The sequence below is a fragment of the uncultured Xylophilus sp. genome (genome assembly GCA_913776965.1).
In the GTDB taxonomy this organism is placed as follows: domain Bacteria; phylum Pseudomonadota; class Gammaproteobacteria; order Burkholderiales; family Burkholderiaceae_C; genus Xylophilus.
Genome location: CAJYQL010000023.1, coordinates 1 through 99,804 on the forward strand (window position 1 = coordinate 1; position 99,804 = coordinate 99,804).

Annotated in this window: 84 protein-coding genes and 4 tRNA genes; 28 read left to right on the plus strand and 60 right to left on the minus strand. The window is 68.0% G+C overall.

Annotated elements, in window-relative coordinates:
* Positions 1-131: 131 nt before the first annotated feature.
* Positions 132-1,046, plus strand: a complete 915-nt coding sequence (locus QZ500_RS03125; protein ID WP_295850684.1) for a DMT family transporter — start codon at positions 132-134, stop codon at positions 1,044-1,046.
* A 20-nt stretch (positions 1,047-1,066) separates the two neighbouring features.
* On the opposite strand, the gene QZ500_RS03130 is transcribed toward QZ500_RS03125, so the two are convergent.
* From QZ500_RS03130 to QZ500_RS03150, 5 genes are all read right to left on the minus strand, one after another.
* Entirely contained in the window at positions 1,067-2,032 is a 966-nt protein-coding gene (locus tag QZ500_RS03130; RefSeq protein WP_295850690.1) for a ferritin-like domain-containing protein, read from the minus strand.
* 188 nt (positions 2,033-2,220) lie between these two features.
* Positions 2,221-2,910 (minus strand): DUF1345 domain-containing protein, encoded by a 690-nt coding sequence (locus tag QZ500_RS03135; RefSeq protein ID WP_295850692.1) that lies wholly within the window; start codon positions 2,908-2,910, stop codon positions 2,221-2,223.
* A 45-nt stretch (positions 2,911-2,955) separates the two neighbouring features.
* The gene (locus QZ500_RS03140) at positions 2,956-4,917 is read right to left on the minus strand and encodes a propionate--CoA ligase (protein ID WP_295850694.1); all 1,962 of its coding nucleotides are present in this window, start codon (positions 4,915-4,917) and stop codon (positions 2,956-2,958) included.
* Positions 4,918-5,046: 129 nt separating this feature from the next.
* On the minus strand, positions 5,047-5,655 hold the full coding sequence (locus QZ500_RS03145; RefSeq protein ID WP_295850697.1) for an isochorismatase family protein: 609 nt from the start codon (positions 5,653-5,655) through the stop codon (positions 5,047-5,049).
* A gap of 69 nt (positions 5,656-5,724) precedes the next feature.
* Complete coding sequence (locus tag QZ500_RS03150) at positions 5,725-6,774, minus strand: PQQ-dependent sugar dehydrogenase (protein WP_295850914.1); 1,050 nt, start codon at positions 6,772-6,774, stop codon at positions 5,725-5,727.
* A gap of 188 nt (positions 6,775-6,962) precedes the next feature.
* On the opposite strand from QZ500_RS03150, the gene QZ500_RS03155 reads away from it, so the two are divergent.
* Positions 6,963-7,532 carry a C40 family peptidase gene (locus QZ500_RS03155; RefSeq protein ID WP_295850705.1) on the plus strand — a complete coding sequence of 190 codons (570 nt, stop codon included), beginning with the start codon at positions 6,963-6,965 and terminating at the stop codon, positions 7,530-7,532.
* Between the two features lie 121 nt (positions 7,533-7,653).
* On the opposite strand, the gene lpdA is transcribed toward QZ500_RS03155, so the two are convergent.
* The 4 genes from lpdA to aceE are packed head-to-tail and all read right to left on the minus strand — an operon-like array spanning position 7,654 to position 14,508.
* Positions 7,654-9,498 carry a dihydrolipoyl dehydrogenase gene (gene lpdA, locus QZ500_RS03160; RefSeq protein ID WP_295850707.1) on the minus strand — a complete coding sequence of 615 codons (1,845 nt, stop codon included), beginning with the start codon at positions 9,496-9,498 and terminating at the stop codon, positions 7,654-7,656.
* Positions 9,495-10,085, minus strand: coding sequence for an MFS transporter (locus tag QZ500_RS03165; RefSeq protein WP_295850712.1), 591 nt, complete (start codon positions 10,083-10,085; stop codon positions 9,495-9,497). The genes lpdA and QZ500_RS03165 overlap by 4 nt, the downstream gene beginning before the upstream one ends.
* Positions 10,082-11,758, minus strand: coding sequence for a dihydrolipoyllysine-residue acetyltransferase (gene aceF, locus QZ500_RS03170; protein ID WP_295850714.1), 1,677 nt, complete (start codon positions 11,756-11,758; stop codon positions 10,082-10,084). The genes QZ500_RS03165 and aceF overlap by 4 nt, the downstream gene beginning before the upstream one ends.
* Before the next feature lie 20 nt (positions 11,759-11,778).
* Positions 11,779-14,508 (minus strand): pyruvate dehydrogenase (acetyl-transferring), homodimeric type, encoded by a 2,730-nt coding sequence (gene aceE, locus QZ500_RS03175; protein WP_295850716.1) that lies wholly within the window; start codon positions 14,506-14,508, stop codon positions 11,779-11,781.
* Positions 14,509-14,663: 155 nt separating this feature from the next.
* Between aceE and QZ500_RS03180 the strand changes: the two genes are divergently transcribed.
* From QZ500_RS03180 to QZ500_RS03200, 5 genes are all read left to right on the plus strand, one after another.
* A complete protein-coding gene (locus tag QZ500_RS03180; RefSeq protein WP_295850719.1) occupies positions 14,664-17,240 on the plus strand; it encodes a PAS domain S-box protein in 2,577 nt (858 codons plus the stop codon).
* Positions 17,237-17,863 (plus strand): response regulator transcription factor, encoded by a 627-nt coding sequence (locus tag QZ500_RS03185; RefSeq protein WP_295850722.1) that lies wholly within the window; start codon positions 17,237-17,239, stop codon positions 17,861-17,863. The genes QZ500_RS03180 and QZ500_RS03185 overlap by 4 nt, the downstream gene beginning before the upstream one ends.
* 75 nt (positions 17,864-17,938) lie before the next feature.
* The gene (folD, locus tag QZ500_RS03190) at positions 17,939-18,802 is read left to right on the plus strand and encodes a bifunctional methylenetetrahydrofolate dehydrogenase/methenyltetrahydrofolate cyclohydrolase FolD (protein ID WP_295850725.1); all 864 of its coding nucleotides are present in this window, start codon (positions 17,939-17,941) and stop codon (positions 18,800-18,802) included.
* 70 nt (positions 18,803-18,872) lie between these two features.
* A complete protein-coding gene (locus tag QZ500_RS03195) occupies positions 18,873-20,897 on the plus strand; it encodes a M3 family metallopeptidase (RefSeq protein WP_295850728.1) in 2,025 nt (674 codons plus the stop codon).
* A 32-nt stretch (positions 20,898-20,929) separates the two neighbouring features.
* Positions 20,930-21,583: a glutaredoxin family protein gene (locus QZ500_RS03200; protein WP_295850731.1), complete on the plus strand. Its 654-nt coding sequence runs from the start codon at positions 20,930-20,932 to the stop codon at positions 21,581-21,583.
* Between the two features lie 24 nt (positions 21,584-21,607).
* Here QZ500_RS03200 and rpiA read toward each other — a convergent pair whose 3' ends face one another.
* Positions 21,608-22,312, minus strand: a complete 705-nt coding sequence (gene rpiA, locus QZ500_RS03205) for a ribose-5-phosphate isomerase RpiA (protein ID WP_295850735.1) — start codon at positions 22,310-22,312, stop codon at positions 21,608-21,610.
* A gap of 59 nt (positions 22,313-22,371) precedes the next feature.
* Between rpiA and QZ500_RS03210 the strand changes: the two genes are divergently transcribed.
* The gene (locus QZ500_RS03210) at positions 22,372-23,421 is read left to right on the plus strand and encodes a quinone-dependent dihydroorotate dehydrogenase (protein WP_295850916.1); all 1,050 of its coding nucleotides are present in this window, start codon (positions 22,372-22,374) and stop codon (positions 23,419-23,421) included.
* On the opposite strand, the gene QZ500_RS03215 is transcribed toward QZ500_RS03210, so the two are convergent.
* The 11 genes from QZ500_RS03215 to uvrB all read right to left on the minus strand — a co-directional run bounded on the left by QZ500_RS03215 (position 23,402) and on the right by uvrB (position 35,398).
* A complete protein-coding gene (locus QZ500_RS03215; RefSeq protein ID WP_295850738.1) occupies positions 23,402-26,452 on the minus strand; it encodes an EAL domain-containing protein in 3,051 nt (1,016 codons plus the stop codon). The two genes, QZ500_RS03210 and QZ500_RS03215, sit on opposite strands and share 20 nt — an antisense overlap.
* Before the next feature lie 271 nt (positions 26,453-26,723).
* Positions 26,724-26,798, minus strand: a tRNA-Val gene (locus QZ500_RS03220).
* Positions 26,799-26,839: 41 nt separating this feature from the next.
* The gene (gene dnaQ, locus QZ500_RS03225; protein WP_295850740.1) at positions 26,840-27,538 is read right to left on the minus strand and encodes a DNA polymerase III subunit epsilon; all 699 of its coding nucleotides are present in this window, start codon (positions 27,536-27,538) and stop codon (positions 26,840-26,842) included.
* 1 nt (position 27,539) lies between these two features.
* Positions 27,540-27,878 (minus strand): ISC system 2Fe-2S type ferredoxin, encoded by a 339-nt coding sequence (fdx, locus tag QZ500_RS03230; protein ID WP_295850742.1) that lies wholly within the window; start codon positions 27,876-27,878, stop codon positions 27,540-27,542.
* Between the two features lie 33 nt (positions 27,879-27,911).
* Positions 27,912-29,780 carry a Fe-S protein assembly chaperone HscA gene (gene hscA, locus QZ500_RS03235; protein ID WP_295850744.1) on the minus strand — a complete coding sequence of 623 codons (1,869 nt, stop codon included), beginning with the start codon at positions 29,778-29,780 and terminating at the stop codon, positions 27,912-27,914.
* A 30-nt stretch (positions 29,781-29,810) separates the two neighbouring features.
* Positions 29,811-30,329 carry a Fe-S protein assembly co-chaperone HscB gene (gene hscB / locus QZ500_RS03240; protein WP_295850919.1) on the minus strand — a complete coding sequence of 173 codons (519 nt, stop codon included), beginning with the start codon at positions 30,327-30,329 and terminating at the stop codon, positions 29,811-29,813.
* A 78-nt stretch (positions 30,330-30,407) separates the two neighbouring features.
* Positions 30,408-30,731, minus strand: coding sequence for an iron-sulfur cluster assembly protein IscA (gene iscA / locus QZ500_RS03245; protein WP_295850747.1), 324 nt, complete (start codon positions 30,729-30,731; stop codon positions 30,408-30,410).
* A 1-nt stretch (position 30,732) separates the two neighbouring features.
* Positions 30,733-31,152 (minus strand): Fe-S cluster assembly scaffold IscU, encoded by a 420-nt coding sequence (iscU, locus tag QZ500_RS03250; protein WP_295850750.1) that lies wholly within the window; start codon positions 31,150-31,152, stop codon positions 30,733-30,735.
* Positions 31,153-31,197: 45 nt separating this feature from the next.
* Positions 31,198-32,418: an IscS subfamily cysteine desulfurase gene (locus QZ500_RS03255; protein ID WP_295850753.1), complete on the minus strand. Its 1,221-nt coding sequence runs from the start codon at positions 32,416-32,418 to the stop codon at positions 31,198-31,200.
* 108 nt (positions 32,419-32,526) lie between these two features.
* Positions 32,527-33,063 (minus strand): Fe-S cluster assembly transcriptional regulator IscR, encoded by a 537-nt coding sequence (gene iscR / locus QZ500_RS03260; RefSeq protein WP_295850756.1) that lies wholly within the window; start codon positions 33,061-33,063, stop codon positions 32,527-32,529.
* 208 nt (positions 33,064-33,271) lie between these two features.
* Complete coding sequence (gene uvrB, locus QZ500_RS03265; RefSeq protein ID WP_295850759.1) at positions 33,272-35,398, minus strand: excinuclease ABC subunit UvrB; 2,127 nt, start codon at positions 35,396-35,398, stop codon at positions 33,272-33,274.
* A 164-nt stretch (positions 35,399-35,562) separates the two neighbouring features.
* On the opposite strand from uvrB, the gene QZ500_RS03270 reads away from it, so the two are divergent.
* The 3 genes from QZ500_RS03270 (at position 35,563) to QZ500_RS03280 (ending at position 39,181) form a co-directional block, all read left to right on the plus strand.
* Complete coding sequence (locus tag QZ500_RS03270) at positions 35,563-36,759, plus strand: amino acid aminotransferase (RefSeq protein ID WP_295850762.1); 1,197 nt, start codon at positions 35,563-35,565, stop codon at positions 36,757-36,759.
* A 261-nt stretch (positions 36,760-37,020) separates the two neighbouring features.
* A complete protein-coding gene (gene phaZ, locus QZ500_RS03275; protein ID WP_295850765.1) occupies positions 37,021-38,484 on the plus strand; it encodes a polyhydroxyalkanoate depolymerase in 1,464 nt (487 codons plus the stop codon).
* Complete coding sequence (locus tag QZ500_RS03280) at positions 38,465-39,181, plus strand: RnfABCDGE type electron transport complex subunit B (RefSeq protein ID WP_295850767.1); 717 nt, start codon at positions 38,465-38,467, stop codon at positions 39,179-39,181. The genes phaZ and QZ500_RS03280 overlap by 20 nt, the downstream gene beginning before the upstream one ends.
* Positions 39,182-39,198: 17 nt before the next feature.
* Here the strand turns inward: QZ500_RS03280 and QZ500_RS03285 are convergent, their stop codons facing one another.
* The 7 genes from QZ500_RS03285 to scpA are packed head-to-tail and all read right to left on the minus strand — an operon-like array spanning position 39,199 to position 47,647.
* The gene (locus QZ500_RS03285) at positions 39,199-39,690 is read right to left on the minus strand and encodes a VOC family protein (RefSeq protein WP_295850770.1); all 492 of its coding nucleotides are present in this window, start codon (positions 39,688-39,690) and stop codon (positions 39,199-39,201) included.
* Entirely contained in the window at positions 39,687-39,974 is a 288-nt protein-coding gene (locus QZ500_RS03290; protein ID WP_295850773.1) for a cupin domain-containing protein, read from the minus strand. Before QZ500_RS03290 ends, QZ500_RS03285 begins: the two co-directional genes overlap by 4 nt.
* Positions 39,975-40,006: 32 nt before the next feature.
* Complete coding sequence (locus QZ500_RS03295) at positions 40,007-42,055, minus strand: acetyl/propionyl/methylcrotonyl-CoA carboxylase subunit alpha (RefSeq protein WP_295850776.1); 2,049 nt, start codon at positions 42,053-42,055, stop codon at positions 40,007-40,009.
* A 38-nt stretch (positions 42,056-42,093) separates the two neighbouring features.
* Positions 42,094-42,882 carry a YdcF family protein gene (locus QZ500_RS03300; RefSeq protein ID WP_295850779.1) on the minus strand — a complete coding sequence of 263 codons (789 nt, stop codon included), beginning with the start codon at positions 42,880-42,882 and terminating at the stop codon, positions 42,094-42,096.
* 20 nt (positions 42,883-42,902) lie between these two features.
* A complete protein-coding gene (locus QZ500_RS03305) occupies positions 42,903-44,435 on the minus strand; it encodes an acyl-CoA carboxylase subunit beta (RefSeq protein WP_295850782.1) in 1,533 nt (510 codons plus the stop codon).
* A gap of 48 nt (positions 44,436-44,483) precedes the next feature.
* Positions 44,484-45,509 carry a methylmalonyl Co-A mutase-associated GTPase MeaB gene (gene meaB, locus QZ500_RS03310; protein ID WP_295850784.1) on the minus strand — a complete coding sequence of 342 codons (1,026 nt, stop codon included), beginning with the start codon at positions 45,507-45,509 and terminating at the stop codon, positions 44,484-44,486.
* A complete protein-coding gene (gene scpA, locus QZ500_RS03315; protein WP_295850787.1) occupies positions 45,506-47,647 on the minus strand; it encodes a methylmalonyl-CoA mutase in 2,142 nt (713 codons plus the stop codon). Before scpA ends, meaB begins: the two co-directional genes overlap by 4 nt.
* Positions 47,648-47,768: 121 nt before the next feature.
* Here scpA and QZ500_RS03320 point away from each other — a divergent pair, with 121 nt between their 5' ends.
* The 5 genes from QZ500_RS03320 (at position 47,769) to QZ500_RS03340 (ending at position 53,484) form a co-directional block, all read left to right on the plus strand.
* Complete coding sequence (locus QZ500_RS03320) at positions 47,769-49,217, plus strand: short-chain fatty acyl-CoA regulator family protein (protein WP_295850789.1); 1,449 nt, start codon at positions 47,769-47,771, stop codon at positions 49,215-49,217.
* Between the two features lie 11 nt (positions 49,218-49,228).
* Positions 49,229-50,167 carry a LysR family transcriptional regulator gene (locus QZ500_RS03325; RefSeq protein WP_295850791.1) on the plus strand — a complete coding sequence of 313 codons (939 nt, stop codon included), beginning with the start codon at positions 49,229-49,231 and terminating at the stop codon, positions 50,165-50,167.
* A 91-nt stretch (positions 50,168-50,258) separates the two neighbouring features.
* Entirely contained in the window at positions 50,259-51,482 is a 1,224-nt protein-coding gene (locus QZ500_RS03330) for a CaiB/BaiF CoA-transferase family protein (RefSeq protein ID WP_295850793.1), read from the plus strand.
* Between the two features lie 59 nt (positions 51,483-51,541).
* Positions 51,542-52,522, plus strand: coding sequence for a tripartite tricarboxylate transporter substrate binding protein (locus QZ500_RS03335; protein ID WP_295850796.1), 981 nt, complete (start codon positions 51,542-51,544; stop codon positions 52,520-52,522).
* 8 nt (positions 52,523-52,530) lie between these two features.
* On the plus strand, positions 52,531-53,484 hold the full coding sequence (locus QZ500_RS03340) for a hydroxymethylglutaryl-CoA lyase (RefSeq protein WP_295850798.1): 954 nt from the start codon (positions 52,531-52,533) through the stop codon (positions 53,482-53,484).
* A 13-nt stretch (positions 53,485-53,497) separates the two neighbouring features.
* Here the strand turns inward: QZ500_RS03340 and dusA are convergent, their stop codons facing one another.
* The 21 genes from dusA to rpsB all read right to left on the minus strand — a co-directional run bounded on the left by dusA (position 53,498) and on the right by rpsB (position 75,573).
* Positions 53,498-54,541, minus strand: a complete 1,044-nt coding sequence (gene dusA / locus QZ500_RS03345; RefSeq protein ID WP_295850800.1) for a tRNA dihydrouridine(20/20a) synthase DusA — start codon at positions 54,539-54,541, stop codon at positions 53,498-53,500.
* Positions 54,542-54,545: 4 nt separating this feature from the next.
* A complete protein-coding gene (locus tag QZ500_RS03350; protein WP_295850803.1) occupies positions 54,546-54,968 on the minus strand; it encodes a DUF4149 domain-containing protein in 423 nt (140 codons plus the stop codon).
* A 22-nt stretch (positions 54,969-54,990) separates the two neighbouring features.
* On the minus strand, positions 54,991-55,467 hold the full coding sequence (greA, locus tag QZ500_RS03355; protein WP_295850805.1) for a transcription elongation factor GreA: 477 nt from the start codon (positions 55,465-55,467) through the stop codon (positions 54,991-54,993).
* A 229-nt stretch (positions 55,468-55,696) separates the two neighbouring features.
* Positions 55,697-58,924, minus strand: a complete 3,228-nt coding sequence (gene carB, locus QZ500_RS03360) for a carbamoyl-phosphate synthase large subunit (protein WP_295850807.1) — start codon at positions 58,922-58,924, stop codon at positions 55,697-55,699.
* Positions 58,917-60,101 carry a glutamine-hydrolyzing carbamoyl-phosphate synthase small subunit gene (gene carA / locus QZ500_RS03365; protein WP_295850812.1) on the minus strand — a complete coding sequence of 395 codons (1,185 nt, stop codon included), beginning with the start codon at positions 60,099-60,101 and terminating at the stop codon, positions 58,917-58,919. Before carA ends, carB begins: the two co-directional genes overlap by 8 nt.
* Before the next feature lie 217 nt (positions 60,102-60,318).
* The gene (locus QZ500_RS03370) at positions 60,319-61,098 is read right to left on the minus strand and encodes an RNA methyltransferase (RefSeq protein ID WP_295850814.1); all 780 of its coding nucleotides are present in this window, start codon (positions 61,096-61,098) and stop codon (positions 60,319-60,321) included.
* Positions 61,095-61,802: a ribonuclease HII gene (gene rnhB / locus QZ500_RS03375; protein WP_295850816.1), complete on the minus strand. Its 708-nt coding sequence runs from the start codon at positions 61,800-61,802 to the stop codon at positions 61,095-61,097. The genes QZ500_RS03370 and rnhB overlap by 4 nt, the downstream gene beginning before the upstream one ends.
* On the minus strand, positions 61,774-62,913 hold the full coding sequence (gene lpxB, locus QZ500_RS03380) for a lipid-A-disaccharide synthase (RefSeq protein WP_295850818.1): 1,140 nt from the start codon (positions 62,911-62,913) through the stop codon (positions 61,774-61,776). Before lpxB ends, rnhB begins: the two co-directional genes overlap by 29 nt.
* A gap of 10 nt (positions 62,914-62,923) precedes the next feature.
* On the minus strand, positions 62,924-63,727 hold the full coding sequence (lpxA, locus tag QZ500_RS03385) for an acyl-ACP--UDP-N-acetylglucosamine O-acyltransferase (RefSeq protein ID WP_295850820.1): 804 nt from the start codon (positions 63,725-63,727) through the stop codon (positions 62,924-62,926).
* Between the two features lie 17 nt (positions 63,728-63,744).
* Positions 63,745-64,185 carry a 3-hydroxyacyl-ACP dehydratase FabZ gene (fabZ, locus tag QZ500_RS03390; protein WP_295850822.1) on the minus strand — a complete coding sequence of 147 codons (441 nt, stop codon included), beginning with the start codon at positions 64,183-64,185 and terminating at the stop codon, positions 63,745-63,747.
* Between the two features lie 4 nt (positions 64,186-64,189).
* Positions 64,190-65,182, minus strand: coding sequence for a UDP-3-O-(3-hydroxymyristoyl)glucosamine N-acyltransferase (lpxD, locus tag QZ500_RS03395; RefSeq protein WP_295850827.1), 993 nt, complete (start codon positions 65,180-65,182; stop codon positions 64,190-64,192).
* A 22-nt stretch (positions 65,183-65,204) separates the two neighbouring features.
* Positions 65,205-65,723 carry an OmpH family outer membrane protein gene (locus QZ500_RS03400; protein ID WP_295850830.1) on the minus strand — a complete coding sequence of 173 codons (519 nt, stop codon included), beginning with the start codon at positions 65,721-65,723 and terminating at the stop codon, positions 65,205-65,207.
* Entirely contained in the window at positions 65,723-68,020 is a 2,298-nt protein-coding gene (gene bamA, locus QZ500_RS03405) for an outer membrane protein assembly factor BamA (RefSeq protein ID WP_295850834.1), read from the minus strand. The genes QZ500_RS03400 and bamA overlap by 1 nt, the downstream gene beginning before the upstream one ends.
* A gap of 95 nt (positions 68,021-68,115) precedes the next feature.
* Positions 68,116-69,480, minus strand: a complete 1,365-nt coding sequence (rseP, locus tag QZ500_RS03410; RefSeq protein WP_295850837.1) for an RIP metalloprotease RseP — start codon at positions 69,478-69,480, stop codon at positions 68,116-68,118.
* A 36-nt stretch (positions 69,481-69,516) separates the two neighbouring features.
* Positions 69,517-70,707 (minus strand): 1-deoxy-D-xylulose-5-phosphate reductoisomerase, encoded by a 1,191-nt coding sequence (ispC, locus tag QZ500_RS03415; protein ID WP_295850840.1) that lies wholly within the window; start codon positions 70,705-70,707, stop codon positions 69,517-69,519.
* Positions 70,704-71,567 carry a phosphatidate cytidylyltransferase gene (locus QZ500_RS03420; RefSeq protein WP_295850843.1) on the minus strand — a complete coding sequence of 288 codons (864 nt, stop codon included), beginning with the start codon at positions 71,565-71,567 and terminating at the stop codon, positions 70,704-70,706. Before QZ500_RS03420 ends, ispC begins: the two co-directional genes overlap by 4 nt.
* Positions 71,561-72,340 carry a polyprenyl diphosphate synthase gene (gene uppS / locus QZ500_RS03425; protein WP_295850846.1) on the minus strand — a complete coding sequence of 260 codons (780 nt, stop codon included), beginning with the start codon at positions 72,338-72,340 and terminating at the stop codon, positions 71,561-71,563. Before uppS ends, QZ500_RS03420 begins: the two co-directional genes overlap by 7 nt.
* A gap of 19 nt (positions 72,341-72,359) precedes the next feature.
* Positions 72,360-72,920 carry a ribosome recycling factor gene (frr, locus tag QZ500_RS03430; protein WP_295850849.1) on the minus strand — a complete coding sequence of 187 codons (561 nt, stop codon included), beginning with the start codon at positions 72,918-72,920 and terminating at the stop codon, positions 72,360-72,362.
* A gap of 34 nt (positions 72,921-72,954) precedes the next feature.
* Positions 72,955-73,677 (minus strand): UMP kinase, encoded by a 723-nt coding sequence (gene pyrH, locus QZ500_RS03435; RefSeq protein ID WP_295850852.1) that lies wholly within the window; start codon positions 73,675-73,677, stop codon positions 72,955-72,957.
* 108 nt (positions 73,678-73,785) lie between these two features.
* Complete coding sequence (tsf, locus tag QZ500_RS03440) at positions 73,786-74,715, minus strand: translation elongation factor Ts (RefSeq protein WP_295850856.1); 930 nt, start codon at positions 74,713-74,715, stop codon at positions 73,786-73,788.
* 102 nt (positions 74,716-74,817) lie between these two features.
* Positions 74,818-75,573, minus strand: coding sequence for a 30S ribosomal protein S2 (gene rpsB / locus QZ500_RS03445; protein WP_295850858.1), 756 nt, complete (start codon positions 75,571-75,573; stop codon positions 74,818-74,820).
* A gap of 162 nt (positions 75,574-75,735) precedes the next feature.
* Between rpsB and QZ500_RS03450 the strand changes: the two genes are divergently transcribed.
* Complete coding sequence (locus tag QZ500_RS03450; protein ID WP_295850860.1) at positions 75,736-77,253, plus strand: NAD(P)H-hydrate dehydratase; 1,518 nt, start codon at positions 75,736-75,738, stop codon at positions 77,251-77,253.
* A gap of 12 nt (positions 77,254-77,265) precedes the next feature.
* On the opposite strand, the gene QZ500_RS03455 is transcribed toward QZ500_RS03450, so the two are convergent.
* The gene (locus tag QZ500_RS03455; protein ID WP_295850863.1) at positions 77,266-78,048 is read right to left on the minus strand and encodes an SDR family oxidoreductase; all 783 of its coding nucleotides are present in this window, start codon (positions 78,046-78,048) and stop codon (positions 77,266-77,268) included.
* A 105-nt stretch (positions 78,049-78,153) separates the two neighbouring features.
* A complete protein-coding gene (gene rnr, locus QZ500_RS03460) occupies positions 78,154-80,436 on the minus strand; it encodes a ribonuclease R (protein WP_295850865.1) in 2,283 nt (760 codons plus the stop codon).
* A 33-nt stretch (positions 80,437-80,469) separates the two neighbouring features.
* Between rnr and QZ500_RS03465 the strand changes: the two genes are divergently transcribed.
* Positions 80,470-80,554, plus strand: a tRNA-Leu gene (locus QZ500_RS03465).
* 184 nt (positions 80,555-80,738) lie between these two features.
* On the opposite strand, the gene rimO is transcribed toward QZ500_RS03465, so the two are convergent.
* From rimO to uvrC, 9 genes are all read right to left on the minus strand, one after another.
* Positions 80,739-82,148: a 30S ribosomal protein S12 methylthiotransferase RimO gene (gene rimO, locus QZ500_RS03470; protein WP_295850868.1), complete on the minus strand. Its 1,410-nt coding sequence runs from the start codon at positions 82,146-82,148 to the stop codon at positions 80,739-80,741.
* A gap of 23 nt (positions 82,149-82,171) precedes the next feature.
* Positions 82,172-82,705: a polyhydroxyalkanoate synthesis repressor PhaR gene (gene phaR / locus QZ500_RS03475; protein ID WP_295850871.1), complete on the minus strand. Its 534-nt coding sequence runs from the start codon at positions 82,703-82,705 to the stop codon at positions 82,172-82,174.
* A 117-nt stretch (positions 82,706-82,822) separates the two neighbouring features.
* A complete protein-coding gene (locus QZ500_RS03480; RefSeq protein WP_295850874.1) occupies positions 82,823-82,993 on the minus strand; it encodes a hypothetical protein in 171 nt (56 codons plus the stop codon).
* Positions 82,994-83,207: 214 nt separating this feature from the next.
* Positions 83,208-83,283, minus strand: a tRNA-His gene (locus tag QZ500_RS03485).
* Positions 83,284-83,345: 62 nt separating this feature from the next.
* On the minus strand, positions 83,346-85,250 hold the full coding sequence (locus QZ500_RS03490; RefSeq protein WP_295850877.1) for a SurA N-terminal domain-containing protein: 1,905 nt from the start codon (positions 85,248-85,250) through the stop codon (positions 83,346-83,348).
* 74 nt (positions 85,251-85,324) lie between these two features.
* Positions 85,325-85,400: transfer RNA gene (locus QZ500_RS03495), tRNA-Val, on the minus strand.
* Between the two features lie 16 nt (positions 85,401-85,416).
* Positions 85,417-85,689, minus strand: coding sequence for an HU family DNA-binding protein (locus tag QZ500_RS03500; RefSeq protein WP_295850881.1), 273 nt, complete (start codon positions 85,687-85,689; stop codon positions 85,417-85,419).
* A 228-nt stretch (positions 85,690-85,917) separates the two neighbouring features.
* On the minus strand, positions 85,918-86,484 hold the full coding sequence (pgsA, locus tag QZ500_RS03505; protein ID WP_295850884.1) for a CDP-diacylglycerol--glycerol-3-phosphate 3-phosphatidyltransferase: 567 nt from the start codon (positions 86,482-86,484) through the stop codon (positions 85,918-85,920).
* Positions 86,485-86,516: 32 nt separating this feature from the next.
* Positions 86,517-88,526, minus strand: a complete 2,010-nt coding sequence (uvrC, locus tag QZ500_RS03510) for an excinuclease ABC subunit UvrC (protein WP_295850886.1) — start codon at positions 88,524-88,526, stop codon at positions 86,517-86,519.
* A gap of 107 nt (positions 88,527-88,633) precedes the next feature.
* Here uvrC and acpS point away from each other — a divergent pair, with 107 nt between their 5' ends.
* From acpS to QZ500_RS03560, 10 genes are all read left to right on the plus strand, one after another.
* Complete coding sequence (gene acpS / locus QZ500_RS03515) at positions 88,634-89,107, plus strand: holo-ACP synthase (RefSeq protein WP_295850889.1); 474 nt, start codon at positions 88,634-88,636, stop codon at positions 89,105-89,107.
* A gap of 14 nt (positions 89,108-89,121) precedes the next feature.
* Positions 89,122-89,349 (plus strand): acyl carrier protein, encoded by a 228-nt coding sequence (locus QZ500_RS03520; RefSeq protein WP_295850922.1) that lies wholly within the window; start codon positions 89,122-89,124, stop codon positions 89,347-89,349.
* On the plus strand, positions 89,346-90,524 hold the full coding sequence (locus QZ500_RS03525) for an acyl-CoA dehydrogenase family protein (RefSeq protein WP_295850892.1): 1,179 nt from the start codon (positions 89,346-89,348) through the stop codon (positions 90,522-90,524). The genes QZ500_RS03520 and QZ500_RS03525 overlap by 4 nt, the downstream gene beginning before the upstream one ends.
* 4 nt (positions 90,525-90,528) lie before the next feature.
* Positions 90,529-91,434: an amino acid--[acyl-carrier-protein] ligase gene (locus QZ500_RS03530; protein ID WP_295850895.1), complete on the plus strand. Its 906-nt coding sequence runs from the start codon at positions 90,529-90,531 to the stop codon at positions 91,432-91,434.
* Entirely contained in the window at positions 91,431-92,441 is a 1,011-nt protein-coding gene (locus QZ500_RS03535) for a DUF1839 family protein (protein ID WP_295850897.1), read from the plus strand. Before QZ500_RS03530 ends, QZ500_RS03535 begins: the two co-directional genes overlap by 4 nt.
* A gap of 10 nt (positions 92,442-92,451) precedes the next feature.
* The gene (locus QZ500_RS03540) at positions 92,452-95,025 is read left to right on the plus strand and encodes a glycoside hydrolase family 2 protein (protein WP_295850899.1); all 2,574 of its coding nucleotides are present in this window, start codon (positions 92,452-92,454) and stop codon (positions 95,023-95,025) included.
* A gap of 4 nt (positions 95,026-95,029) precedes the next feature.
* Positions 95,030-96,913 carry an alpha/beta hydrolase gene (locus QZ500_RS03545; RefSeq protein WP_295850901.1) on the plus strand — a complete coding sequence of 628 codons (1,884 nt, stop codon included), beginning with the start codon at positions 95,030-95,032 and terminating at the stop codon, positions 96,911-96,913.
* Positions 96,914-96,934: 21 nt separating this feature from the next.
* Positions 96,935-97,999 carry an elongation factor P maturation arginine rhamnosyltransferase EarP gene (locus QZ500_RS03550; RefSeq protein ID WP_295850905.1) on the plus strand — a complete coding sequence of 355 codons (1,065 nt, stop codon included), beginning with the start codon at positions 96,935-96,937 and terminating at the stop codon, positions 97,997-97,999.
* A gap of 151 nt (positions 98,000-98,150) precedes the next feature.
* Entirely contained in the window at positions 98,151-98,705 is a 555-nt protein-coding gene (efp, locus tag QZ500_RS03555; RefSeq protein WP_295850909.1) for an elongation factor P, read from the plus strand.
* A 125-nt stretch (positions 98,706-98,830) separates the two neighbouring features.
* A complete protein-coding gene (locus QZ500_RS03560; RefSeq protein WP_295850911.1) occupies positions 98,831-99,571 on the plus strand; it encodes a RibD family protein in 741 nt (246 codons plus the stop codon).
* The last annotated feature ends 233 nt before the right edge of the window (positions 99,572-99,804 follow it).

Consider the following 99,804-nt stretch of genomic DNA (forward strand, 5'->3'; position numbering starts at 1 on the left):
GGCAGCGGCGGTGCGCTCACCGGGTATGCGGGCGGGCTGCACCGCAAGGAAGCGCTGCTCGGGCTGGAAGCGGGCCCGCGCGCAGGGGTCGCGTCGGCCCCTCGCACCTGACCGGCGCAGGGCCACCGCCCATGTCCGCCGCGCCGCCTCCCGCCCCACCCCGCACTTGGGTGCTGCCGTTCCTGCTGCTCGCCGCCCTGTGGGGCAGCTCCTTCCTCTTCATGCGGCTCGGTGCCTCGGCGTTCGGCCCGCTGGCAACGGCCGGGCTGCGGGTCGGCATCGCCGCGCTGGCGCTCGCGCCGGTGCTCGCGATGCGCCGGCACCGGGATGCGCTGCGCGGCCGGTGGGCCCGCGTCGTCGTGCTGGGAACCTTCAACTCCGCATTGCCGTTCGCGCTGTATGCGTATGCGGTGGTGCATGTGCCGACCGGCATCGCGGCGATCCTCAACGCCACGGTGCCGTTGTTCGGTGCGCTGATCGCCTGGGCTTGGCTGCAGGAGCGACCCGGGCCCGCGCGCTGTGCGGGATTGGCCATCGGCTTCGCCGGTGTCGCATTGCTGGTCGGCCGCGGGCTGCCCACGGATGTCGGTGTGGCAGTGTTGCCGGTGCTCGCGTGCCTGGGCGCCGCATGCAGCTACGGCATCGGCGCCAGTTATGCGCGCCGGATGCTGCCCGGACTGCCGCCGACCGCGTCGGCCGCCGGCAGCATGGTCGGCGCGACGCTGGTGCTCGCCCTGCCGACGGCGGTCGCCTGGCCCGCGCGCATTCCAGGCCTCGGCGCCTGGGCGGCGGTCGTGGCGCTGGCGGTCCCGTGCACCGCCCTCGCGTATCTGCTGTTCTTCCGGATCATTGCGCGTGCCGGTGCCAGCCGGGCGCTCACTGTGACCTACCTGATCCCGGTGTTCGCCCTCGGCTACGGCGTACCGCTGCTGGGCGAACCCCTCACCGGCTGGATGCTCGGTTGCGGCGCCGTGGTGCTGGTGGGCACCCTGCTGGCGAGCGGCATGGCGGGCGACGCATGGTCGCGGCGGCGCACCGTGCGCTGACCCCGCGCCGCCATACCCCGTCAGGCGAAGGCGCTGGACATCACCAGATTGCCGTTCACGCCCGCCGGGAAGAAGCCGCCCTGGCGCACGGCACCCGGGTTCAGGTAGACGATGTTCAGCACATCGTCCGGCGTGCGGCTGTAGCAGATGCCGTTCGCATCGGCCGGCACGATGTTCGACGCGGTCGCGGTGCCGGTGATGCCCTGGTCCTGGTCCTTGGCGTTGTCGAGCGAATCGCGCGCGTTGGAGATCGCGTCCGCCGAGGTCCGCAGCGACGGGGTGGTCAGGCCCTTCGAGTACAGCACCGTGCGCACCAGGCCGGCGTGATACGCCTCGGCCGCCAGGATGCCGGCGGCGGCCTCCAGGTAGGTCTTGTTGGTGATCAGCGGCGAGGCGCCCTTGTACGCGGTCACGCCCACGTCCTCGAAGATGAAGGCGCCGAGCAGGAAGTTCTCGTCGTTCAGGTACGGATCGAAGGTCTGGCCGGCGGTGATCAGGCCCGCGGCCCGCGCGGCGACCGAGAACGCACTGTTCGGGCCGACGCCGATGTCGATCGCCGGCTGGGCGACCGCTGCGCTGCCGAGTGCGGTGCGCAGGAAGGCGACGTGGGCAGCTTCGTCCTCGGCGATCTCGCGGGCGTACTGCGCCACCACCGGATCGCGGAACGCCACCTGACGGCCACCCTGCACCACACCCTGGGTGCCGGTGCCGCCGAGCTGGTTCTGGCCGAGGCCGGTACCGAAGACGGCGTACTGGTAGAACTGCGCTTCCAGGTATTCCAGGTTCAGCGCGAAGTTGAGGATGTCCGCGTCCGACGGAGCGCTCTGCGCGACCGAGTCACCGGAACCGCCGCCGCAGGCGGTGAGGATCGCGCCGCCGGCCATGCCGGCCGCGAAGCCGCCGGTCTTTCGGAAGAATTGGCGGCGTTCTGCCTGCTTGGCGGATCGTTGTTGCAGCGCGTTCAGCAGGGTCGGTTCCTGGATCATGGAGAACTCCTCGGTAATGGAAGGCGGGGCGAAAGTGCCCGGTCGGACCGCATGCACCGCGTCGCGCTCCGTACTTCGGAACACGACCTGGGTGCCGCACGATCTTCATGGGCCATTACGCAAGCCCCCGTCGCCTGGATGCGTCCCCGATGTAGGACGGAATGCCGTCCTTTATTTCGCGGGCCTCGCTACTGCAACGACCCGGCCAGCGCGTTGATGCCGAGCGCGAGCACCACCACGTTGAACACGAAGGCCAGAAGGCCATGCCCCATCGCGAGCCGGCGCATGGCGCGGCTCGTGCAGGACACATCGGACACCTGCGAGGTCATGCCGATCACCAGAGAGAAATAGAGGAAGTCGTAATAGTCCGGATCGGCGGTCCCCGGGAAGTCCAGGCCGCCGCCGTCGCGCTCCGCTGCTGGCGGCTGCGGCTGCAATGGGCCATCCTCCCCGGCCTGGTGGTAGTACCGGTGCGCGTAGTGAAAGGCGAACAGCGAGTGGATCCAGAGCCAGGAGGCGGCGAGCGCCGCGGCCGACAGTGCCACTCGCAGCGCACGCTCGTCGGCCGGCAGGCCGCGCGACTGTTGCAGCAGGAGCACGATTGCCGCGACGCTGGCGGTGACCGCGGCCACCATCAGCAGGAACAGCACCGCGGCCGATTCGTCCTGCGCCCGGGCCCGCGCCCGGATCTGCGCCACGTCGAAGCGGGCTGCCAGCCAAGCCGACAGGCCCAGATGCACCGCCGCGGCGACGGTCCAGCCGAACAGGGCGCTGCCCTCGTGGCCGACCGGCCAGGGCAGCAGGTAGGCTGCGGCGCCGGCGGCAGCCGCCCAGGCGAGCCGCTGCGGCCCGGTGGTACGTGAGAGAGCGTCGAGCATCCGCGGATTGTCGGCCCGCGGGATCGGCCTGCGGTTCGCGGCGTGTCAGCCCGGTCCGCCGGCGAGTCGGGCCGACGACACCGCTTGGCGGACCTGCTCCAGCGCGGCCGGGTCCTCCAGCGTGGTCAGGTCGCCGGTATCGCGGCCTTCGCAGACTGCCTGGATGGCGCGGCGCAGCAGCTTGCCGCTGCGCGTCTTCGGCAGCATGCCGACGAACAGCACCCGCGCCGGCCGGGCCACCGCACCGAGCCGGTCCGTCACCCGCTGCCGAATGTCGGCCTCCAGCGCCTCCGCCGCCTCGGGGCCGGCCGCCTGCCGGCGCGGCACCACCAGCGCCACCGCTTCCTGGCCTTTCAGCGCATCGGCGACGCCGACCACCGCGACCTCGGCCACCTGCGGGTGGCCCGAGACGATCTCCTCGATCTCGCGGGTGCCGAGCCGGTGGCCGGCGACGTTGATCACGTCGTCGGTGCGGCCGAGGATGAAATAGAAGCCGTCCGCGTCGCGCGTCGCGTAGTCGAAGGTGCTGTAGACGAAACGGCCCGGCACGCTGTTCCAGTAGGTCGCAACGAAGCGTGCGTCGTCGCGCCACACTGTCTGCATGCAGCCGGGCGGCAGCGGCCCCTCGATCGCGAGCACGCCCTTCTCGCCGGCACCGTGCAGTTCCTCGCCGGTGGTCTCGTCGAGCAGCTTCACGTCGTAGCCGGCCATCGCCCGGCCCGGGCTGCCGATGCGGCCGTCGGCCCGCTCGACGCCGTTGGCGACCGTGAGGATCGGCCAGCCGGTCTCGGTCTGCCAGTAGTTGTCCACCACCGGTACCTGCAGCGCGCCAGCGATCCATTCGGCGGTCGGGCCATCCAGCGGCTCGCCGGCCAGCCACAGCATGCGCAGGCTGGAGTTGTCGTGCCGCGCCAGGTACGACGGGTCCTGCTTGCGCAGCACCCGGATCGCGGTCGGCGAGGAAAACATGTGCGTGACCCGGTACTGCTCGACGATCCGCCACCACACCGCCGGGTCGGGCCGGATCGGCAGGCCTTCGTACAGCACGGTCGCCATGCCGGCGATCAGCGGGCCGTAGACGATGTAGCTGTGGCCGACCACCCAGCCGATGTCGCTGGTGCAGAAAAAGGTCTGGCCGGGCTGCGCATCGAAGATGTGTTCCATGCTCGCGGCCAGCGCCACCGCATAGCCGCCGGTGTCGCGCTGCACGCCCTTGGGCCGGCCGGTGGTGCCGCTGGTGTAGAGCGTGTAGCTCGGGTGGGTGGCGTCCACCCACACGCAGGCGACCGGTGCATCGGCCATCTGTTCGCGCAAGTCGTGCCACAGCCGGTCGCGTTCCGGCACCAGGTCCATGCGGGCCAGGCCGCGGTCGACCAGCAGCAGGTGCGCCGGCGCGTGCCGGGCGAGCCGCAGCGCTTCGTCGAGCAGCGGCTTGTACGGGATCACGCGCCCTCCGCGCGAACCCGCGTCGGCGCTGACGATGACGGTCGGCTGCGCGTCGTCGATCCGGCTGGCGAGCGAGGCCGCGGCGAAGCCGCCGAACACCACCGAATGCAGCGCGCCGATCCGCACCGCGGCGAGCATCGCGAACACCGCCTCGGCCACCATCGGCATGTAGATCAGCACCCGGTCGCCCTGCTGCACGCCCAGGGCCTGCAGGGCGGCCGCCATGCGCTGGACCTCGGCATGCAGCTGGGCGAAGGTGTAGGTCGCCTCGGTGCCGGTCTCGGTCGAGACCGCAATCAGCGCAGGCTGGTCGGCGCGTGTGGGCAGGTGGCGGTCCACCGCGTTGTGGCACAGGTTGAGCGTGCCGCCGGCGAACCAGCGCGCGAACGGGGCCTGGTGGTAGTCGCAGACCTGCTCGGGCGGCGTGTGCCAATCGATCCTTGCGGCCTGTTCGGACCAGAAGCCGTCGCGGTCCTCGAGCGAACGGCGGTGGAACGCGGCGTAACCGCCGGGGAAGTCGGCGGAACGGGCGGAATCGGAGGGATGGGCGGCAGCGGTCAAGCGGGTCTCCTGCAGCGCCGTGCCGCTCCAAGCATGCTGCAGGGCCGGGCCTGTATTCGGTCGGGAATCGGTCCGCTGCCGATTATTCGGCGGGCGCTTGCGCCAGCCTGACGCGCAGGCCGCGCGCGTCTACTTGATCAGCGCCTGCACGTCGCGGAATGCCGGGTGCTCCGCACTGCGCAGCCACTCGAACAGCACCATCTCGGTCGTCACCAGTTCGGCGCCGGCGCCGGCCAGGCGGTCGAACGCGGCATCGCGGTTGCGCTCGGTGCGCGAACCGCAGGCGTCGGTGACCACCCAGACCTCGAAGTCGTCGTCCAGCAGATCGAGCGCCGTCTGCAGCAAGCAGACATGGGCCTCGCAGCCGGCCAGCACCACCGAGGTGGGCGTCGGCTCGGCCGCCGGGGGCGGCGCCTTCTGCAGGTGGCGCGGCAGGCTGCGGGCGTTGCCCTGCGGCGGACGCGCCGGCGGGCGCAGCCATTCGCCGAGGCCCTCCTCGCAGGCGCTGAAATGCATCTTTGCGAGCGTCCGTCGGCACAGGCCGCGCAGCGCGGGTGCGAGCGGCCCAAGCTTCGACGGGTTCTGCTCGGTGCCCCACACCGGCACCTCCAGCTGCCGTGCCGCCGTGGCGAGCCGGACCGCGTTGGCCAGCACGGCCGGCCCGTCGGCGATGGCAGGCATCAGGCGGTCCTGGTAGTCGATGAGGACGAGCTGGGATTCGGAAGCGTCGAGGAGCATGGCAACAGCGAAACAGAGTGAGCCCGCAGGCGGGGCGATGCGCCGATTACACCCCAGCCGGTGACCGGGTCAGGGCTTGCCGGCCGGATCGAGCCGCAGCAGCCGGCCCTTGGCGCCGTCGGTCAGCACGTACAGCAGGCCGTCCGGTCCCTGGCGCACGTCGCGGATGCGCTCGCGCAGATCGCCGAGCAGCTTTTCTTCCGACACGACCCGGGTGCCGTCGAGCACGATCCGGTCCAGGAATTGCGACTTCAATGCACCGACGAACAGGTTGCCCTTCCACGCCGGCCCGTAGCGGTCGCTGGTCAAGAAAGCCATGCCGGAAGGCGCGATCGACGGCACCCAGTAGTGCAGCGGCTGCTCCATGCCGTCCTTCCTGGTGATGCCGTCGCCGATCTTGCCGCCGCCGTAGTTCACGCCGTAGGTGATCACCGGCCAGCCGTAGTTGCGTCCGGCCTGCGGCGTGTTGATCTCGTCACCGCCCTGCGGGCCGTGCTCGTGGGTCCAGAGCCGGCCGTCGGGGGCCAGCGTCGCGCCCTGCACATTCCGATGACCGTAGCTCCAGATCTCCGGCAGCGCACCCGGACGGTTCACGAACGGGTTGTCCCGCGGCACCTTGCCGTCCTTGCCGATCCGCACGATCTTCCCGAGGTGGTTGTCGAGTTTCTGTGCCGAGTCCCTGTAGGCAAAGCGGTCGCCGAGTGTGAGCCACAGCAGCCCATCCCTCCCCTCGACGATTCGGCAGCCGAAGTGGTTGCCGCCCGCTACCTTGGGCTGCTGGCGGAAGAGCACTTTCACGTCTTCGAGGCGATCCTGCGCGGTCGACAACCGGGCGCTCGCCAAGGCCGTGCCGGCTCCGCCCTCGCCGGCTTCGGCGTAGCAGAAGTAGATCTGGCGATTGCGGACGAAGTCCGTATCCGCCACCACGTCGAGCAGGCCGCCCTGCCCCGACGATTCGACATCCGGCACGCTGTCCAGGGTAGATCCCACCTTGCCGTCCGGCGCGACGATGCGCATGTCGCCGTCACGTTCGGTGACCAGAAAACGGCCGCCCGGCAGGAAGGCCACGGCCCACGGAGTGTCGAGCCCGGTCGCCAGCGTGACGACCTGGACCCGCATCTGGGCGATCGCAGGTGCCGAAGCAACCGAAAGAGCGATCGTCAGGGTGGAAAACAGCGACCGGAAACAGATCGACACGGGGGCTTTCAGGGCAAAAACTCGCATGATGAAAAATTACACGATTACGCGGTTGTCCTCAATGTAACCATGCTTGACGTAGGATAGGTCCGACGATAGTCTCGCGTTCCATGTCCAGATTGCTCTGCGCCCTGCTGCTCGCCGTGAGTCCCCTCATCGCCACCGCAGCCCCCTCTCCCGCCACTGCAAACCAAGACGATCTGGACCGGCTTCTGGCCGACAAGGGCCTGATGTCGCAGTTGAACCATGTCCGCCAATCGGTGACCGAGCGGGCGTCCACCCTGGTGGTGAACGCGATGGGCTTCATCGGCGTGCCCTACCGGCGCGGCGGCAACTCGGCAGCCTCCGGCTTCGACTGCAGCGGATTTGTCCGCGCCATCTACGGCGAAACCGTGGGCCATCTGCTGCCACGCCGCGCCAACGAGCAGGCGGCCGCCACCGAGAAGATCGACAAGACCGACCTCCAGCCCGGCGACCTGGTGTTCTTCAACACCATGCGCCGCGCCTTCAGCCACGTGGGCATCTACGTCGGCGACGGCAAGTTCATCCACGCGCCCAAACCGGGTGCGCAGGTGCGGGTGGAAGACATGCGCATCGGCTACTGGAACAGCCGCTTCGACGGTGCCCGCCGTGTGCAGGCCGACAGCGAGGCCGCCGCCGGTCTGTCGAACACACGCTGACCGTTTTTCTGGACACACGACAAAAGCCCGGCATGCCGGGCTTTTTTGCATCCGCGCCCTACGGTAGCAAGGCCGTCGCCGAAGAACGCGGGGCCGGCCTGTGCCGGCCCCGCGCGAGACCTCAGCGCTTGCGCGCCGGCGGCACGTCGGTGCAGCTGCCGTGGGCGACCTCGGCCGCGAGGCCGACGCTTTCGCCGAGCGTCGGATGCGGGTGGATCGTCTTGCCGATGTCCACCGAATCGGCACCCATCTCGATCGCCAGCGCGATCTCGCCGATCATGTCGCCCGCATGGGTGCCGACGATGCCGCCCCCGACGATGCGATGCGTCTCGGCGTCGAACAGCAGCTTGGTGAAGCCTTCGTCGCGTCCGTTAGCGATCGCGCGGCCCGAGGCATTCCAGGGGAACAGGCCCTTCTCGACCTTGATGCCCTCGGCCTTGGCCTGGTCCTCGGTCAGGCCGACCCACGCCACTTCCGGATCGGTGTAGGCCACGCTCGGGATCACCCGGGCGTTGAAGGCGGCGCTTGCCAGCTTCTCGTTGCCCTGCAGTTCGCCGGCGATGACTTCCGCTGCCACATGCCCTTCGTGCACTGCCTTGTGGGCGAGCATCGGCTGGCCGACCAGGTCGCCGATCGCGAAGATGTGCGGCACGTTGGTGCGCATCTGAATGTCGACAGGGATGAAGCCGCGGTCGGTCACCGTCACGCCGGCCTTGTCGGCGCCGACCTTGCCGCCGTTGGGCGTACGGCCGACCGCCTGCAGCACCAGGTCGTAGACCTGCGGCGCCGACGGTGCGCCTTCGCCCTCGAACGTCACCTCGATGCCCGCGTCGGTGGCCTTGGCGCCGACCGTCTTGGTCTTGAGCATGATGTTGTCGAAGCGCGGGGCATTCATCTTCTGCCAGACCTTGACCAGGTCGCGGTCGGCGCCCTGCATCAGGCCGTCGAGCATCTCGACCACGTCGAGCCGCGCGCCGAGCGTGGAATACACCGTGCCCATCTCCAGGCCGATGATCCCGCCGCCGACGATCAGCATGCGCTTCGGACGGTCGGCCAGCGCCAGGGCACCGGTCGAGTCGACGACGCGCGGGTCGTTCGGCAGGAACGGCAGGCGCACCGCCTGCGAGCCCGCCGCGATGATCGCGCGGCGGAAGCTCACGCTCTGCGTCTGGCCGGTCTTTTCCTGCGCGTTGCCGGAGGTCTCGGCGACCTCGAGCGTATGGGCGCCGGTGAAGCTGCCCAGGCCGCGCAGGATCGTGACCTTGCGCATCTTGGCCATCGCCGCTAGGCCGCCGGTCAGCTTGCCGATGACCTTTTCCTTGTGGGTGCGCAGCTTGCCGATGTCCACCTCGGGCTCGGCGTAGGACACACCCAGGTCGGCGAAATGCTTGACCTCGTCCATCACGGCGGCCACGTGCAGCAGCGCCTTCGAGGGGATGCAGCCCACGTTCAGGCAGACGCCGCCGAGGGTCTGGTACCGCTCCACGATCGCGACCTTCAGGCCCAGGTCCGCTGCGCGGAAGGCCGCCGAATAGCCGCCGGGGCCACCACCGATCACGACCACGTCGTAGTCGGCATCGGCCGGGCCGGACGATGCTACGGTTTTAGTAGCTGCCTGCGCAGGTGCGACGGGCGCCGGAGCCGCTTTTGCATCCGAAACTGCCGGTGCAGGGGCCGGTGCCGCTGCAGCGGGAGCCGGTGCCGCCGCAGGTGCAGATGCCGCCGCATCGGACGACTCCAGGCTCAGCAGCACCGAGCCTTCGGAGATCTTATCGCCGAGCTGGACCTTGACTTCCTTGACCACGCCGGCGTGCGACGACGGAATTTCCATCGACGCCTTGTCCGACTCGACCGTGACCAGCGACTGCTCGGCCTTGACCGTGTCGCCGGCCTTGACCAGCACTTCGATGACCGCCACTTCGGCGAAGTCGCCGATGTCGGGAACCTTGATGTCTACGAGGCTCATCGCGAACCTTTCATTTTGAGAGTGAAGATGTCGACCGGACCTTCGGAGTTGCGGTCGAACGTGCAGCCGGCGTTCACGCCCGCCTGGGCCACTTCCCGGGCGGTCTTAACGCGGCCGTAGACGGCGTGCATCGCGCCGAGCGCGAAGCTGCGGCCCGAGCCGATGCCCCAGAACTCCTTGAACTCGAACACTTCCCGGTAGCTGTAGAGCCCGAAGATGCCGGCCGCGTTGGCGATCAGCACGCTGAACTGGCTCGACTCGTACGGGTCGTTGTCGTCTTCCTTCGTCTGCAGGAAGAAGTGGTCCTTCAGCATCGGGTGCAGGCGCGAGAAGGTGTCGAAGATCTCGTCGCGGGTGGCGAGCAGCCGCTGCTCCGGGGGCATCGCGGCGAGCGACTTGCGCAGCACCGGAAAGTGCGCCACCGTGCCGGCCATGCCGATGTACGTCGGCCCGACCGGCGCGTCGAGCTTGAACACCTTGGTGTTGTCCTCGAAGCGATGCAGCAGCCGCGTATCGCCGAAGGTCACCAGGGTGTCCGCGGCGATCGCGACTTGGCCGTTCTTGCGAACGGCGACGACGGTCGTCACAGGATGATCCGGCGGTAGTCGGTCAGGACCTGTCCCAGGTAGGCGTTGAAGCGCGCGGCGGCGGCGCCGTCGATCACCCGGTGGTCGTAGCTCAGGCTGAGCGGCAGCAACAGGCGCGGCACGAAGGCCTTGCCGTCCCAGACCGGCTTGGTCTGGCCCTTCGACAGGCCGAGGATCGCGACTTCCGGCGCGTTGATGATCGGCGTGAAGTGGGTGCCGCCGATGCCGCCGAGCGAGCTGATCGAGAAGCAGCCGCCCTGCATGTCGCCGCCGCCCAGCTTGCCGTCGCGCGCCTTCTTGGCGAGCTCCGACATCTCCTGGCTGATCTGCAGGATGCCCTTCTTGTCGGCATCCTTCAGCACCGGCACCACCAGCCCGTTGGGCGTATCGGCCGCGAAGCCGATGTGGAAGTACTGCTTGTAGACCAGGGTGTCGCCGTCGAGGCTGGCGTTGAACTCGGGAAACTTCTTGAGCGCCGCGACCACCGCCTTGATGACGAAGGCGAGCATCGTCACCTTCACGCCGGACTTCTCGTTCTCCTTGTTGGTGGAGACGCGGAAGGCTTCCAGGTCGGTGATGTCGCACTCGTCGTTGTTAGTGACGTGCGGAATCATCACCCAATTGCGATGCAGGTTCGCGCCGCTGATCTTCTTGATCCGCGACAGGTCCTTGCGTTCGACCGGGCCGAACTTGGCGAAGTCCACCTTCGGCCAGGGGATCAGGCCCAGTGCGGCGCCGTCGGCGCCGCCGCCGCCGGACGCGGCCGACTTGGCGGCCGATGCCTTCGTGCTCGCCTGACCGCCCATCACCGCCTTGGTGAAGTTCTGCACGTCTTCCTGGGTGATGCGGCCCTTGGCGCCGCTGCCCTTGACTTCGTCGAGCGGCACGCCGAGTTCGCGGGCAAACTTGCGCACCGACGGCGAGGCATGCGGCAGCTTCGCCGTCGTCGTGGTGGCGGTCGGCTGGTGCTGCGGCAGCGCCGCGGCGGGCGCAGCAGACGCGGCAGGTGCCGCTGCCGGTGCGGTGGCGGGCGCAGCGGCGGGAGCCGGTGCGGGTGCCTGGCTCTCGCCAGCCGTCGGCTGGGAGGCCGTGCCTTCCAGCAGCGCGATCAGGTCACCGATGTTGACCGTGTCGCCGACCTTGACCTTCAGTTCCTTGACGGTGCCGGCGGCCGACGACGGGATCTCCATCGACGCCTTGTCGGATTCGACGGTGATCAGCGACTGCTCGGCCTTGACCGTGTCGCCCGGCTTGACCAGCACCTCGATCACCGCGACGTCCTTGAAGTCGCCGATGTCGGGTACCTTGACCTCGACCGGGCCCGATGCCGCAGCGGGCGCTGCCGCCGGTGCGGGAGCCGGTGCCGGTGCCGCCGGTGCCGCCGGGGCTGCGGCAGGCGCAGCCGCCGGGGCCGGTGCCGCCGCGGCGCCTTCGCCGGCGGCCTCCAGGATCAGCACGACCGAGCCTTCCTTGACCTTGTCGCCGACGTTGACCTTCAGCTCCTTGACGGTGCCGGCAGCCGAAGACGGGATCTCCATCGACGCCTTGTCGGACTCGACGGTGATCAGCGACTGCTCGGCCTTGACCGTGTCGCCCGGCTTGACCAGCACCTCGATCACCGCGACTTCGTCGAAGTCGCCGATGTCGGGAACCTTGATTTCCACCTGTGCCATGTGTGTGTCTCCGAAAGCGCTTATGCGTACAGCGGGTTGGTCTTGTCGGCGTCGATGCCGTACTTCTTGATCGCCTCGGCGACCTGCGCCGGCTTCATCTTGCCTTCGTCGGCCAGCGCCTTCAGCGCGGCCACCACGATGTAGTGGCGGTTGATCTCGAAGTGCTCGCGCAGCTTGCTGCGGAAGTCGCTGCGGCCGTAGCCGTCGGTGCCCAGCACGCGGTAGGTCCGGCCGGCCGGGATGAACGGGCGGATCTGCTCGGCGTACGCCTTCATGTAGTCGGTCGAGGCGACCACCGGGCCGGTGCTGCCGGCGAGCTGCTGCGCGACGAACGGCACGCGCGGCGTCTCGGTCGGGTGCAGCAGATTCCAGCGGTCGGCGTCCTGGCCGTCGCGGGTCAGTTCGTTGAAGCTCGGGCAGCTCCACACGCCGGCCGACACGCCCCAGTCCTTCTCCAGCAGTTCCTGAGCGAAGAACGATTCGCGCAGGATGGTGCCGCTGCCCAGCAGCTGCACGCTCGGCACGTCCTTGCCCTTGATGGCCGGCGCCTGCTTGCACAGGTACATGCCCTTGATGATCTGCTCTTCGGTGCCGGGCTGCAGGCCGGGCATCGGGTAGTTCTCGTTGAGCAGCGTCAGGTAGTAGTAGACGTTGTCCTGCTTCTCGACCATGCGCTTCAGGCCGTGGTGCAGGATCACACCGACTTCGTGGGCGAAGGTCGGGTCGTAGCTCACGCAGTTCGGGATGGTGTTGGCCAGGATGTGGCTGTGGCCGTCCTCGTGCTGCAGGCCTTCACCGTTCAGCGTGGTGCGGCCCGAGGTGCCGCCCAGCAGGAAGCCCCGTGCCTGCATGTCGCCGGCCGCCCAGGCCAGGTCGCCGATGCGCTGGAAGCCGAACATCGAGTAGTACACGTAGAACGGCACCATGATGCGGTTGTTGGTGCTGTACGACGTGGCCGCCGCGATCCAGCTCGACATGCCGCCGGCTTCATTGATGCCTTCCTGCAGGATCTGGCCGCCCTTGTCTTCCTTGTAGTACATGACCTGGTCCTTGTCGACCGGGGTGTACTGCTGGCCTGCGGGGTTGTAGATACCCACTTGGCGGAACAGGCCTTCCATGCCGAAGGTGCGGGCCTCGTCCACCAGGATCGGCACCACGCGCGGGCCGAGGGCCTGGTCGCGCAGCAGCTGGGTCAGGAACCGCACGTAGGCCTGGGTCGTGCTGATCTCGCGGCCTTCGGCGGTCGGCTCCAGCACGGCCTTGAAGGTTTCGAGCGACGGCACGGTGAAGCTCTCTTCGGCCTTGGTGCGGCGGTGCGGCAGGTAGCCGCCGAGGGCCTTGCGGCGCTCGTGCAGGTACTTCATCTCCGGGGTATCGTCCGCCGGCTTGTAGAACGGCAGGTCGGCCAGCTGGCTGTCCGGGATCGGAATGTTGAAACGGTCGCGGAAGGCCTTGATGTCCTCGTCGCTCAGCTTCTTGGTCTGGTGGACGGTGTTCTTGCCTTCGCCGATCTTGCCCATGCCGAAGCCCTTGACGGTCTTCACGAGCAGGACGGTCGGCTGGCCCTGGTGGTTCTGGGCCGCATGGAATGCGGCGTACACCTTCTGCGAGTCGTGGCCGCCGCGCTGCAGGTTCCAGATCTCGTCGTCGCTCAGGTGCTCGACCATCTTCAACGTGCGCGGATCGCGGCCGAAGAAGTTCTTGCGGACGTAGGCGCCGTCGTTGGCCTTGAACGACTGGTAGTCGCCGTCGTTGCACTCCATCATGATCTTGCGCAGGGCGCCGTCATGGTCCTTGGCGAGCAGTTCGTCCCAGCCCTTGCCCCAGATCAGCTTGACCACGTTCCAGCCGGAACCGCGGAACTCGCCTTCGAGCTCCTGGATGATCTTCCCGTTGCCGCGCACCGGGCCGTCCAGGCGCTGCAGGTTGCAGTTGATGACGAAGATCAGGTTGTCGAGCTTCTCGCGGGCGGCCAGGCCGATCGCGCCGAGCGATTCCACCTCGTCCATTTCGCCGTCGCCGCAGAACACCCACACTTTGCGGCCGGTGGTGTCGGCGATGCCGCGGGCGTGCAGGTACTTCAGGAAGCGTGCCTGGTAGATCGCCATCAGCGGGCCGAGGCCCATCGAGACGGTCGGGAACTGCCAGAACTCCGGCATCAGCTTCGGATGCGGGTAGCTGGAGAGGCCCTTGCCGTCGACTTCCTGGCGGAAGTTGAGCAGCTGTTCTTCGGACAGACGGCCTTCCAGATAGGCGCGGGCGTAGATGCCGGGCGACACGTGACCCTGGATGTACAGCAGGTCGCCGCCGTGCTTCTCGTTCTCGGCTTTCCAGAAATGGTTGAAGCCCGCGCCGAACATGCTGGCGAGCGAGGCGAACGAACCGATGTGGCCGCCCAGGTCGCCGCCTTCCGGCGGATGGTGGCGGTTGGCCTTGACCACCATGGCCATGGCGTTCCAGCGCATGTAGGCCCGCAGCCGCTGCTCGATCTCGAGGTTGCCCGGGCTGCGCGCTTCGGAGCCGGGTTCGATCGTATTGACGTAGCCGGTATTGGCGGAGAACGGCAGGTCGACGCTGTTCTGGCGCGCCGTCTCGAGCAGCTGCTCGAGCAGGAAGTGGGCCCGCTCGGGACCTTCGGAGGCGATCACCGCTGCCAGCGCATCCGTCCACTCACGGGTTTCCTGCTGATCGATGTCCTGGGTGGCGGCGCGCGCGAATGCGCCAGACTGGTCGTCGGGTTGGGCTGACATGCTTGTCTCCGGGTTGATATACCGATCCATGGTACGTGGGCGGCGCGCAGTTTCGCACAAAGTTATGACTTTTCAAATAGTGCCTATAAATTTCACAATATGGTTAATTAGCCCTCGATTGTGAGTGGCCTGACCACCCACCTACACTCCCGCCGATGCGACCGACCCCCTCCGTCCGGCCCCGAAGCGGGGGTTTCACCCGACTGGCTGCGCTGTGGCGCCTCTGGTGGCAGCGCCAGTCGCCGCAACGCCAGGACCGGTTCGCGATGCTGGCGCCTCTCGCAGCCGTGCTGCTGTTTCTGGCGGCGATCGTGTCGGCCTTCTGGTATCTGCGTACCGAGGAACTGGAACGCGAGCACGAAGCGGTGCGGCGCGATGTCGAATATGCGCAACAACGATTGCGGTTGCGGCTGCTGGAGCGCCAGGAGCAGCTGATGCGGATCGGCCGCGACATCTCCAACGGCGAAGTCGATGCCGAGGAGTTCACGAGCCGCGCCGAATCGCTCATCAGCCAGTTCCCCGAAGTCCAGGGCCTGAGCTGGATCGACGAGCGCCGGCGGGTGTTGGCCACGCATGCGGCGCCCTCCTTCGCGCATAGCCAGCTGCGAATCGTCGGCGACACGCTGCGGCCGGGCGAGACCGAGGGCGTCTTCAGCCTGGCGCGTGACCTGCAGCAGCCGGTGTATTCGCAGCCGACCGGCGGGCCGGAGGCGTCGACGCTGCTGCAACTGCAGATCCCGCTGACCACCCAGGGCCACTTCGCGGGCGTCGTCCTCGGCGAATATTCGATCGACGGATTGCTGCGTTACGGCGTGCCCAGCGAAGTGCTGGCCCGCTATGCCGTCACCCTGCAGGACGGCAACGACCGGGTGCTCGCCGGCACGCCCCTGCCGCCCCGAAACGGCGCCAAGCGCCTGATGCCCTGGGCCGCACGGCCGAACACCTACGAAGTGCCGGTGTCGCCCGTCGGCAACGCACTGGTGCTGCACGCGCAGGCCTACCGCACGTCGCTCGGCATGGTGGGCAGCGGATTCTTCTGGCTGGTCGGGATGCTGAGCGCCATGACCGCGTGGATGCTGATCGCGACCTGGCGGCACACCCGGCGCCGGGTGCAGGCACAGCAGGCGCTCGTCGCCGAAACCAACTTCCGCCGCGCGATGGAAAACTCCGTGCTGACCGGCATGCGCGCCCTCGACATGGACAGCCGGATCACCTACGTCAACGCGGCGTTCTGCCAGATGACCGGCTGGACCGAGAGCGAACTGGTCGGCCAGACGCCACCCTACTCCTACTGGCCCGAGGACGATCACGCGGTGCTAGCGGCACGGCTGCAGGAGGAACTCTCCGGCAACCACGCGCCGGGCGGCTTCCAGGTCCGGGTCAAGCACAAGCGCGGTCATATCTTCGACGCGCGGCTCTACGTGTCGCCGCTGATCGACCCAAAGGGCACGCAGACCGGCTGGATGACCTCGATGACGGACATCACCGAGCCGAACCGCATCCGCGCCCAGCTGTCGGCTTCGCACGAACGTTTCACCATCGTGCTGGAGGCGCTCGACGCCTCGGTCTCGGTCGCGCCCCTGGGCAGCCAGGAATTGCTGTTCGCCAACAAGCTCTACCGCCAATGGTTCGGCTCCGAGACCGACGGTCATCTGCGCATGGTGGCCCAGGCCGGCATGCCGTCCGCGGGCGCGCCCGATGCTGCCGGGCCCGAGGGCGAGGACACGCTCGACGACGTCGACGGTCTGGCCGGCCTGCCGACAACCTCGCTCACCATGGCGCAGTCGGAGAACGCCGAGATCTTCGTGCCCTCGCTCAACAAATGGCTGGAAGTCCGCTCCCGTTACCTGAACTGGGTGGACGGTCGCCTGGCGCAGATGGTGATCGCCACCGACATCACGCCGCGCCGCCATGCCGAAGAACAGGCGGCGCTGCAGGCCGAACGCGCCCAGTCGGCCAGCCGCCTGATCACGATGGGCGAAATGGCGTCGTCGGTCGCGCACGAACTCAACCAGCCGCTGACCGCGATCAGCAACTACTGCAGCGGCATGGTCACGCGCATCCAGGGCGGCCAGATCAGCACCGAAGCGCTGCTCGGCGCGCTGGAAAAGACCGCGCACCAGGCCCAGCGGGCCGGTCAGATCATCCAGCGCATCCGCTCCTTCGTGAAGCGCAGCGAGCCCAACCGCACGCCGTCGGAAGTCGGGCCGATCGTGGCGGAATCGGTGGAGCTCGCCGGCATCGAACTGCGGCGCCGCAAGGTCCGCCTGTCGCACTACGTCGCCGCCCGCCTGCCCACCCTCATGGTGGACCCGATCCTGATCGAGCAGGTTTTGGTCAACCTGATGAAGAACGCAGCGGAATCCATCGACCATGCCGAGCGTCCGCATGGCCGCCGCAGCGTCGAGCTGCGGGTCGTGCCGAAGCAGGTGGACCAGCAGCCCGTCGTCGAGTTCACCGTGATCGATACCGGCGGCGGCCTGGCGCCGGAGGTGCTCGAGCGGCTGTTCGAAGCCTTCTTCTCCACCAAGTCTGAAGGCATGGGCATCGGCCTCAATCTGTGCCGCAGCATCGTCGAGTCCCACCAGGGCAGGATGCAGGCGGAGAACCTCTACAATGGTCCGGACGTTGTCGGCTGCCGCTTCTCCTTCTGGATCCCGCTGTCACACCCCGGCGACGTTTCCGCATCCAACGCCGCCATTACGAAGAACCCCGGGGTAACGACTGCATGAGCTTGATTCCGAAAAAAGGCACGGTGTATGTGGTCGACGACGACGAAGCGGTACGCGATTCCCTGCAGTGGCTGCTCGAAGGCAAGGACTACCGGGTGCGCTGCTTCGAATCGGCGGAATCATTCCTGTCCCGCTACGACCCGCGTGAAGTTGCCTGCCTGATCGTCGACATCCGCATGGGCGGCATGACCGGCCTCGAACTGCAGGACCGTTTGCTCGAACGCAAATCGCCGCTTCCCATCGTCTTCATCACCGGCCACGGCGACGTGCCGATGGCAGTCAACACGATGAAGAAAGGCGCTCTCGATTTCATCCAGAAGCCCTTCAAGGAAGACGAACTGCTCGCGCTGGTCGAGCGCATGCTCGACCATGCCAAAAGCGTGTTCGCCGACTCCCAGCAGGCGGCCAGCCGCGATGCGCTGCTGGGCAAGCTCACCTCGCGCGAGGCGCAGGTGCTGGAGCGGATCGTGGCGGGCCGCCTCAACAAGCAGATCGCCGACGACCTCGGGATCAGCATCAAGACGGTAGAGGCCCACCGGGCCAACATCATGGAAAAGCTCAATGCCAACACCGTCGCCGATCTGCTGAAGATCGCCCTCGGCCAGAACGCGCCCAAGACCTGACGCTACTTTTTCCATAGCACCCTGCGCCCGTCTGACCTGCTCAAACGGGCGTTTTCATTTCCAAAGACCGCTCCCATGACCGCCCAGACCATCGACGGCAACGCCCTCTCCCGCCAACTCCGCGCCGAAGTGGCGCAACGCGCTGCGGCGCTGTCTGCCCGCGGTACCACCCCAGGACTGGCCGTCGTGCTGGTCGGCGACAACCCGGCCAGCCAGGTCTACGTACGCAACAAGGTCAAGGCCTGCGAAGACAGCGGGCTGCATTCGGTGCTGGAGAAGTACGACGCCACGATGAGCGAAGCCGACCTGCTGGCCCGGGTGGACGCCCTCAACCGCGACCCGGCGATCCACGGCATCCTGGTGCAGCTGCCGCTGCCGCCGCACATCGACGCGCAGAAGGTGATCGAGGCGATCTCACCGGACAAGGACGTCGACGGCTTCCATGTCGCCTCTGCCGGCGCGCTCATGACCGGTACGCCGGGCTTCTGGCCCTGCACACCCTACGGCTGCATGAAGATGCTCGATTCGATCGGCTACGACCTGCGCGGCAAGCATGCGGTCGTCATCGGCCGCAGCAACATCGTCGGCAAGCCGATGGCGCTGATGCTGCTGGCGCGCAGCGCAACGGTCACCGTCTGCCACAGCGCGACCGCCGACCTGGGTGCGATCACACGGCAGGCGGACGTGGTGGTGGCCGCGGTCGGCAAGCGCAATGTGCTGACCGCCGACATGGTCAAACCTGGCGCCGTGGTGATCGACGTCGGCATGAACCGCAACGACGAAGGCAAACTTTGCGGCGACGTCGACTTCGCAGGCGTGTCGCAGGTCGCCAGCTGGATCACGCCGGTGCCGGGCGGCGTCGGCCCGATGACGATCACCATGCTGCTGGTCAACACGATCGAGGCGGCGGAACGCACGGCCGGCACCATGGCCGCATAGCCCCTGCCTATCGTCGCCATCCGAACAAGCCTTCACTTGAAGCGCCGCCGTGCGGCACAAAATCGGTTCCATGACCAATCCCCTGCTCGACATCACCGATCTTCCGCTTTTCGACCAGATCCGCCCGGAGCACGTGGCGCCCGCCGTGGACCAGTTGCTGGCCGAGGCGGAGCGTGCCCTGGAAACGGTGACCGCACCGGACTTCCCCGCCGACTGGACCGCCATCGCGCGGGTGCTGGACGTCGCCACCGAGAAGCTCGGCCGTGCCTGGGGGGCCGTCGGGCACCTGAACAGCGTTGCGGACACACCTGAACTGCGGGCGGCCTACAACGCGGCGCTGCCGCGCACCACCGAGTTCTGGACGCGCCTGGGCGCGGACGAGCGCCTCTATGCGAAGTACAAGGCCATCGAGGTGTCGACGCTGACGCCCGAGCAGCGCCGCGCACACCACAATGCGATGCGCAACTTCGTGCTGTCCGGCGCCGAACTCCAGGGGGCGGATCGCGAACGATTCGCCGAGATTCAGGAGCGCCAGGCCGAGGTCAGCCAGAAGTTCAGCGAACATGCGCTCGACGCCACCGATGCCTTCGCGTACTACGCCCGCGAGGACGAACTGTCGGGCCTGCCCGAGGATGTAAAACAGGCAGCCCGGGCTGCCGCCGAGGCGGAAGGCAAGGACGGCTGGAAGCTCACGCTCAAGATGCCGAGCTACCTGCCGGTGATGCAGTTCGCCGACAGCGCGGACCTGCGCCGCACGCTGTACACCGCCTATGCCACCCGGGCCAGCGAACAGGGCGACGCCAAGCTCGACAACGGCCCGCTGATCCGCGAGACGCTAGCTCTTCGTCAGGAGGAGTCGCGCCTGCTCGGCTACCGCAACTTCGGCGAAGTGTCGGTCGTTCCGAAGATGGCGGACACCCCGCAGGAGGTGATCGACTTCCTGCGCGACCTCGCCGGCCGCGCCCGCCCCTATGCCGAATGCGACGTGGCGGACATGCGGGCGTTCGCACGCGAGACGCTGGGGCTGTCCGATCCGCAACCTTGGGACTGGGCCTACATCGGCGAGAAGCTCAAGGAAGACCGGTATGCCTTCAGCGAACAGGAAGTCAAGCAATACCTACCGGAGCCGAAGGTGCTGGCCGGGCTGTTCAAGATCGTCGAGACGCTGTTCGATGTCGCGATCCGGCGGGATTCAGCCCCCGTCTGGCATCCGTCGGTCGAGTTCTACCGGATCGAGCGCGGGGGCGCGCTGGTCGGCCAGTTTTACCTCGATCCTTCTGCCCGTACCGGCAAACGCGGCGGCGCATGGATGGACGATGTCCGTGCCCGGTGGTTGCGTCCCGACACCGGCGTACTGCAGACACCGGTCGCCCATCTCGTCTGCAATTTCGCCGAAGGCGTGGATGGCAAGCCGCCGCTGCTCACCCATGACGACGTGACCACCCTGTTCCACGAATTCGGCCATGGCCTGCACCACATGCTGACCCAGGTGAACGAGCATGACGTCTCGGGCATCAACGGCGTCGAGTGGGATGCAGTCGAGCTGCCCAGCCAGTTCATGGAGAACTTCTGCTGGGAATGGGACGTGCTGCGCCACATGACGGCGCATGTCGACACGGGCGAGCCGCTGCCCCGCGCACTGTTCGACAAGATGCTGCGGGCGAAGAACTTCCAGAGCGGACTGGCGACGCTGCGGCAGATCGAGTTCGCGCTGTTCGACATGCTGCTGCACACGCAGCACGATCCGGCCGCCGACTTCATGCCGCTGCTGGCCGAGGTTCGGGCCGAGGTGGCCGTGCTGCAGGCGCCCGCTTTCTCGCGTCCGGTGCATACCTTCAGCCACATCTTCGCGGGCGGCTATGCGGCCGGCTATTACAGCTACAAGTGGGCGGAGGTGCTGAGCGCGGATGCCTACGCTGCATTCGAGGAAACCGTGCGGGACGATGGGACGCCCAATCCGGCGACCGGTCGTCGCTACCGCGAGGCGATCCTTGAGGCGGGTGGCAGCCGCCCGGCGATGGAGTCGTTCAAGGCGTTCCGTGGGCGGGCGCCCACCATCGACGCCCTGCTGCGCCATCAAGGCATGGCGTCCTGAGTTTCCCGGCAGGACCGCAGGAGACCCTCACCATGGCACTCGCCGTTCGCGCTACCGCCCTGACGCTCCTGCTGGCCGGTGTGGCCAGCGGCGCAGCCGCACAGGTCTACCGGATCATTGGTCCTGACGGGCGGGTCACCTTTTCCGACCGGCCCCCGGCCGCTGCAGCGGCCGTACCTGCTCTCGCGGAGCCCATGGCGGCCGGCGCCGCCGGCCCGTCGCTCCCGTTCGAACTGCGATCCATCTCCCAGCGGTATCCCGTCGTCCTGTACACCTCGAGCGACTGCGGCCCGTGTGCGAGCGCACGTCAGCTCCTGCGCAGCCGCGGGGTTCCGTTCACGGAAAAGACGATCGCGACGGCAGAAGATTCGGAAGCCCTCAAGCGCATCAGTGGCGATAGCGCGCTCCCGTTTGCGACCGTGGGTGGCCAGCACCTGCAGGGGTTTTCCGACGCGGAATGGACGCAGTACCTCGACGCGGCGGGGTACCCTAAGCAGTCGCAGTTGCCGCCCGCCTACCAGTTTCCCGCGGCCACGCCGCTGGTTGCCGTTCAACGCCCGGCAGCGGCGGGCAGTGCGCGGCCCAACACGGCAGCCCCGGGGCCGGCACCGTCAGCGGCCGGCGATCGACCGGCACCGCGCGCCCCCGCCAGTCGGCCGTCGAATCCTGCAGGTCTGCAGTTCTGACACTGCAGCGATCCGCAGGACGGATCAGTACCGGAGTGTCTCGACACCGCCGGCACCGGCCAGCAGGCAGACATGCGCCTTCTGGTGCGCGAACACACCGACGGTCACCACACCGGGCCAACGGCTCACCTCGTTTTCGAAGGCCAGCGGATCGGTGATGCGCAGGCCGGTCACATCCAGAATGTGCTGCCCGTTGTCGGTCACCAGCGGCTGGCCGTCCCGCATGCGGAGCGTCGCCGTCCCGCCCTGTGCGGCGAAATCGCGCACGATGCGCGTCTCGGCCATCGGAATGACTTCGACCGGCAGCGGGAAGCCGCCCAGGACTTCCACGCGTTTGGACACGTCGGCGATGCAGACGAACTGCCGCGCAAGCGCTGCGACGATCTTCTCGCGCGTCAGGGCCGCACCACCACCCTTGACCATGAACCCGCGGCCATCGATCTCGTCCGCGCCGTCGATGTAGACCGCGAGCGACTCGACTTTCTCCGCATCGAACACGGTGATGCCCGCTGCGCGCAGACGCTCGGTGCTCGCCAGGGAGCTGGACACTGCGCCCGGAATGCGGTCGCGCATCGTCGCCAGGGCATCGATGAACTTATTGACGGTGGAGCCGGTGCCGACGCCCACGATTTCGCCGGGAACCACGTAGTCGAGCGCCGCGCGGCCGACCAGGGTCTTGAGGGCGTCCTGGGACAGCGGTGCGGAAGAGGGGGCGTCTGCGTGCTTCATTGGCAATCGGTGAAGGAAAATGCGCGGTTCGACCCGAACCGGGAACTGGAAATTATCCGATGCCGCTGCTGCCCTACGCTCTCGCCCGCCCTCTTCTGTTCCGTCTCGATGCCGAAGCGGCGCACGACTTCACGCTCGACTGGCTGGCCCGAGGCCAGAACACGCCGCTCGCGTGCGCATGGAAGCAGCCGACCGTCGACGACCCGATCACGCTCGCGGGGTTGACGTTTCCGAACCGGGTCGGCCTGGCGGCCGGGCTCGACAAGAACGCGCGCGCGATCGATGCCTTTGGTGCGATGGGTTTCGGCTTCGTGGAGGTCGGCACCGTCACGCCTCGCGGTCAGGCCGGCAATCCGAAGCCGCGCATGTTCCGCCTGCCGGATGCCGATGCACTGATCAACCGGCTGGGTTTCAACAATCAGGGTCTCGACGCCTTCCTGGCGAACGTGCGCCGGTCGCGACTGCGCCAGCGCGGTGCGGCGCTGCGCCTCGGGCTGAACATCGGCAAGAATGCCGACACCCCGATCGACCGTGCCACGGACGACTATCTGGCCTGCCTGGACGGCGTTTATCCGCATGCCGACTACATCACCGTCAACATCAGTTCGCCCAATACGAAGAACCTGCGCGCGCTCCAGGCGGACGACGCCCTCGACCCGCTGCTGGGCGCGATCACCGCGCGGCGCGGCGAACTGGCGGCCCGACACGGTCGCCAGGTGCCGGTATTCGTGAAGATCGCGCCGGACCTGGACGAGGCACAGGTCGATGCGGTCGCCGCGACGTTGCTGCGCAACGGGATGGACGGCGTGATCGCGACCAATACGACCATCGCGCGCGACCAGGTGCAGGGCCTGCCGCATGCGGACGAGACAGGCGGGCTGTCGGGCGCGCCGGTACGCGAGGCGAGCAACCAGGTGGTCGCCCGGCTGCGCGCCCGGTTGGGCGCCGGTTTTCCGATCATCGGCGTGGGCGGCATTCTCTCGGCCGACGATGCGGTCGCGAAAGTGCAGGCGGGCGCCGACGTGGTGCAGATCTACACCGGCCTCATCTACCGCGGGCCCGCACTGGTGCACGACGTCGCGCGTGCGCTCAGTGCCCTACGGAGATAGGCCGCAGATTGCTCAGCATCACCTGCATCGGTGCCGGGCGTCCGAAGAGATAACCCTGGAAGGCACGGCAGCCGCTTTCGGTCAGGAAGTCGAGCTGACCGATGGTTTCGACGCCCTCCGCAACGACGGCCAGATCCAGGCTTTCCGCGAGGGCGAGAATGGTCCTGACGATGGCGGCATCGTTGGGATCGGTCAGCACGTCGCGCACGAAAGACTGATCGATCTTCAGCTGGTCCAGCGGCAGCCGCTTCAGATAGCTGAGCGACGAATAGCCGGTGCCGAAATCGTCGAGCGAAAAACCGACTCCTCGCGCGCGGAGGGCGCCCATCTTGGCGATGATGTCCTCCACGTCGTTCAACAGCAGGCTTTCGGTCAGTTCGATCTTGAGCCGGTCGCCGCGGGCACCGGTGCGCTCGAGGATCGACACCACCTGCGGTGCGAAGTCCAGCTGCCGGAACTGGCGCGCACTCACGTTCACCGCGATGGTCAGGTCGCGGGTCTCGGGTTCGGCGGCCCACTGGACCAGTTGCGCGCAGGCCGTTTCGATCACCCACTGGCCGATGCCGAGGATCAGGCCGGTCTGTTCGGCCAGCGGAATGAACTCGCCGGGAGACACCATCCCGCGCTGCGGGTGGCGCCAGCGCAGCAACGCCTCCGCACCGGTGAGCTGCGCCTGGTGGTCGACCACCGGCTGGTAGTACAGGACCAGTTCCGCATTGTCGAGCGCAGTCCGCAGATCGGCTTCCAGCGCCGACCGGCGGATCACGGCCTGCTGCATCTCGGGATGGAAAAAGCACAGCGTATTGCGGCCCGCAGCCTTGGCCTGGTACATCGCGAGATCGGCCCGCTTCAGCAACTCGTCCACGCTGCGGATCTGTCCGTCGAACACCGCAATGCCCAGACTCGGCGTGCTGTGGTGCTGGTAGCCATCCAACAAGTAGGGGTGATTCAGTACCGACAGAACCCGCTCGCCGACGATCCGGGCATCGCGGACGGCCGTGGCTTCATCGCCGGGCAAAGACTCCAGCATCACCACGAACTCGTCGCCGCCGAGACGGGCGACCGTATCTCCGGACTTCACGCAGGTGACGAGCCGGTTGGCGACGCGCTCCAGGAGCGAATCCCCTACATCGTGTCCCATCGTGTCGTTCAGGTCCTTGAAATTGTCGAGATCGATGAACAGCAAGGCGCCGCGCTGCCCGCGATCGCGACAGCGTGCGAGCGCGGCGGTCAGGCGATCCAGCAGCAGACGTCGGTTGGGCAATCCGGTCAGTGCGTCGTAGAACGCGAGTCGCTCAATCTCGTCTTCCACCCGCTTGCGGTCGGTGATGCTGCGCCCGATGCCGCGGTAACCCCGGAAACGGCCGCTGGCGTCGAAGATCGGCGCTCCGCTGATCGAGACCCAATAGACCACGCCAGCCGTGTCGAGCCGCTGCAATTCGAGATCGTGGAATACCTCGTGCGCGTCAAGCACTGCGCGGTGGGCATCCCAGTCGTCGTCGGTCATGTTGAGCGCGCCGAGGTCCCATCGGGTGAGCCCGATGTTGTCCTCCTTGGGCATGCCGATCTGTGTATCGGAATACCCCTCGAACCGCACGAAGCGGTGCATCTCGTCGAGTTCCCAATACCAGTCGGACGACAGCTCGGTCAGGGCACGGAAACGGGCTTCGCTCAGACGCAACGCTTCGTCGGCGCGCTTGTGCTGGGTAACGTCCATGTGCGCGATCACCATGCGCACCGGCGCGCCGGCTGCGTCGCGCTGCATCACTTTGCCGCGGTCGAGCACCCAGATCCAGCGGCCGCTGTGGTGCCGCATCCGGTATTCCGCTTCGTGGACGGCGGTCAACCCTTCCCAGTGGTCGGCGATCGATGCGCGGACCCGCGCGGTATCTTCCGGGTGGACGCGCGAGAACCAGTGGTCGGGTCCATGGACGGCTCCACCCGTCGGCAGCCCGAGCAGCACGCACCAGCGCGCGTTGAACTCGATGCGATGCTCGGGAATATTCCAGTCGAGCAGGCCGACATCGGCGCCCGACAGCATGAAATCCAGCCGTTCCGCATACGCCTTCTCGTCGATCGTGCGCTGACGATCACGCGCGTCGCGCGCCGCACGGCGGCGTTGCAGGGTCCAGAGGCCGATGGCACCGCACGCCGCCAGCAGAGCGGCGAGTAGAAGCTGGACCTGGAGCCGCTCGGCCCAGGGTGCGTACACGGCGTCCAGCGAACGTGCCATGCGGATCTCCAGAGCCCGCTCCAGCATGCGCCCTTCGCCGCGCAGCGGCTGCCACACCGTCAGCTGGTCCGGCTCTGTGGACTGCGGTGCGATCTGCTCCGGCACGCCTGAAACGGGCGCCGCGCCGAGCACCGTACCATCCGCATCGACAAGCGCGACCTGCATGTCCGGCGCGTAGAGCGACGAGGTGAGCACGCCGGTGACGTAACGTCGGTCCATCACCGCGTAGACGAGTCCGTCGAACTCCCCATCCGGCCGGCTGATGGTGCGGAACAGCGTCAGACTGGGGCGCGCCGGCGATCCCAACCGGATGGCCGGCGTCGCACCGGTCACCCGTGCCGAGGTGCGCGCCGCCGCAAAAAGAGGTTCGTCCGCGACACTCGCCCCGACGGCGGCGAGGTCGTTGGATGCGCGCACCATCCCCTTGGCATCGACGATGCGCAACTGTTCGATGCCGGGCACCAGATCCTGCACCGCCTGCAGTGCTTGCGAGGTCCGATGCAGCGGATCCTGCCGATCGAAGACCACCGTCGAGATCCGCACGCGCTCGACCGCCGATGCCACCGCCGCCACCTCTTGTCCGAGACGATTGGCGATCTGGGCGGCCTGACCTGTCAGACGCTCTTTTTCTGCATCCTCGATGCGTTCGCGCTCCTCCAGCTGCAGATGCGCGCCGACCGTCAGGACGATGGCGAAGACCATCGACAGACCAACCCATTCCCACCAGGTCCGCGACTGCCGCCCGACAGCACCGCTATCGATGGCGCGCGCGGCCTCTCCGGGCGCTGGCTTATCCATGGAAGCCCGACGGACCGCACGACAGTGGCGAAAGCATGGGTCCTCCTCGTACGGGTGGGCACACAAAAAAGCCCGACCGCAGGGTGCCGGGCTTCCACGGGGGCAGCAGGTCAATTCGGAGAAAGGGCATGGACGGCCCTCTGCGGATCTCACCGTGCGATCGACTCAGTTTACACGTGATACCTGCCTGTCCCGGCCAAGCACGTCCCTACTGACACCGGCCGTGGCAAAAAGAAAACCCCGCAGTCCGAAAGACTGCGGGGTTCGATATTGGTGGGTGATGCAGGGTTTGAACCTGCGACCCCTGCCGTGTGAAGGCAGTGCTCTACCGCTGAGCTAATCACCCGTGTCGTTGTTCACAACAGCCCGCGATTATGGCACAGTTTTTCAGGCTTTTCGCCAAAGCGCACCGCCGGACGATTTGTCGAGCTGCAACAGTACTTTCTCGTGCGCTTCCAGTTCGTGCTCGCCCGCCAGGATGACCGGCAGCGTGAACTGGCGCAGATCTACCTGCACTACTTCGACATGCCCGACCTCTGGTTCGTCCGTGTCGATCATCAGGGCGTTCTGACCACGCGTCAGATTGATGTACACGTCTGCCAGCAACTCGGCATCCAGCAAGGCTCCGTGCAGCGTCCGTCCGGAGTTGTCCACGCCGAGCCGGTCGCACAACGCATCCAGCGAGTTGCGTTTGCCCGGAAACATCTCCTTGGCCATCACCAGCGTATCGGTCACGCTGCCGACGTACCGCTTCAACGGCGGCCGACCGGTGAGTTCGAGTTCCTTGTTCAGGAAGCCGACGTCGAAGGCGGCGTTATGGATGATCACCTCGGCGCCGGTCAGGTAGTCGAGCAGTTCCTCGGCGACCGCCTCGAACTTCGGCTTGTCCCGCAGGAACTCGTTGCTGATACCGTGCACCTTCAGCGCATCCTCGTGGCTGTCGCGGCCCGGATTCAGGTAGTAGTGCTTGTTGCGGCCGGTCAGCTTGCGGCCGACCAGTTCCACGCAGCCGATCTCGATGATGCGGTCGCCCCCTTCGGCTGAGAGTCCGGTGGTTTCCGTATCGAGCACGATCTGGCGCGCCATGTCAGTGGTTCTCCTTGGCATGGTTGATCGAGTATTTCGGGATCTCGACCGTCACGTCGGCCTGCGCCAGTATCGCCTGGCAGGACAGGCGCGACTGCGGCTCCAGGCCCCATGCACGGTCCAGCAGGTCTTCCTCGACCTCGTCGGGTTCGCCGAGCGATGCGAAGCCCTCGCGCACCACCACGTGGCAGGTGGTGCAGGCCGCGCTCATGTCACATGCATGCTCGATCGCGATGTCGTGGTCGAGCAAGGCCTCGCAGATCGAGGTCCCGGCAGGTGCCGTGACCTGTGCGCCCTCCGGGCAGTATTCGGGATGGGGAAGAATCTTGATGACCGGCATGGCTCGAAACTGTCGTGGGAAGGACGGAGGCGCTCAGAGCGCCTGGACGTTGCGGCCCGCCAAAGCTTGGCGGATGCCGCGGTTCATGCGCTCAGCGGCGAAGGCTTCGGTGCCGTCGGCGAGCGCCTTGGTGGCGGCGACCAGCGTCGGTGCATCGGTGCTGTCGGCGTGGGCGCGCTCCAGTGCCGACACCAGCGCCTCGATCCCAGACCGCGCGTCCGCATCCAAGAGGTCGCCATCGGCGGCGAGCGCGCTGCGGGTGGCCATCAGCATGCGTTCGGCATCGACCCGGGCCTCGGCGATCGCCCGTGCGGCCATGTCCTGGCCGGCGGTGGCGAAACTCTCCTGCAGCATGCGGGCGATGTCGCCGTCGGCCAGGCCGTACGAGGGTTTGACGTCGATCCACGCCTCGACGCCGCTGGTCTGCTCGCGGGCGGCGACGCTCAGCAGGCCGTCCGCATCGATCGTGAAGGTCACGCGGATGCGTGCCGCGCCGGCAGGCATGGGCGGAATGCCGCGCAATTCGAATCGCGCCAGACTGCGGCAGTCGGCGACGAGGTCCCGCTCGCCCTGCACCACGTGCAGCGCGAGCGCGGTCTGGCCGTCCTGGTAGGTGGTGAAGTCCTGGGCCTTCGCCGTGGGGATCGTCTCGTTGCGCGACACGATGCGCTCCACCAGCCCACCCATGGTCTCGATGCCGAGCGACAGGGGAATCACGTCGAGCAGCAGCAGGTCGCCACTGCCCTGCCCTGCCAGTTGCTGCGCCTGGATCGCCGCACCGAGTGCGACTACCTGGTCCGGATCGAGATCGACCAGCGGTTCGCGCCCGAAGCATCGGCCCACCGCCGCACGGACCTGCGGCATGCGCGTCGCACCGCCCACCAGAACGACACCCTGTACGTCGTCGGGACCTATGTCGGCATCACGGAGGGCACGTCGCACGGCGGCTATGGTGCGGGCGGTCAGTGCCGCCGTCGCCTCCTCGAACTCGGCGCGTTTGACCTCGAAATGCACCACAGCGCCCGCCAGCTCCGCGGAGAACGCTACCCAATCCATAGCAGACAGCGCTTCCTTGCAGGCCCGGGCAGCCTGCCGCAGCGCCGCCTTGTCGGATGCGCTGTCGGCACGCGCACCGGTGCGCTCCAGGACCCAGTCGGCCAGCGTAGCGTCGTAATCGTCGCCGCCGAGCGCCGAGTCGCCGCCGGTGGCGATCACCTCGAACACACCCCGCGTCAGGCGCAGGATCGAAATGTCGAACGTACCACCCCCGAGGTCGTAGACCGCGTAGATGCCCTCGCTGGCGTTGTCGAGCCCGTAGGCGATCGCCGCTGCGGTCGGCTCGTTGATGAGCCGCAGGACTTCCAGCCCTGCCAGGCGGGCGGCATCCTTGGTTGCCTGTCGCTGCGCATCGTCGAAATAGGCGGGGACCGTGATGACCGCACCGCGGATATCGTCGTCGAAGGTGTCTTCCGCCCGCTGCCGCAGCGTGGCGAGGATCTCTGCACTGACTTCCACCGGTGACTTCACACCGGCAACCGTCTCAATGCCGAGCATGCCTCCCTCCGCACCAGCGTCCTGCACGAAGCGGTACGGCAGCCGATCCGGACGGTCGAGGTCGCTCACCGACCGGCCCATGAAGCGTTTTGCCGACACGATGGTGTTCTCGGGGTCCTCCACCGCCGACGCGCGGGCGTCCCAGCCGATCTGCCGGCCCTGCGCCGACAGATAGCGCACCACCGACGGCAACAGAATGCGGCCCTGCTCGTCGGGCAGGCATTCGGCGACACCGTTGCGCACGGCAGCGACCAGCGAATGCGTCGTGCCCAGGTCGATGCCGACGACGATATGGCGCTGATGCGGGTCGGGGGACTGGTGGGGCTCGGAGATCTGGAGAAGTGCCATGCGGTAGAGGGGACAGGTCGGGGCAACCGTCTATTGTCCGTGCTGATCCGCGCGTGCCGCGACATCCTGTGCGAAACGCGTGATGAACATGAGGGCTCTGACTTCGCGTGCCGCGGCGGCGGCGTCGTCGTCCCTGTCGAGTGCTGCCTCGCAACGCTCCAGTGCGGCACGGCGGGCGGCGCGGACTTCGGCCTCGAGCGCAGCCAGGGCCTCCGCGTCGTCCGCATCGTCGAGCGCCTCGCGCCATTCCATCTGCTGCATCAAGAAGGCCGGCGGCATGGCGGTGTTGTCCTCCGCGGCGATCGGCGCACCGCGCAATTCGCACAGATAGGCAGCGCGCTTCAGCGGATCCTTCAGACGGCGGTAGGCCTCGTTGATCCGCACCGACCACTGCATCGCGATCCGCTGCGCCACCGCACCGTCGGCCGCGAAACGGTCCGGATGCGCCTCGCGCTGCAGTTCCTTCCAGCGGGTGTCGATGGCAGCGGCATCCTGGCCGAAGCGCTTCGGCAAACCGAAAAGCTCGAAATCATCAGACTGCAGATTCATCGTTCGGACGTTCAAAGCCAAGAAAAAGACCGCCGGCACCGTGATGCAGGCGGTCGATGGGTTGAGGCCAGTGCCGGCTCAGATCCGGAAACTCTCGCCGCAGCCGCAGCGGTCGCGTTCGTTCGGATTGTTGAACTTGAAACCTTCGTTCAAGCCCTCCCGCACGAAGTCGAGCTCGGTGCCATCGAGGTAGGCCAGACTTTTCGGATCGACCATCACCTTGACGCCGTGGTTCTCGAAGGTCACGTCGCCTTCGGTCAGGTCGTCGACGTACTCGAGCTTGTAGGCCATGCCCGAGCAGCCGGTCGTCTTCACGCCGAGGCGCACGCCCAGCCCCCTGCCCCGCTTGGTCAGGTAGCGGCTGACGTGCCGCGCAGCCTTTTCGGTCAGGGTGACGGCCATGTCAGTGCGCTGCCTCCGCGACCGCCGGGATGTCGGCCGAAGCGCGCTTCTTGCGGTAATCATCCACCGCAGCCTTGATCGCGTCTTCGGCCAGGATCGAGCAGTGCACCTTCACCGGCGGCAGTGCCAGCTCTTCGGCGATGACGCTGTTCTTCAGCGCGGCGGCTTCGTCGAGCGTCTTGCCCTTGACCCATTCGGTCACCAGCGACGACGACGCGATCGCCGAACCGCAGCCGTAGGTCTTGAAGCGCGCATCTTCGATCACGCCGGTATCCGGGTTGACCTTGATCTGCAGCTTCATCACGTCGCCGCAGGCGGGCGCGCCCACCATCCCGGTGCCGACCGAATCGTCGCCCTTCGCGAAGGAGCCGACGTTGCGGGGGTTTTCATAGTGGTCGATGACCTTGTCGGAATAAGCCATGGCAGTTCCTTGTTCTGATACGAAATCGTGGGGCGGGCCGGCGCGTCAGTGCGCGGCCCACTGGATGGTGCTGATGTCGATGCCGTCCTGGTGCATCTCCCACAGCGGGCTCAGTTCGCGCAGCTTCGCGACGTTGTGCCGGATGGTCGAGATCGCATAGTCGATCTCTTCCTCGGTGGTGAAACGGCCGATGGTCATGCGCAGGCTGCTGTGCGCGAGTTCGTCGCTGCGGCCGAGGGCGCGCAGCACGTAGCTCGGCTCCAGGCTGGCGGACGTGCAGGCCGAGCCCGACGACACCGCCAGACCCTTGATGCCCATGATCAGCGACTCGCCTTCGACGAAGTTGAAGCTCATGTTCAGGTTCTGCGGCACTCGGCGCTCCATGCTGCCGTTGATGAATACCTGTTCGATGTCCTTCAGGCCATCGAGCAGGCGCTGCTGCAGCACGCGCGCCTTCGCATTCACCTCGTCCATTTCCAGGCGGATGATGCGGAAGGCCTCGCCCATGCCGACGATCTGGTGGGTCGGCAAGGTGCCCGAGCGCATGCCGCGCTCGTGACCGCCGCCGTGGATCTGCGCTTCCAGCCGGACCCGCGGCTTGCGGCGCACGTACAGCGCGCCGACCCCTTTCGGGCCATAGGTCTTGTGGGCCGTCATGCTCATCAGGTCGACCGGCAGCGTCTTCATGTCGATCGCGACGCGGCCGGTAGCCTGCGCAGCATCCACATGAAACAGCACACCCTTCTCGCGGCACAGCGCGCCGATGGCCGGGATGTCCTGGATGACGCCGATCTCGTTGTTGACGAACAGCACACTGACGATGATCGTGTCGGGCCGGATCGCCGCCTTCAGCTTGTCGAAGTCGACCAGGCCATCTTCCTCGACGTCGAGGTAGGTCACCTCGAAGCCCTGGCGCTCCAGTTCGCGCATCGTGTCGAGCACGGCCTTGTGCTCGGTCTTCAGCGTGATCAAGTGCTTGCCTTTCGACTTGTAGAAGTGGGCGGCGCCCTTCAAGGCGAGGTTGATCGACTCGGTCGCACCGCTGGTCCAGACGATCTCCCGCGGGTCGGCACCAATCAGCTCGGCCACTTGGCCACGGGCCTTCTCGATGGCTTCTTCGGCTTCCCAGCCCCACGCGTGGCTGCGAGAGGCCGCATTGCCGAAATGCTCGCGCAGCCAGGGAATCATCGCGTCGACAACGCGCGGGTCCACCGGCGTCGTTGCGCCGTAGTCAAGATAGATCGGAAAGTGCGGGGTCATGTCCATAGCAAACTTGGTGGGCTGGCGGAAGCGCGAAGCTCCGGCTGGCGATCAAACGGACAGGCAATGCCGCATGGCATCGACCGTCTCCGGAAGCGGCCGTGGCCGCCTCCCTCAGGACTTGGCGAAGGCGTTGCCGAGGGCGAACACCGAGTTCGGTGCGTTCACCCGGATCGGCTTGACGACCGGCGTGCTGGAGATGGCACGGCGCACGGCCGGCTTGTCCTCCACCTGCACGCCCTTGGCGATCTGCTCGTCCACCAGCTTCTGCAGCGTGACCGAATCGAGGAACTCCACCATGCGCTGGTTCAGCGACGCCCACAGTTCGTGCGTCATGCAGCGGCCGGCTTCGCCAAGGCAGTTTTCCTTGCCGCCGCAGTGCGTGGCATCGATCGGTTCGTCGACCGACACGATGATGTCGGCCACCGTGATGTCGGCAGCCTTGCGGCCGAGCGTGTAACCGCCGCCGGGGCCGCGGGTGGACTCGACCAGTTCGTGGCGGCGCAGCTTGCCGAATAGCTGTTCCAGATAGGACAGCGAGATCTGCTGGCGCTGGCTGATGGCAGCCAATGTGACCGGGCCATTGTTCTGGCGCAGGGCCAGATCGATCATGGCAGTCACGGCAAAACGACCTTTGGTTGTGAGACGCATGGCAACTCCTTGTGGCTGATGCTCGTGTGTAAAACCTCCGGCGTGTGGCCGGTGGCACCGTCTCCGCCCTGTTTCCCCTCGTGGCCGGCATCCGCAGCGCACGACGAGGCCCTTCATCGCAGGTTCTTTGTTGAGTATTTACGTCAAGTATATCACAAGACCCGTCATTTCTGTCGGATATCCCCTGCGCGCCGCTGTGCGCTGCCGCCTACGCCGCACCACCTGCGGACGGGAACAGCACGACGTTGTCCGAACCCGGCGCACCGAAGGCCCGCTCCTTGAGCAAGGACAGCTGGTCGCGCAGACGGGCCGCCTTCTCGAATTCGAGGTTGCGGGCGTGCTCCAGCATCTGCTTTTCCAACCGCTTGATCTCGCGCGACACATCCTTCTCCGACATGTCTTCGACCTGCGCCTGTAGCAGTCCCTGCTCCAACCGCGCCGCTTCCTTGCCCGACTTCTCGCTGTACACACCGTCGATCAGATCCCGCACCTGCTTCACGATGCTCCGCGGCGTGATGCCCTGCGATTCGTTCCAGGCGATCTGCTTGGCCCGGCGGCGCTCGGTCTCGCTGATCGCCTTCTGCATCGAATCGGTGATCTTGTCGGCATAGAGGATCGCGCGGCCGTTCAGATTCCGCGCAGCGCGGCCGATCGTCTGGATCAGCGAGCGCTCGGCGCGCAGGAAGCCTTCCTTGTCCGCGTCGAGGATGGCGACCAGCGACACCTCCGGAATGTCCAGGCCCTCCCGCAGCAGGTTGATCCCGACCAGCACGTCGAACGCGCCGAGCCGCAAATCGCGCAGGATTTCCACCCGCTCGACCGTGTCGATGTCGCTGTGCATGTAGCGCACTTTGACGCCGTTGTCCGACAGGTAGTCCGTCAACTGCTCGGCCATGCGTTTGGTCAGCGTCGTGATCAGCACCCGCTCGTTCTTCTCGACACGGATGCGGATTTCCTGCAGCACGTCGTCCACCTGGTGGGTGGCCGGGCGCACCTCCACCACCGGATCGACCAGCCCGGTCGGGCGCACCACCTGCTCGACGACCTGGCCCGCGTTGTCCTGCTCGTACTGCGCCGGCGTGGCGGACACGAAGACGACCTGGTGCATCCGCGTCTCGAACTCGTCGAATTTGAGCGGACGGTTGTCGAGCGCCGACGGCAGCCGGAAGCCGTACTCGACGAGCGTCGTCTTGCGGGCCCGGTCGCCGTTGTACATGCCGCCCAGCTGACCGATCATGACGTGGCTCTCGTCCAGGAACATCAGCGCGTCCTTGGGCAGATAGTCGGTCAGGGTGGCCGGCGGCGCACCGGGTGGTGCGCCGCTCAGGTGGCGGGAATAGTTCTCGATGCCCTTGCAATGGCCGATCTCGGCGAGCATTTCCAGGTCGAAGCGGGTGCGCTGCTCCAGCCGCTGCGCCTCCACCAGCTTGCCCTGCGAGACGAAATAGTCGAGCCGCTGGGCCAGTTCAAGCTTGATCGCCTCGACCGCCGACAGCACCTTGTCGCGCGGCGTGACGTAGTGGCTGGAGGGGTAGACGACAAAACGCGGCACCTTCTGGCGGACGCGGCCGGTCAGCGGGTCGAACAGTTGCAGGCTCTCGATCTCGTCATCGAACAGCTCGATGCGGATCGCCAGCTCGGAGTGCTCGGCCGGAAAGATGTCGATCGTGTCGCCCCGGACCCGGAACGAGCCGCGCGAGAAATCCTGCTCGTTGCGGGTGTACTGCATGCGGATGAGCTGCGATATCGCGTCGCGCTGGCTCTGCTTGCCGCCCACCTTCAGGATGAACCGCATCTGGGTGTAGTCCTCGGGGGCGCCGATGCCGTAGATCGCGCTTACCGTCGCCACGATCACCACGTCCCGCCGCTCCAGCACGCTCTTGGTGGCCGACAGACGCATCTGCTCGATGTGCTCGTTGATCGCGCTGTCCTTCTCGATGAACAGGTCGCGCTGGGGCACGTAGGCCTCGGGCTGGTAGTAGTCGTAGTAGCTGACGAAGTACTCGACCGCGTTCTTCGGGAAGAACTCCCGGAATTCGCTGTAGAGCTGCGCCGCCAGCGTCTTGTTCGGCGCGAAGACGATCGCCGGCCGGCCCAGCCGGGCGATCACGTTGGCCATCGTGAAGGTCTTGCCGGAACCGGTCACGCCCAGCAGCGTCTGGAACACCTCGCCGTCCTGCACACCTTCGACCAGCTTGGCGATCGCCGCCGGCTGGTCGCCGGCCGGCGGATACGGCTGGAACAGCTCGAACGGCGAGTCGGGGAAGGTGACGAACTCGCCTGCGCGTTCGGCGGGCGGGTCCTGGGGAACGAGGGCGGGAGCGTGGTCGGGCATGGTGCGATGACGATCGGGCATGGTGGGAGGGCGGCAGGGGCAGGCACGACAGCCAGCGCTGATTAAAATCCCATGTGGTCCCGCGTGCCGCCGATTCAAGCCGCGCCCCTGCCCGGACCCCGCTTTTACCTCCCCCTTCTCCCGCTACCAAGGACACTTTTCCCATGTCTCTGTTCACCGCCGTCGAGATGGCACCGCGCGACCCGATCCTGGGCCTCAACGAGCAGTTCGCCGCCGACACCAACCCGAACAAGGTCAACCTCGGCGTGGGCGTGTACTACGACGACAACGGCAAGCTGCCGCTGCTGAACTGCGTCCAGGCCGCGGAAAAGGCGATGATGGAAGCGCCCAAGGCACGCGGCTACCTGCCGATCGACGGTATCGCCGCCTACGATGAAGCGGTGAAGACCCTGGTCTTCGGCGCCGGCAGCGAGCCGGTCACGTCCGGCCGCGTGGCCACGGTGCAGTGCATCGGCGGCACCGGCGGACTGAAGGTCGGCGCCGACTTCCTGAAGCAGCTGAACCCGGAGGCTAAGGTCCTGATCAGCGACCCGAGCTGGGAGAACCACCGTGCGCTGTTCACCCGCGCCGGTTTCGAGGTCGGCACCTACCCGTACTACGACGCCGACAAGCGCGGCGTGGACTTCGACGGCATGCTGGCCGCCCTGAACGCCGCCGCGGCCGGGACCATCGTGGTGCTGCACGCGTGCTGCCACAACCCGACCGGCTACGACATCACGCCCGCGCAGTGGGACCAGGTGGTCGCCGCGGTGAAGGCGAAGAACCTGGTCGCCTTCCTCGACATGGCGTACCAGGGCTTCGGCCACGGCATCGCCGAGGACGGCGCAGTGATCGGCAAGTTCGTCGACGCTGGCCTGACCTTCTTCGTCTCGACCTCGTTCTCGAAGAGCTTCAGCCTGTACGGCGAGCGCGTCGGCGCGCTGTCGGTCCTGGCGGCGTCGAAGGAGGAAGCGGCCCGCGTGCTGAGCCAGCTGAAGATCGTGATCCGCACCAACTACTCCAACCCGCCGACCCACGGCGGTGCGGTCGTTGCCGCCGTGCTGGGCACGCCGGCCCTGCGTGCGCAGTGGGAAGAAGAACTGGCCGGCATGCGGGTCCGCATCAAGGAGATGCGCCAGAAGCTGGTGGACGGCCTCAGGGCCGCGGGCGTGCAGAAGGACATGTCGTTCATCACCGAGCAGATCGGCATGTTCAGCTACTCCGGCCTGACCAAAGACCAGATGGTCCGCCTGCGCAGCGAGTTCGGCGTGTATGGCACCGATACCGGCCGCATGTGCGTGGCCGCCCTGAACAGCCGCAACATCGACCACGTCTGCGCCTCGATCGCGAAGGTGGTCTGACACCTCGGCGACCCCGTCCCGTCCATCGCAATGGGCTGCTTCGGCAGCCCTTTTTCATGCGGCATCGGCAACGAACCAAGCGTTTGCGCTCACCCTATCTGCGCATTCAGCTATGAAATTTATAGCTGAATTCGATTGCATCGACCGGATCGCCGACGCCGAATAGGGCGGTCTCCGGACGCTTTGTATCGGTCGAACTACCGATGCGTCAGAAATTGCCTGCTGCTATATTGCACTGCAACATTACCCCAGGAGAGTCCCATGCTCTACCAGTTCTACGAAGCGCAACGCGCCTTGATGGAGCCGTTTGCCGATTTCGCGCATGCGGCCTCGAAGATGTACAGCAACCCGCTGACGCCGATGGGCCAGGCCCCGTTCGCGCAGCGGCTGTCGGCGGGCTTCGATCTGCTGCACCGGCTCGGCAAGGACTACGAAAAGCCGGTGTTCGGCATCCAGACCGTGCCGACCGAGAGCGGCGAGGTGGTCGTCCACGAGACGATCGAGCTGGACAAGCCGTTCTGTGAGCTGCGTCGTTTCAAGCGCTTCACCGACGACCCGGATACGCTGGCCCGCCTGAAGGCCGATCCGGTCGTGCTGGTAGTCGCGCCGCTGTCCGGCCACTACGCCACGCTGCTGCGCGATACGGTCAAGACCCTGTTGCGCGACCACAAGGTCTACATCACCGACTGGAAGAACGCCCGGCTGGTACCGCTGGCCGAGGGCGAATTCCACCTCGACGACTACGTCAACTACATCGAGGATTTCATCCGCCACCTGCAGGCCAACTACGGCAACTGCCACGTCATCAGCGTCTGCCAGCCGACCGTGCCGGTGCTGGCCGCCATCTCGCTGATGGCCTCGCGCGGCGAGACCACGCCGCTGTCGATGACGATGATGGGTGGCCCCATCGACGCGCGCAAGTCGCCGACGGCGGTGAACAACTTGGCGACCAACAAGAGCCACGAGTGGTTCGAGAACAACGTGATCTACCGCGTGCCGCCGGGCTTCCCGGGCGAGGGGCGCCGCGTGTACCCGGGCTTTTTGCAGCACACCGGCTTCGTGGCGATGAACCCGGACCGGCACGCGAAGAGCCACTTCGACTACTTCAAGGACCTGATGAAAGGCGACGACGCGAGCGCCGAGGCCCACCGCAAGTTCTACGACGAGTACAACGCGGTCCTCGATATGGATGCGGACTACTACCTCGAGACGATCCGCACCGTGTTCCAGGACTTCTCGCTGGTGCACGGCACCTGGGATGTCCGCGCGCCGGACGGCACGCTCGAACGGGTCCGGCCGCAGGACATCAAGACCACCGCGATGCTGACGGTCGAAGGCGAGCTGGACGACATTTCCGGCTCCGGCCAGACCGCCGCGGCCAACGACCTGTGCGAAGGGATTCCGGCCGACCGCAAGCGCCACCTGGAAGCCAAGGGCGCCGGCCACTATGGCATCTTCAGCGGCCGGCGCTGGCGCGACGTGGTGTATCCGCAGGTGCGGAAGTTCATCCGGACCTTCGACCGCGGCGTCGCGGAAGCCACCTCCCGCACGCTCGAAGATGTGCCGGCCGACGGCCACCGCCCCGGCTCGCCGGCGGCGCCCAAGCCGCGCACGGTGAAGGCCGCCGCCAACGCCGCCACCCGGACGGCCGAGGAAAGCGCGCACCCGGCTGCCGCCAGCCGGCCTGCCCCGCCCGCCAAGCGCCGTGCCGCCCGCCCGCGCTGACGGAAACGCACCGACCGCCGGCCCGACCGGGTCGGCGGTCGCGCTTCTCGCGGCACGGCTCGACGCCGCCTTGCCGCAGACGCAGTGCACCCGCTGCGGCTATCCCGATTGCGCGGCCTACGCCACGGCCATGGCCACGGGCGAGGCGGAGATCAATCGCTGCCCGCCCGGCGGCCGCGAGGGCGTCGAGCGGCTCGCCGCCATCGTCGGGCGCTCGCCGCTGCCGCTCGACGCGGCCTCTGGCGCCGAAGGTCCGCGGCGGCTGGCGGTGATCGACGAAGCCTGGTGCATCGGCTGCACCCTGTGCCTGGACGCTTGCCCGACCGACGCGATCCTCGGGCGCAGCAAGCGGATGCACACCGTGATCGAGGCGCACTGCACCGGCTGCGAGCGTTGCATTCCCGTCTGTCCGGTGGACTGCATCGCACTGGTGCCGTCGGACAGCGGAGAGCGGACCGGCTGGGGCGCCTGGTCGCAGGTCCAGGCGAACGAGGCCCTCGGTCGCTACCGCTTGCACCGGGCTCGCGCCATCACCATGCCGACGGCGATCGACGAGGAACCGGCGCCCGAATACGTTTCTGCCCCTCCCCTCGCGCCGAACCCTCCGCAGACGCCGCCGTCTGAAGACAGCGCCGCCGACCGTCGTAAGGCCGCCATCGCCGCGGCGCTCGCCCGCGCACGCGAACGGCGCGGCTGATCCGCCGCGCGCGTCCCTCAGTTTCGCACCGCGCCCAGCGCCGCCACCACCTCCGGCGGCGCCTGGACCAGCTCGATCAGCACGCCCTCGCCTGCGATCGGAAACGCCTCGTTGGCCTTCGGATGCAGGAAACAGATGTCGTGGCCCGCCGCACCCGGCCGGATGCCGCCGGGCGCGAAGCGCACGCCCTGCCCTTCGAGCCAGGCGACCGCGGCCCGCAGGTCGTCGATCCAGAGGCCGACATGGTTCAGCGGAGTCGTGTGCACCTCCGGTTTGCCCGCCGGGTCGATCGGCTGCATCAAATCCACCTCGACCGCATGCGGGCCGCTGCCGATGGCGCAGATGTCCTCGTCGACGTTCTCGCGCTCGCTGCGGAAGTTGCCGGTCACCTGCAGGCCGAGCATGTCCACCCACAGCGTGCGCAGCCGCGCCTTGTCCGGCCCGCCGATGGCGATCTGCTGGATGCCGAGCACGCGGAACGGCCGCTGCACCGCTGCCGCCGCCGTCATGCGCCGGCCCCCGATGCCCGGCGCGCCGAGAGGTAGTGCACGCCGCCTTCGTTCGGCACCGTCTCCAGGTGCGGCGTGTCGGGCGGCAGGTCGAAGATGTCGCCCGGCCGGTAGGTGCGCTGGATGCCGTCGACCTCCAGCACAATGGCGCCCGACAGGATCAGCGCGCGGGCGTGGAACGGGTGGGCATGCGATTCGAGGTGCCAGCCCTGCGGGCGCTGCACATCCACCGGGGCGTCGAAGCCCTGGGCCTGCATGTCGGTGGCGAATGTCTGGGGAGTCATGGAGGGTCCTGGTAAATAAGAACGGTCGCCGCTCAGGCGAATTCGAGGATGACCTGGTCGACCGCGAGCGACTCGCCCTTGCGGGCCACCACCGTGCCGACCACGCCGTCCTGCGCGGCGAACAGGATGTTCTCCATCTTCATCGCCTCGATCACCGCCAGCTTCTCGCCGGCCTGCACCGTCTGGCCGGGCTGCACTGCCACGTCCACCAGCAGGCCGGGCATCGGCGACAGCAGGAACTTGCTCAGGTCGGGCGGCGCCTTGTAGGGCCTGAGCGCGTGCAGGCGGGCGCCGAGCGGCGACAGCACCATCGCGTCGATCTGCGTGCCGTCGTGCTGCACCCGCAACGCCAGCGGATTCTTCGGGGTGCCGCGCTCGATCTGCGCGGTGAACGGCCGGCCGTTGACCGTGCCCTGCACCCGCAGGCTGCCGAGCGGTGCGTTGCTATCGATCTTGTAGCTGCTCGCGCCCACCTGGACGGCGCTGGAGCCGGTTTTGCCCTGGAAGTCGGTGACGGTGACCGGCGTGTGCACGTTCTGGCCGTCGGCCTTCAGCGTGACGACGACGAAGGCCTCGCCGATCTTCACCCCGTGGCCGGCCAGCTGGCCGCTGATGCCCGAGGCCCGCGCCCGCTGGCGGCGGTGCAGGTAGGCCGCCAGCGCCACCAGGAAATCCGGATCGGCATGCGGCACGTCCTCGGCGCGGAAGCCGTGGGCGTAGTGCTCGGCGATGAAACCGGTGTTGAAGTCGCCCGCTACGAACTTCGGATGCGCGAGTAGCGCCGCCTGGAACGGGATGTTGCTGCTGACGCCGCGGATCACGAAGCCGTTGAGCGCCTCGCGCATCTTGGCGATCGCATGGTCGCGGTCGGTGCCGTGGACGATCAACTTGGCGATCATCGAATCGTAGTACATCGGGATCTCGCCGCCCTCGTACACGCCGGTATCCACCCGCACGCCCTGCAGGTGCTCGGTGTCGGCCGCGAACATCGTCGCCTCCGGCGGCTGGAAGCGCACCAGCCGGCCGGTGGACGGAAGGAAGTTGCGGAACGGGTCCTCGGCGTTGATCCGACATTCGATCGCCCAGCCGTCGCGCTTCACGTCTTCCTGGCGCAACGGCAGCGGTTCGCCGGCGGCCACGCGGATCATCAGCTCGACAAGGTCCAGGCCGGTGATGCACTCGGTCACCGGGTGCTCCACCTGCAGCCGGGTGTTCATCTCCAGGAAGTAGAAGTCCTGGTCTTTGCCGACCACGAATTCCACCGTGCCGGCCGACTGGTACTTCACCGCCTTGGCGAGCGCGACGGCCTGCTCGCCCATGGCCTTGCGCGTCGCCTCGCTGATGAAGGGCGACGGCGCCTCCTCGATCACCTTCTGGTGGCGGCGCTGGATCGAGCATTCGCGCTCGTTGAGGTAGATCACGTTGCCGTGCGCGTCGCCGAGCACCTGGATCTCGATGTGGCGCGGCTCCTGCACGAACTTCTCGATGAAGATGCGGTCGTCGCCGAAGCTGTTGCGGGCCTCGTTCTGGCAGGCGGTGAAGCCGGCCAGCGCTTCCTGGTCGTCGAAGGCGACCCGCAGGCCCTTGCCGCCGCCGCCGGCCGACGCCTTGATCATCACCGGGTAGCCGATGTCGCGGGCGATCTCTACCGCGCGCTCGGGCGACGGGATCGCGTCGTTCCAGCCCGGGATGGTGTTGACCTGTGCCTCGCCCGCGAGCTTCTTCGAGGCGATCTTGTCGCCCATCGCGGCGATGGAATAGTGCTTCGGCCCGATGAAGGCGATGCCCTCCTCCTCCACCCGGCGGGCGAAGGCCTCGTTCTCCGACAGGAAGCCGTAGCCGGGGTGTACGGCTTCAGCGCCGGTCTGTCGGCAAGCGGCGATGATGCGGTCGGCCTGCAGGTAGGACTCGCGCGAGGGCGCCGCGCCGATGTGCACCGCCTCGTCGGCCAGCTCGACATGGCGGGCATCCTTGTCAGCGTCGGAATAGACGGCGACCGTCTTGATGCCCATCTTGCGGGCGGTGGCGATGACGCGGCAGGCGATCTCGCCGCGGTTGGCGATCAGGATCTTTTGGAACATGGCGGTGTCTCCGTCGAGGGATGTGTTTGGGTGAAGGTTCAGAACTCGCGCAGCACCCAGCTCGACAGGCACGCGAAATATTCGCGCAGCCAGGCGTTGTAGCGCATGTAGAGCGGCGTCTCGGCGCCGGCGGTCGCCACCTGCGACCAGCCGGTCTTGCGGGCGATGGCGGCCGCCCGCAGGGTGTGGAAATCGCTGGTGACCAGCAGCATCGGAACCTCGCCGTTGTCGCCGTCGCGGCCGGCGGCCTGCAGCAGCTGCCGCGAAAACGCCAGGTTCTCCTGCGTGCTGGTGCTGCGGTCTTCCACCAGGATGCGGTCCGGTGCGAGCCCGCGTTCGCGCAGGTAGGCGGCCATGACCGCGCCCTCGGCGACCGTCTCGCGGAAATCCACGCCGCCGCTGGTGACGACCACGGCCGCGGGATGGCGCTGCGCCAGAGCCAGCGCCAGGTCCAGCCGCCGGGCGAGCGTCGGCGACGGCACGCCGCGCGGCGTGCTCGACCCCAGCACCACGATGGCCTGGGGCGGCACCCGCAGTTGCGTCTGCCGGCCCGCCTTCTGCAGCGCCACGAAGAACACCGCTAGCGAGACGAGCCAGAGCGCACCGACCATCAGCCCGGCGCGCCAGGCCAGCACCCGCCACGGCACCGCATGCAGGAACTGCTGCCACCGGTCGCCCGCCATCGCCAGGCCGACCAGTGCCACGCCGGCCGTGGCCGGCAGCAGGGTGCCGAGGTGCGTCACATTGGCAGCGACTAGATAGGCGCTATGCAACAGCAGCAGCGCGCCGGCCGACAGCATCAGCCATGGGAGGGGACCAGACCGCATGGTCGTGGGAATGCTGGCGCTCAGAGCGGAATGTTCCCGTGCTTGCGCCACGGGTTCTCGAGCTTCTTCTCGCGCAGCATCACCAGCGAGCGGCAGATGCGCTTGCGGGTCTCGTGCGGCAGGATCACGTCGTCGATGAAGCCGCGGGCGCCGGCGACGAACGGGTTGGCGAAGCGCGCCTTGTATTCGGCCTCGCGGGCGGCGAGTTTGGCGGGGTCCTTGCGGTCCTCGCGGAAGATGATCTCGACCGCGCCCTTGGCGCCCATCACCGCGATCTCGGCATGCGGCCAGGCGAGGTTCACGTCGCCGCGCAGGTGCTTGCTGCTCATCACGTCGTAGGCACCGCCGTACGCCTTGCGGGTGATGACCGTGATCTTGGGCACCGTGCATTCGGCATACGCATAGAGCAGCTTGGCGCCGTGCTTGATGATGCCGCCGTATTCCTGGCTGGTGCCGGGCATGAAGCCGGGCACGTCCACGAAGGTGACCACCGGGATGTTGAAGGCGTCGCAGAAGCGCACGAAACGCGCGGCCTTGATGCTCGACTTGATGTCCAGGCAGCCGGCCAGCACCAGCGGCTGGTTGGCGACGATGCCGACTGTCTGGCCTTCCATGCGGGCCAGGCCGATCACGATGTTCTTCGCGTAATCAGGCTGCAGCTCGAAGAAGTCGCCGTCGTCCACTACCTTGGCGATCAGCTCCTTCATGTCGTAGGGCTTGTTGGGGTTGTCCGGCACCAGGGTGTCGAGCGACCGGTCGGCCCGGTCAGCCGGGTCGCCGCTCGGGCGTACCGGCGGCTTCTCGCGGTTGTTGAGCGGCAGGTAGTTGTAGAGGCGGCGCAGCATCATCAGCGCCTCCACATCGTTCTCGAAGGCCATGTCGGCGACGCCGCTGCGGGTGGTGTGGGTAGTCGCGCCGCCCAGCTCCTCGGCGGTGACTTCCTCGTGCGTCACCGTCTTCACCACCTCGGGGCCGGTGACGAACATGTAGCTCGAATCCTTCACCATGAAGATGAAGTCGGTCATGGCAGGCGAATACACCGCGCCGCCGGCGCAGGGGCCCATGATCATGCTGATCTGCGGGATGACACCCGAGGCCAGCACGTTCTTCTGGAACACGTCGGCATAGCCACCGAGCGAGGCCACGCCCTCCTGGATGCGGGCACCGCCCGAATCGTTGATGCCGATCACCGGCGCGCCGACCTTCATCGCCTGGTCCATCACCTTGCAGATCTTCTCGGCATGCGTCTCGCTGAGCGCGCCGCCGAAGACGGTGAAATCCTGGCTGAAGACGAACACCAGCCGGCCGTTGATCATCCCGTAGCCGGTGACCACGCCGTCGCCCGGTATCTTGTTGTCGGCCATGCCGAAGTCGGTGCAGCGGTGCTCGACGAACATGTCCCATTCCTCGAACGTGCCGTCGTCCAGCAGCAGTTCGATCCGCTCGCGGGCGGTGAGCTTGCCCTTGGCGTGCTGCGCGTCGATGCGCTTCTGGCCGCCGCCCTGGCGCGCCTGTTCGCGCTTCTTCTCGAGTCGTTCGAGGATGTCTTGCATGGGGTCTCCGTGAATGTCCGTCGTGGATCGTCGGGGGTCGTTTACTATTTAATCGATAGCACCTTGCGCAGGCCCCGCCTGCGCAGAGAGCAGATTTCTTGCCGCAGTCGAGGCCGCCAGCGTGCCGGCCCGCACCTCCGCGGCCAATTGCGGCAGCAGCGCCCGGACCTGCGGATGGCGGCGGAACGCTTCCTTCAGCCCGGCGTCGATGCGCTCCCACATCCAGGCGAGCGACTGCCGCTGCCGGCGGTGCGACAGCCGGCCGCTGGCGTCCTGCTGGCGGCGGAATTCCGAGACCGTGTCCCAGAACGTATCGACGCCGCGGCCGAGCAGCGCGCTCAGCTGCACCACCCGCGGCTGCCAGGCGGTGCCCGGCCCGGCGTCGGACGCCCCGGCGTGCATGCCCAGCAGCCGCAGCGAGGAGGTGATCTGCGCCTGCGCCCGCATCGCGGCATCGGCGTCGATGTCGGCCTTGTTGATCACCACCAGGTCGGCGATCTCCATCACGCCCTTCTTGATCGCCTGCAGGTCGTCGCCGGCGTTGGGCAGCTGCATCAGCACGAACATGTCGGTCATGCCGGCGACCGCCGTCTCGCTCTGGCCGACGCCGACCGTCTCGACGATCACGATGTCGTAGCCGGCGGCTTCGCAGACCAGCATCGCCTCGCGCGTTTTCTCGGCCACGCCGCCGAGCGTGCCGGACGAGGGGCTGGGGCGGATGTAGGCGCTCTCGTGCACCGAGAGCTGCTCCATCCGCGTCTTGTCGCCCAGGATCGAGCCGCCGGACACGGTGGACGACGGGTCGATGGTGAGCACCGCCACCCGGTGGCCCTGAGCGATCAGGTGCAGCCCGAGCGCCTCGATGAAGGTGGATTTGCCGACGCCCGGCACACCGCTGATGCCGAGCCGGAACGAGCGGCCGGTGTACGGCAGCAGCGCGGTCAGCAGCGCATCGGCCTGCGCGCGGTGGTCGGCGCGGGTCGATTCGAGCAGCGTGATCGCCTTGGCGATCGCGCGGCGGCGCTGCGGGCCTTCGGCGCCGGTAACGGCGTCGGCCGACACGGGTGGCTTCACGCGGCCACGGCCTTGCGGATCTGCTCCAGCACGTCCTTCGCGCTGGCCGGGATCGGCGTGCCGGGGCCGTAAATGCCCTTCACTCCGGCGTCGTACAGGAAGTCGTAGTCCACTCGCGGGATCACGCCGCCGACGAACACGATGATGTCGTCGGCGCCCTGGTCCTTCAGCGACTGGATGATCGCCGGCACCAGCGTCTTGTGGCCGGCAGCGAGCGTGCTGACGCCGACGGCGTGCACGTCGTTCTCGATCGCCTGGCGGGCGCATTCCTCGGCGGTCTGGAACAGCGGGCCCATGTCCACGTCGAAGCCCAGGTCGGCGAAGGCGGTGGCGACCACCTTGGCGCCGCGGTCGTGGCCGTCCTGGCCGAGCTTGGCGATCATCACCCGCGGGCGGCGGCCCTCTTCTTCGGCGAAGGCGGCGATCTCTTCCTTCAGCTTGTCCCAGCCCTCGGCGGAGTCGTAGGCGGAGGCATAGACGCCCGTCACCTTCTGCGTGTCGGCGCGGTGGCGGCCGAAGACTTTTTCCAGCGCGTCGGACACCTCGCCTACGGTGGCGCGCAGCCGGATCGCGTCGATGCTCAGCGCCAGCAGGTTGCCCTGCCCGCTTGCGGCCGCCGCGGTCAGTGCGTCGAGCGCAGCCTGCACGCTTGTCGCGTCGCGCGTTTCGCGAATCTTCTTCAGCCGCGCGATCTGGCCGTCGCGCACCTTCACGTTGTCGATCGACAGGCTGTCGATCGCGTCCTCGGCGGCGAGCTTGTACTTGTTGACGCCGACGATCACGTCCTGGCCGGAGTCGATGCGGGCCTGCTTCTCGGCGGCGGCGGCCTCGATCTTCAGCTTGGCCCAGCCGCTGTCCACGGCCTTGGTCATGCCGCCCATCGCCTCGACCTCCTCGATGATCTCCCAGGCCTTGTCGGCCATATCCTGGGTCAGCTTCTCCATCATGTAGCTGCCGGCCCAGGGGTCGATCACGCTGGTGATGTGGGTCTCTTCCTGGATGATCAGCTGGGTGTTGCGGGCGATGCGAGCCGAGAACTCGGTCGGCAGCGCGATCGCCTCGTCGAGCGCGTTGGTGTGCAGGCTCTGGGTGCCGCCGAAGACCGCGGCCATCGCCTCGATCGTGGTGCGCACCACGTTGTTGTACGGGTCCTGCTCGGTGAGCGACCAGCCGGAGGTCTGGCAGTGGGTGCGCAGCATCAGGCTCTTGGGGTTCTTCGGCCCGAACTCCTTCATGATCCGGCACCAGAGCAGACGCGCCGCGCGCATCTTGGCGACCTCCAGGTAGAAGTTCATGCCGATCGCCCAGAAGAAGCTCAGCCGGCCGGCGAAGCCGTCCACGTCGAGGCCCTTGGCGAGCGCGGTCTTCACGTACTCCTTGCCGTCGGCCAGCGTGAAGGCGAGCTCCAGCGCCTGGTTGGCACCCGCTTCCTGCATGTGGTAGCCGGAGATGCTGATCGAGTTGAACTTCGGCATGTGCTGCGCCGTGTACTCGATGATGTCCCCGATGATCCGGATGCTCGGCTGCGGCGGGTAGATGTACGTGTTGCGGACCATGAACTCCTTGAGGATGTCGTTCTGGATGGTCCCGCTCAGCTGGGCCTGCGCCACGCCCTGCTCCTCCGCCGCCACCACGTAGCCGGCCAGGACCGGCAGCACCGCGCCGTTCATCGTCATGGACACGCTCACCTTGTCGAGCGGGATCTGGTCGAACAGGATCTTCATGTCCTCGACCGAGTCGATCGCCACGCCCGCCTTGCCGACGTCCCCGGTCACCCGCGGGTGGTCGCTGTCGTAGCCGCGGTGCGTCGCCAGGTCGAACGCCACCGACACGCCCTGCCCGCCGGCCGCCAGCGCCTTGCGGTAGAAGGCATTCGATTCCTCGGCGGTGGAGAAGCCCGCGTACTGCCGGATCGTCCAGGGCCGCACCGCATACATCGTCGCCTGCGGCCCCCGCAGGAACGGCTCGAAGCCGGGGAGCGTGTCGGTGTTCGGCAGGCCTTCCAGGTCCTGGGCGGTGTAGAGCGGCTTGACGACGATCCCGTCCGGCGTGACCCAGTTGAGCGCATCCACGTCGCCGCCCGGCGCAGACTTGGCCGCGGCTTTCTTCCAGGATTCGAGATCGGGTGTCTGGGTCATGGTGGATCGCTTCGCGCCTTCGTAGTAACCTCGCAATCTTCGCAAATGTCCCCGCGGTTTTCAATGGTGTATCGACAGTCCGACCCCCTTCCAGCCTTGCAAATTTGCGAGGTTTGCGAAGATGACTAAGGCCTACATGGGCGTGCGGCTGAAGACGCTGCGTGAGCAGCAGGGCCTGACACAGGCGGCCTTGGCCGCCTCGCTGCAGATATCGCCGAGCTACCTCAACCAGATCGAGAACGACCAGCGGCCGCTCACCGTGCCAGTGCTGCTGCGGCTGCAGGCCTCGCACGGCATCGACCTGCAGCTGTTCTCCGACGATGAGAACGCTAGGCGCCTGAGCGCCCTGCAGCCGGTCTTCTCCGGCGGCCCGCAGGCCGACGGAGTACCGCTGGCCGAGGCGAAGGTGGTGGCGAACCAGCTGCCGTCGGTGGCCCGGCTGCTGCTGGACCTGCACAAGCGCAGCCGCGCGGCGGAGGAACGGCTCGCCTCCATCGTCGAAGGCGCGGACACCGACCGCGAGGACGCAGGTCGCACCGCCCGGCTGCAGCCGCAGGAAGAGGTGCGCGAGTTCTTCTACGCGCGTCACCATCACTTGGCGGTGCTCGACGGGCTGGCGGAAGAACTGCATGCCGAACTGCTGCCCGACCTGCCGGCCGATGCGCCGCACGCGGCAGTGCTCGCGCAGCAGCTGCAGGCGCGGCTGGAGGCGCGCCACGGCATCCATGTCCGCACGCATGCCGCCGGCCGCACCGCCGACGCGGCGCTGCGCAACTACGACGCCGGCAGCCGAACGCTGCTGCTCGCCGCCGACATGGCGCCCGGGCAGCAGGCGTTCCAGCTCGGCGTGCAACTCGCCTTCCTGGAGATGGGCGACCGGATCGACGCCTTCACCACAGCCGAATCCTTCGCCACCACGCAGGCCCGCAGTCTGGCGCGGTTGGGCTTCGCCAACCATTTCGCCGGCGCGCTGGTGCTGCCCAACCGCCGCTTCCAGGAATCGGCCGAGGCGCTGCGCTACGACATCGAACTGCTGAGCGACCGCTTCGGCGTCGGCTTCGAGACCATCGGCCACCGGCTGTCGACGATGCACCATGCGCCGGGTCGCGGCATTCTGTTCTTCTTCGTGCGGGTGGACCGGGCAGGCAACATTTCCAAGCGGCAGTCCACCGCGGACTTCCACTTCTCCCGTCATGGCGGCAGCTGCCCGCTGTGGAACGTGTACGAGGCGTTCTCGCGGCCGGGGGCGATCCTGACGCAGCTCTCGCGCATGCCCGACGGTCGCACTTACCTGTGGATCGCGCGCACCGTCGAGCACCGCCGCGGCGGCTACGGCACACCGAAGCGCATGTTCGCCGTCGCCCTTGGCTGCGACGCGCGGTATGCCGACCGGCTGGTCTATGCCAAGGGCGTGAACCTGATCGACCCCGATGCCGCCACCCGCATCGGCGCCGGCTGCAAGGTCTGCGACCGGGCCGACTGCGCGCAGCGCGCCTTTCCGCCGATGGGCCGCACCCTGCAGATCGACGAGAACCTGCGCGGCTTCGCCCCGTACGCGCCGGGCATGTAGGGAGCCTCGGCATGCGCGACATCGATCCGGTCTCCCTGCGCCTTTTCCTGGCCACGCTGGAGGAAGGCAGCATCGCGCGGGCCGCGGCGCGCGAGAGCATCGTCCCGTCGGCGATCAGCAAGCGGCTGTCCGACCTGGAGGACGACCTGCGGGTCACGCTGCTGGAGCGCGGCGTGAAGGGTGTGCACCCGACACCTGCCGGCGACGCACTGGCCCAGCATGCGCGCCAGCTGCTGCAGGGCATGGACCGGATGCAGCGCGAAATGGCGGGCTACGTGGACGGCTTGCGCGGCCTGATCCGCCTCGCGGCGAGCGTGACCGCGCTGTCGGGCGAACTGGCCTCGGACATCCTGCGCTTCCGGGGCCTGCAGCCGCAGATCGCCATCGACGTCGAGGAGCGCACCACGCCGGCGGTCTACCGCAGCGTGCGCGACGGGCTGGCCGACGTCGGTGTCGCCTCGGAGTTCGCGAGCCACGACGGGCTGCAGATGTTCCCGTACCGCCGCTACGCGCTCGCGGCGGTGCTGCCGGCCGCGCATCCGCTGGCGGCACGGCCGCATCTGGCGTATGCCGAGCTGCTCGCCCACGACCAGGTCGAGCTCGGCCGCGACAGCGGCATCAGCCGCGTTTTCGACGACGCGGCGCACGAGGCGCGCACCACCCGCACCGTGCGGGCCCGCGTCGGGTCGTTCGAGACGGTCTGCACCCTGGTGGCCCGCGGTCTGGGTGTCGGCGTGGCGCCGCTCTACCTGCAGGCCGCCAAGGAAAGCGCGCTCGGCCTGCGCTTCGTGCCGCTCGCCGACGGATGGGCGCGGCCGCGCACCTTCGTCGCGGTGCGCGACCTCGACGCGCTGCCGCCGGCGGCGCGGGCTTTCGTAGCCCACCTGCGCGCCAGCGCACCGGCGGACGCGGACAACGCCGCGGCCGGTGCGCCGGCGGCGGCGCCCTGAGCGGCGGGTTTTCCCGAACGTCTCCGATCGCGAAAGCGGCGGTGCCGAGCGATCACTGTCGCGATCGATGGGCGGCGGTGATCATGGCGCGATGACCGATCAGCAGCCTGACGCCCCGACCCCGTACCTGCCCGCCGACCAACTGCCGCTGCGCGGCATCCGGGTGCTGGAGCTGTCGCACATGATCATGGGCCCCGCCGGCGGGCTGGTGCTGGCCGACCTGGGCGCCGAGGTGATCAAGGTCGAGCCGCTCGACGGCGACCGTACCCGGCGGCTCAAGGGCACCGGCATCGGCTACTTCCCGGTGTTCAGCCGCAACAAGCAGAGCCTGGCGGTGGACCTGAAATCGGCCGACGGCCAGGCGCTGGTGCGCCGGCTGGCGCTCGGCTGCGACATGCTGATCGAGAACTTCCGCGACGACAGCCTGGCGCAGTACGGCCTGGACTACGACACGCTCGCGGCCGAGAACCCGGGGCTGATCTACATCTCGCTCAAGGGCTTCCTGTCAGGCCCCTACAAGCAGCGCACCGCCCTCGACGAGGTGGTGCAGATGATGGGCGGCATGGCCCACATCAACGGCGCGACCGGCGCTCCGCAGCGGGTGGCGCCGTCGGTCAACGACATCCTGGGCGGCACCTTCGGCGTGGTGGGCGCCCTGGCCGCGCTGCACGACCGCCAGCGCACCGGCCGCGGCCGGCACGTGCGGGCGGGCCTGTTCGAGAACAACCTGCTGCTGGTGGCGCAGTTCATCGCCCAGCAGCAGCTGAGCGGCGCCGCGCCGGTGCCGATGGGCGACAAGCGCACGCCGCCCTGGGGCGTGTACGACATCTTCGACACGGCGGACGGCGGCCGCGTCTTCGTGGCGGTGGTGAGCGACGCCAACTGGCAGACCTTCTGCCGCGACTTCCTGCCGCCGCCCTGGAAGGACGACGCCCGTCTGCACAGCGCGATCGACCGCGAGGCCGCCCGCCCCTGGCTGGTCCCGGCGGTAGCCGAGGTGCTGCGGACCTGGAAGACCGCGGACCTGTGCGCCGCGCTGGAAGCATCCGGCCTGTCCTACGGTCCGATCCGCCAGCCGCACGACCTGGTCGCCGATCCGCACCTGAACGCCGGCGGCGCACTGATCCCGACCACCATGCCCGGCGGCGAGCAGATCGCGACCGCGGCCCTGCCGATCGAGTTCGACGGACTGAAGGCCGGCAAGCGGCTGGACCCGCAGCCGACCGGCGCCCAGACCCGCAGCATCTTGGAAGACCTGGGGCTGACCGAGGCGCAGATCGCAGGACTCATCGCGGCCCGGGTGGTCGCGGTGTAGCCCCATGCCGCCCCGCTGCTGACCTGCTCACCGGCTCACTACAACGAAGGAGACACGCCATGCCCATCCGCCGACACATCCTCGCCGCCGCCGCGCTTGCCGTGGCCGGCGGCCTGCCGCTCGCCGCCGCGGCGCAGGCGGCCGCCTGGCCGGCCAAGCCGATCCGGATGATCATCCCGTCCACCCCCGGCGGCGGCACCGATTTCATCGGCCGGCTGATGAGCACCAAGCTCGCAGAGGTCAACGGCTGGACGCTGGTGCCCGAGAACCGCCCCGGCGCCGGCACCGCGCTCGGCCTGGCCGAGGCGGCCCGGTCGCATCCCACCGGCTACGACCTGGTGATCGCCCAGACCGACAACGTCTCGCTGATCCCGCTGCTGATGAAGGTCGCCTACGACCCGGTGAAGGACCTGCAGCCGGTCGCGCTGGTGGCGACCACGCCGATGGTGCTGATCGTGCCGGACGGCTCGCCCTACCGGACGCTGGCCGACATCATCAAGGCCGCCAAGGCGGAGCCGAACAGGATCAGCTACGGGACCTCCGGCACCGGCGGCGGCGTGCACATCGCGATGGAAATGCTGCAGCACGCGGCCGGCTTCAGGATGCAGCACATCCCGTACAAGGGCTCCGCGCCGGCGCTGGCCGACCTGATGGGCGGTCACCTGCAGTTCGCGGGCTCGTCGATCTCGTCGGCGGCATCGCTGATGAAGGCCGGCAAGGTGCGCGCCCTGGCTGTCACCTCGCCGAAGCGCAACCCCGCCCTGCCGGACGTGCCGACCGTGGCGGAGTCGGGCTACAAGGATTTCAGCGTGGTCTCGTACTACGGCGTGATGGCGCCTGCCGGCACGCCCGCACCGGTCGTCGCGCGGCTCAACACCGACCTGAACCGCATCCTGCAGATGCCCGACGTGCGCAGCGCGCTGCTGGCGCAGGGGCTGGAGCCGCAGCCGGTGTCGCCCGACGACTTCGCCGGCCTGATCCGCACCGACATCGCCAAGTCGCGGGACATCATCGCCCAGGCGGGCATCAAGGTGGAATGAGGCCGGCCATGCAGTACGCTCCCGCCTCCGACCGCACCGTCACCGTCTGCGAGGTCGGGCCGCGCGACGGCCTGCAGATGGCCCGCCGCACCCTGCCGCCGGCGACGCGGCTGGCCTGGATCCACCAGCTCGCGGCCGCCGGCCTGCGCGAGATCGAGGTCGGCAGCTTCGTGTCGCCGCGCCTCGTGCCGCAGATGGCCGACACTGCCGACGTGGTGCGCGGCGCGCTGCGGATCGACGGCCTGACGGTCTGCGCGCTGGCCGCCAACCTGAAGGGCGCGATCGCCGCGCACGAGGCCGGCGCCCACGTGCTGGCGATCCCGATTTCGGCCAGCGACACGCACAGCCGCGCCAACGTCAACAAGGGCACCGACGCGCAGGTCGCGATGGTGGCGGACATCGTCGACTGGGTCCGGGCGCAATCGCGGCCGATGCGGATCGACGCGGCGGTCGCCACGGCCTTCGGCTGCTCGATGGAAGGCGAGGTGTCCACGGTGCGGGTCGCCGCCGTCGCGCGGGCACTGGCCGACACCGGCGTGGACGAGATCGCGCTGGCCGACACCGTCGGCTACGCGCACCCGGCCGGCATCCGCGCGGCGGTGCGCGCCACGCAGGACGCCGTCGGGACGCGGCTGCGCAAGCTGCACCTGCACGACACGATGGGACTGGGCCTCGCCAACGTGCTGGCAGGACTGGACGAGGGCATCCGCAGCTTCGACAGCTGCCTGGCGGGACTGGGCGGCTGCCCGTTCGCGCCGGGCGCCTCGGGCAACGTGGTGACGGAGGACCTCGTCTTCATGCTGCACGGCATGGGCTACGCCACCGGCATCGACCTGCCGCAGTTGCTGGCCGCCCGTGCGCTGCTGGCCGAAGCCCTGCCGGAAGAGACCTTGCGCAGCGGCGTCGCCGCGGCCGGCATTCCGAAGACCTACCGGCCTCCGCGGGCGGCGGTACCGGCCTGAGACGCGCGCGGGCTCAGGCCACGCCTGCGGCCACGGAATCGGAAGCGGTTGCGGCCTCGTCGCGACGGTCGTGCGCGTGCGCCAGCGCCAGCACCTCGCGGGCCGGCCGGTGCTTCAGCCGGTGGTCGCTCCAGACCTGCCGCCAGCGGCGCGCACCCGGCAGGCCGTGGCGCAGGCCGAGCATGTGCCGCGCGATCGCGTACCAGCCGGTGCCGTGGGCCGCGGCCTCGCGTTCCATGTAGTCGACCATCAGCGCCTCGACCTCTTCCCGCGTCCGTGCACAGGGTGCGTCGCCGAAGAAGGCGGCATCCCACTCCGACAGGCTCCAGGGGTTGTGGTACGCCTCGCGGCCGACCATCACCCCATCGACATGCGCCAGCTGTGCGGCGATCTGCTCGCGGGTCGCAATGCCGCCGTTGATCGCGATCGACAGCGACGGAAATTCGCACTTCAGCCGGTGCACCAGTTCGTAGCGTAGCGGTGGGATGTCGCGGTTCTCCTTCGGGCTCAGGCCCTGCAGCCAGGCGTTGCGGGCATGCACGATGAAGGTGCTGCAGCCGGCCGCGGCCACGGTTCCGACGAAATCGCGCACGAAGTCGTAGCTCTCGACCTTGTCGATGCCGATGCGGTGCTTGACCGTGACCGGGATGTCGACCGCATCGACCATCGCCTTCACCCCGTCGGCGACCAGCGCCGGCTCCGCCATCAGGCAGGCGCCGAAGGCACCGCGCTGCACCCGGTCGGACGGGCAGCCGCAGTTCAGGTTGATCTCGTCGTAGCCCCACTGCGCGCCGAGCCGTGCGGCCTGCGCGAGCGCCGCCGGCTCGCTGCCGCCGAGCTGCAGCGCGACCGGGTGTTCGGCCGCGTCGAAGTCGAGGTGCCGCGCCACGTCGCCGTGCAGCAGCGCGCCGGTGGTCACCATCTCGGTGTAGAGCCGGGCGCGGCGCGACAGCAGCCGGTGGAAGTAGCGGCAGTGGCGGTCGGTCCAGTCGAGCATCGGCGCGACCGACAGGCGCGACGGGTCGAAGGTCGAAGCAGTGGTGGCGTCGGTCGGCATCGCGTCAGCTCCCGGCGCGGCGCGGCGCAGCGCAGCGCCACAGGCAGATGCCGGCGCACAGCCATTGCAGCAGGTACATGCCGCTGCCGACCGCATGCCAGAGCTTGAGGTTCTCGCGCGCGACGATCCGCGGCGCGACGGCGAATTCGGCCAGCAGCGCGAGCAGCAGGCCCGCCACTACGAAAACGATAGCTGCATGCGCAGGCGGGACGGGCGCTTCCGGGTCTTTTGGCCGTGAAACGATCAGCAGCAGCATGCCGCAGGCGACCGAGATCCAGGTCTGTCCGGTGAACAGCCGGGCCGCCATCGTGCCCGCCACCGCCGCCGGCTGCAGGTACGCGAACAGCATCGGCACGACGAAGAAGCCGACCGCGCTCAGGCTGCCCCACCAAAGGGCCGCGGCCAGGACGGAGATACGCTGCTGCATGGCAGGAAATCCGTGACGGCGATCAGATGTAGCGGACGCCGACGATCTCGTAGCGGCGGATGCCGCCCGGCGCCTGCACTTCGGCGCTATCGCCCTCTTCCTTGCCGATCAGCGCGCGGGCGATCGGGCTGGATACGTTGATGCGGCCCTGCTTCAGGTCGGCTTCGTCCTCGCCGACGATCTGGTAGGTGACCGCGTCGCCGGAGTCCTCGTCCTCCAGGTCGACCGTGGCGCCGAAGACCACCTTGCCGCCGGCGTCGAGCGCGGCCGGGTCGATGATCTGTGCAGCCGACAGCTTGCCTTCGACTTCCTGGATGCGGCCTTCGATGAAGCCCTGGCGGTCCTTGGCAGCTTCGTATTCGGCGTTCTCGCTCAGGTCGCCCTGCGCCCGCGCATCGGCGATCGCGGTGATCACCCAGGGACGGTCCACCGTCTTCAGGCGGTGCAGTTCTTCCTTCAGTTTTTCCGCACCGCGCTTGGTGATCGGGATGGTGGCCATGGGATCGTCGCTCCAGAAAAGAAAAACGCCGGACGGTCGGTCCGGCGGGTGATAAGGGGTGGGGCTCGGCCGCGTGCGTGGCACCTTCGGCGGCCCGGCCTGCCGGTCGAATCGCCGGCGGGCGTGCCCTGCAATTGTAAGGGCCCGCCTGCCACGCCGCCCGTTTGCCCCTATCGGACAACGGCCCGCACAGGGCGGGCCGTCACGGAGTGGGCGCGCAGTTCGCCGGTCAGGCGCCGGCCAGCTGCGCGTGCAGTTCCTGGACCGAATACACGTCCAGGTCGTCCACGTAGCGCATGCCCTCGACCGCGGCTTCCGCGCCGGCGATGGTGGTGAAGGTGGTCACGCGGGCCAGCAGCGACGAGGTGCGGATCGCGCGCGAATCGGAAATCGCGTTGCGGCGCTCTTCCACCGTGTTCACCACCATCACGATCTCGTCGTTCTTGATCATGTCCACTACATGCGGGCGGCCTTCGGCCACCTTGTTCACCACGTCCACTGCGATCCCTTCGGCCGCGATGGCCGCTGCCGTGCCCTTGGTCGCGACCAGCGTGAAACCCTGCGCCACCAGCTGGCGGGCGATCTCCACGGCGCGCGACTTGTCGCCATTCTTGACCGTGAGGAACACCTTGCCCGCGCGCGGCAGCCGGGTGCCGGCGCCGAGCTGCGACTTCACGAACGCTTCGCCGAAGGTCTTGCCCACGCCCATCACCTCGCCGGTCGACTTCATCTCGGGGCCGAGGATCGTGTCCACGCCCGGGAACTTGACGAACGGGAACACCGCTTCCTTCACGCTGAAGTACGGCGGCGTCACTTCCTCGGTGATGCCCTGCGACGCCAGCGTCTGGCCGGCCATGCAGCGTGCGGCCACCTTGGCCAGCTGGATGCCGGTCGCCTTGCTGACGAACGGCACGGTGCGCGAGGCGCGCGGATTGACTTCCAGCACGTAGATCACGTCCTGGCCGTCCTTCTCCTGGATCGCGAACTGCACGTTCATCAGGCCGACCACGTTCAGCGCGCCGGCCATCGCGGCGGACTGGCGCTTCAGCTCGTCGACCGTTTCCTTCTTCAGGTAGTACGGCGGCAGCGAGCAGGCCGAGTCGCCCGAATGCACGCCGGCCTGCTCGATGTGCTCCATCACGCCGCCGATGAAGGTCTTGCCGTCGGGGTCGCGCAGACAGTCCACGTCGCATTCGATCGCATCGTTCAGGAAGCGGTCGAGCAGCACCGGCGAGTCGTTGCTCACCTTTACCGCTTCGCGCATGTAGCGCTCCAGGTCGCGCTGCTCGTGCACGATCTCCATCGCGCGGCCGCCGAGCACGTAGCTCGGGCGCACCACCAGCGGATAGCCGAGCGAGGCAGCCTTCTCCAGCGCTTCCGGCTCGGTGCGTGCGGTCGCATTCGGCGGCTGGCGCAGGCCCAGGTCCTGCAGCAGCTTCTGGAAGCGCTCGCGGTCTTCCGCCGCGTCGATCATGTCGGGCGAGGTGCCGATGATCGGCACGCCGTTGGCCTCCAGGTCGAGCGCGAGCTTCAGCGGCGTCTGGCCGCCGTACTGCACGATCACGCCGAGCGGCTTCTCCTTGTCGACGATCTCCAGCACGTCTTCCAGCGTCAGCGGCTCGAAGTACAGGCGGTCGGAGGTGTCGTAGTCGGTCGAAACCGTCTCGGGGTTGCAGTTGACCATGATGGTCTCGTAGCCGTCCTCGCGCATCGCCAGCGCGGCATGCACGCAGCAGTAGTCGAACTCGATGCCCTGGCCGATCCGGTTCGGGCCGCCGCCCAGCACCATGATCTTCTTGTTGGTCGTCGGCTCGGCCTCGCACTCGTCCTCGTAGGTCGAATACAGGTAGGCGGTATCGGTCGCGAACTCGGCCGCACAGGTATCGACCCGCTTGTAGACCGGGCGCACGCCGAGGGCGCGGCGCTTCTCGCGAATCGCCGTGTCGGTGGTCTTCAACTGGCGCGCCAGGCGGCGGTCGGAGAAGCCCTTCTTCTTCAGCGCGAGCAGCGTGTCCTTGTCGATCTGGTCGAGCGACAGGGTTTCCAGTTCGAGCTCGATCTTCACGATCTCCTCGATCTGCACAAGGAACCACGGATCGATCTTGGTCAGCGCATGCACCTCGTCGATCGACAGGCCCATCGCGAACGCATCGCCCACGTACCAGATGCGCTCCGGGCCGGGCTCGCCGAGCTCCTTCTCCAGCACCTCGCGATCCTGGGTCTTCTCGTTCAGGCCGTCCACGCCGACCTCGAGTCCGCGCAGCGCCTTCTGGAACGATTCCTGGAAGGTGCGGCCCATCGCCATCACCTCGCCCACCGACTTCATCTGCGTCGTCAGGCGGCTGTCGGCGGTCGGGAATTTCTCGAATGCGAAGCGCGGGATCTTGGTGACCACGTAGTCGATCGACGGCTCGAACGAGGCCGGCGTGGCGCCGCCGGTGATCTCGTTGCGCAGCTCGTCGAGCGTGTAGCCGACGGCCAGCTTGGCCGCGACCTTGGCGATCGGGAAGCCGGTGGCCTTGGAGGCCAGCGCCGACGAGCGCGAGACCCGCGGGTTCATCTCGATGACGACCATGCGGCCGTCCTTCGGGTTGATCGAGAACTGCACGTTGGAGCCGCCGGTGTCCACGCCGATCTCGCGCAGCACCGCGAGCGACGCGTTGCGCAGGATCTGGTATTCCTTGTCGGTCAGCGTCTGCGCCGGGGCGACGGTGATCGAGTCGCCGGTGTGCACGCCCATCGGGTCCAGGTTCTCGATCGAGCAGACGATGATGCAGTTGTCCGCCTTGTCGCGGACCACTTCCATCTCGTACTCCTTCCAGCCGAGCAGCGATTCCTCGATCAGCAGCTCGTTGGTGGGCGAGGCCTCCAGGCCGCGCTTGCAGATGGTCTCGAATTCCTCGGCGTTGTAGGCGATGCCGCCGCCGGTGCCGCCGAGCGTGAAGCTCGGGCGGATCACGGTCGGGAAGCCGACCGCCTTCTGCACGGCCCAGGCCTCGTCCATGCTGTGCGCGATGCCGGAGCGTGCCGAGCCCAGGCCGATCTTGGTCATCGCGTCCTTGAACTTGAGCCGGTCCTCGGCCTTGTCGATCGCCTCGGGCGTCGCACCGATCAGCTCGACCTCGTACTTGTCGAGCACGCCGTTGCGCCACAGGTCGAGCGCGCAGTTCAGCGCGGTCTGGCCGCCCATCGTCGGCAGGATCGCGTCGGGGCGCTCCTTGGCGATGATCTTCTCGACCGTCTGCCAGGTGATCGGCTCGATGTAGGTGACGTCGGCCGTGGCCGGGTCGGTCATGATCGTCGCGGGGTTGCTGTTGATCAGGATGACCTTGTAGCCCTCTTCCCGCAGCGCCTTGCAGGCCTGCACGCCGGAATAGTCGAACTCGCAGGCCTGGCCGATGATGATCGGGCCGGCGCCGATGATGAGGATGCTTTTCAGATCGGTGCGCTTAGGCATTCTGGGCCCCTTGCTTGTGGTTCTGCATCAGCGCGGCGAAGCGGTCGAACAGGTAGGCGATGTCGTGCGGGCCGGGCGAGGCTTCCGGGTGGCCCTGGAAACAGAACGCCGGTTTCTCGGTATGGGCCAGGCCCTGCAGCGTGTTGTCGAACAGACTGATGTGGGTCGCGCGCAGCGTGGCGGGCAGCGACTTCTCGTCCACCGCGAAGCCGTGGTTCTGGCTGGTGATGCTGACCCGGCCGTTGTCCAGGTCCTTCACCGGATGGTTCGCGCCGTGGTGGCCGAACTTCATCTTGTAGGTCTTGGCCCCCATGGCGAGCGCCATGATCTGGTGGCCCAGGCAGATGCCGAAGGTCGGGATACCCTTGTCGATCAGCTCGCGTGCGGCGGCGATCGCGTAGTCGCACGGCTCCGGGTCGCCCGGGCCGTTGGCCAGAAAGATGCCGTCGGGTGCGAGCTTCAGCACGTCGGCGGCCGAGGTCTGTGCCGGCACCACCGTGATCTGCGCGCCGCGCTCGGCGACCATGCGCAGGATGTTCTTCTTCACGCCGTAGTCGAAGGCGACGACGTGGAACTTGGGCGCGATCTGCAGGCCGTAGCCTTCGCCGAGTTTCCATTCGGTCTGCGTCCATTCGTACGGTGCCTTCACCGACACGACCTTCGCCAGATCCAGGCCGGCCATGCTCGGCGCGCCCTTGGCCTGCGCGATGGCGCGGTCGATCTGCTGCTGCGTCGGCTGTTCGCCGGCTTCCAGGCCGACGATGCAGCCGTTCTGCGCGCCCTTGGTGCGCAGATGGCGGGTCAGCTTGCGGGTGTCGATGCCGGCGATGGCGACCGTCTTCTCGCGGACCAGGTACTGGTCGAGCGTGAGCGTCTGGCGGAAGTTGGAGGCAACGAGCGGCAGATCCTTCACGATCAGCCCGGCGGCATGGACCTTGTCGGCTTCGACGTCCTCGTCGTTGACGCCGTAGTTGCCGATGTGCGGATACGTGAGCGTCACGATCTGCTGGGCATAGCTCGGGTCGGTGAGGATTTCCTGGTAGCCGGTCATGGCGGTGTTGAACACCACCTCGCCGACGGTGGAGCCGGCGGCTCCGATCGAATGGCCGAGAAAGACCGTGCCGTCTGCAAGCGCCAGGATGGCGGAAGGGAATTTCCCCTGTAGAGACAAGAGCACTGGGTTCTCCGGATGGTTACGGTCGCCCGGAGCCCGCCGGCAGGGACTGCCGGAGGCTGCTGTGATGGAGGAATTGCTTTGGGGCGCGGCCGGGCGACGCTATTACGGGAAAGCCCTCGATTGTAGCGCGCGGGCAGGGACTCCCCGGCCGAGCGGCTTGTAAAACACCCGCAGCGGTAAGCGGGTGAAGCGCTTGTCGGCCGAGCAACCCTGCGTATCAGTCCACCCGCGCCGCAGCACTGGCATGCAGGCATATCGCTGCCGCCGCCGCCACGTTCAGCGACTCCTCGCCGCCCGGCTGGGCGATGCGGATCCGCTGGGCCGCACGGGCTTCCAGCACCGGCGACACGCCCTGCCCTTCGTGGCCCATCAGCCAGGCGCACGGCCACGGCAGCGCGGCACGGTGCAGCAGGTCGCCCTGGTGCGAACTGGTTGCGAGCCACGGCACCTGCAGTGACTGCAGGTCGTCGTGCGACAGCCCCTCGACCAGCCGCAGCCCGAAATGCGCGCCCATGCCCGCACGCAGCACCTTGGGCGACCAGAGCGCCGCCGTGCCTTTGACGGCCAGTACTTGGGCGAAACCGAAAGCCGCCGCGCTGCGCAGGATCGAGCCGACGTTGCCGGCATCCTGCAGCCGGTCGAGCACCACCGCCGCCGCGCCCGGCGCCAGCGCCGCATCGGCCGGCAGGTCCAGCACGAAACCGAACGGCGCCGGCGATTCCAGCCCGCTCACCTCCGCCAGCACTGCATCGGGGACCACTACGTTTTTGATAGCTGCGTGCGCAAGCGCAGCGGGCGCGGAAGGCCAATAAGATGCCGAAAACACGCCGATCGCCGGCCGCCAGCCGCGCGCCAGCGCTGCGCGGCAGAGGTGGTCACCCTCGACCCAGACACGGCCCTGCCGCCGGTAGGCGCCGTTGTCCTGCGCCAGCCGGCGCAGGTCTTTCACCAGCGGGTTGTCGCGCGACTGGATCTGCACCGGTGCTGCTGCCGTCATGCCGCCTCCGCTCCCGACGGCGCGACGACCCACGCCGGGCCGACCGAGAGGTCCGATGTCGCCGGCGTGCCGACCGCCTGCGCCTGCAGGCGCAGCGCCTGTGTCACCGGCGCGAAGCTGCGCCGGTGGTGGATGCAGGCGCCGTGCTCTTTCAACGCCGCCAGATGCTCGCGGGTGCCGTAACCCTTGTGGCCTGCGAATCCGTAGTGCGGGAATTGCAGGTGCAGCTCCGCGCACAGCCGGTCGCGGTGCACCTTGGCGAGGATGGACGCAGCCGAGATCGACTTCACCAGCGCATCGCCCTTCACCACCGCCTCGGCTAGCACGTCGAGCGGCGGCAGCCGGTTGCCGTCGACCAGCACCTTGGCCGGCCGCAGCCGCAGACCCTCGACCGCCCGGCGCATCGCCAGCATCGTCGCCTGCAGGATGTTGAGCGTGTCGATCTCCTCGACCGTCGCCTCGGCCACCGAGCAGCAGAGCGCCTTGTCGCGAATCTGGTCGTAGAGCCGCTCGCGCTGCAGGGCGGTGAGCGTCTTGGAATCCGCCAGGCCGCGGATACGCTTGGTGTCGTCCAGGATCACCGCCGCCGCGACCACCGGGCCGGCGAGCGGCCCGCGGCCGGCCTCGTCCACGCCGGCGACCAGGCCGGGCCCATCCCAGGCAAGCGCGGTCTGTTCAGCGTTCAAAAATCGTCTGGATCGCATGGGCGGCAAGGGCCGGCGTGTCGCGCCGCAGTTCGTCGTGCAGCGCGGAGAAACGGGCCTGGAGCGTTTCGACCTCGTCGGGCCGGTCGAACCAGCGCAGCACCGCGTCGGCAAGGGCCCGCGGCGTGCAGGCCTCCTGCAGCAGTTCGGGCACCACGAAGTCGCGGCACAGGATGTTGGGCAGGCCGACCCAGGGCTGCAGCCGCTTGGGCGCCATGATCCGCCAGGACAGCCAGTGCATGTTGTAGCCGATCACCATCGGCCGCTTGAAGAGCGCGGCCTCCAGCGTGGCCGTGCCGCTGGCGATCAGCGTCACGTCGCACGCAGCGAGCACCGCGTGCGACCGGCCCTCCACCACCCGCAGCCGGCCGGCCATGCCCGCCTCGGCGGCGGCACGTTCGATCGCCGGTCGCAGCGCAGGTACCGCAGGCACTATGCATTCGATAGCAGGCAACGCTTGTTGGACGAGCGCTGCAGCCCGAAAAAAGCGCGATGCGAGGTACTGGACCTCCGACGCCCGGCTGCCCGGCAATACGGCCAGCACCGGCGCCTGCGGATCGAGCCCGAGCGCAGCCCGCGCCGCGGCCCGGTCGGGCTCCTGCGGGATCACGCTCGCGAGCGGATGCCCGACATAGGTCGCGGCGATCCCGTCGCGCGCCAGCAGTTCGGGCTCGAAGGGAAAGATGCAGAGCACATGGTCGGCGCTGCGCCGGATCTTGGCGACCCGCTCCGGCCGCCAGGCCCACACCGACGGCGCGACGAAATGCACGCAGGAGATGCCGGCAGCCCGCAGGTCGGCCTCCAGGTCGAGATTGAAGTCGGGCGCATCGACGCCGACGAACACGTCCGGCGGTGCGGCCAGCAGGCGGCTGCGCAGCGCCTTGCGGATCGCGACGATGCCGCGGTAATGCCGCAGCACTTCGACATAGCCCCGCACCGCGAGCTTGTCGCTCGGCCACCAGGCATCGAAGCCGCGCTCGGCCATGCGCGGACCGCCGATGCCGGCCGACTGCAGTTGCGGCCAGCGCGCATGCAGGCCGTCGAGCAGCAGCCCGGCCAGCAGGTCGCCGGAGGTCTCCCCGGCCACCATGGCGATGCGGGGATCGGCCATGGGCGTGCGCCTAGCGGACGATGCCGCGCTGCGGCGGCACGGCTGCCAGGAAATCGAGCATCCTGTCCACGTCGGGCTGCGCGTCGGGGAACCGTTCCGGCAACGCGGCGATGCGCTCCCGCGCGGCGTCGAGCGTCAGCCCGTCGCGGTAGAGCGCCTTGTGCATTGCCTTCACGGCGGCGATGCGGTCGGCCGAGAAGCCGCGCCGGCGCAGCCCTTCGAAATTCATCGACCGTGCACCGGCCGGCTGGCCCTGGCTCATGACGAAGGGCGGCTGGTCGGCGAACAGCAGCGAACACATCGCCGTCATGCCGTGCGCGCCGATCCGCACGAACTGGTGCACCACCGTGAAGCCGCCGAGGATCACCCAGTCGTCGACCTCGACATGGCCGGCCAGCTGCGAGTTGTTGGCGAAGATGGTGTGGTTGCCCACCCGGACGTCGTGCGCCAGATGCACGTACGCCATGATCCAGTTGTCGTCGCCGATCGCGGTCACGCCACCGCCGCCCGGCGAGCCGATGTTGAAGGTGCAGAACTCGCGGATCGTGTTGCGGTCGCCGATGCGCAGCTCGCATGGCTCGCCGGCGTACTTCTTGTCCTGCGGGACCGCGCCGAGCGAGTTGAACTGGAAGATCCGGTTGTCGCGGCCGATGGTGGTGTGGCCCTCGATCACGCAATGCGCGCCGACTGTCGTGCCGGCGCCGATCGTCACATGCGGGCCGACGACCGTGTAGGGTCCGATGCTGGCCGATGGATCGATCCGTGCACCCTCGGCGACCAGGGCCGTCGGGTGGATGCCTGCGTTGCTGCTCAACCGCTGCTCCGCACGCCTCAGGCGATGGTCCGCATGGTGCACATCAGTTCGGCCTCGCAGGCGACCTCGTCGCCGACCCGCGTCGTGCCCTTGAACTTGAAGATGCCGGACTTCATGCGCTCGAGCGTCACATCCATCACCAGCTGGTCGCCCGGCTCGACCGGCCGCTTGAAGCGCGCGCCGTCGATGCCGGCGAAGTAGTACACCGTCTTGTCGTCGGGCGTCACGCCGAGGGTCGCGAAGGCGAGCAGCGCCGCCGCCTGGGCCATCGCCTCGAGCATCAGCACGCCCGGCATCACCGGGCGGTGCGGGAAATGGCCCATGAAGAACGGTTCGTTGATCGACACGTTCTTCAGCGCGCGGATGCTCTTGCCCTTCTCGATCTCCAGCACCCGGTCGACCAGCAGGATCGGATAGCGGTGCGGCAGTTGCTTGAGGATCTGGTGGATGTCCAACATGGTGTCAGGAGGTCTTCTTCGATTCGTGCTCGAGCGTCTGGATGCGCTCGCGCAGCCGGTGGAGCTGCTTCAGGGTGGCGGCGTTCTTTTCCCAGCGCGGATTGTCGTCGATGGGAAACACGCCAGTGTATTGCCCCGGCTTCAGGAGGGACCGGGTGACGACCGACGCCGCCGAGATGTGGACATGGTCGGCGAGCCGCAGATGCCCAAGCACCACCGCGCCGCCCCCCACCGTGCAGTGCGCACCGATCACCGCGCTGCCGGCCACGCCCGCGTTGCCCGCCAGCGCGCTGTGCCGGCCGATCCGCACGTTGTGCCCGATCTGCACCAGGTTGTCGATCTTCACACCGTCCTCGATCACCGTGTCGTCGAGGGCGCCGCGGTCGATGCAGCTGTTGGCGCCAATCTCGACATCGTCGCCGATCCGCACCGCGCCGAGCTGCTCGATTTTTTCCCAGCGGCCCTCGTCCAGCGCGAAACCGAATCCGTCGGCGCCGATCACCACGCCGGCGTGCAGCAGGCAGCGGGCGCCGATCCGGCAGTCCTCGCCCACCGTGATCCGCGACGCGAGGACCGTATGCGCACCGACCGTCGCGCCGCGCTCGATCACGCAGAGCGGGCCGATCGCCGCGCTCGGATCGACCGTCGCCTCGGGATGCACCACGGCCGTCGGATGGATGCCGGCGGTCGCGCCCCGCCCGCGGTGGCGCTTCCAGAACTGGGTGAGCCGCGCGAAGTAGAGGTACGGGGACTCGGTGACGATGCAGGCGCCGCGCGCCTCGGCCGCCTCGGCCATCGCCGGCGCCACGATGACGCAGGCCGCCTGCGAATCGGCCAGCTGCTGGGCGTAGCGGGGATGACTCAGGAACGCGAGCTGCCGGGGACCCGCCGATTCCAGCGGCGCCAAGCCCTCGATCGGCAATGCCGGATCGCCCCACAGCTCGCCGCCCAGCGCATCGACGATGGCCTGCAGCGGCAGGCCCGATGGGCCGGGCATCGGGACGGTCACCGTCGGCGAATTACTTGGCGCCCGGCGTATTCAGCGCCTTCAGCACCTTGTCGGTGATGTCGAACTTCGGGTTGATGTAGACGGCTTCCTGCAAAATCACGTCGTACTTTTCCTGCTCGGCGACCTGCTTGACCACACGGTTGGCGCGCTCGAGGACGGCCTGCAGTTCTTCGTTCTTGCGGGAATTTAGGTCTTCCTGGAACTCGCGGCGCTTGCGCTGGAAATCGCGGTCCTGCTCGACCAGCTGGCGCTGGCGGCTGGCGCGCTGGCTCTCGGCCAGCGTGGGGGCTTCCCGCTCGAACTTGTCCGAGGCGGACTTCAGCGCGTTGCCCTGGTCCAGCAGGTCTTTTTCGCGCTTCGCGAATTCTTGCTCCAGCTTCGCCTGGGCGGCCTTGGCGGTGTTCGCTTCGCGGAAGATGCGGTCCGTGTTCACGAAGCCCGCGCGGAAGTCCTCGGCCTGTGCCGGCGCCGCGCAGGCGACGAAGGCAAGTGCGAGACCGATGGAGCTGTGACGGAGAAAAGCGTTCATTAGAAGGACGTTCCGATCTGGAATTGCAGTTTCTGGATTCTATCGCCGGGCTTCTTGCGCACCGGGTTGGCGATGGCGATACGCAGCGGGCCGACCGGGGAGATCCAGCTCAAGCCCACGCCCACCGAGGCGCGCAGCTCGCTCGCGGTGAACTTCTCATTTTCGCCGAACACATTACCCACGTCGGTGAAGCCGAATACCCGCAGCGTGCGGTCGTTGCCGGCACCCGGGAACGGCGCCACCGCTTCGACGTTCAGCGTGAACTTCTTCGCACCGCCGATCGACGAGCCGGTCACGTCGCGCGGACCGAGCGTGCCCTGGTCGAAGCCGCGCACCGAGCCCAGGCCACCGGAGTAGAAGTTCTTGAAGATCGGGAACGGCTTGCCGTTCAGGCCCTTGCCCGCGCCGAGTTCGGTATTGAACGCCAGCGTGAACTTCTTGCTGAGCGGCACGTACTGCTGGAACTGGTAGTTCCCGCGCGCATAGCGTGCATCGCCCGCCACGCCGAACTCGGAATTGAAGCGCTGGTAGCGGCCGGAATTCGGCGCCAGCGCGCTGTCGCGACTGTCGCGCGACCAGCCGATCGTCAACGGCAGCGAATAGCTGGTGTACCCCACCTGTTCCGCGTAGCGCAGGTAGGCCGCCGGAATGTTGGTACCCGGCTTGATCTCGGTGCGCTCGCCGCCGGCACCGAAGAAGACGGTGTCGGTCTCGCTGAAAGGCACACCGAAACGCATGCTGGCGCCGGAGGTCAGCAGCCGGTAGTTGCCGCCCTGGTCCTGGTACGGACGCGAGGACCGGTGGTAAACGTCGACCGTGCGGGAAATGCCGTCCTGCGTGAAGTACGGATTGGTCGTGCTCAGCACGATCGCCCGGTTGTAGCGGCTGGTATTCACGTCGATGCCCAGGTAGTTGCCCGAGCCGAACACGTTTTCCTGCTTGATGCCGAAATTGAGCGCGACCTTTTCCGCGCTGGAGAAGCCGGCGCCCAGTTGCAGGCTGCCGGTGGGCTTCTCGGTCACGTTGATCACGAGGTCGACCTGGTCCGGCGAGCCGGGCACGTCCTGCGTCTCGATGTCAACCTGGCTGAAATAGCCGAGGCGGTCCACCCGGTCGCGCGAGAGCTTAATCTTGTCACCGTCGTACCAGGAGGATTCGAACTGGCGGAATTCGCGCCGGATCACTTCGTCGCGGGTGCGGTTGTTGCCGCTGACCGAGATGCGCCGCACATACGCCCGGCGCGACGGCTCGGCCTGCAGCACCAGGGCCACGCGGTTGTTCGCACGGTCCACGTCGGGCACCGCCTCGACCCGCGCGAAGGCGAAGCCGAAGTTGCTGAAATAGTCGGTGAATGCCTTGGTGGTCTCGGTGACCTGGTCGGCGTTGTACGGCTCGCCGGGCACGATCTTGATCAACGACTTGAACTCGTCGTCGCGGCCGAGGTAGTTGCCCTCGAGCCGCACGGCCGACACCACGTAGCGCTCGCCTTCGGTCACGTTGACGGTGATGCTGATGTCCTGCTTGTTCGGCGAGATCGCGACCTGCGTCGAATCGACCTTGAACTCCAGGTAGCCGCGCGACAGGTAGTAGGAGCGCAGCGTCTCGAGGTCGGCATTTAGCTTGGCGCGCGAGTAGCGGTCGGACTTGGTATACCAGCTCAACCAGCCGCCGGTGTCGAGGTCGAACAGCCCCTTGAGCGTCGACTCGCTGAACGCCTTGTTGCCGACGATGCGGATGTCCTTGATCTTCGCCGGCTCGCCTTCGGTCACCGTGAAGGTCAGGTTGACGCGGTTGCGGTCGATCGGCGTGACCGTCGTCACCACGTCGGCACCGTAGAGGCTGCGGTTGATGTACTGGCGCTTGAGTTCCTGCTCGGCGCGGTCGGCCAGCGCCTTGTCGTACGGACGGCCTTCGGTCAGGCCGACGTCGCGCATCGCCTTTTTCAGCGTGTCCTTGTCGAATTCCTTGGTGCCGGCGAAATCGACGTTGGCCACCGTCGGCCGTTCCTCGACGATCACGGTCAGCACGTCGCCGGTCACTTCCAGGCGCACATCCTTGAACAGGCCGAGCGCGAACAGGCTGCGGATCGCACCGGAACCCTTCTCGTCGTTGTAGTTGTCGCCGACGCGGAACGGCAGCGACGCGAACACCGTGCCGGGCTCGACTCGCTGCAGCCCCTCGACACGGATGTCGCGCAGGGTGAACGGATCGACGGCCCAGGCCGCCTGCGCCGCGAACAGCAGGGCGGCCACGGCCGCAGCGGGGCGCGGGCGGAAACGGGTGAGGGGGTGCTTCATGGATGGATGAAGGATCAGAAAGAAAACCGGGGAGCCGCAGCGACCCGCGGGAGGACCCGCCGGCGCAGCCAACGCGCGATTATGACGGACGCGCCTCAGCCCAAAAGGCGGGACACGTCGTTGAAGAGTGCGATCGACATCATCACCAGCAGCAGCGCGACGCCGCCCCGCTGCAGCCGCTCCAGCCAGGCGTCCGACACCGCACGTCCGGTGACGCCCTCCCAAAGGTACATCGCGAGATGGCCGCCGTCGAGCACCGGCAGCGGCAGCAGGTTGAGCACGCCCAGGCTCACGCTGATCAGCGCGAGGAACACGAGGTACTGGGTGAAGCCCATGTTCGCGGAGCGGCCGGCGTAGTCGGCGATGGTCAGCGGACCGCTCAGGTTCTTCAGCGAAGCCTCGCCGATCACCATGCGGCCCATCATGCGGAGCGTGAGCGTTGACACCTCCCAGGTGCGGACCGCGCCGCGCCACAGCCCTTCGACCACACCGTAGCGCACCGTCAGCATCGCGGGCGGCCCACCCACCAGCGCACCTATGCGGCCGACGGTTTCACCCTTGTCCGTCACCACGGCCGCCGTGACCGGGACTTCCATCAGACGCCCTGCCCGCTCGATCTGCCAGAGGCGGGGCCCGGCCGCCGCACCGCCGGTGGATGCGCGGATGGCCTCCCGCAACTGCGGCCCGTCCGCCACCGGCGTGCCGCCGATGCGCAGGACCCGGTCGCCCTTCTGCAGACCGGCCGCATTCGCTGCGCCGCCGGCCTGCACGTCGCCCAGCACCGGCGCGGTCCACGGCCCCAGGATGCCGATCGCGCGGAACAGCCGCGCATCCGCGTCGCGGGCGTCGAGCTGCGCGAGCGGCAAGGTCACGGTCCGGGCGGCACGGCGATCGGGCGCCCGCACCTCGACCTGCAGGTCTTGTCCGTCCAGGGCCGCGCGGACCAGCATCCAGTGGAAATCGTCGAACGACCGGACGGCTTCGAGCGGCTCGTCCACCGGCGCAGCGCGCAGCACTTCGTCGCCGCCCTGCAGACCGGCGCGCGCCGCAATCGAATCGGTGGTCGGCGCCGGCAATACGGCCTGCGCTTCCTGCACGCCGATCCAGTTGACGCCTGCATAGAGCAGCACGGCCAGCAGCAGATTGGCGATCGGCCCTGCCGCGACGATCGCCGCCCGCGCCCGCAGAGGCTGGGTGTTGAACGCGAGGTGCAGTTCCTCGGGCGCCACCGGCCCCTCGCGCTCGTCGAGCATCTTCACATAGCCGCCGAGCGGCAATGCGCCGATCGCGAACTCGGTCGGCAACCCCGCTTTCTGCCAGCGCCAGACCGATGGACCGAAGCCGATGGAGAAGCGCAGCACCTTCACCCCGCAGGCGCGCGCCATCCGGTAGTGGCCGTATTCGTGTACGGCGATCAGCAGGCCGAGCGCGACGAGAAAGGCAAGAACGGTCGTCAGCATGGGGAAAGTGTCGGTCGTCCGGCGTAGCGGCGGGTGTCAGCCCAGCCGGGTCACGCAGACTTCGGCGGTGCGCCGGGTGCGGGCGTCGAGCGCCAGCAAATCGCCGAGCGAAGACGGCGCGCCGCAATCGACCGTGGAGAGTGCGTCGGTGTTGACCGCATGGATCTGGTCGAAGCGGATGCGGCGGTCGAGGAAGGCCTGCACCGCCACCTCGTTGGCGGCATTCAGGACGGCGGTCGTGCCGGCCGGGCCGCGCAGCGCATCCCAGGCCAGCTGCAGGCCCGGGAAGCGCGTGTGGTCGGGCGTTTCGAAGGTGAGCGCGGACAGAGCGGCGAAATCCAGCCGCTCCGCGCCGCTTTCGATCCGCTCCGGCCAGGACAGGCCGTAGGCGATCGGCACCCGCATGTCCGGCACGCCGAGCTGCGCAACGAGCGAACCGTCGTGGTACTGGACCAGCGAATGGACGACGCTCTGCGGATGGATCACCACCTCGATCCGGTCCGGCGGCAGTCCGAACAGATAACAGGCCTCGATCACCTCGAGGCCCTTGTTCATCATGGTCGCGGAATCGACCGAGATCTTGCGGCCCATCGACCAGTTGGGATGGGCACAGGCTTCCTCGGGCGTCACGGCCGCGAGCGTCGCCGGATCGCGGCGCCGGAACGGGCCGCCGGATGCCGTGAGGATCAGCCGGTCGACCCGGCGCGCCCAGGTGGCAGGATCGTCGGGCAGCGACTGGAAGATGGCGGAATGTTCGCTGTCGATCGGTAGCAGCGTGGCCCCACCGCTGCGCACCGCCGCCATGAACAAGGCACCGCCGACGACCAACGCCTCCTTGTTAGCGAGCAGCAAACGCTTGCCCGCTGCCGCCGCCGCCAGGCACGGCGCCAGACCGGCGGCGCCGACGATCGCCGCCATCACAGCATCGACCTCCGAATCGGATGCTATATCTTTCATAGCATCCGACCCATGCAGCACCTGCGTCGGCAGCCCCTGGGTCTCCAATTGTTGCTGCAGCTGAAGCCCGTGCGGTGCGCTGGCCATCACGGCATAGCGCGGCCGGAATCGCTGGCACTGCGCCAATAGAAGATCCACCTGGGTGGACGCCGCCAGGGCAAACACCTCGAACCGGTCCGGATGGCGGCCGACGACGTCGAGCGTGCTGGTGCCGATCGAACCGGTGGAGCCGAGGACCGTCAGCCGCAGCCGGCGTGCAGCGCCGTTCATGCGGGGAACGCCGGCAAGGTGGTGGCCAGCATCATCGCCAGCGGCAGCGTCGGCAGCAGCGCGTCGATCCGGTCGAGCACGCCGCCGTGGCCGGGCAGCAGGCTGCTGCTGTCCTTGGCGCCGGCGCTGCGCTTGACCAGCGACTCGACCAGATCGCCCACCACGCTCATCGCTGCGAGAAAGATCGCCCCGACGGCGACCAGCCACCAGCCCTGCTCCGCCAATCGGCTGTAGAAGCTCGGCACCGCCGGCTGGGCATGACGGTCGGCGACGATCCACACGACCGCCAGCACCACCACGCCCAGCATGCCGCCCCAGACGCCTTCCCAGCTCTTGCCCGGGCTGATCGACGGCGCCAGCTTGCCGCGGGTGAAGCGCAGTCCGAAAGCTCGCCCAGCGAAGTAGGCGAACACGTCGGCGATCCAGACCAGCAGCAGGATCGACAGCAGGAAATTGATGCCGATGACGCGCGCCTGCGCGACTGCAAGCCACGCGAGCCACAATGCCAGCACGCCCCCGATCACCCGCACTGTCTTCGGTACCCCAGGCCAGCCGGCGACGCCCCGACGCAGCAACCATGCACCGGCGAGCACCCACAGAGCGCCCCCGATGAGCCAGGCGAGCGGCATCGGCCGCTCGATCCAGCCGAGCTTCCAGGACACCAAGCACAGCGCAGAGCAGTCGAACGCGACGAACAGCGCACTCTTGCCGCCGTAACCGTTCAGCCGGCCCCATTCCCAGGCGGCCGCCGCCATCGCCAGCAATGCGAGAACGTTGAAGGGGACCGGCGACGGATAGAACAGCGCCGGCAACAGGATGGCGAGCAGGACGGCGGCGGTGATGATACGCTGCTTCAGCATGGTGGGACCGCTTTCAGGGAAGGCACGGCAGCCGGCGGAAGCGCCGACCCACTCGGAGAGGCTGCGGCAGCGGCGACCTGCTCGGGTGTCTTGCCGTAACGGCGCTGGCGTCTCGAGAATTCCGCAATGGCTGCGTCGAGCGCGTCGGCATCGAACTCGGGCCAGAGCCGGTCGCTGAAGACCAGCTCGGAGTATGCGCACTGCCAGAGCAGGAAATTGCTGATGCGCTGCTCGCCCCCGGTGCGGATCAGCAGATCGGGATCCGACACATGCGACAGCGACAGCGTGCGCTGCAGGCCCGCTTCAGTGATGGGTTCGCCCCGCTCTGCCAGCGTCTGCGCGGCCTGGGCGATGTCCCAGCGGCCGCCGTAGTTGAAACACACGTTGAGCACGAGTCCGGTGTTGCCGGCCGTCAGCACCTCGGCCGCCCGCAGGCTGTCCTGCACCGCAGGCGCGAGCGGGCTGCGGTCACCGGCGAAATGCAGTCGAACGCCGTCCGCATGCAGCGGCGGTACTTCCCGCGCCAGTGCACGCCCCAGCAGCGACATCAGTCCCGAGACCTCGGTCGCGGGCCGGTTCCAGTTTTCGGAGGAGAACGCGAAGACGGTCAGGACACCGACCCCTCGCTCCATACAGGCCCGGACGCAGCGTCGCAGCGACTCGACGCCCTGCCGGTGACCGGCGAAACGCGGCAGAAAACGGCGGGTTGCCCACCGGCCGTTGCCGTCCATGACGATGGCGATATGGTGCGGAATCCCGCACGGGGACGACATGCCAGGACGCTCCGCAGGCTCAGACGGCCAGGATTTCCTGTTCCTTGGCCGCGACGAGCTTGTCGATCTCGGCGATGTGGCGATCGGTGACCTTCTGCACGTCGGCTTCGGCACGCTTCTGGTCGTCTTCCGATGCTTCCTTGTCCTTGACCAAGCGCTTGACGGCATCGTTGGCGTCGCGACGCAGGTTGCGCACGGCGACCTTGGCGTTCTCGCCTTCGTTGCGCACCAGCTTGGTCATTTCCTTGCGGCGCTCCTCGCTCATCGGCGGCATCGGCACGCGGATCAGATCGCCCATCGATGCGGGATTGAGGCCCAGATCGCTTTCGCGGATCGCCTTCTCGATCTTGGCGCCCATGCCCTTTTCCCAGGGCTGCACGCTGATCGTGCGTGCGTCCAGCAGCGACACGTTGGCCACCTGGCTCAGCGGCACCATGGAGCCGTAGTACTCGACCTGGACCGTGTCGAGCAGTGCGGGATTGGCGCGGCCGGTCCGGATCTTGGTCAGGTTGTTCTTGAAGGCCACGATGGACTGGTCCATCTTGCCTTCGGCAGTCTTCTTGATGTCGGCGATCGTCATGAATGTTCTCCTGCAGGGCGGATGCTCGCTACGTTCAGGCGTGGACCAGCGTACCTTCGTCTTCGCCCATCACCACGCGGCGCAGTCCGCCATGCTTGAAGATGGAGAAGACCTTGATCGGCAGCTTCTGGTCGCGGCACAGCGCGAAGGCGGTGGCGTCCATGATGCCGAGATTCTGCGCGATCGCATCGTCGAAGCTGAGCTGCGCATAGCGCGTGGCCGAGGGATCCTTCTTGGGATCGGCGGTGTACACGCCATCGACCTTGGTCGCCTTCAGCACGATCTCGGCGCCGATCTCGGCGCCGCGCAGCGCAGCAGCGGTATCGGTCGTGAAGAACGGATTGCCGGTACCGGCGGCGAAGACCACCACCTTGCCTTCTTCGAGGTACTGCAGCGCCTTCGGCCGCACGTAGGGCTCGACCACCTGCTCGATCGCGATCGCCGACATGACGCGGGCGGTCAGGCCCTGCTTGTCCATCGCATCGGCGAGCGCCAGCGCGTTCATCACGGTGGCGAGCATGCCCATGTAGTCGGCGGTCGCCCGGTCCATGCCGACCGAGCCGCCCGCGACGCCGCGGAAGATGTTCCCCCCGCCGATGACGACGGCCACCTGCACGCCCAGCCGCGTGACGTCCGCGATCTCCTCGACCATCCGCACGATGGTCGCGCGGTTGATGCCGAACGCGTCGTCGCCCATCAGTGCTTCACCGGACAGCTTGAGCAGGATGCGCTTGTGGGCTGGCGAGGTGTCGGACATCGATGAACTCCTGGGCAATACGGGCAAAAAATTCTCAGGCAAAAACTCGGGCGGCCAAAGCCACCCGCCGCCCCGACCATGCAGCCAGGGCGTGGGAGCACCGCAGGATCAGGCGGCACCCTTGGCAGCGGCGACCTGCGCGGCAACTTCGGCTGCGAAGTCGTCGACCTTCTTCTCGATGCCTTCGCCGACCACGTACAGCGTGAAGCCCTTCACGGTCGTGCCGCTGGCCTTGAGCATCTGCTCGACCGTCTGCTTGCCGTCCGCAGCCTTCACGAAGACCTGGTTGAACAGCGAGACTTCCTTCAGGTACTTCTGCACGCCGCCTTCGATGCGCTTGGAGACGATCTCGTCGGACTGGGCCGGCTTGCCGGCAGCTTCTGCGGCCTTCTTGTCTTCCTCGGCTTTGCCGGCGGCAACGGCACGTTCCTTCTCGATCAGCTCGGCCGGCACGTCGGCGCTGGTCAGCGCGACCGGCTTCATGGCGGCGACGTGCATCGCGACGTCCTTGGCAGCCGTGGCATCACCTTCGAACTCGACGACCACGCCGATGCGGGTGCCGTGCAGGTAGGAGGCCAGCTGGGCGCCGGAATCGAAGCGCTTGAAGCGGCGGAACGACATGTTCTCGCCGATCTTGCCGATCAGGCCCTTGCGCACGTCCTCGAGCGTCGGGCCGAAACCGTCCTGCTCGTACGCCAGTGCACCCAGGGCTTCGACGTCGGCCGGGTTGTGCTGGGCGATCAGCTTGGCAGCGGCGTTGGCCAGTGCGATGAAGCTGTCGTTCTTGCTGACGAAGTCGGTTTCGCTGTTGACTTCCACCAGCGCGCCGACCTTGCCGTCGATGTGGCTGGCGACGACGCCTTCCGCCGTGATGCGTGCAGCCGCCTTGCCGGCCTTGTTGCCGAGCTTGACGCGCAACAGTTCTTCCGCCTTGTCCAGATCGCCGTCGGCCTCCGTCAGGGCCTTCTTGCACTCCATCATCGGAGCGTCGGTCTTGGCACGCAGTTCTGCGACGAGTTTTGCGGTGATAGCAGCCATGTGTTCTTTCTCTTTAACGGTTCGGTATGGATCGGTGCGGCAGACGGCCGGCTAAAAAAAAGGGGCCAACAGCCCCTTTCCTGACGGCCGCGAAGGGTCGACTCAGGCGGCAGCGCCCTCTTCGACTTCGACGAACTCGTCGTTGCCTTCGGACGCAGCCTTGGCGACGTCGTTGACGGCGTTGGAACGGCCTTCGATGACCGCATCAGCGATGCCGCGGGCATACAACGCCACGGCCTTGGCCGAGTCATCGTTACCGGGGATCACGTAGTCGATGCCTTCGGGCGAGTGGTTGGTATCGACCACGCCGATCAGCGGAATGCCGAGCTTCTTGGCTTCCGAGATGGCGATCTTGTGGTAGCCCACGTCGATCACGAAGATCGCGTCGGGCAGCGCAGCCATTTCCTGGATGCCGCCGATGTCCTTCTCGAGCTTCTCGATTTCGCGGGAGAAGGTCAGCTGCTCCTTCTTGCTCAGCGTGGCGAACGCACCGCTTTCCTGCTGGGCCTTCAGGTCCTTCAGACGCTTGATCGAGGTCTTGACCGTCTTGAAGTTGGTCAGCATGCCGCCGAGCCAGCGCTGGTCAACGAAGGGCACGCCGGCGCGCTTGGCTTCGTTGGAGACGATCTCGCGGGCCTGGCGCTTGGTGCCGACGAACAGGATCGTGCCGCGGTTGGCCGACAGCTGCTTGACGAACTTCTCGGCTTCCTGGAACAGCGGGAGCGACTTTTCCAGGTTGATGATGTGGATCTTGTTGCGGTGGCCGAAGATGTACTGGGACATCTTGGGGTTCCAGAAGCGGGTCTGGTGTCCGAAGTGGACGCCGGCTTCCAGCATTTCGCGCATGGTGGTGGGCATGAATAGGCTCCGAAGGTTGGGTCTTAAATCCGGTCCGTAACGCGGTTCGCGCAGCAGACAACGACTGCGGCGAACACGGCACCTTGAGTGGACCGGTTTGCGATTGATCCGCCGTCGCACCGGGGATCGGCGCTGGGCGAAACCGCGAGAGTATAACAGCGCATGCACCGCATCCTCCCCGACCGTCCCCATCCCCTCTTCGATACATCGGCCACGCGTCGCATCGAAACGGCTGCAGCACAGGGACTGCCGCCCCATACGCTGATGGAACGGGCCGGCCGGTCGGCCGCGCGCTTGGCCCTAGCGCTCGCACCGCACGCACGCCACGTCTGGGTCGCCTGCGGACCAGGTCACAACGGGGGCGACGGGCTGGAGGCGGCGGCGGCGCTGCGACAGGCCGGACGCACGGTGACGGTCACGCTGGCGGCCGACGCCGACCGACTGCAGACCGATGCCCGCGTGGCCCTCGACCGCGCCCGCGCCGCGGGTGTCGTGTTCGACCCGGGCCTACCGGACGGCCTCGGCCCGCAGGACCTGTGCATCGATGGACTGCTCGGCATCGGGCTGCGCAGCCGCTCTGAGCCGATGGCGGACCGCCTGCAACGGACGTTCGCGCAGCTGGCCGACACCTGCGCGCCCATCCTGGCGCTGGACATTCCGTCCGGCCTCGCAGCCGACACCGGGCATGAAGCTATCGAAACCATAGCTGGATACTCAGCACAGTCGGGCGCAGGAGGCCATTTTCTTGCTCAGAACACCCTGACTTTCCTGACGCTCAAGCCCGGCCTCTTCACCGCCCAGGGGCGCGACCGGGCCGGCACCGTCTGGTTCGACGACCTCGGTATCGCACCGTCCGAGGCGCCTGCCGCGTGGCTGTCCGGCCCGCCCGCTGACGCCGACAGTCGGCATGCCGTGCACAAGGGCAGCTTCGGCGATGTCGCGGTGGTCGGCGGCGAAGGCATCGGCCGTCGCGGACGCGGCATGGAGGGCGCGGCCTGGCTGGCCGCCACGGCCGCGTTGCATGCCGGCGCCGGCCGGGTACTGCTCGCGCTGCTCGACACCGCCGCCTGGACCGGGGGAAGCTCGCCCGAACTGATGCTGCGGACCGTCGACGCGTTCGACCTGTCGGCCGGCGCGGTCGTCTGCGGGTGCGGCGGCGGAGAGGCGATCCGCGAACCGCTCCCGCGGGTGCTGGCCGAGGCGTCCCGCCTGGTGCTGGACGCCGACGCGCTGAATGCCGTCGCTGCCGACAGGTCACTGCAGCAGCAGCTGGCCGGTCGCGCACCGCACGGCCGCACGACAGTCCTGACTCCGCATCCGCTCGAAGCCGCACGCCTGTTGGACAGCACGACCGATGCGGTCCAGGCCGATCGGCTGGAGGCGGCCCGCCGCTTGTCCGAGCGGTACGGCTGCACCGTCGCGCTGAAGGGCTCGGGCACGATCGTCGCCACGCCCGGACGCACACCCGCCATCAACCCGACAGGCAACGGCCGGCTGGCGACGGCCGGGACCGGCGATGTCCTCGCCGGCATGGTCGGCGCAGCGCTGGCCCGCCCGGGCGCCGATGCCTTCCAGGCGACGGTCGAGGCGGTCTACACGCACGGCGCGCTGGCCGACCGCTGGCCGACCGACCGCGCGCTCACGGCCGGCCGGCTGGCGCTTAGCGCCATTCGCCGCTGAGCGGCGCGCGCTTCAGCCGCGGCCGACGAACGGCATCTTGGTCGCCATCACCGTGTGGAACAGCACGTTGGCCTCCAGCGGCAGGTTGGCCATGTAGAGCACCGACTGGCCGACGTGGGCGACGTCCATCAGCGGCTCGGGCGCGATGTCTCCCCGGGCCTGCGGCACGCCGAGCGCCATGCGCGACGCGAGCGGCGTCTCCGCGTTGCCGACGTCGATCTGGCCCACAGCGATGTCGTACTTGCGGCCGTCGAGCGAGGCGGTCTTGGTCAGTCCCGCTACCGCATGCTTGGTCGCGGTGTAGGCCATCGAGTTCGGCCGCGGCGCGTACGACGAGATGGAGCCGTTGTTGATGATGCGGCCGCCGCGCGGCGACTGGTCGCGCATCGTGCGGAACGCCTGCTGCAGGCAATAAAACATGCCGTTCAGGTTGATGTCGACGACGGCGCGCCACTGCTCGGGCGTCCAGTCTTCGAACGGGCCGGGCGGGTTGCCGACTCCCGCGTTGTTGAACAGCAGGTCCACCCGGCCGAACCGGTCCAGCGCAGCCGAGAAGAGCGCCTGCACCGACTCGGGTCGGGCCACGTCGGTCGGCACCGCCAGCGCACGCGCGCCGGCACCGCTCTCGTCGACGACCGCATCGAGCGGTTCGGGACGGCGGCCGGCGAGGACCACGCGCCAGCCGTCGGCCAGCAGCGCCAGCGCAGACGCCCGGCCGATGCCGGAGCCGGCGCCGGTGACGATGGCGACGCCGCGTGTCGAAGCGCCCTGCGGCGCGGGGGATGCAATAGCCATGAATGATGTCTCCTGAAATACGAATGGTCGGGGCAACCCTGCCCCACGACCGCGTTCGGCCGCGGCTGCGCGGTTCGGCGGACAGCCGCGCAGGGCCGGTGCGCCTCAGCGCCGACTCTTGCGCGGCTTGCCGCCCGATTTGGCCGCGGCTTTCTTGGCGGACGTCTTGCCGGCGCGGCCACCCGACAGGCTGCGGTCGGTGTCACCGCCGCCCTCCCCGCTCCGCGCCTTGCCGGTGCGCCCGGATTTGTTACGGTTGGCCCGCGGCGCCTCGCCGTCTCCACCGCCACCTTCGCGGCCGACGCCCTTGTCGCGCATCGCTCGGACGATAGCGTCCTCGCCGTCGCGCACCAACCGAAAGTCGATCTTGCGGCCGTCCAGGTCCACCCGGCTGACCTGCACCCGCAGACGCGTGCCGACCGCATACCGGATGCCCGTGCGTTCGCCGCGCAGCTCCTGCCGGGCCTCGTCGAAGCGGAAGTACTCCCCGCCGAGTTCGGTGATGTGGACCAGCCCTTCGACATACATCGCGTCGAGCGTGACGAAGATGCCGAAGGTCGTCGCCGCGGTGACGACACCGCTGTACTCCTCGCCGAGGTGCTCACGCATGTACTTGCACTTGAGCCAGGCCTCGACATCGCGGCTCGCCTCGTCGGCACGGCGCTCGTTGGCGCTGCAGTGCAGTCCGGCCGCCTCCCAGGCCTGCATTTCCTTCGCGCCGGCGACGATCTTCACCGGCTTCTGCGTCGGCGGCTTGACCCGCTGGGCGAGCCGCTTGGCCAGCTTCGCATGCGCCTCGCCGGGCGTCGGCAACGTCGGCAACTGGTAGGTGGTCTTGCCGAGGATCGCCTTGATCACCCGGTGCACCAGCAGGTCGGGGTAGCGGCGGATCGGGCTGGTGAAGTGGGTGTAGGCCTCGTAGGCGAGGCCGAAGTGTCCGCTGTTGAACGGCGTGTAGATCGCCTGCTGCATCGACCGCAGCAGCATCGTGTGGATCTGCTGCGCATCCGGCCGGTCTTTGGTGGCCTGGGCCACCGCCTGGAATTCGCCGGGCACGGGATCGTCGCTGATGGTCATGCCGACGCCCATCGCCCGCAGGTAGTTGCGCAGGATTTCCTTCTTCTCGGGCGTGGGGCCTTCGTGGACCCGATACAGCCCGGGCTGGCCGCCCTGCTGGATGAAGTCGGCGCTGCAGACGTTGGCCGCGAGCATCGCCTCCTCGATGATCCGGTGCGCTTCGTTGCGGGTGCGCGGTACGATCTTCTCGACGCGGCCGTTTTCGTCGCAGACGATCTGCGTTTCGGTCGTCTCGAAGTCGACCGCCCCGCGTGCACCGCGGGCCGCAAGCAGGGCACGGTACACGTCCGACAGGTTCAGCAGATTCTCGATCCGGTCCTTGCGCTTGGCCGCCTCGGGGCCTCGGGTGTTGGACAGGATGGCCGCCACTTCGGTGTAGGTGAAGCGGGCATGGCTGAACATCACCGCCGGGTAGAACTGGTAGGCGTGCACCTCGCCCTTGGCGGTGACGAGCATGTCGCACACCATGCAGAGCCGCTCGACATCGGGGTTCAGCGAACAGAGTCCGTTCGACAGCTTCTCCGGCAGCATGGGGATCACGCGGCGCGGGAAGTAGACGCTGGTGGCGCGCTCGTAGGCGTCGATGTCGATCGCGTTGCCGGTGTGCACGTAGTGGCTCACGTCGGCGATCGCCACCAGCAGGCGCCAGCCCTTGGTGCGGCCGACCTTCGCCGGTTCGCAATAGACCGCGTCGTCGAAGTCGCGTGCGTCTTCGCCGTCGATCGTCACCAGCGGCACATCGCGCAGATCCACCCGATCGCGGTGGTCCTGCGGGCGGACCTTGTCGGGCAGGGTTTTCGTGAGCGCGAGACATGCCTCAGAAAACTCGTGCGGCACGCCGTATTTGCGCACCGCGATCTCGATCTCCATGCCGGGGTCATCGACCTCGCCGAGCACCTCGATTACGCGGCCCACCGGCTGGCCGTACAGCGCCGGCGGTTCGGTCAGTTCGACCACCACCACCTGCCCCGGATTGGCCGTGCCGATCGCACCTTTCGGAATGAGCACGTCCTGGCCGTACCGCTTGTCTTCCGGCGCGACCAGCCAGATGCCGCTCTCCTGCAGCAGGCGGCCGATGATCGGCTGGGCAGGGCGCTCGACGATCTCGACCACCCGGCCTTCCGCCCGGCCGCGCCGGTCGTGCCGCACGATCCGCGCTTTTACGCGGTCCTTGTGCAGCACGGCACGCATCTCGTTGGGCGGCAGGAATACGTCCGTCTGGCCGTCGTCGCGCAGCAGGAATCCGTGGCCATCGCGGTGGCCTTGTACGGTTCCGACAAATTCTTCGAGAAGATTGTTGTGTTGGTTCATTTTTTCAGTATAGAATCGTGGCTTCCCTGAAATGCCCAGGTGGCGGAATTGGTAGACGCACTAGTTTCAGGTACTAGCGAGTAACATCGTGGAGGTTCGAGTCCTCTCCTGGGCACCAAGTTTGATGACAGCCGACAAGGCTGGAATTGTGAGAAGCCGCTGAGTGATCAGCGGCTTTTTTTTGTCTCTGCGCAGACGGGCTTCGGCCACTGCGCCCCACAGCGCGGGCCTGCAAGCCCGTACGGTGGCCACAACGCACGCCAGCAGCGAATCGACCTGTGCGATCACCGCCGCGTGCTCCGTCATACGGGCAGCGCCACCAGATCGTGACCGTCGGTCGAGACGATGCGTGCGCGGGTGAACTCGCCCACCTTCAGCGTCTTGCTGATCTTCTCGGGCGGCAGCAGTTTCACGACACCGTCGATCTCCGGTGCATCCGCATAGCTGCGGCCGGTGCCGCCGCGACGGCCCAGACCCGGCGCCGCATCCACCAGCACCTGCATCGTGGCACCCACGCGGCGCCGCAGCTTGGCGGCCGACACCTCTTCGGCCACCGCCATGAAGCGCGCGCGCCGCGCTTCGCGCTCCTCCAGCGGCAGCAAGCCCGGAATGTCGTTGGCGGCCGCACCGTCCACGGCGCTGTATGCGAAACAACCTGCACGGTCGATTTCCGCCTCGCGCACGAAGTCGAGCAGATGCTGGAACTCTTCTTCCGTCTCGCCGGGAAACCCGGCGATGAACGTGCTGCGGATCACGATCTCCGGACAGGCTTCGCGCCAGCGCTGGATGCGCTCCAGGTTGCGCTCGCCGCTCGCCGGCCGTTTCATGCGACGCAGCACGTCGGGATGGCTGTGCTGGAAGGGCACGTCCAGGTATGGCAACGCGAGACCCTGCGCCATCAGCGGCACGACATCGTCCACGCTCGGATACGGGTAGACGTAATGCAGCCGCACCCAGGCACCGTAGGGCTCGGCCATTTCGCCGAGCGCCTGCACCAGGTCCAGCATGCGGGTCCGGACCGGACGGCCGTCGTAGAAACCGGTGCGGTACTTCACGTCCACGCCGTAGGCCGAGGTGTCCTGGCTGATGATCAGCAGTTCCTTCACACCGCCTTCGAACAACGCGCGCGCTTCCTTCAGCACATCGCCGATCGGCCGCGACACCAGGTCGCCGCGCATCGACGGGATGATGCAGAAGGTGCAGCGATGGTTGCAGCCTTCGCTGATCTTGAGATACGCATAGTGCTTGGGTGTCAGCTTGATGCCCGCTTCGCCGAAACCGCCGGGCACCAGATCGATGAACGGATCGTGCGGCTTGGGCAGATTGAGATGGACCGCATCCATCACCTCCTGCGTGGCGTGCGGCCCGGTGACGGCCAGCACGCTGGGGTGCATCTGCCGCACGAGATTGCCGCCGCCTTCGCCGCTGCGGGCACCGAGGCAGCCGGTCACGATCACCTTGCCGTTTTCCGCCAGCGCCTCGCCGATGGTGTCGAGGCTTTCGCGCACTGCATCGTCGATGAAGCCGCAGGTGTTGACGATGACGAGATCGGCACCTTCGAACGTTTTGGAGGTCTGGTAGCCCTCGGCGCTCAGCTGCGTGAGGATCAGTTCGGAATCGGTCAGCGCCTTCGGACAGCCGAGACTGACGAATCCGACGCGCGGTGCGGCCGCTGCGGGTGTGTGCGTGGGGGAGAGTACTTCTTCGCTCATCCCCGTATTGTCCCCTGCCCGCTTCAACGCTTGATGCCGAAGGCCCCCAGCATCTGCTCGGTTTGCTTTTGCAGCTGTTCCTGCATCAGCAGAAAGGCTTCCTTCGACTGCTCGGCGTAACTGCCCATCATCCCCTGCAGTACCGGCGGCTGGATCTTCAGAAACTGGGCCCACATCTCGGGGGTAAAGCTCTTCGATTGTTCGGCCATCCGGATCTGCATGTCCGTGAAGGCCTGAACGTTCTTTTCCAGATAGGCACCCATGAATCCCTGCATGGCATGGCCGTAGAAGCGGATGATGTTGGCCAGCACCGCCTCGCTGAACATCGGGGCGCCACCCGCTTCTTCTTCGAGAATGATCTGCAGCAGGATGCTGCGGGTCAGGTCCTCACCGGATTTCGCGTCGCGTACGGAAAAGGGTTCGTGGCTCAACACCAGCTGCCGCACTTCTGCCAGCGTGATGTAGGCCGAGGTATTCGTGTCGTAGAGCCGCCGGTTCGGATACTTCTTGATCACGCGGGGCGCCGGGGGACTCGCCGCGTTCTTGTGTGAGGACACTGATGGCTCCTGTGCCCGCACGCGGCGAGCCTATTGCACTGCAGCACATTCTAGGGATGCACCCCCGGCAACGGCCCCGAGAAAACCCCTGCTGAGCGGGCATCGCCCGCCTCAAAATCAGCCGCCCTTGTGGGCGCGCTTGCCGGGGTTCTTCTTGCTGCGGGTCGCGGTACCGCGCTCCAGGCTGCGCTTCTGCCCACGGCCTGCGGTGCGCAGCGTGACGCCCGGCAGCGTCGGCAGCGGCGGGGTGGCCTTGCGGTCGGCTTCGGTGACGATCTTGTTGCCCATGAAATACTCCTGTGGAATGAAAAATTGGAAAACCCGGCATTAGGCCACAGCCCATGATGGCTTCGTCACTGCCCGAGCCGGATGTGTGTCGAAACCGGCTGCAGCCCTTCGCACAAGACGGCCGCCATGCGCGGTGTCTGTCATGTCGCGCAACTGCCATGCCCAAAGCAAACGCCCCTGCTACCGATTCGGCAACAGGGGCGTCTTGTATTTCTGGGGTGGCTGATGGGACTCGAACCCACGACGACAGGAATCACAATCCTGGACTCTACCAACTGAGCTACAGCCACCGTAGAGCCCTCAATTATACCGGGGAAATCGCCGATTTCGCGGCGACCGCTATTTCACGGTATCACGTCGCCGGTGCCGCCGGCCGAGCCGCCTTGAACTCCACCTTGTAGCGGGACTTCAGCAGGTCGTAGTAAGCCTGCCCTTCCGCCGATCCCCACCACTGGGCGACCTGGCTGCGGTCCTGCGCGGCGTTGGCCGAGGCCGCGCGCGGTTCGACCTTGTTGATCCGGATCACCGCGTAGCCGGCACCTACGTCGGTGCCAACGAAGGCCGGCAGTTGCGCGGCTGGTGCGCGCAACGCTGCCATCACTACCTGCTGGGGCTGTTGCTGCGACTGCTCGCGCGACACCGTGACCGGTGCCGGCAGGGAGGCCGACGACGGGTTGGCCTGCAACGCCTGCAGCCGTGCCTGACCTTCCTTGCGGGACATCTCGGTCGCGCGTTGCGCGACGACCAGCTTGCGCACCTCTTCGCGCACTTCGGCGAAAGCGGGCGTCCGGGCCGCCACATGGCGGACCACGCGCGCCGATGCCAGCTGGCTCGGACCGATCTCGATGGCCTCGGTGTTGCGCTTCTTCTCGATCGCATCCGGTGCGAACAGCGCCTCCAGGAGTCGCGGGTTTGCCAGCGCGCCGGTCGCGCCGGGCGCCGGCGTCCGCTGGACGCCCGGCGCCGTCCGGACCGTGAGCTTCAGCCGCTCGGCGATGGGCTTGAGGCTGTCTGCCTGCTCGTACACGCCATTGGTGAAAACTTCTGCAAGCTCGGCAAACTTGGCCGCGGCCTGCTGCTGACGCAGTTCAGCCTCGAGTTGGGGACGCACTTCCTCGAAGCTGCGCGCCTTCGGTGCCTTGATGTCGGTTAGCTGGATGATGTGGTAGCCGAAATCGGATGCCACGACATCGCTGATCTCCCCCTTCTTCAACGCGAATGCTGCGTCTTCGAACGACTTGACCATCGCGCCACGCGCGAAGAAATCCAGATCTCCGCCGTTGGCGGCCGAGCCCGGGTCCTGCGAATTCTTGCGCGCGATGTCGGCGAACTGCCCGGGCGATTTCCGGACGGTCGCCAGCAACGCTTCGGCGCGGGCCTTGGCCTTGTCGCGTTCGGCCTGCGGTGCATCCTTCGGCGCGGTGATCAGAATGTGGCTGGCACGGCGCTCTTCCTGTCCGGCCAGGCGGGCCTGGTTCTGCTCGTAGTAGGTGCGCAGATCCTGTTCACTGACAGCCATGCCCTTCTTCACGCTGTCGAGATCCAGGACGACGTACTCCACATCGGCCTGCTCAGGCAGACGGAAGCGGTCCGTGTTCTGGCGGTAGTACGCCTCCAGATCCGCATCGGTGACGGTGACCTTGGCGGTGAAATCCTCTGGCTTGAACTGCAGCACCTGGATCTCGCGTCGCTCGAGGAACGGATTCAGCGCTGCGTCGGTCTGCGCCGGCGTGGCAAAGGAGGTTGCGGTCACGCCGTCGACGACCTGGCGCAATGCCAGGTCCGAGCGCACCCGCGACTCGTAGCCTTCCGGCGTCAGACCCTGGCGCGCCAGCACTTCGCGGTACTGCGCCATGTCGAGCTTGCCGTCGGCGCCCCGCATGGCCGCGATGCCAGGGTCCTCGCCCAAGGTACGTGCCAGACGTGCATCGCTCGGCGCAAGATGCCCCTTCTCGGCAGCCGTCAGCAGCACCCGCTCGCGGACCAGCCGCTCGAGGGTGGCATAGCGGGCATCGGGCGTGTCGAAGATCTTGGCGTCGAGGTTGGGCATCTGCGCGCGCATCCGCTCGACCGTGGCCTGGTGGGCGGTATCCCACTCGCCCTGGGTGATCTCGTGCCCGTCCACCGTGGCGACGGCGGCGCCCTTCTCCATAGACCGCCGGTAGCCGTCGACACCGAACAGGACGAACGACGGGATGATCAGCAAGAACAGCAGGATCATGACGATCTTGGAGTGCTTGCGGATGAACTCGAACATGGCGGATCTTTCGGGCGCGTGCGACGGGTGCCGCGGAAAAAGAAAAGGCGAACCTGCGTTCGCCTTTTGGGGAGTGGTGGGTGCTGACGGGCTCGAACCGCCGACCTACGCCGTGTAAGGGCGCTGCTCTACCAACTGAGCTAAGCACCCCGCCTGGAAACGGGGTTCAGTTCAAGGCATCCTTCAATGCCTTGCCCGGACGAAACTTCGGTACTTTAGCAGCCTTGATCTTGATCGTGTCGCCGGTCCGGGGATTGCGTCCGCTGCGCGCTGCACGCTTGCCGACCGCGAAGGTGCCGAAGCCGACTAGCGACACGGTGCCGCCCTTTTTCAGCGTCGTCTTCACGGCGCCGATGGTGGATTCCAGGGCACGCGTGGCGGCAGCCTTGGAAATATCGGCGTTCTTGGCGATGTGCTCGATCAGTTCGGTTTTGTTCACAAAAGGCCCCTCGAATAGATGATGGACGTTGGCCGGCGGTATGCACAGTTCTGATGCCTGTCCGCACCTGGGGCGTGCCATGCAGGACGCGACCAGGAGCGCGAAAGCGATGTTCAAAGACGGGTGCGGAACGACATGATGCGGACCTGCGGGCAGCGGTTTGTCACCACACAGCGGCCCGCGGGACAACGGCGCGAAGAGCGGATTCTAGACGCATTCCCCGTCCGGTTACTTCACCCGCGCGCGGATTTCCGGCAGTGCTTTCTGCAGGTAATACACCATCGACCAGACCGTCAATACAGCGGCAATCCAGATCAGCACCGTGCCCCACAAGCCGGTATCGACCACACCGAAAATCACGCCGTCGAACAGCAGGAACGGAATGGCCACCATCTGGACGGTCGTCTTCACCTTGCCGAGCATGTGCACCGCCACGCTCTTGGATGCGCCGATCTGCGCCATCCATTCGCGCAGTGCCGAAATCGCGATCTCGCGCCCGATGATGATGAGGGCGACGAACACGTCCGCCCGCCCCAGGTGGACCAGCACCAGCAGGGACGCGCACACCAGGAACTTGTCGGCCACCGGATCGAGAAACGCACCGAAGGACGAAGTCTGGTTGAGCCGCCGTGCGAGCCATCCGTCGAGCCAGTCGGTGGCGGCGAACACCACGAACATCGCGGTGGCGACGATGTTGCGGAAGCCTTCGGGAAACGGCAGGTAGAACACACCGACTATGAGCGGGATCGCGACGATGCGCGTCCAGGTCATGATGGTGGGAACGGTCCAGAACATGCGCGGATTGTGCCACCCGCATCCGGACGGCCTCAGTGCAGCGCGCGGTAAATTTCCTCGGCCAGTTCGCGCGACACGCCCTCGACCCGGGCGATGTCGTCGATGCCCGCGGCCGTCACGCCCCGCACCCCGCCGAAATGCTGGAGCAGGCGCGCCCGCTTCTTCGGACCGATGCCCGGAATGTCCTCGAGCCGGCTGCCGCCGACGCGCACTTTCGCGCGGCGCGCCCGCATCCCGGTGATCGCGAACCGGTGCGCCTCGTCGCGGATCTGGGCCACCAGCATCAGGGCGGCGGAATCGCTGCCCAGGTAGACCTTCTCCCGCCCATCGGCGAAAACGAGTTCTTCCAGTCCGACCTTGCGGCCCTCGCCTTTCTCGACGCCCACGATGAGCGACAGATCCAGGCCCAGTTCGGTAAACACCTCGCGCGCCATCGCGACCTGGCCCTTGCCGCCATCGACCAGCACCAGGTCCGGCATGCGCGCCCCGTCGCCGACTGGATGGTCGGGATCGGCCGAGGTACGCGCGGCTTCCGCCAGCTTCGCATAGCGGCGGGTCAGCACCTGGCGCATCGCGGCATAGTCGTCGCCCCCGGTGATGCCCTCGATGTTGTAGCGTCGGTATTCGCTGTTCTGCATCTTGTGGTGCTGGAAGACGACGCAGGACGCCTGCGTCGCCTCACCCGCCGTGTGAGAGATGTCGAAGCATTCGATCCGCAATGCATCCAGGTCGTCCGGTGCGAGGTCCAGCGCCTCGGCGAGCGCCCGGGTGCGCGACTGCTGCGAACCTTCTTCCGCCAGCAGGCGGGCGAGCTGCAGGTCGGCGTTCTTCTGCGCCATCTCCAGCCATACCCTGCGCTGCTCCCGGGGGTTGTGCACGGCGGTGATCTTCATGCCGGACTGCTGCGACAGCGCCTCGATCAGCGTCTTCGCCACCGGCACGCCGGTGATCAGCGCGGGTGGCGGGGCCACGCCGGTATAGTGCTGCGCCACGAAGGCCTCCAGCACCTGCACCTCGACCGGCTGCGCGACAGCGCCGCCGGTGTCGCCCGCCTCCTCGGCCGCCCGCAGCGCAGTGGCGTCTTCCACATGCACCGGGAAGTACGGCCGATCGCCCAGATGGCGCCCACCACGCACCATCGCCAGGTTCACGCAGGCGCGGCCGCCCTGCACCCGCACAGCCAGAATGTCCACGTCCTTGTCGCTGGCGGTCTCGATCGACTGCTGGTGCAGCACCCGCGACAGCGCGCCCAACTGGTTGCGGATCTCGGCGGCCTGCTCGAATTCCAGCCTTTCGGCATGCGCGGTCATGCGACGCTCGAGTTCGGCCGCGACCTGCTGCGTCTCGCCGCGCAGGAACCGTTCGGCATGGGCTACATCGACGCCGTAGGCTTCCGGCGAGATCAGGTCCACGCAAGGCCCCGAACAGCGCTTGATCTGGTACAGCAGGCACGGCCGGGTGCGGTTATTGAATACCGTGTCTTCGCAGGTGCGCAGGCGGAACACCTTCTGCAGTAGCTGGATCGATTCCTTGACGGCCCAGGCGCTCGGGAAGGGGCCGAAATAGCGATGCCGCTTTTCGACTGCGCCCCGGTAATAGGCGACACGCGGGAAGACCTGGGCCGCGTCGCCTGCAACGGGCGCCCGCAGACCGGGATTGCCGGTGATCTTCAGATAGGGATAGCTCTTGTCGTCCCGGAACAGGATGTTGAACCGGGGGTTCAGCGTTTTGATCAGGTTGTTCTCGAGCAGCAGCGCCTCTGCCTCGGAACGCACGACCGTCGTCTCCAGCCGCACGATCTTCGACACCATGTGGCCGATGCGGGTGCCGCCGTGGTTCTTCTGGAAGTAGCTGGACACCCGCTTCTTCAGATCGCGCGCCTTGCCGACGTACAGCAACCCGCCCTGGGCGTCGAAATACCGGTAGACGCCCGGCAGCGCCGGCAAGCTCGCCACCTCGCCCAGCAACTTCTCGTCGTGCGGGCCCGCGGCCGTCGGGCGCGCCGCCGCCTGATCCCTCTCCTTGTCTGCTCCGTCTGCCATGCGTCTCTCTTTGCGGCCCAGGGCCCGAAAGCGAGATGGTGGCACAGCCGGCTGACCCTACAATTTCTGACATTGATAGCCCCCGTCCGCACGCGCCGATTCCTGCCATGCCTCTGCCTCTCCGCTCGCCCCACGGCTCGGCCGACGGCATCCGCCTGGGCAGCGACATCGTGCGGATCGCGGACGTCGCCGATGCCTTGCAGACCTTCGGCGACCGTTACCTGCGCCGCGTCTTCACGCCCCACGAAATCGCCACCTGCCGGACGGCGGCAGCGACCATGCCGTCGCGGCTGGCCGCCCGCTTCGCTGCGAAGGAAGCCTGCGTCAAGGTGCTGCGGCCGGTGCACCGCTGGTTCGACTGGCGGTCGATCGAGGTCGTGAAGACCAGCGGCGGCTGGTGCGAACTGCGGCTGCACGGCGCGGCTCTGCGTGCCGCCCGCCGCCAAGGCGTCGTGTCGCTCGCCGTTTCCCTCAGCCACGACGGCGCCTATGCGCAGTCGGTGGTGGCCGCTACCCTCAGACCGACCGTCCGCCCTCGTCCTTTGCGCCCCCGCGCCCATTCCCCCGGGAGAATCCGTTGAATCCGACCGAAGACATCCGCAAGGTCCTGCAGCAGCACGGCCGCCTCTCCGCAGACGCCCTTACGCTGGCCGAAGATGCCGACCTGTACCAGGCGGGACTGACCTCGCATGCCAGCGTCAATGTGATGCTGGCGCTCGAGAACGTGTTCGACGTCGAGTTCCCGGACCGGATGCTCAAGCGCGGCGTATTCGCAAGCATCGCCAGCATCCGCGAGGCGGTTGAGGAATTGACCGCATCATGAGCGCCGCCGCACCGGCCGACGACCGCACAGCCCTGGCTGTCGCCCGGCGGATCGCCGACACGATCGCCGCCCGCCATGCGGACGAGGTCGACCGCGCATCGCGTTTCCCGGCGGAGACGATCGCGGCGCTGCGCGAGGAAGGGCTGCTGTCGGCCTACGTGCCGGCGGCGCTCGGCGGCCGGAGCACCTCCTTCGGCGAACTGGTCGCCATCTGCACCGCGCTCGGACAGCGCTGTTCAGCCTCGGCGATGGTGTTCGCGATGCACCAGATCCAGGTCGGCTGCATCGTGCACCACGGGCTGACGACCGACTATTTCCGCGACTACTGCCGCCAGCTCGTCGAGCAACAGTGGCTGATCGCCTCGGTAACGTCGGAGCTCGGCGTGGGCGGCGATACCCGTTCCAGCATCTGTGCGGTCGAGGTGGACGGAGCACGTTTCGCACTCGACAAGATCGCGACCACGATTTCCTACGGCGCGCATGCAGACGACCTGCTCGTCACCTGCCGGCGCGACCCGCAGGCTGCGCGCAGTGACCAGGTGATGGTGTTGCTGCGCCAGGGCAGCTTCTCTTTGGAGCAGACCTCGCAGTGGGACACCCTCGGCATGCGCGGCACCTGCAGTCCCGGCTTCAAGCTCGCGTCCACCGGATCGGTCGACCAGATTCTGCCGGTGGACTATGCCGAGGTGTCGGGCGCGACGATGGTGCCGTTCTCGCACATCCTCTGGGCTGGCGTATGGCTCGGCATCGCGACCGATGCCACCGCCCGGGCGGCCGCGAGCGTGCGGGCCGCCGCCCGGCAGAACCCGGGCACTGTGCCGCCGACGGCGCTGCGATTGGCCGAACTGGCCGGCGCGCTGCAGACGATGCGGGCGCAGGTCCAGGAAGCCGTCGCGTCGTTCGAGGCATTGCTCGCGGCACCCGAAGGAGCGGACACCTTCTCCACGATCGCGTTCGCCCTGCGCATGAACCACCTCAAGATCGCCTGCTCCACCGCGGTGGTCGACATCGTGCAGCAGGCGCTGCTGATCTGCGGCATCCAGGGCTATCGCAACGGCTCGCCAGCGAGCGTCGGCCGGCACCTGCGCGACGCGCTGTCGGCGCCGCTGATGGTCGGCAACGACCGCATGCACGCCCAGAACGCATCGCTACTGCTGGTGCACAAGGACATCTGACCTCATGGAATTCGACTCCCGATCCCTCTACGACGGACTGGTGGCGCACGGCCTGATCGTGCCGTCGGGCGAGCCCGGCGTGTTCGGCCGCAACGCGGCGTTCGAGGACGTGCTCGAGCGCTTCTCCGCCCTGGTGAGCCAGGTGGCAGCGGCCGATGGCGCCGAGAAGTACACCTTCCCGCCGACGCTCGCCCGGCCGGTGTTCGAACGCAGCGGCTTCATGAAGTCGTTCCCGCAGCTGGCGATGGGCGTCGTCAGCTTCTGCGGCTGCGCCTCGGATCACCCGAAGCTCGTCGAACGCATCGCCAACGGCGAAAGCTACGACGACCTGATGGCACGGACCGGCGTGGTGCTGATCCCCGCCGCCTGCTACCCGCTCTACCCGAGCCTGGGCGGCACCCTGCCCGCCGGCGGCCGGCTGGTCGACATGACCCACTGGGTGTTCCGCCACGAGCCGTCGGACGAACCGACCCGGATGCAGGCGTTCCGCGTGCGGGAATTCGTGCGTGCCGGCGCGCCCGACGAGGTGGTGGCCTGGCGCGACATGTGGCTGGAGCGCGGTCTGGAACTGCTGCGCAGCCTCGGCCTGCCGGCCGACCCCGAGGTGGCGACGGACCCGTTCTTCGGCCGCGCCGGCCGGATGCTGGCGGTCAACCAGCGCGAGCAGAAGCTGAAGTTCGAGGTGGTGGTGCCGGTGATCTCGGCCGAGAAGCCGACCGCCGTCTGCTCCTTCAACTACCACCAGGACTACTTCTCCAAAACCTTCGAGATCCTGCAGCCCAACGGCGAACTGGCCCACACCGCCTGCCTCGGCTTCGGACTGGAGCGTGTCTGCATGGCGCTGTTCAAGCACCACGGCTTCGATCCGCTGCAGTGGCCGGCGGCGGTCCGCGCGCGGCTCTGGCCATGACGGCGCCCGCCGCGCCGGGTGCTGCGGTGCTGCCGCTGCGCGCCGCCGACTACCAGTCGCATGCCGTGCATTGCCCGGGCAGCGCCTGGGTCGAGAAGAACTGCTACATCGATGTGTGGATCGAGGCGGTACATGCGCTCGGCCTGGAACCGCTCGCGATGCTCCCGTTCACCGTGCGGCTGGACTTCGAGGGCGACCAGTGGACCTTCTTCAAGCCGCCGCACCGCGACCTGGAGCGTCTGTACGGCATCGTGGTGCACGAGCTCAACCCATGGCGCGGCGACATCGTCCTGCATGCCGAGGCGCAGGCGCGCCAGGGCCGGCTGGTGTTCACCGAGGCCGATGCCTTCTGGCTGCCCGATACCGCCGGCACCGACTACCGCCAGCAGCACACCAAGACGACCATCGTGGTCAATGCGCTGGACCGGACCGCCGAGACGCTGGGCTACTTCCACAACGCCGGCTACCACGAACTGCAGGGCGAAGACTTCCGCCGGCTGTTCCGCACCGACGTACCGCCCGATCCCGCCTTCATGCCCTTCTATGCCGAGTTCGCGCGGATCGACCGGCTGAAGCGCCTGCCGGCGCCGGAACTGGCGGCCCTGTCGACCGAGCTGCTGGCGGAACACCTGGCTTATGTGCCCGCCACGAACCCGGTGGAGCGTTTCGCGGCGCAGTTTCCCGCCGACGTCGCTTGGCTGCAGGCCGAGGGCCTGCCGCTCTACCACGGCTATGCGTTCGCGACGCTGCGCCAGCTGGGTGCGAACTTCGAACTGTGCGCGCGCGGCATCGGGTGGATGGCCGCGCAGCACGCTGGTGGCGACAAGGCGGCCCTCGCCGAGGCCGAAGCCGCCTTCGACGAGATCTCCGGCGGCGCCAAGGCCATGGTGCTGAAGACCGCGCGGGCGGTGCACGGCGGCCGCGCGACCGATTTCGCGCCCCTGCTGCAGGGCATGGCCGACGCCTGGACGCGCGGCATGCAGGCGTTGCGCACGGCGGTCGTCTGACCGGTCCGCGATGCCGCTGCTGCCCCTCGCGCTCACCCCGGCCGTGCCGTCGCCGCTGCGGCTGCTGGACAGCGGCTGGGAGATGGCGGCCGTGCCGCCCCATGCCGCCGCCGAGCCGGACGCCCTGGCGGCGCTGGAGCCGGCATGGCAGCCCGCCACCGTGCCCGGCACCGCCAGCGCCCAGGGACGCCCCGGTGGGGCCTCAGACCCTGCCGCCTGGCCGGCGCTCGACGATCGGGACGTATGGTTCCGCTGCCGGTTCGAGGCCGCGGCGGCACAGCCTGGGCAGGGTCGCAGCCTTGCCCTCGGCGGTATCGCCACGCTGGCGCAGGTGTGGGTGAACGGCACCCCGCTGCTGGCCGCGTCGGACAACATGTTCCACGCCCACCTGCTGGATGCGGACGCCCTACTGGTCGAAGGGTCCAACACGCTACAGATCCGTTGCGCCTCGGTCGCCGCAGCACTGCAGGCCCGCCGGCCGCGGCCGCGCTGGCGCACCCGGCTGGTCGACCAGCAGCAGCTGCGCTGGATCCGCACCAGCCTCGTCGGCCGCATGCCCGGCTGGACCCCGACCGCGCCGGCCATCGGCCCGTGGCGGCCGGTGGCGCTCGCCACCCACGACGGCGCCCAGTGGCACACGCTGGACGTGCAGGCCGCGCTCGACGATGCTGGTACCGGCACGGTGCGCCTGCAGGGTTGCCTGGAACTGAACGACGCACGGCATCCGACGGCCCATCTGACCGTCGGCGATACCACCGTGTTGCTCGACATCCAACCTTTGCCCGACGGCCAATGGCACATTGCCGGCCAATGCACCGTACCATCCCCCGCGCTGTGGTGGCCGCATACCCACGGCGAACCTGCGCTGTATGCGGTCACGCTGACGGTCGAAGACCCCACCCGCCACTGGCGCTTCGACCTCGGCCGCACCGGCTTCCGCCGCATCGCCCTCGCAATGGCGGACGACGGCTTCGCGCTGTCGGTCAACGGCGTGCCGGTGTTCTGCCGAGGCGCCTGCTGGACGCCCGCCGACCTGCTCGCCCTGCCCGGCCAGGCGCCCGACCTGCGGGCTCGCCTACTGCAGGCCCGCGACGCCGGCATGAACATGCTGCGGGTCGGCGGCACGATGGCCTACGAAACCGACGCATTCCATGCGCTTTGCGACGAACTCGGCATCCTGGTCTGGCAGGACTGGATGTTCGCCAACATGGACTACCCGGCCGACGATGCGCACTTCGCGGCGTCGGTCGAGACCGAGGCACGCCAGTTCCTGCAGCGCACCGCGCTGTCGCCCAGCCTGGCGCTGCTGTGCGGCAACAGCGAGGTCGAGCAGCAGGCGGCGATGGTCGGCGCCGATCCGGCGATCTGGCGCAGCACGTTGTTCGCCGATCGCCTGCCCGCCATCGGCCGGGAGATGCGACCTGACGTGCCGTATTGGCCGTCGAGCCCCGCCGGCGGCGTGCTGCCGTTCCAAGTCGATGCGGGCGTGGCGCACTACTTCGGCGTCGGCGCCTATCTGCAGCCGGTCACCGACGCACGGCGCAGCGGCCTGCGCTTCGCGTCCGAATGCCTGGCCTTCGCCCACATTCCCGAGCCGGACAACCTGGAACGTCTGACGCCCGCGGGCGCGGCACCGCCCGGTCATTCGGCCTGGAAGGCCCGGGTGCCGCGCGACGGTGGCGCCGCCTGGGACTTCGACGACGTACGCGACCATTACCTGCAGGCGCTGTTCGGCGTGCAGCCCGACCTGCTGCGCCGCACCGAGCCCGAGCGCTACCTGGCGCTGGGCCGGGTCGCCACCGGCGAGACGATGCTCGCCGCCTTCCGCGAATGGCGCCGCAGCGGCTCGGCCTGCGCCGGTGCGCTGGTCTGGTTCCTGCAGGACCTGCAGGCCGGCGCCGGCTGGGGCGTGGTCGATGCCGACGGCCATCCGAAAGCCGCCTGGTACTACCTGCAGCGGGCGATGGCGCCGGTCGCGTTGTTCCTGACCGACGAAGGCCTGAACGGCCTGGCGCTGCATGCGGTGAACGACCGGCCGCAGTCGCGCGCCGCCGTCCTGAGCCTCTGCCTGCTGCGCCGCGACGGCTTGCGCGTGGCCGAGGGCCGACGGGAGGTCGTGCTGCCGGCGCATGGCGCACGGGCCCTGCGCGGCGACGACCTGCTCGGCCGCTTCACCGACAGCACCTGCCGCTACCTGTTCGGCCCGCCGGGCCACGACCTGGCCTGGGCCGAATTGCGCGACGCCACGACCGGCGAGCTGCTGGCCTGCGACGCGTACTTCCCGGCCGGCCACGGCCTGCCGGTGCAGCCGTCGGTCGGGCTGGCCGTCCATGCCGGCACGCCGCAGGCGGACGGTACGGTCGTGCTCGACATCCGCACTACCGCCTTCGCGCAGGCGGTGCGCATCGAGGCGGCCGGCTTCCGGGCCGAGCGCAACTATTTCCACCTGCCGCCCGGCGGCACCGCCGCGGTGCGGCTGCGGCCGCTGCACGCGGTACGGCGGCCGCAGGTCCTGGTGGAGGTGCTGAACGCCGCCGAGGCGGTACGCCTGCCGCTGCCGGCCGCGCCCGCCTCTGCCCCATGACCCGATGACGCCTGCCGCCGCATCACCGCCATTCGCCTGGATGCCGTCCGCCGAGCCGATGCCGGACGGCGCCCGCCCGGTGCTGTTCGACCGGCCCGGGCGTCGGCTGTTCGGCTGGTACCACCCACCGGCCATCGGCGCCGACGGCACCTGGCGCGACTGCGCAGTGGTCCTCGTGTCGCCGATCGGCTACGACGCGGTCTACACCCACCGGCACTACCGCAACCTCGCCCAGCAGTTGGCAGCCGCCGGCTTCGCGGTGCTGCGCTACGACCACCACGGCACCGGCGATTCGTCCGGCGGTGAAACCGCGCCGGAGCGGATCGCCGCCTGGATGCGCGGCGTGCAGCGGGCGGCCGAATTCGCCCGGTCCAGCAGCGGTGCGGCACGCGTCGGCCTGTTCGGCGTGCGCCTGGGGGGTACGCTCGCGCTGGCGGCCGCGGCGGGCGCATCCGACGGGCTGATCGACGGCGTCGCCGCCTGGGCGCCGTATCCATCGGGCCAGAACTTCCTGCGCGAGATGCGGGCGCTGGCGATGCGCCAGGACGCCGATCCGGTCGCCGCACCGCCGGCCCACGACCCCGGTGCCGACGCCGGCGAGGAAGCGGCCGGCCACCTGCTCACCGCCTCCACCATCGCTGCCCTGGGCACGCTCGACCTGCTGGCGCTGGACCGGGCGCCGGCCGCGCAGGTGTTGCTGCTCGACCGCGACGACCTGCCCGGCCGGCCGCGGCTCGCGCGCCACCTGGAGAGCCTGGGCTGCGACCTGCGCCTGTCCACGGCGCCGGGCTACGCGGCCATGATGCGCGAGCCGTACGACGCCACACTGCCGGCCGAAGCCTTCGCTGCGGTGCGCCGCTGGCTGGAGGACGGCTGCCCGCCCGGCCCCGCACCGGCCGTCGTGCCGCTGCCGCCGGTCTTTCCCGCCCACCTGCACGGCCCGGCCGACGGCGTGGAGGAATTGCCGATGCGCTTCGGCCGCGACGGCAACCTGTTCGGCCTGCTGGCGCGGCCGGTGGTGCCGGCGCCGGGGCGTGCGCAGGTCGGGATCGTGTTCGCGACCGTCGGCGCCAACCTGCACACCGGCCCGCACCGCATGCATGTCCAGCAGTCGCGGCTGCTGGCTGAACGCGGCTTCGTCGCGCTGCGGATCGACATCGGCGGCATCGGCGAAAGCCCGGCCGCACCGGGTCGCGCCCATCACCAGTTGCATGCGGACCATTCGGTCGGCGACGTGCTGGACGCGGTCGCGCTGCTGCGCGAGCGCTGCGGCGTGCAGAGGGTGGTCGTGATCGGCCTCTGCTCGGGCGGCTACCTGGCTTTCCATGCGGCGCTGGACGCGGCGAGCGGCATCGACAGCATCGTGCTGATCAACCAGCAGACCTTCCAGTGGCGCGAAGGCGATTCCTACGAAGTGCGCCGGCGCGCCAACATCCGCTCGGTCGGCTTCTACCGCAGCCGCCTGTTCGACGGCGCGACCTGGCGCCGGCTGCTGCGCGGCAAGGTGGACGTGGCGCGCATCGCCGTCGGCATGACGCACCTGGTGCGGCGCCGCGCCGCGCTGAAGCTGGCCGCCTGGCAGCGGCGCGGCGACGGCACCCATGCGGCCGACGGCGTGCTGGGCGACCGTGCGCCCGCGCTCAACGTGCAGCGCGCGATGACCGGGCTGCTGCAGCGCGGCCTGCAGGTCTACTTCATCTTCAGCGCCGACGACGGCGGCCTGGACGAGATCGAGACCCACCTCGGCCCGGGCGGCCGGCGAATGCGCAAGCACACCAACTTCCGCCTGGAGATCGTGCCCGGTGCCGACCACACCTTCACGCCGCGCTGGGCGCAGCGGCACCTGGCGGGCCTGGTGGAGCAGCACGTCACCCGCCTCTACGGCTGAACGCAGTCCGCGGAGGTACCGATGCGCTGGGACATCTTCTGCCGGGTGATCGACAACCACGGCGACCTGGGCGTCTGCTGGCGGCTCGCAGCGGATCTGGCAGGCCGCGGCGACCGGGTGCGGCTCTGGGTCGACGACCCGTCCGCCCTCGCCTGGATGGCGCCGGACGGCGCGCCGGGGGTAGAACTGCGGCCCTGGACCACGCCGCTCGGCGCTGCGGCCCTGGCATCGGTCGACATGCCGGATGCGCTGGTCGAAGCCTTCGGCTGCGATATTGCTCCCGAATTCATAGCGCATTGCGCACGACTGGCGGACGCTGGAGCCCGAAAACCGGCCTGGCTCAACCTGGAATACCTGACCGCCGAGCCGTATGCCGCCCGCTGCCATGGGCTGCCGTCGCCGGTGCAGCACGGGCCGGCGGCCGGCTGGACCAAGTGGTTCTTCTACCCCGGCTTCACGGCCGACACCGGCGGGCTGCTGCGCGAACCGGGCATCGGCTCGGCCGATGACGAGACGACGGAGCACAGCGGCGATGCGGCGCCGGACGATCCGTCTCCGCAGCAGGTTACCCTCTTCTGCTACGAACCGCCGGCCCTGTCCGACCTGCTCGCACGCTTGGCCGAAGGCCCCGGACCGGCCCGACTGAGGGCGCTGCCCGGCCGGCCGGTGGCGGCGGTGAACCGCATCCTCAGCAGCGCAGACCGGCGCGGGGCGCTGATGATCGAGCGGCCGGCACCCCGTCCGCAGGCCGGCTTCGACGACTGGCTGCGCCGGTCGGACCTGAACTTCGTCCGAGGCGAGGATTCGCTGGTCCGCGCGCTGTGGGCCGGCCGGCCGTTCGTATGGCAGATCTATCCGCAGGACGGCGGCGTGCATGCGGCCAAGCTCGACGCCTTCCTCGACTGGCTGGACGCGCCGGCCGACCTGCGCCGTTTCCACCATGTCTGGAATGGCCTGCGACCCGGGCCGCTGCCGCCGTGGGACTTGCCGGCCTGGGGCGCCGTAGTGCGGACCGCGCGCGTCCGCGCGCTGCAGGTGCCCGACCTCGCGACGCAGCTGCGCCGGTTCGCCATCGAAAAACAGTAAAATCAGAGGCTTTGCGTTATTCGGGCGGCGGGCCGTTTTCGGGCCCTGTGAACTGCTGCCGGTATGGCGCTCCCGCCGCCCCCGGGCCGCACCGCATGCACCGCGGGCGCGGCCACGCGGCTCCCACCCAGCCTACAGGCAAGCTCTCCCTATGAAAATCGCTCAAGAAATCCGCGCCGGCAACGTGATCATGCATGGCAAGGACCCGATGGTCGTCCTGAAGACCGAATACAGCCGCGGCGGCCGCAACTCCGCCACCGTGCGCATGAAGCTCAAGAGCCTGATCGCCAACTTCGGCACCGAAGTCGTGTTCAAGGCCGACGACAAGATGGACCAGATCATCCTGGACAAGAAGGAGTGCACCTACTCCTACTTCGCCGACCCGATGTACGTCTGCATGGACAGCGACTACAACCAGTACGAAGTCGAAGCCGAGAACATGGGCGACGCGCTGAACTACCTGGAAGACGGCATGGCCGTCGAAGTGGTGTTCTACGACGGCAAGGCGATCTCGGTCGAACTGCCGACCAGCGTCGAGCGCGAAGTCACCTGGACCGAGCCGGCCGTCAAGGGCGACACCTCCGGCAAGGTGCTGAAGCCCGCCAAGATCGCCACCGGCTTCGAAGTGCCGGTGCCGCTGTTCGTGTCGCAAGGCGACCGGATCGAAATCGACACCCGCACCGGCGAATACCGCAAGCGCGTCTGATGCTGCGACCGGCTGCCGCCGGACGGCAGTCGATGGCACCATCCGAGGGCTCTGCAAGGGGCCCTTTTTCTTAGGGGCTCCGCAGGGAGCTCTTTTTTGTTTCCGCCTGCGATCCGCTTCCGTCGATGCCTTTACTGCCTCCGCTCCCCGCCGTCCCTCGCTCCGCGCGCCCCTTCGTCCGCCTGAAGCTCGCCGCGTCGCTGGACGGCACCACCGCGCTGCAGAACGGGCAGAGCCAGTGGATCACCTCACCCGAGGCCCGCGCCGACGGCCACCGCTGGCGCGCGGCGGCCGACGGCATCCTGACCGGCGTCGGCACGGTGCTGGCCGACGATCCGCGGCTCGACGTGCGGCTGCCGCCGGGCGATGCCGATACGCCCGCGCAGCCACCGCCGCTGATCGTGCTCGACAGCGGGCTGCGCACGCCGGCGGATGCCGCGCTGTTCGGCGTCGCCGGGCGAAAGGTTCATTTGCTGTACCGCGACGATGCGCCGCCCGGCCGGGAAACAGAATTGCGCGCGGCCGGCGCCGCCGTCCACCGTCTGCCTGCAGCACCGGACGAGCCGCGGCGCACCAACCTGCAGGCCGCGCTCGCCTGGATCGCACAAGCCGGCATCGCGACCCGCCTGCATGCGGAGGCCGGCGCCACGCTCGCCGGCGCGCTGCTGCAGGCCCGGCTGGTGGACGAACTGCTGCTCTACCTGGCCCCAACGCTGCTCGGACCCGGCAGGGGACTGGCTACGTTCAGCCCGCTCGCCACGCTGGTGGACGGCGTGGCGCTGGAATGGCAGTCGGTCGACCGCGTGGGGCCGGACCTGCGGATCGTCGCGCGGGTGCGGGCGCGCGACGAGCGCAGCGCACCCTAGAAACGACGGAGCCCCCGCGGCCGGTGGGCAGCGGGGGCTCGTGGTGCGGTCGCGGCGCCCACCCTCGCGGGCCGGGCGTCGAGGTCAGCCGCGCAGCAGCGCCTTCAGCGCGTTCTGCAGGCGGCGCGCCGTCTGCGCGTCGCTCACGGTCGCCAGCACGCGGGCGGCGTCGTCGCCCCAGGTCTGGGCCGGCGCCGGGTCGTTGCGGCGGGTCAGCAGCTTCAGCTGCAGCG

What these genes read in the sequence shown, in the direction of transcription:
- QZ500_RS03125 (WP_295850684.1), top strand. Translation starts at nt 132, where the DNA reads ATGTCCGCCGCGCCGCCTCCCGCCCCACCCCGCACTTGGGTGCTGCCG.
- QZ500_RS03130 (WP_295850690.1), bottom strand. Translation starts at nt 2,032, where the DNA reads ATGATCCAGGAACCGACCCTGCTGAACGCGCTGCAACAACGATCCGCC.
- QZ500_RS03135 (WP_295850692.1), bottom strand. Translation starts at nt 2,910, where the DNA reads ATGCTCGACGCTCTCTCACGTACCACCGGGCCGCAGCGGCTCGCCTGG.
- QZ500_RS03145 (WP_295850697.1), bottom strand. Translation starts at nt 5,655, where the DNA reads ATGCTCCTCGACGCTTCCGAATCCCAGCTCGTCCTCATCGACTACCAG.
- QZ500_RS03150 (WP_295850914.1), bottom strand. Translation starts at nt 6,774, where the DNA reads ATGCGGGTCCAGGTCGTCACGCTGGCGACCGGGCTCGACACTCCGTGG.
- QZ500_RS03155 (WP_295850705.1), top strand. Translation starts at nt 6,963, where the DNA reads ATGTCCAGATTGCTCTGCGCCCTGCTGCTCGCCGTGAGTCCCCTCATC.
- lpdA (WP_295850707.1), bottom strand. Translation starts at nt 9,498, where the DNA reads ATGAGCCTCGTAGACATCAAGGTTCCCGACATCGGCGACTTCGCCGAA.
- aceF (WP_295850714.1), bottom strand. Translation starts at nt 11,758, where the DNA reads ATGGCACAGGTGGAAATCAAGGTTCCCGACATCGGCGACTTCGACGAA.
- aceE (WP_295850716.1), bottom strand. Translation starts at nt 14,508, where the DNA reads ATGTCAGCCCAACCCGACGACCAGTCTGGCGCATTCGCGCGCGCCGCC.
- QZ500_RS03180 (WP_295850719.1), top strand. Translation starts at nt 14,664, where the DNA reads ATGCGACCGACCCCCTCCGTCCGGCCCCGAAGCGGGGGTTTCACCCGA.
- QZ500_RS03185 (WP_295850722.1), top strand. Translation starts at nt 17,237, where the DNA reads ATGAGCTTGATTCCGAAAAAAGGCACGGTGTATGTGGTCGACGACGAC.
- folD (WP_295850725.1), top strand. Translation starts at nt 17,939, where the DNA reads ATGACCGCCCAGACCATCGACGGCAACGCCCTCTCCCGCCAACTCCGC.
- QZ500_RS03195 (WP_295850728.1), top strand. Translation starts at nt 18,873, where the DNA reads ATGACCAATCCCCTGCTCGACATCACCGATCTTCCGCTTTTCGACCAG.
- QZ500_RS03200 (WP_295850731.1), top strand. Translation starts at nt 20,930, where the DNA reads ATGGCACTCGCCGTTCGCGCTACCGCCCTGACGCTCCTGCTGGCCGGT.
- rpiA (WP_295850735.1), bottom strand. Translation starts at nt 22,312, where the DNA reads ATGAAGCACGCAGACGCCCCCTCTTCCGCACCGCTGTCCCAGGACGCC.
- QZ500_RS03210 (WP_295850916.1), top strand. Translation starts at nt 22,372, where the DNA reads ATGCCGCTGCTGCCCTACGCTCTCGCCCGCCCTCTTCTGTTCCGTCTC.
- QZ500_RS03215 (WP_295850738.1), bottom strand. Translation starts at nt 26,452, where the DNA reads ATGGATAAGCCAGCGCCCGGAGAGGCCGCGCGCGCCATCGATAGCGGT.
- dnaQ (WP_295850740.1), bottom strand. Translation starts at nt 27,538, where the DNA reads ATGGCGCGCCAGATCGTGCTCGATACGGAAACCACCGGACTCTCAGCC.
- fdx (WP_295850742.1), bottom strand. Translation starts at nt 27,878, where the DNA reads ATGCCGGTCATCAAGATTCTTCCCCATCCCGAATACTGCCCGGAGGGC.
- hscA (WP_295850744.1), bottom strand. Translation starts at nt 29,780, where the DNA reads ATGGCACTTCTCCAGATCTCCGAGCCCCACCAGTCCCCCGACCCGCAT.
- hscB (WP_295850919.1), bottom strand. Translation starts at nt 30,329, where the DNA reads ATGAATCTGCAGTCTGATGATTTCGAGCTTTTCGGTTTGCCGAAGCGC.
- iscA (WP_295850747.1), bottom strand. Translation starts at nt 30,731, where the DNA reads ATGGCCGTCACCCTGACCGAAAAGGCTGCGCGGCACGTCAGCCGCTAC.
- iscU (WP_295850750.1), bottom strand. Translation starts at nt 31,152, where the DNA reads ATGGCTTATTCCGACAAGGTCATCGACCACTATGAAAACCCCCGCAAC.
- QZ500_RS03255 (WP_295850753.1), bottom strand. Translation starts at nt 32,418, where the DNA reads ATGGACATGACCCCGCACTTTCCGATCTATCTTGACTACGGCGCAACG.
- iscR (WP_295850756.1), bottom strand. Translation starts at nt 33,063, where the DNA reads ATGCGTCTCACAACCAAAGGTCGTTTTGCCGTGACTGCCATGATCGAT.
- uvrB (WP_295850759.1), bottom strand. Translation starts at nt 35,398, where the DNA reads ATGCCCGACCACGCTCCCGCCCTCGTTCCCCAGGACCCGCCCGCCGAA.
- QZ500_RS03270 (WP_295850762.1), top strand. Translation starts at nt 35,563, where the DNA reads ATGTCTCTGTTCACCGCCGTCGAGATGGCACCGCGCGACCCGATCCTG.
- phaZ (WP_295850765.1), top strand. Translation starts at nt 37,021, where the DNA reads ATGCTCTACCAGTTCTACGAAGCGCAACGCGCCTTGATGGAGCCGTTT.
- QZ500_RS03285 (WP_295850770.1), bottom strand. Translation starts at nt 39,690, where the DNA reads ATGACGGCGGCGGCAGCGGTGCAGCGGCCGTTCCGCGTGCTCGGCATC.
- QZ500_RS03290 (WP_295850773.1), bottom strand. Translation starts at nt 39,974, where the DNA reads ATGACTCCCCAGACATTCGCCACCGACATGCAGGCCCAGGGCTTCGAC.
- QZ500_RS03295 (WP_295850776.1), bottom strand. Translation starts at nt 42,055, where the DNA reads ATGTTCCAAAAGATCCTGATCGCCAACCGCGGCGAGATCGCCTGCCGC.
- QZ500_RS03300 (WP_295850779.1), bottom strand. Translation starts at nt 42,882, where the DNA reads ATGCGGTCTGGTCCCCTCCCATGGCTGATGCTGTCGGCCGGCGCGCTG.
- QZ500_RS03305 (WP_295850782.1), bottom strand. Translation starts at nt 44,435, where the DNA reads ATGCAAGACATCCTCGAACGACTCGAGAAGAAGCGCGAACAGGCGCGC.
- scpA (WP_295850787.1), bottom strand. Translation starts at nt 47,647, where the DNA reads ATGACCCAGACACCCGATCTCGAATCCTGGAAGAAAGCCGCGGCCAAG.
- QZ500_RS03320 (WP_295850789.1), top strand. Translation starts at nt 47,769, where the DNA reads ATGACTAAGGCCTACATGGGCGTGCGGCTGAAGACGCTGCGTGAGCAG.
- QZ500_RS03325 (WP_295850791.1), top strand. Translation starts at nt 49,229, where the DNA reads ATGCGCGACATCGATCCGGTCTCCCTGCGCCTTTTCCTGGCCACGCTG.
- QZ500_RS03330 (WP_295850793.1), top strand. Translation starts at nt 50,259, where the DNA reads ATGACCGATCAGCAGCCTGACGCCCCGACCCCGTACCTGCCCGCCGAC.
- QZ500_RS03335 (WP_295850796.1), top strand. Translation starts at nt 51,542, where the DNA reads ATGCCCATCCGCCGACACATCCTCGCCGCCGCCGCGCTTGCCGTGGCC.
- QZ500_RS03340 (WP_295850798.1), top strand. Translation starts at nt 52,531, where the DNA reads ATGCAGTACGCTCCCGCCTCCGACCGCACCGTCACCGTCTGCGAGGTC.
- dusA (WP_295850800.1), bottom strand. Translation starts at nt 54,541, where the DNA reads ATGCCGACCGACGCCACCACTGCTTCGACCTTCGACCCGTCGCGCCTG.
- QZ500_RS03350 (WP_295850803.1), bottom strand. Translation starts at nt 54,968, where the DNA reads ATGCAGCAGCGTATCTCCGTCCTGGCCGCGGCCCTTTGGTGGGGCAGC.
- greA (WP_295850805.1), bottom strand. Translation starts at nt 55,467, where the DNA reads ATGGCCACCATCCCGATCACCAAGCGCGGTGCGGAAAAACTGAAGGAA.
- carB (WP_295850807.1), bottom strand. Translation starts at nt 58,924, where the DNA reads ATGCCTAAGCGCACCGATCTGAAAAGCATCCTCATCATCGGCGCCGGC.
- QZ500_RS03370 (WP_295850814.1), bottom strand. Translation starts at nt 61,098, where the DNA reads ATGACGGCAGCAGCACCGGTGCAGATCCAGTCGCGCGACAACCCGCTG.
- rnhB (WP_295850816.1), bottom strand. Translation starts at nt 61,802, where the DNA reads ATGCGATCCAGACGATTTTTGAACGCTGAACAGACCGCGCTTGCCTGG.
- lpxB (WP_295850818.1), bottom strand. Translation starts at nt 62,913, where the DNA reads ATGGCCGATCCCCGCATCGCCATGGTGGCCGGGGAGACCTCCGGCGAC.
- fabZ (WP_295850822.1), bottom strand. Translation starts at nt 64,185, where the DNA reads ATGTTGGACATCCACCAGATCCTCAAGCAACTGCCGCACCGCTATCCG.
- lpxD (WP_295850827.1), bottom strand. Translation starts at nt 65,182, where the DNA reads ATGCCCGGCCCATCGGGCCTGCCGCTGCAGGCCATCGTCGATGCGCTG.
- QZ500_RS03400 (WP_295850830.1), bottom strand. Translation starts at nt 65,723, where the DNA reads ATGAACGCTTTTCTCCGTCACAGCTCCATCGGTCTCGCACTTGCCTTC.
- bamA (WP_295850834.1), bottom strand. Translation starts at nt 68,020, where the DNA reads ATGAAGCACCCCCTCACCCGTTTCCGCCCGCGCCCCGCTGCGGCCGTG.
- rseP (WP_295850837.1), bottom strand. Translation starts at nt 69,480, where the DNA reads ATGCTGACGACCGTTCTTGCCTTTCTCGTCGCGCTCGGCCTGCTGATC.
- ispC (WP_295850840.1), bottom strand. Translation starts at nt 70,707, where the DNA reads ATGAACGGCGCTGCACGCCGGCTGCGGCTGACGGTCCTCGGCTCCACC.
- QZ500_RS03420 (WP_295850843.1), bottom strand. Translation starts at nt 71,567, where the DNA reads ATGCTGAAGCAGCGTATCATCACCGCCGCCGTCCTGCTCGCCATCCTG.
- uppS (WP_295850846.1), bottom strand. Translation starts at nt 72,340, where the DNA reads ATGTCGTCCCCGTGCGGGATTCCGCACCATATCGCCATCGTCATGGAC.
- frr (WP_295850849.1), bottom strand. Translation starts at nt 72,920, where the DNA reads ATGACGATCGCCGACATCAAGAAGACTGCCGAAGGCAAGATGGACCAG.
- pyrH (WP_295850852.1), bottom strand. Translation starts at nt 73,677, where the DNA reads ATGTCCGACACCTCGCCAGCCCACAAGCGCATCCTGCTCAAGCTGTCC.
- tsf (WP_295850856.1), bottom strand. Translation starts at nt 74,715, where the DNA reads ATGGCTGCTATCACCGCAAAACTCGTCGCAGAACTGCGTGCCAAGACC.
- rpsB (WP_295850858.1), bottom strand. Translation starts at nt 75,573, where the DNA reads ATGCCCACCACCATGCGCGAAATGCTGGAAGCCGGCGTCCACTTCGGA.
- QZ500_RS03450 (WP_295850860.1), top strand. Translation starts at nt 75,736, where the DNA reads ATGCACCGCATCCTCCCCGACCGTCCCCATCCCCTCTTCGATACATCG.
- QZ500_RS03455 (WP_295850863.1), bottom strand. Translation starts at nt 78,048, where the DNA reads ATGGCTATTGCATCCCCCGCGCCGCAGGGCGCTTCGACACGCGGCGTC.
- rnr (WP_295850865.1), bottom strand. Translation starts at nt 80,436, where the DNA reads ATGAACCAACACAACAATCTTCTCGAAGAATTTGTCGGAACCGTACAA.
- rimO (WP_295850868.1), bottom strand. Translation starts at nt 82,148, where the DNA reads ATGAGCGAAGAAGTACTCTCCCCCACGCACACACCCGCAGCGGCCGCA.
- QZ500_RS03480 (WP_295850874.1), bottom strand. Translation starts at nt 82,993, where the DNA reads ATGGGCAACAAGATCGTCACCGAAGCCGACCGCAAGGCCACCCCGCCG.
- QZ500_RS03490 (WP_295850877.1), bottom strand. Translation starts at nt 85,250, where the DNA reads ATGTTCGAGTTCATCCGCAAGCACTCCAAGATCGTCATGATCCTGCTG.
- pgsA (WP_295850884.1), bottom strand. Translation starts at nt 86,484, where the DNA reads ATGTTCTGGACCGTTCCCACCATCATGACCTGGACGCGCATCGTCGCG.
- uvrC (WP_295850886.1), bottom strand. Translation starts at nt 88,526, where the DNA reads ATGGCAGACGGAGCAGACAAGGAGAGGGATCAGGCGGCGGCGCGCCCG.
- acpS (WP_295850889.1), top strand. Translation starts at nt 88,634, where the DNA reads ATGCCTCTGCCTCTCCGCTCGCCCCACGGCTCGGCCGACGGCATCCGC.
- QZ500_RS03525 (WP_295850892.1), top strand. Translation starts at nt 89,346, where the DNA reads ATGAGCGCCGCCGCACCGGCCGACGACCGCACAGCCCTGGCTGTCGCC.
- QZ500_RS03530 (WP_295850895.1), top strand. Translation starts at nt 90,529, where the DNA reads ATGGAATTCGACTCCCGATCCCTCTACGACGGACTGGTGGCGCACGGC.
- QZ500_RS03535 (WP_295850897.1), top strand. Translation starts at nt 91,431, where the DNA reads ATGACGGCGCCCGCCGCGCCGGGTGCTGCGGTGCTGCCGCTGCGCGCC.
- QZ500_RS03540 (WP_295850899.1), top strand. Translation starts at nt 92,452, where the DNA reads ATGCCGCTGCTGCCCCTCGCGCTCACCCCGGCCGTGCCGTCGCCGCTG.
- QZ500_RS03545 (WP_295850901.1), top strand. Translation starts at nt 95,030, where the DNA reads ATGACGCCTGCCGCCGCATCACCGCCATTCGCCTGGATGCCGTCCGCC.
- QZ500_RS03550 (WP_295850905.1), top strand. Translation starts at nt 96,935, where the DNA reads ATGCGCTGGGACATCTTCTGCCGGGTGATCGACAACCACGGCGACCTG.
- efp (WP_295850909.1), top strand. Translation starts at nt 98,151, where the DNA reads ATGAAAATCGCTCAAGAAATCCGCGCCGGCAACGTGATCATGCATGGC.
- QZ500_RS03560 (WP_295850911.1), top strand. Translation starts at nt 98,831, where the DNA reads ATGCCTTTACTGCCTCCGCTCCCCGCCGTCCCTCGCTCCGCGCGCCCC.